At 63.0% G+C, this 115343-nt stretch carries 93 protein-coding genes and 1 pseudogene; 42 read left to right on the top strand and 52 right to left on the bottom strand.

Features of this window, described 5'->3' with window-relative positions; all coding sequences use genetic code 11:
- Nucleotides 1-412 precede the first annotated feature (412 nt).
- The 5 genes from ASD71_RS15070 to ASD71_RS15090 all read right to left on the bottom strand — a co-directional run bounded on the left by ASD71_RS15070 (nucleotide 413) and on the right by ASD71_RS15090 (nucleotide 5686).
- Entirely contained in the window at nucleotides 413-649 is a 237-nt protein-coding gene (locus ASD71_RS15070) for a hypothetical protein (RefSeq protein WP_056565367.1), read from the bottom strand.
- Between the two features lie 13 nt (nucleotides 650-662).
- Nucleotides 663-2021: a sensor histidine kinase KdpD gene (locus tag ASD71_RS15075; protein ID WP_162253559.1), complete on the bottom strand. Its 1359-nt coding sequence runs from the start codon at nucleotides 2019-2021 to the stop codon at nucleotides 663-665.
- 20 nt (nucleotides 2022-2041) lie between these two features.
- On the bottom strand, nucleotides 2042-2707 hold the full coding sequence (locus ASD71_RS15080; protein WP_056565374.1) for a response regulator transcription factor: 666 nt from the start codon (nucleotides 2705-2707) through the stop codon (nucleotides 2042-2044).
- Between the two features lie 90 nt (nucleotides 2708-2797).
- Nucleotides 2798-4420, bottom strand: coding sequence for a methyl-accepting chemotaxis protein (locus ASD71_RS15085; RefSeq protein ID WP_056566948.1), 1623 nt, complete (start codon nucleotides 4418-4420; stop codon nucleotides 2798-2800).
- A gap of 156 nt (nucleotides 4421-4576) precedes the next feature.
- On the bottom strand, nucleotides 4577-5686 hold the full coding sequence (locus ASD71_RS15090) for a porin (protein WP_056565377.1): 1110 nt from the start codon (nucleotides 5684-5686) through the stop codon (nucleotides 4577-4579).
- A 343-nt stretch (nucleotides 5687-6029) separates the two neighbouring features.
- On the opposite strand from ASD71_RS15090, the gene ASD71_RS15095 reads away from it, so the two are divergent.
- From ASD71_RS15095 to ASD71_RS15120, 7 genes and pseudogenes are all read left to right on the top strand, one after another.
- Entirely contained in the window at nucleotides 6030-7919 is a 1890-nt protein-coding gene (locus ASD71_RS15095; RefSeq protein WP_056566950.1) for an amidohydrolase, read from the top strand.
- A 12-nt stretch (nucleotides 7920-7931) separates the two neighbouring features.
- Nucleotides 7932-8360 (top strand): DoxX family protein, encoded by a 429-nt coding sequence (locus tag ASD71_RS15100; RefSeq protein WP_056565380.1) that lies wholly within the window; start codon nucleotides 7932-7934, stop codon nucleotides 8358-8360.
- A gap of 79 nt (nucleotides 8361-8439) precedes the next feature.
- Nucleotides 8440-9123, top strand: a complete 684-nt coding sequence (locus ASD71_RS15105; protein ID WP_056566953.1) for a YoaK family protein — start codon at nucleotides 8440-8442, stop codon at nucleotides 9121-9123.
- A gap of 115 nt (nucleotides 9124-9238) precedes the next feature.
- On the top strand, nucleotides 9239-9937 hold the full coding sequence (locus tag ASD71_RS15110) for a hydrolase (protein WP_056566956.1): 699 nt from the start codon (nucleotides 9239-9241) through the stop codon (nucleotides 9935-9937).
- A 72-nt stretch (nucleotides 9938-10009) separates the two neighbouring features.
- Nucleotides 10010-10489: pseudogene (locus tag ASD71_RS28490) on the top strand (MFS transporter); the annotation flags it as partial.
- Nucleotides 10490-10586: 97 nt separating this feature from the next.
- Entirely contained in the window at nucleotides 10587-11540 is a 954-nt protein-coding gene (locus ASD71_RS28495; RefSeq protein WP_255357184.1) for an MFS transporter, read from the top strand.
- 126 nt (nucleotides 11541-11666) lie between these two features.
- The gene (locus tag ASD71_RS15120; RefSeq protein ID WP_156395149.1) at nucleotides 11667-17126 is read left to right on the top strand and encodes an AAA family ATPase; all 5460 of its coding nucleotides are present in this window, start codon (nucleotides 11667-11669) and stop codon (nucleotides 17124-17126) included.
- 1 nt (nucleotide 17127) lies between these two features.
- Here ASD71_RS15120 and ASD71_RS15125 read toward each other — a convergent pair whose 3' ends face one another.
- From ASD71_RS15125 to ASD71_RS15140, 4 genes are all read right to left on the bottom strand, one after another.
- Entirely contained in the window at nucleotides 17128-17820 is a 693-nt protein-coding gene (locus ASD71_RS15125; protein ID WP_235512140.1) for a response regulator transcription factor, read from the bottom strand.
- A gap of 113 nt (nucleotides 17821-17933) precedes the next feature.
- The gene (locus tag ASD71_RS15130; protein WP_056565386.1) at nucleotides 17934-19574 is read right to left on the bottom strand and encodes a gamma-glutamyltransferase family protein; all 1641 of its coding nucleotides are present in this window, start codon (nucleotides 19572-19574) and stop codon (nucleotides 17934-17936) included.
- The gene (locus ASD71_RS15135) at nucleotides 19571-20761 is read right to left on the bottom strand and encodes a serine hydrolase (RefSeq protein ID WP_056565389.1); all 1191 of its coding nucleotides are present in this window, start codon (nucleotides 20759-20761) and stop codon (nucleotides 19571-19573) included. Before ASD71_RS15135 ends, ASD71_RS15130 begins: the two co-directional genes overlap by 4 nt.
- A gap of 41 nt (nucleotides 20762-20802) precedes the next feature.
- Complete coding sequence (locus ASD71_RS15140; RefSeq protein ID WP_235512141.1) at nucleotides 20803-21819, bottom strand: tripartite tricarboxylate transporter substrate binding protein; 1017 nt, start codon at nucleotides 21817-21819, stop codon at nucleotides 20803-20805.
- 123 nt (nucleotides 21820-21942) lie between these two features.
- On the opposite strand from ASD71_RS15140, the gene ASD71_RS15145 reads away from it, so the two are divergent.
- Nucleotides 21943-22866 carry a LysR family transcriptional regulator gene (locus tag ASD71_RS15145; RefSeq protein ID WP_056565391.1) on the top strand — a complete coding sequence of 308 codons (924 nt, stop codon included), beginning with the start codon at nucleotides 21943-21945 and terminating at the stop codon, nucleotides 22864-22866.
- Here ASD71_RS15145 and ASD71_RS15150 read toward each other — a convergent pair whose 3' ends face one another.
- A complete protein-coding gene (locus ASD71_RS15150; RefSeq protein ID WP_056565394.1) occupies nucleotides 22867-23334 on the bottom strand; it encodes a hypothetical protein in 468 nt (155 codons plus the stop codon).
- Nucleotides 23335-23393: 59 nt separating this feature from the next.
- Complete coding sequence (locus ASD71_RS15155; protein WP_056565398.1) at nucleotides 23394-24314, bottom strand: LysR family transcriptional regulator; 921 nt, start codon at nucleotides 24312-24314, stop codon at nucleotides 23394-23396.
- Nucleotides 24315-24486: 172 nt separating this feature from the next.
- Here ASD71_RS15155 and msuE point away from each other — a divergent pair, with 172 nt between their 5' ends.
- From msuE to ASD71_RS15175, 4 genes are all read left to right on the top strand, one after another.
- Nucleotides 24487-25068 carry an FMN reductase gene (msuE, locus tag ASD71_RS15160; RefSeq protein ID WP_056566962.1) on the top strand — a complete coding sequence of 194 codons (582 nt, stop codon included), beginning with the start codon at nucleotides 24487-24489 and terminating at the stop codon, nucleotides 25066-25068.
- 38 nt (nucleotides 25069-25106) lie between these two features.
- Nucleotides 25107-26093 (top strand): DUF1852 domain-containing protein, encoded by a 987-nt coding sequence (locus ASD71_RS15165; RefSeq protein ID WP_056565401.1) that lies wholly within the window; start codon nucleotides 25107-25109, stop codon nucleotides 26091-26093.
- Between the two features lie 25 nt (nucleotides 26094-26118).
- Entirely contained in the window at nucleotides 26119-27147 is a 1029-nt protein-coding gene (locus tag ASD71_RS15170; protein WP_056565404.1) for a methionine synthase, read from the top strand.
- 298 nt (nucleotides 27148-27445) lie between these two features.
- A complete protein-coding gene (locus tag ASD71_RS15175) occupies nucleotides 27446-28444 on the top strand; it encodes a tripartite tricarboxylate transporter substrate binding protein (protein WP_056565407.1) in 999 nt (332 codons plus the stop codon).
- An 83-nt stretch (nucleotides 28445-28527) separates the two neighbouring features.
- Here ASD71_RS15175 and ASD71_RS15180 read toward each other — a convergent pair whose 3' ends face one another.
- Nucleotides 28528-29460, bottom strand: a complete 933-nt coding sequence (locus ASD71_RS15180) for a LysR family transcriptional regulator (RefSeq protein WP_056565410.1) — start codon at nucleotides 29458-29460, stop codon at nucleotides 28528-28530.
- A gap of 115 nt (nucleotides 29461-29575) precedes the next feature.
- Here ASD71_RS15180 and ASD71_RS15185 point away from each other — a divergent pair, with 115 nt between their 5' ends.
- Genes ASD71_RS15185 through ASD71_RS15205 form a run of 5 tightly spaced genes read left to right on the top strand, consistent with a single transcriptional unit; the run spans nucleotide 29576 to nucleotide 34674 of the window.
- Nucleotides 29576-30259 (top strand): RraA family protein, encoded by a 684-nt coding sequence (locus tag ASD71_RS15185; RefSeq protein ID WP_056565413.1) that lies wholly within the window; start codon nucleotides 29576-29578, stop codon nucleotides 30257-30259.
- Nucleotides 30256-31638: an amidase gene (locus tag ASD71_RS15190; protein ID WP_056565416.1), complete on the top strand. Its 1383-nt coding sequence runs from the start codon at nucleotides 30256-30258 to the stop codon at nucleotides 31636-31638. Before ASD71_RS15185 ends, ASD71_RS15190 begins: the two co-directional genes overlap by 4 nt.
- 59 nt (nucleotides 31639-31697) lie before the next feature.
- A complete protein-coding gene (locus ASD71_RS15195) occupies nucleotides 31698-32756 on the top strand; it encodes a TRAP transporter substrate-binding protein (RefSeq protein WP_056565419.1) in 1059 nt (352 codons plus the stop codon).
- A gap of 16 nt (nucleotides 32757-32772) precedes the next feature.
- Nucleotides 32773-33381: a TRAP transporter small permease subunit gene (locus ASD71_RS15200; RefSeq protein WP_056565422.1), complete on the top strand. Its 609-nt coding sequence runs from the start codon at nucleotides 32773-32775 to the stop codon at nucleotides 33379-33381.
- A gap of 3 nt (nucleotides 33382-33384) precedes the next feature.
- Nucleotides 33385-34674, top strand: coding sequence for a TRAP transporter large permease (locus tag ASD71_RS15205; RefSeq protein WP_056565424.1), 1290 nt, complete (start codon nucleotides 33385-33387; stop codon nucleotides 34672-34674).
- Nucleotides 34675-34710: 36 nt separating this feature from the next.
- On the opposite strand, the gene ASD71_RS27695 is transcribed toward ASD71_RS15205, so the two are convergent.
- Genes ASD71_RS27695 through urtA form a run of 7 tightly spaced genes read right to left on the bottom strand, consistent with a single transcriptional unit; the run spans nucleotide 34711 to nucleotide 41124 of the window.
- A complete protein-coding gene (locus tag ASD71_RS27695) occupies nucleotides 34711-35118 on the bottom strand; it encodes an FmdB family zinc ribbon protein (RefSeq protein ID WP_369818955.1) in 408 nt (135 codons plus the stop codon).
- The gene (gene fmdA / locus ASD71_RS15210; protein WP_056565426.1) at nucleotides 35054-36283 is read right to left on the bottom strand and encodes a formamidase; all 1230 of its coding nucleotides are present in this window, start codon (nucleotides 36281-36283) and stop codon (nucleotides 35054-35056) included. Before fmdA ends, ASD71_RS27695 begins: the two co-directional genes overlap by 65 nt.
- A gap of 28 nt (nucleotides 36284-36311) precedes the next feature.
- Nucleotides 36312-37004 (bottom strand): urea ABC transporter ATP-binding subunit UrtE, encoded by a 693-nt coding sequence (gene urtE / locus ASD71_RS15215; protein ID WP_056565429.1) that lies wholly within the window; start codon nucleotides 37002-37004, stop codon nucleotides 36312-36314.
- Between the two features lie 14 nt (nucleotides 37005-37018).
- The gene (urtD, locus tag ASD71_RS15220) at nucleotides 37019-37762 is read right to left on the bottom strand and encodes an urea ABC transporter ATP-binding protein UrtD (protein WP_056565432.1); all 744 of its coding nucleotides are present in this window, start codon (nucleotides 37760-37762) and stop codon (nucleotides 37019-37021) included.
- Entirely contained in the window at nucleotides 37759-38880 is a 1122-nt protein-coding gene (gene urtC / locus ASD71_RS15225) for an urea ABC transporter permease subunit UrtC (protein ID WP_056565435.1), read from the bottom strand. The genes urtD and urtC overlap by 4 nt, the downstream gene beginning before the upstream one ends.
- A 10-nt stretch (nucleotides 38881-38890) precedes the next feature.
- A complete protein-coding gene (urtB, locus tag ASD71_RS15230) occupies nucleotides 38891-39808 on the bottom strand; it encodes an urea ABC transporter permease subunit UrtB (RefSeq protein WP_056565439.1) in 918 nt (305 codons plus the stop codon).
- Between the two features lie 53 nt (nucleotides 39809-39861).
- Nucleotides 39862-41124 (bottom strand): urea ABC transporter substrate-binding protein, encoded by a 1263-nt coding sequence (urtA, locus tag ASD71_RS15235; protein WP_056565442.1) that lies wholly within the window; start codon nucleotides 41122-41124, stop codon nucleotides 39862-39864.
- Between the two features lie 196 nt (nucleotides 41125-41320).
- Between urtA and ASD71_RS15240 the strand changes: the two genes are divergently transcribed.
- Nucleotides 41321-44713, top strand: coding sequence for an ATP-binding protein (locus ASD71_RS15240; protein ID WP_056565445.1), 3393 nt, complete (start codon nucleotides 41321-41323; stop codon nucleotides 44711-44713).
- The gene (locus tag ASD71_RS15245; RefSeq protein WP_235512143.1) at nucleotides 44697-45590 is read left to right on the top strand and encodes a response regulator; all 894 of its coding nucleotides are present in this window, start codon (nucleotides 44697-44699) and stop codon (nucleotides 45588-45590) included. The genes ASD71_RS15240 and ASD71_RS15245 overlap by 17 nt, the downstream gene beginning before the upstream one ends.
- A 67-nt stretch (nucleotides 45591-45657) precedes the next feature.
- On the opposite strand, the gene ASD71_RS15250 is transcribed toward ASD71_RS15245, so the two are convergent.
- The gene (locus tag ASD71_RS15250) at nucleotides 45658-47067 is read right to left on the bottom strand and encodes a PLP-dependent aminotransferase family protein (RefSeq protein ID WP_056565451.1); all 1410 of its coding nucleotides are present in this window, start codon (nucleotides 47065-47067) and stop codon (nucleotides 45658-45660) included.
- A gap of 38 nt (nucleotides 47068-47105) precedes the next feature.
- Here ASD71_RS15250 and ASD71_RS28010 point away from each other — a divergent pair, with 38 nt between their 5' ends.
- The gene (locus ASD71_RS28010; protein ID WP_156395150.1) at nucleotides 47106-47432 is read left to right on the top strand and encodes a hypothetical protein; all 327 of its coding nucleotides are present in this window, start codon (nucleotides 47106-47108) and stop codon (nucleotides 47430-47432) included.
- Between the two features lie 92 nt (nucleotides 47433-47524).
- Here ASD71_RS28010 and ASD71_RS15255 read toward each other — a convergent pair whose 3' ends face one another.
- Both ASD71_RS15255 and ASD71_RS15260 read right to left on the bottom strand, forming a co-directional pair.
- Nucleotides 47525-49081, bottom strand: coding sequence for an MFS transporter (locus ASD71_RS15255; protein WP_056565454.1), 1557 nt, complete (start codon nucleotides 49079-49081; stop codon nucleotides 47525-47527).
- A 67-nt stretch (nucleotides 49082-49148) separates the two neighbouring features.
- Nucleotides 49149-49853 carry a hydrolase gene (locus ASD71_RS15260; RefSeq protein WP_056565457.1) on the bottom strand — a complete coding sequence of 235 codons (705 nt, stop codon included), beginning with the start codon at nucleotides 49851-49853 and terminating at the stop codon, nucleotides 49149-49151.
- Nucleotides 49854-50084: 231 nt separating this feature from the next.
- On the opposite strand from ASD71_RS15260, the gene ASD71_RS15265 reads away from it, so the two are divergent.
- Nucleotides 50085-51149, top strand: coding sequence for an RDD family protein (locus ASD71_RS15265; RefSeq protein ID WP_056565460.1), 1065 nt, complete (start codon nucleotides 50085-50087; stop codon nucleotides 51147-51149).
- 29 nt (nucleotides 51150-51178) lie between these two features.
- On the top strand, nucleotides 51179-52714 hold the full coding sequence (locus ASD71_RS15270; RefSeq protein ID WP_056565463.1) for a tetratricopeptide repeat protein: 1536 nt from the start codon (nucleotides 51179-51181) through the stop codon (nucleotides 52712-52714).
- A 412-nt stretch (nucleotides 52715-53126) separates the two neighbouring features.
- Here the strand turns inward: ASD71_RS15270 and ASD71_RS15275 are convergent, their stop codons facing one another.
- Complete coding sequence (locus ASD71_RS15275; protein WP_056565466.1) at nucleotides 53127-54347, bottom strand: MFS transporter; 1221 nt, start codon at nucleotides 54345-54347, stop codon at nucleotides 53127-53129.
- 59 nt (nucleotides 54348-54406) lie between these two features.
- Between ASD71_RS15275 and ASD71_RS15280 the strand changes: the two genes are divergently transcribed.
- The 8 genes from ASD71_RS15280 to ASD71_RS15295 all read left to right on the top strand — a co-directional run bounded on the left by ASD71_RS15280 (nucleotide 54407) and on the right by ASD71_RS15295 (nucleotide 62710).
- A complete protein-coding gene (locus ASD71_RS15280; protein WP_056565469.1) occupies nucleotides 54407-55405 on the top strand; it encodes an AraC family transcriptional regulator in 999 nt (332 codons plus the stop codon).
- Nucleotides 55406-55870: 465 nt separating this feature from the next.
- On the top strand, nucleotides 55871-56140 hold the full coding sequence (locus tag ASD71_RS27700) for a DUF1778 domain-containing protein (RefSeq protein ID WP_082578906.1): 270 nt from the start codon (nucleotides 55871-55873) through the stop codon (nucleotides 56138-56140).
- 781 nt (nucleotides 56141-56921) lie between these two features.
- Nucleotides 56922-57251, top strand: a complete 330-nt coding sequence (locus ASD71_RS28015; protein WP_156395151.1) for a hypothetical protein — start codon at nucleotides 56922-56924, stop codon at nucleotides 57249-57251.
- 107 nt (nucleotides 57252-57358) lie between these two features.
- Nucleotides 57359-57796 (top strand): hypothetical protein, encoded by a 438-nt coding sequence (locus ASD71_RS28020; RefSeq protein WP_156395152.1) that lies wholly within the window; start codon nucleotides 57359-57361, stop codon nucleotides 57794-57796.
- 963 nt (nucleotides 57797-58759) lie between these two features.
- Nucleotides 58760-59200, top strand: coding sequence for a hypothetical protein (locus ASD71_RS27705; protein ID WP_082578907.1), 441 nt, complete (start codon nucleotides 58760-58762; stop codon nucleotides 59198-59200).
- 170 nt (nucleotides 59201-59370) lie between these two features.
- On the top strand, nucleotides 59371-60936 hold the full coding sequence (locus tag ASD71_RS15285; protein ID WP_056565471.1) for a recombinase family protein: 1566 nt from the start codon (nucleotides 59371-59373) through the stop codon (nucleotides 60934-60936).
- Entirely contained in the window at nucleotides 60933-61835 is a 903-nt protein-coding gene (locus tag ASD71_RS15290) for a plasmid partitioning protein RepB C-terminal domain-containing protein (protein ID WP_056565473.1), read from the top strand. Before ASD71_RS15285 ends, ASD71_RS15290 begins: the two co-directional genes overlap by 4 nt.
- Nucleotides 61832-62710 carry a plasmid partitioning protein RepB C-terminal domain-containing protein gene (locus ASD71_RS15295; RefSeq protein WP_056565476.1) on the top strand — a complete coding sequence of 293 codons (879 nt, stop codon included), beginning with the start codon at nucleotides 61832-61834 and terminating at the stop codon, nucleotides 62708-62710. Before ASD71_RS15290 ends, ASD71_RS15295 begins: the two co-directional genes overlap by 4 nt.
- A 275-nt stretch (nucleotides 62711-62985) precedes the next feature.
- Here the strand turns inward: ASD71_RS15295 and ASD71_RS28025 are convergent, their stop codons facing one another.
- Genes ASD71_RS28025 through ASD71_RS15300 form a run of 3 tightly spaced genes read right to left on the bottom strand, consistent with a single transcriptional unit; the run spans nucleotide 62986 to nucleotide 67147 of the window.
- Nucleotides 62986-64299 (bottom strand): ATP-binding protein, encoded by a 1314-nt coding sequence (locus ASD71_RS28025; protein WP_156395153.1) that lies wholly within the window; start codon nucleotides 64297-64299, stop codon nucleotides 62986-62988.
- Complete coding sequence (locus tag ASD71_RS28030; protein WP_156395154.1) at nucleotides 64286-66334, bottom strand: hypothetical protein; 2049 nt, start codon at nucleotides 66332-66334, stop codon at nucleotides 64286-64288. Before ASD71_RS28030 ends, ASD71_RS28025 begins: the two co-directional genes overlap by 14 nt.
- Before the next feature lie 3 nt (nucleotides 66335-66337).
- The gene (locus ASD71_RS15300; RefSeq protein WP_156395155.1) at nucleotides 66338-67147 is read right to left on the bottom strand and encodes a hypothetical protein; all 810 of its coding nucleotides are present in this window, start codon (nucleotides 67145-67147) and stop codon (nucleotides 66338-66340) included.
- Nucleotides 67148-68010: 863 nt separating this feature from the next.
- Here ASD71_RS15300 and ASD71_RS27710 point away from each other — a divergent pair.
- Both ASD71_RS27710 and ASD71_RS28645 read left to right on the top strand, forming a co-directional pair.
- Nucleotides 68011-69729 carry a TnsD family Tn7-like transposition protein gene (locus tag ASD71_RS27710; RefSeq protein ID WP_082578908.1) on the top strand — a complete coding sequence of 573 codons (1719 nt, stop codon included), beginning with the start codon at nucleotides 68011-68013 and terminating at the stop codon, nucleotides 69727-69729.
- A 421-nt stretch (nucleotides 69730-70150) separates the two neighbouring features.
- Nucleotides 70151-71023, top strand: a complete 873-nt coding sequence (locus tag ASD71_RS28645) for a TniQ family protein (protein ID WP_369818968.1) — start codon at nucleotides 70151-70153, stop codon at nucleotides 71021-71023.
- 186 nt (nucleotides 71024-71209) lie between these two features.
- Here the strand turns inward: ASD71_RS28645 and ASD71_RS27720 are convergent, their stop codons facing one another.
- The 5 genes from ASD71_RS27720 to glmS all read right to left on the bottom strand — a co-directional run bounded on the left by ASD71_RS27720 (nucleotide 71210) and on the right by glmS (nucleotide 79969).
- Nucleotides 71210-73165, bottom strand: coding sequence for a DUF2357 domain-containing protein (locus ASD71_RS27720; RefSeq protein WP_082578910.1), 1956 nt, complete (start codon nucleotides 73163-73165; stop codon nucleotides 71210-71212).
- A 1-nt stretch (nucleotide 73166) separates the two neighbouring features.
- A complete protein-coding gene (locus ASD71_RS15320) occupies nucleotides 73167-75185 on the bottom strand; it encodes an McrB family protein (protein ID WP_056565489.1) in 2019 nt (672 codons plus the stop codon).
- Between the two features lie 26 nt (nucleotides 75186-75211).
- Nucleotides 75212-76270, bottom strand: a complete 1059-nt coding sequence (locus ASD71_RS15325) for a site-specific DNA-methyltransferase (protein ID WP_082578911.1) — start codon at nucleotides 76268-76270, stop codon at nucleotides 75212-75214.
- 536 nt (nucleotides 76271-76806) lie between these two features.
- Nucleotides 76807-77832 (bottom strand): YaaC family protein, encoded by a 1026-nt coding sequence (locus tag ASD71_RS15330; RefSeq protein ID WP_056565492.1) that lies wholly within the window; start codon nucleotides 77830-77832, stop codon nucleotides 76807-76809.
- Between the two features lie 304 nt (nucleotides 77833-78136).
- A complete protein-coding gene (gene glmS, locus ASD71_RS15335; RefSeq protein WP_056565495.1) occupies nucleotides 78137-79969 on the bottom strand; it encodes a glutamine--fructose-6-phosphate transaminase (isomerizing) in 1833 nt (610 codons plus the stop codon).
- A 150-nt stretch (nucleotides 79970-80119) separates the two neighbouring features.
- On the opposite strand from glmS, the gene ASD71_RS15340 reads away from it, so the two are divergent.
- Complete coding sequence (locus ASD71_RS15340; protein ID WP_056565500.1) at nucleotides 80120-80608, top strand: Lrp/AsnC family transcriptional regulator; 489 nt, start codon at nucleotides 80120-80122, stop codon at nucleotides 80606-80608.
- Between the two features lie 31 nt (nucleotides 80609-80639).
- On the opposite strand, the gene ASD71_RS15345 is transcribed toward ASD71_RS15340, so the two are convergent.
- From ASD71_RS15345 to ASD71_RS15370, 6 genes are all read right to left on the bottom strand, one after another.
- Nucleotides 80640-81698: a glycosyltransferase family 4 protein gene (locus tag ASD71_RS15345; RefSeq protein ID WP_056565503.1), complete on the bottom strand. Its 1059-nt coding sequence runs from the start codon at nucleotides 81696-81698 to the stop codon at nucleotides 80640-80642.
- The gene (locus tag ASD71_RS15350; RefSeq protein ID WP_056565505.1) at nucleotides 81695-83017 is read right to left on the bottom strand and encodes a UDP-glucose/GDP-mannose dehydrogenase family protein; all 1323 of its coding nucleotides are present in this window, start codon (nucleotides 83015-83017) and stop codon (nucleotides 81695-81697) included. Before ASD71_RS15350 ends, ASD71_RS15345 begins: the two co-directional genes overlap by 4 nt.
- Before the next feature lie 121 nt (nucleotides 83018-83138).
- A complete protein-coding gene (locus ASD71_RS15355; protein WP_235512147.1) occupies nucleotides 83139-84527 on the bottom strand; it encodes an MFS transporter in 1389 nt (462 codons plus the stop codon).
- Complete coding sequence (gene glmU, locus ASD71_RS15360) at nucleotides 84524-85897, bottom strand: bifunctional UDP-N-acetylglucosamine diphosphorylase/glucosamine-1-phosphate N-acetyltransferase GlmU (RefSeq protein WP_056565512.1); 1374 nt, start codon at nucleotides 85895-85897, stop codon at nucleotides 84524-84526. The genes ASD71_RS15355 and glmU overlap by 4 nt, the downstream gene beginning before the upstream one ends.
- A gap of 69 nt (nucleotides 85898-85966) precedes the next feature.
- Complete coding sequence (locus ASD71_RS15365; RefSeq protein WP_056565515.1) at nucleotides 85967-86800, bottom strand: PhaM family polyhydroxyalkanoate granule multifunctional regulatory protein; 834 nt, start codon at nucleotides 86798-86800, stop codon at nucleotides 85967-85969.
- Between the two features lie 44 nt (nucleotides 86801-86844).
- Nucleotides 86845-87540 (bottom strand): glycine zipper 2TM domain-containing protein, encoded by a 696-nt coding sequence (locus tag ASD71_RS15370; protein WP_056565518.1) that lies wholly within the window; start codon nucleotides 87538-87540, stop codon nucleotides 86845-86847.
- Between the two features lie 132 nt (nucleotides 87541-87672).
- Here ASD71_RS15370 and ASD71_RS15375 point away from each other — a divergent pair, with 132 nt between their 5' ends.
- The gene (locus tag ASD71_RS15375) at nucleotides 87673-87891 is read left to right on the top strand and encodes a DUF3717 domain-containing protein (RefSeq protein WP_056565522.1); all 219 of its coding nucleotides are present in this window, start codon (nucleotides 87673-87675) and stop codon (nucleotides 87889-87891) included.
- Nucleotides 87892-87938: 47 nt separating this feature from the next.
- Here ASD71_RS15375 and ASD71_RS15380 read toward each other — a convergent pair whose 3' ends face one another.
- The 5 genes from ASD71_RS15380 to ASD71_RS15400 all read right to left on the bottom strand — a co-directional run bounded on the left by ASD71_RS15380 (nucleotide 87939) and on the right by ASD71_RS15400 (nucleotide 91993).
- Nucleotides 87939-88544, bottom strand: a complete 606-nt coding sequence (locus ASD71_RS15380; RefSeq protein WP_056565523.1) for an SCO family protein — start codon at nucleotides 88542-88544, stop codon at nucleotides 87939-87941.
- Between the two features lie 17 nt (nucleotides 88545-88561).
- Nucleotides 88562-89455 carry a heme o synthase gene (cyoE, locus tag ASD71_RS15385; protein ID WP_056565526.1) on the bottom strand — a complete coding sequence of 298 codons (894 nt, stop codon included), beginning with the start codon at nucleotides 89453-89455 and terminating at the stop codon, nucleotides 88562-88564.
- Between the two features lie 13 nt (nucleotides 89456-89468).
- The gene (locus ASD71_RS15390) at nucleotides 89469-90506 is read right to left on the bottom strand and encodes a heme A synthase (RefSeq protein ID WP_056565528.1); all 1038 of its coding nucleotides are present in this window, start codon (nucleotides 90504-90506) and stop codon (nucleotides 89469-89471) included.
- Between the two features lie 21 nt (nucleotides 90507-90527).
- Nucleotides 90528-91103, bottom strand: a complete 576-nt coding sequence (locus ASD71_RS15395) for a hypothetical protein (protein ID WP_056565531.1) — start codon at nucleotides 91101-91103, stop codon at nucleotides 90528-90530.
- A 77-nt stretch (nucleotides 91104-91180) separates the two neighbouring features.
- Nucleotides 91181-91993, bottom strand: coding sequence for an SURF1 family protein (locus ASD71_RS15400; protein WP_056565534.1), 813 nt, complete (start codon nucleotides 91991-91993; stop codon nucleotides 91181-91183).
- A gap of 36 nt (nucleotides 91994-92029) precedes the next feature.
- Here ASD71_RS15400 and ASD71_RS15405 point away from each other — a divergent pair, with 36 nt between their 5' ends.
- Complete coding sequence (locus ASD71_RS15405) at nucleotides 92030-92230, top strand: twin transmembrane helix small protein (RefSeq protein WP_056320319.1); 201 nt, start codon at nucleotides 92030-92032, stop codon at nucleotides 92228-92230.
- Between the two features lie 165 nt (nucleotides 92231-92395).
- On the opposite strand, the gene ASD71_RS15410 is transcribed toward ASD71_RS15405, so the two are convergent.
- The 5 genes from ASD71_RS15410 to coxB all read right to left on the bottom strand — a co-directional run bounded on the left by ASD71_RS15410 (nucleotide 92396) and on the right by coxB (nucleotide 96567).
- The gene (locus ASD71_RS15410) at nucleotides 92396-93271 is read right to left on the bottom strand and encodes a cytochrome c oxidase subunit 3 (RefSeq protein ID WP_056565536.1); all 876 of its coding nucleotides are present in this window, start codon (nucleotides 93269-93271) and stop codon (nucleotides 92396-92398) included.
- A gap of 36 nt (nucleotides 93272-93307) precedes the next feature.
- Nucleotides 93308-93532, bottom strand: a complete 225-nt coding sequence (locus ASD71_RS15415; RefSeq protein ID WP_056565538.1) for a DUF2970 domain-containing protein — start codon at nucleotides 93530-93532, stop codon at nucleotides 93308-93310.
- 10 nt (nucleotides 93533-93542) lie between these two features.
- Complete coding sequence (locus ASD71_RS28400; RefSeq protein WP_217467855.1) at nucleotides 93543-93668, bottom strand: cytochrome oxidase small assembly protein; 126 nt, start codon at nucleotides 93666-93668, stop codon at nucleotides 93543-93545.
- Between the two features lie 30 nt (nucleotides 93669-93698).
- Nucleotides 93699-95306: a cytochrome c oxidase subunit I gene (ctaD, locus tag ASD71_RS15420; protein WP_056565541.1), complete on the bottom strand. Its 1608-nt coding sequence runs from the start codon at nucleotides 95304-95306 to the stop codon at nucleotides 93699-93701.
- 103 nt (nucleotides 95307-95409) lie between these two features.
- Complete coding sequence (gene coxB / locus ASD71_RS15425; protein WP_056565543.1) at nucleotides 95410-96567, bottom strand: cytochrome c oxidase subunit II; 1158 nt, start codon at nucleotides 96565-96567, stop codon at nucleotides 95410-95412.
- A gap of 288 nt (nucleotides 96568-96855) precedes the next feature.
- Between coxB and ASD71_RS15430 the strand changes: the two genes are divergently transcribed.
- Nucleotides 96856-97668 (top strand): NUDIX hydrolase family protein, encoded by an 813-nt coding sequence (locus ASD71_RS15430; RefSeq protein WP_056565546.1) that lies wholly within the window; start codon nucleotides 96856-96858, stop codon nucleotides 97666-97668.
- A gap of 93 nt (nucleotides 97669-97761) precedes the next feature.
- On the opposite strand, the gene ASD71_RS15435 is transcribed toward ASD71_RS15430, so the two are convergent.
- Nucleotides 97762-100503, bottom strand: coding sequence for a cation:proton antiporter (locus ASD71_RS15435; protein WP_082578913.1), 2742 nt, complete (start codon nucleotides 100501-100503; stop codon nucleotides 97762-97764).
- Between the two features lie 197 nt (nucleotides 100504-100700).
- Between ASD71_RS15435 and cpdA the strand changes: the two genes are divergently transcribed.
- Complete coding sequence (gene cpdA, locus ASD71_RS15440; protein ID WP_056565547.1) at nucleotides 100701-101540, top strand: 3',5'-cyclic-AMP phosphodiesterase; 840 nt, start codon at nucleotides 100701-100703, stop codon at nucleotides 101538-101540.
- Nucleotides 101541-101935: 395 nt separating this feature from the next.
- Here the strand turns inward: cpdA and rpoH are convergent, their stop codons facing one another.
- The 3 genes from rpoH to fghA form a co-directional block, all read right to left on the bottom strand.
- Nucleotides 101936-102820, bottom strand: a complete 885-nt coding sequence (rpoH, locus tag ASD71_RS15445; protein WP_056565550.1) for an RNA polymerase sigma factor RpoH — start codon at nucleotides 102818-102820, stop codon at nucleotides 101936-101938.
- 142 nt (nucleotides 102821-102962) lie between these two features.
- Nucleotides 102963-103652, bottom strand: coding sequence for a hypothetical protein (locus ASD71_RS15450; protein WP_056565553.1), 690 nt, complete (start codon nucleotides 103650-103652; stop codon nucleotides 102963-102965).
- A 97-nt stretch (nucleotides 103653-103749) separates the two neighbouring features.
- Entirely contained in the window at nucleotides 103750-104616 is an 867-nt protein-coding gene (gene fghA, locus ASD71_RS15455) for an S-formylglutathione hydrolase (RefSeq protein WP_056565555.1), read from the bottom strand.
- Nucleotides 104617-104857: 241 nt separating this feature from the next.
- Here fghA and ASD71_RS15460 point away from each other — a divergent pair, with 241 nt between their 5' ends.
- The 4 genes from ASD71_RS15460 to ASD71_RS15475 all read left to right on the top strand — a co-directional run bounded on the left by ASD71_RS15460 (nucleotide 104858) and on the right by ASD71_RS15475 (nucleotide 113126).
- Nucleotides 104858-105622 (top strand): hypothetical protein, encoded by a 765-nt coding sequence (locus ASD71_RS15460; protein WP_056565557.1) that lies wholly within the window; start codon nucleotides 104858-104860, stop codon nucleotides 105620-105622.
- 449 nt (nucleotides 105623-106071) lie between these two features.
- Nucleotides 106072-110811 (top strand): glutamate synthase-related protein, encoded by a 4740-nt coding sequence (locus tag ASD71_RS15465; RefSeq protein WP_056565560.1) that lies wholly within the window; start codon nucleotides 106072-106074, stop codon nucleotides 110809-110811.
- An 8-nt stretch (nucleotides 110812-110819) separates the two neighbouring features.
- A complete protein-coding gene (locus ASD71_RS15470) occupies nucleotides 110820-112286 on the top strand; it encodes a glutamate synthase subunit beta (protein WP_056565563.1) in 1467 nt (488 codons plus the stop codon).
- Nucleotides 112287-112487: 201 nt separating this feature from the next.
- Nucleotides 112488-113126: an OmpW family protein gene (locus ASD71_RS15475; RefSeq protein WP_056565566.1), complete on the top strand. Its 639-nt coding sequence runs from the start codon at nucleotides 112488-112490 to the stop codon at nucleotides 113124-113126.
- 39 nt (nucleotides 113127-113165) lie between these two features.
- Here the strand turns inward: ASD71_RS15475 and ASD71_RS15480 are convergent, their stop codons facing one another.
- A complete protein-coding gene (locus tag ASD71_RS15480) occupies nucleotides 113166-114038 on the bottom strand; it encodes a LysR family transcriptional regulator (RefSeq protein ID WP_056565571.1) in 873 nt (290 codons plus the stop codon).
- Nucleotides 114039-114103: 65 nt separating this feature from the next.
- Between ASD71_RS15480 and ASD71_RS15485 the strand changes: the two genes are divergently transcribed.
- Nucleotides 114104-115333, top strand: a complete 1230-nt coding sequence (locus tag ASD71_RS15485; RefSeq protein ID WP_056565574.1) for a YbfB/YjiJ family MFS transporter — start codon at nucleotides 114104-114106, stop codon at nucleotides 115331-115333.
- The last annotated feature ends 10 nt before the right edge of the window (nucleotides 115334-115343 follow it).

Here is a 115343-nt window from a genome sequence, read left to right on the forward strand (position 1 = left end):
CTTTTGGATACCATCCCTCGCCCGGCAAACGTGGTTTGGCGGCGCGCAATTTGCACGGAAACGGGTCACAAAATGACACGACTGATGCAGCAGCCATCAACTTCGTGATTAATTGAACGGACGGCGCGCGCCCTCAGGCCAGCAGGCGTTTCACCCGGCTGATTAACACCGCGAATGCGGAAGCCTCATGGATCTTCAACGCTTTCGCACCGCAACGCGGACACTGCGTGGCAATGTCGCGCCCCGCTATCAGCACGTCACTGACCGGCGCGGACGTCTTGGACCAATTGCATTGAGGACAGGCCTGAGTAAACGGCTTGGTGCGGACGGGCATATGCGGTATTCAAAAATTTGATGGAGCAGGCATTTCGAAAAAATCGGCTTAGCGTTAACGGCAGGACTGCGACATCTCTTAAGATGTTGCGCCGCGTGAATCCCGCAGCACAAGCTTCCACCACGTCTGATCCGGCACTTTGCCCGCCGCGCCTCGCGCCGTCGCCAGCCGCTCCACCGACCGCTTCAATCCGCCATTGCGCTGTGCAAGCTGGCGTATCCGCTGCAACTCGTCCCGGCTTTGGGCCGCCAGCAGGTAGGCGCGCAACGCGTCAAACGGTGGCTTGGTTTTCCCGCCGGAATCTGGCGTGTCCATGCTCTTTCCCCCCTCAGGCGGGCGAGGCGCCGGCCATCGCCCCAGGCAGCGGAAACGTCACGTTCAGGCACACGCCACGTCCGTCGGCGCCATCCGCCACGGTGACGCGCGCATGGTGCGAGCGGGCGATTCTTGCCACCAGGGCCAACCCGAGCCCGCTGCCGTGGCTTGGCGCGCCCGGACCGCGGTAGAACGGGTCAAAGATCCGCTCGCGCAGCAGCGGAGTGATTCCGGGGCCGTTGTCCGATACCACCAACGTAACGCTGTCCGCCGCCCACTGCAACGCCACCCTGATCTCGCTGCCGTCGCCGCTGTACCGGCCGGCGTTGTCCAGCAGATTGCGCACCAGGATGCCCAGCGCATCGACCTGACCCAGGATCTGGCCCGGAACGGCATCCACGGTGAGCTGCTGGCCGCGATGGACGAACGAGCCCTGCATGTCCCGCAGGACGAAGCCCACCACCGCAGCAAGGTTCACCGGCTCAAGCAGGATGTCGTTCCTGTCGGTGCGCGCCAGGTCCAGCAACTGCTCGACGATCCGCGCGCTGCGGCGGGTCGTCTCGGCGATCTTCTGCATCAGCATCTTCGCCTTCACGGGATCGTTGACGCGATACGCCGTGTCCGCGTAGACGGCCAGCACCGCCAGCGGCGTGCGCAGCTCGTGGGCAGCGTCGCCGATGAATCGCCGCTCGTTCTCGATAAGCGTCACCACCCGCCGCTGGCGCTCGTTGATGGCCCGTATCAAGGGCCCCACTTCGGCGGGCACGGTCAGCTCGTCAACGGTCACGCCGTCGGTCACGCTGGCCTGCGCAATGTCCTTGCCCGCACGGCCCAGCTTGCGCGTCGAGCGGCAGACCACGAACATCGTGACGCTGCCGATCCCGGCAAACATCAGCAGCGTGATGATCGAGCCCAACTCAAACCGGTCGGCCAGCCCCGCATAGAACGCGCGCGTCGGCGTCGCGGCAACGATCTCGAAGCGGGCCGTCTCGTCCAGTCCCGCATAGACGCGCCAGGTGTCGCCGCCAAAGTCGACGCACGAGAACCCGATGGAATTGGCCTGCGCCATCCGCGTCCGGGGCGCGTCCGTCGACGCCAGCACCAGCCGATTCGTCACGCGGTCCCACACCTGGATCTCGGTCTTGCCGATGGACTGGCGCAACAGGAAGGCGGGCACCGGCAGGTCCCGGCGGATGTCCTGCGTCACCGGCACCATCGCCAGAAAGAACGCGACGCTGTCGACCACCGCGTTCAGCTCGTGATCGCGCGCCCCGGACTCGGTCCGCGTCAGGCTGTTCCAATACAGGCCAAACTGCACCAGCCACGACACCAGCAGCGCGCTGAAAATGCCCAGCAGAATCTGCGCGCGCATCGAATTCGTGACCCGCCGCATCAGCCGCCATCCCGGGCCAGGCGATAGCCTTGGCCGTGCACGTTTTCGATGGCGTCCTTGCCCAGCTTTCGCCGCAGGGCGTGGATGAACACGGCGATCGTATTGCTCTCGCCGGGGCGGCCGGCGCCGTAGAGATGCGCGCGCAGCTCTTCCGTGGACACGAGCCGGTCTGGGTGCCTCACCAGCATCTCCAGCGTGCGGAACTCCTGCTCCGACAGTCGGGTCGGCACATCGTCGACGAAGGCCTCGCGGCGCCCCGGGTCCAGCTTCACGTGACGCCAGGCCAGCACCTTGTCGCCCGACGCGCCGCTGCGCCGGAGCAACGCGCGCATGCGTGCAAAGAGTTCCGTGGGCTCAAACGGCTTGATGACGTAATCGTCAGCGCCCAGATCCAGTCCCTTGATACGGTCGCTCAAGGCATCCCGCGCGGTGATCAAGATCACCGGCACCGCGTCACCGCGCCGGCGCACAAAGCGCAGCACGTCCAGGCCCGACCCGCGATGCAGGCCGATATCGAGCAGCACGATCGTGAAGGCATGTTCCAGGAGCAGCACCTTGGCGGCGTCGGCTTGCTGCACCAGCGTCACCGCAAAGTCCAGTTCCTCCAGGGCCAGCGTCAATGCGTCCGCGAACATCGCGTCGTCCTCGACCAACAGCACCCGCATATCCGTGATCCCCTCTGTGGGCCTTGGCAGCCTCTGCGCGGCGCGGCGTGCTTGCCGCGCGTGCCGCATCATAAAAGGTCAGCCGCCGGCTCAAGCGTGGGCAGGCGCGGCCAGCGCCAGCGGCTCGTAGCGCGCCCCCGGATGCGCCGCCACGGAGCGCCGCTCCGTCTTGAAGCGCGCCACCGCCTGCAGCAGCTCCTTCGCCTGCGTGGCCATCGCCCCAGCCGCCGCCGCCGATTCCTCGACCAGCGCCGCGTTCTGCTGCGTCATCGTGTCCATCTGCGACACCGCCACGTTCACCTGTTCGATGCCGCTGGTCTGCTCCGCCGAGGCCGAGGCGATTTCCACCGTCACCTCTTTCAGCCTGGCCACCGCGTCCAGCACCTTCTGCATCTGCTCGCCCGCAGTGGCCGCCAGCGCCTCGCCGCCTTGCACGGCGCGCTTGGAGTTCTCGATCAAGCCCTTGATCTCCTTGGCCGCCGTCGCGCTGCGTTGCGCCAGCGCGCGCACTTCGGTGGCCACCACCGCGAAGCCCCGGCCCTGTTCGCCGGCCCGCGCGGCCTCCACCGCCGCATTCAGCGCAAGAATGTTCGTCTGGAACGCGATGCTGTCGATCACCGACACGATCTCGCCGACGCGCTCGGCATCGGTCGAGATCGCGCCGATCGCGTCCACCACCTGGCCGACCACGCGGCCCGCTTCACCCGTGAGCTGGCTGCAGTCCACGGCAAGACTGCTGCCGCTTGCCGCGTTGTCCTGGTTCATCCGCACGGTCGAGGTCATTTCCTCGATGCTGGCAGCCGTTTCTTCCAGCGAGGCGGCCTGTTCCTCGGTGCGTTGGGAAAGGTCCGCGTTGCCTTCGGCAATCTGGGCGGACGCCGTCGAGATGGACTCCGCCGCGCTGATGATGGTGCCCACCGTCGTCGCCAACTGCATCCGCATCGTCTCCAGCGAATACATCAGGCTCGACCGATCGCGTCCGTCCAGCGTGAGCGCCGTCGTGAGGTCGCCGCTGGCAATGGCGCCGGCCAGCTTCTGCGCATCGGCGGGCTCGCCGCCAAGCTGACGGAGGATGCTGCGCGTGACCAGCCACGCCGACAGCACACCGGCCAGCACGGCGATCGCCATGATCACGATGATTGCATTGCGCAGGCTTGCCGACGTCTGCGCGGCCTGCGCGGCCGATTCGTCGCTGAGTCTGGATTCCAGGTTGGCAAGCGCCATCAACTGGTCGAGCCAGGCGTCCTGCTTGGGACGCAGCTCTTCACGCAGGATCCTGGCGGCTTCCTGCGCATTGTTCTGCCGCCCGGCCTCGAGGGCGCGCATGTAGATCGGCGTCGCCTCCTGCTCCGCGCGCCGCGCGGCGGCGAACAGGTCGGTTTCCGCGGGAAGCGTCCCTTGGTCCTCGGCAAACATCCGCGCGAGCCGCTCGCTGGCTTCGCGGTATTGCGCCGCCATGTCCTGCGACCGGGTGATCTCGTTCGCCACGGCCTGAGCGTCCGTCTGCAGCACGATGTTGCGCACCACGATGGCGCGGCTCTGCACCAGATCCCGCATCTGAAGCGCCAGCTTCAATTGCTGGTTGTTGACGGACACGATGTCGGACATCGCCTTGTCCAGCGTCTTCACCGCATACAGCGACAGGGCGCCAAGCACCACCAACGCCAGGACCAGGAAGAGGAAACCGATAGCGAGGCGGGACCTCACTTTCATGGCTGCAAGATTCATCATTCGCCTTTGTTGTGATCGACAACCGGCTCATGATTATTCGCGCTGTTGCAGCGCGGGGCCCGTTGACAGGGTCCGCGCCGGCTGACGAGCGCGACTATAGCGAGGCAAGGATTAACGAATCGTTAATCCCCGCCAGGGTCAGAAGTTATGCCGCAGCCCCAGCGCAATCGTCTGCGGGCTGGCGCCGGCGGTCACGCCCAGGTCGTTGATGGCAAAGTCGTAGGCCGCGTTCGAGCGGTTCTTGATCTTCGAATAGTACGTATACACGGACGTGCGCTTGGACAAAGGCTGCTCATAGCCGATCGTGTACTGGACCGCGCCGGTCTTCTCGCCGCTTCGCACATAGCCCACCCGTTGCGTGGACGGCCCGGTGCCATTGGCGGCGTACCCGACGGATGCGTTGAGGCTGCCGGTGCCCAGTTTCTGCACCACGGACACGTAATAGCCCTTGCGGCGCAGATCGCCGGTGGCCGTCTGGTAGCGCAGCTGCTCGAAGACCAGATTGATCGTGGTGGTCGGAAACGCATATGAGGCGCCCAGCTTGAAGGCGTCGTCGTGCGAATCGGCAAGCTGGTAGTTCTTGTGGAGTTCGTACGCGGCCACCAGCGACAACGGCCCTTCCTTGTAGCTAGCAGACCACGAGAACAGCTGCGGGTCGCGCGGGGTCGTCATCCGTTCCTGCGGCAGGCCCCACGTGAACCCCGCGCTCAAGCCGTTCCATTCGGCGGACCGGTAATGCAGCGAGTTCTTCTGGCGCCGGTCGAAGGAACTGGTGTTTTCGATATTGCCCGTGCTGGACGCCGAGCCGTTGCCCATCAGCGCCATGTATCCCGCCGTGGTGGGATAGTACGGATCCATCTTCATGGTCGACTCGGTGTAGGCCGTGTGCCAATTGCCCAGAAAGAACGTGCCGTAGGGCGACGCCAGCCCCAGGCGCGTGTTCCGGCTGGCGATCTCGCCTTGCCCGGTGTTCAGCGCAATGCCGCTTTCAATCTGGAAGATCGCGGACAGGCCGTTGCCCAGGTCCTCTTCGCCGCGCAGGCCGAACACAGACCGATTGTTCGTCATGCGCGCGCCGGAGCCGGCATTGTCGCCGCCGCTGATCCAGGCGTATTCCAGCGCCGTGTTGAGCCGGCCGTATAGCGTGACGGATGACTGCGCCATCGCGCTGCCCGCTACGCCACACAGCGCGGCCATCGCGCATCCACCAACCAGAACCCGTTTGCGCGCTTGGCGGCGAACCTTCATCTCATGCTCCTGTGCTTTCCGTGGGAATCCTGCGCGATGAACCCATGGGCACGGGATACGAGCGACCCCGGAACTGCAAGGCAGCACGCAAACCGCAAAACGATACGCGTGCATGCGGCGCCAGCGCCATTCGTCGATGGTATAGGGTCACAACCCTAATGTCGGATTGCGCCCCACTGGCCGCCATGGAAACCTACCCGCCACGAAATTAATCGAGGAGAGTGACATGGCTTCGCGTCGACAAGTCCTGGGAGCGGCGTCTTCGCTGGCTTCCGCGTTTGCGCTCAACAGCATGTGGGCAGGCCGGGCGAATGCCGGGTCGCAGAACCAACCCGGCACGCCGCTGGCGGATGGCCCCCCGGAAGTGATCTTCTACAACGGCCGCTTCACCACGCTGGACCGCGCCAATCCGGAAGCGGGCGCCGTCGCCGTGAAGGCTGGCAAGTTCGTCGCGGTGGGCAGCGACCGGGAAGTCCTGCGCCTGGCGGGATCGAACACCCGGCTGGTGGACCTGAAAAAGAAAGGCGTCCTGCCCGGGCTCTATGACAACCACACGCACGTCGTGCGCGGCGGCCTGAACTACAACATGGAGCTGCGGTGGGACGGCGTGCGGTCGTTGGCGGACGCCATGGAAATGCTGCGCCGGCAGGTCGCCAACACGCCCGCGCCCCAATGGGTGCGCGTGGTGGGCGGATTCACCGAGCACCAGTTCATTGAAAAGCGCCTGCCGACCATCGAGGAAATCAATGCGGTCGCGCCGGACACTCCCGTGTTCCTGCTGCATCTGTACGACCGCGCGCTGCTGAATGCCGCGGCGCTGCGCGTGGTGGGCTACACCCGGGACACGCCCGACCCCGAAGGTGGCCAGATCATCCGGGACTCGAACGGCAATCCGACGGGCCTGCTGCTGGCCAAGCCCAACGCCACGATCCTGTACTCCACGCTGGCCAAGGGTCCGAAGCTGCCGTTCGACTATCAGCTGAACTCCACGCGCCACTTCATGCGCGAGCTGAACCGGTTGGGCGTCACGGGCGTCATCGACGCCGGCGGCGGCTATCAGAACTACCCGGACGACTACGCCGTTATCCAGAAGCTGGCCGACGACAACCAGTTGACCGTTCGCCTCGCCTACAACCTCTTCACGCAGAAGCCCAAGCACGAAAAGGAAGACTTCCTGAACTGGACGTCTTCGGTGAAGTACAAGCAGGGCGACGACTATTTCCGCCACAACGGCGCTGGCGAGATGCTGGTGTTCTCGGCCGCCGACTTCGAGGACTTCCGCGTCGAACGGCCGGACATGCCGCCGGAAATGGAAGGAGAACTGGAAGAGGTCGTGCGCGTCCTGGTCCAGAACAAATGGCCCTGGCGCCTGCACGCCACCTACGACGAAACCATCACGCGGGCGCTCGACGTCTTCGAGAAGGTGCATCGCGACACGCCGCTCACCGGCATCAACTGGTTCTTCGATCACGCCGAGACGATCTCGGACAAGTCGATCGACCGGATCGCCGCGCTGGGCGGCGGCATTGCCGTGCAGCACCGCATGGCGTACCAGGGCGAGTACTTTGTCGAGCGCTACGGCGCGAAGGCCGCGCAGGCCACGCCCCCGGTCAAGCGCATCCTTGAAAAGGGCGTGAAGACGTCCGCCGGCACGGACGCCACCCGCGTCGCGTCCTACAACCCGTGGATCTCCCTGTCGTGGATGACCACGGGCAAGACCGTGGGCGGCATGCCGCTGTACCCGCACGAAAACCTGCTGGACCGCGAGACGGCGCTGCGCATGTGGACCGAAAACGTCGCGTGGTTCTCCAATGACGAAGGCAAGCGCGGCCGCATCCAGGTGGGCCAGTTTGCCGACCTGATGGTCCCGTCCCAGGATTACTTCACGGTGGCGGATGAAGAGATTTCGTTCCTGACGTCCGACCTCACCGTGGTGGGCGGCCGCGTGGTCTACGGCGCGGGCGACTTCGCGCCGCTGGACGAGAACGCGCCGCCGCCCGCCATGCCCGACTGGTCTCCCACGCGCCTGTTCGGCGGCTATGCCGCCTGGGGCGACCCGGAAGGCGCGGGACGCAATTCGCTGGACTACAAGCGTTTTGCCGCCGCCTGCGGTTGCGCCACCGCTTGCGGCATGCATGGACACAGCCACGCCAACGCGTGGGCCTCCAGCGTGCCGGCCTCGGACCAGAAGTCGTTCTTCGGCGCGCTGGGTTGCTCGTGCTGGGCCGTGTAAAGGACTGAATCCATGTCGAGCATTTCAACCTCGCTGACCGGCCTTGCGCGCCCCATTCTCGGGGGCCGCGTGGCCCGCTTTGTCGCCTACCTGGGCTTGTGCGCGGCGTATCTGCAGGGCGGATTGGTCAAGCTGACCGATTTTCCCGGCGCCATTGCCGAAATGACCCATTTCGGGCTCACGCCCGCGCCGTTCTTCGCCGTGGTCGTGATCGCGCTGGAGATCATTGCCTCGCTCATGATCCTGATCGGATGGCACCGCTGGATCGGCGCATTGGGGCTGGCGATCTTCACCCTCATCGCCACGTTCGTCGCCCTGCAGTTCTGGGAAATGCCGCCCGGCCAGGCGCGCTTTTTCGCTGCCAACTCGTTCTTCGAACACCTTGGGCTGGTGGGCGGATTCCTGCTCGTGATCTGGCAGGACCTGAACGAACGGCGGTAACAGCCTTCGCAGTGCCCGTCGCGCCGGCCGCACCGCCGTTCCAACGGGCACTGCGTCTTCAACGCTCACCTTGCACATCATGGAACAGACACCCGTATCTCCCCGATTCACCGGCCTCTTGGGCTTTAACGCGGGATACGTCGATACGGCGGGGTTCCTGGCGTTGAATGGCCTGTTCACGGCGCACGTGACCGGCAACTTCGTCACGCTGGGCGCCGCCTTCGTCCACGGCACGACCGGCGCCTTCGCCAAGCTTCTGGCCTTGCCGCTCTTCTGTGCCGTCGTCGTCCTGACGCGCCTGTGTGCGTCCAGCCTCGCGGCCGCAGACACGGCGATGTCCAAGCTCATGTGCGCGAAGGTGCTGCTGCTGGCCGCCGCCGCCGCCGTCCTCGTCGCCTACGGACCGTTTCCCGACAGCGACGCGCCCTTCGCCGTGACGGGCGGCATGCTGCTGGTCGCCGCCATGGGCATCCAGAATGCGATCCAGCGCATGCACTTGGGCAGCGCGCCGCCGTCCACCCTCATGACCGGGACCACCACGCAGGTGATGATCGACCTTGCCGACCTCTGCAAGGGCGTCTCCGGCGAAGCCCGCACGGCCGCCGTCGGCCGCCTGCGAAAGATGTTGCCCGCCCTGGCCGCCTTTGCGACCGGCTGCGCCATTGCCGCGCTGCTGTACTGGGCGTCCCTCATGTGGTGTTTCGTCCTGCCGCCCATCGTCGCCGCGCTGGCCACCCTGGGCATCAAGCGCGCCCCCAACTGACCCTACTTGAGGGGGGACGCGCCATACCTTCGAACAATGTCGAAATGCGAACGTTTCACATATTCTGACGTTCTCGTCAAAGCCCCCCTCTGTTTCAACCCTCCAGGTGATTTTCATGTCCCAAGCAAAGCTCGAAGTCCTGACCCCGCAGAACAGCCAGATCATCTTCATCGATCACCAGCCGCAAATGGCCTTCGGTGTGCAGTCGATCGACCGCCAGACGCTCAAGAACAACGTTGTGGGTCTGGCCAAGGCCGCCAAGGTCTTCGGCGTCCCGACCACCATCACCACCGTCGAAACCGAGTCGTTCTCGGGCTACACGTACCCCGAACTGCTGGACGTGTTCCCGAACCAGAAGGTCCTGGAACGCACCTCGATGAACTCGTGGGACGACCAGAAGGTGCGTGACGCGCTGGCCGCCAACGGCCGCAAGAAGGTGGTCGTTGCCGGCCTGTGGACCGAAGTCTGCAACACCACCTTTGCGCTGTGCGCCATGCTGGAAGGCGAGTACGAGATCTATATGGTTTCCGACGCGTCGGGCGGCACGTCCAAGGAAGCGCACGACATGGCCATGCAACGCATGATCCAGGCCGGCGTCGTCCCTGTCACGTGGCAGCAAGTGCTGCTGGAATGGCAGCGCGACTGGGCCCACCGTGACTCCTACGATGCCGTGATGGAAATCGTCAAGGAACACTCGGGCGCCTACGGCATGGGCGTGGACTACGCCTACACGATGGTGCACAAGGCCGGCCAGCGCACGCAGACCGCCCACGACGCCATCGCGCCCGTCGCTGCGCCCGTCATCGCCCGCTGATGCCCCCCGGGCCCGCAGCCGCTCTCGCAGCGGCCGCGGGCCTTTTTGCTTTCTCCCGCAGCCTGCCCCGCCATGACGCCCGCCGACACCCGCCCCGCCGACGCCCAGCCGTCCTCGCCTTTCGCCTACTCCGCCTTCTCCGTTATCTGGATCGCCACCGTGCTGTCCAACATCGGTACCTGGATGCATGACGTAGGCGCCGGATGGCTCATGACCTCGCTGTCGCCGTCGCCCATGTTCGTGGCGCTGGTGCAGACCGCGGGTGCGCTGCCGGTCTTCCTGTTGTCGCTCCTGGCCGGCGCGCTAGCCGACACGATGGACCGCCGCAAGTTGCTGCTGATGGTGCAGATCGCCATGGGCTTCATCGCGCTGGCGCTGGGCCTGGTGGTCTGGTTTGGCCTCACGACGCCGTGGGTGCTGCTGGGCTTTACGTTGCTGATGGGCATTGGCACGGCGCTGTCGGCGCCCGCTTGGCAGGCCATCGTGCCCAGCCTCGTGCCGCGTCCGTCGCTGCAGCAGGCCATCGCGACGAACAGCGTGGGCATCAACGTCAGCCGCGCCATTGGCCCGGCGCTGGCCGGCGTGCTGATCACCAGCCTGGGCGTGGCGATTCGAGAAGCGCCTGCCGCGCGAGCAGCTCATCCACGCCATGCGCGCCGGGCTGCGCTTCGCGCTACACAGCAAGCCGCTCAAATCGACGCTGGTCCGTGCCGTCGCGTTCTTTCTGTTTGCCAGCGCCTACTGGGCCTTGCTGCCGGTGATCGTGCGTCAGGTGCTTCAGGGCGGCGCCTTGCTCTACGGCATCATCCTGGGCTGCGTCGGCGCGGGTGCCGTGATCGGCGCCATCGTGCTGCCGCCGCTGCGCAAGAAGCTGGGTCCGGACCGCAGCGTCATGGCCGGCACGCTGGGCACGGCGCTCACGCTGGTGGTGTTTGCGGTGGTGCCGCATCCCGTCGTCGCCGGCGCGTTCAGCTTTCTGGCGGGTGCGTCGTGGATCATGGTGCTGACCTCGCTCAACGTGTCCGCCCAGGTAGCGCTGCCCGACTGGGTGCGCGCACGCGGCCTGGCGATCTTCGTCACGGTGTTCTTCGGCTCGATGACCGCCGGCAGCATGATCTGGGGACAGACCGCCGTGCGCGCCGGCGTCCCGACGGCGCTGCTGATCGCGGCCGCGGGCTCCGTCATTGCAATGGTGCTGACCCGCAAGGCTCAACTGCAACTGGGCGCGGAGCTGGACCTTGCGCCGTCGATGCACTGGCCCGAGCCCCTGATCGACCAGCAGGTGTCGCATGATCGCGGTCCGGTGATGATCACGGTGGAATACCTGATCGACCCGGCGCGCGGCGCGGACTTCGTGCAGGCCATGCATCATGCCGGCGCCGAGCGCCGCCGCGACGGCGCATACGCCTGGGGCATTTTTGAAGATGCCGCTCAGCCCGGCCGCTACCTTGAGTACTTCCTGGTGACGTCGTGGCTCGAACATCTGCGCCAGCACGAGCGCGTCACGCATGCCGACGAAGACCAGCAGGCGGAAGTCCGCGCGTTCCATATCGGCGACACGCCGCCGCGGGTGTCGCACTTCGTGGCGCCCATCCCGCAATAGGCCGCCAACGCAGATGACCCGGCGTTGCCCGCACACACCGTTACAAGAGAAGAATGATTCCTGACTAGAATTGCGCCGACAGGGATTTTGATGCCGCGCGCCGAGAGGCCGCAGCTCAGGTGTGACATGGATAGCGCTCCTCGCTTCGAGGCAGTCAACGGAGCCCGTTTCGAGGTTCTGTGGGTGGATGGCGACCGGGTCTTCGGACGCGGCGCCTCGAAGCTTGCCGTCTGGCTCCGGCCGAACGACAGCTCGGAATGCGCGCGGCACCTGCTGGAGCAGGAATACGGCCTGCGCGACTACCTGCATCCGGACTGGGCCGCGGTCCCGACCGAGCTGGCGCGCGTGGGCGGCTCCACCGTCCTGTACCTGCAGGATCCCGGCGGACAGCCGCTGGCCACGCACCCCACGCGCGCGATGCCCGCCCCGATGTTTCTCCGTTTCGCCATCGAGGTGGCGATGTCGCTGGGGAAGATGCACAACGCCGGGCTGATCCACCGGAATCTCAAGCCGGCGCATATTCTGTTCAATGAACAGAATGGGGCCGCTCACCTGACCGGATTTTCGTTCTCCACGGCGCTCGGCGCCTATCAAGCAGCGCCCGCCTCGCCGCCAGGCGATATCGTCGGCACCCCCGCCTACATGGCCCCCGAGCAGTCCGGCCGCTCCGGCCACCGCGCCGACGCGCGCTCCGATCTGTATTCGCTGGGGGTCGTCTTCTACGAAGCCTTGACCGGCGAGCTTCCCTTTCAGGGCGAATCAGCGCTGACGTGGCTGCACAGCCATACGGCGCGCGTGCCCGTGGCGCCGGCCGAGCGCGACGGCGGCATCTGCGCCGAGCTGTCGGCCATCGTCATGAAGCTGCTTGAAAAGTCGGCGGACGACCGGTATCAGACGGCGGAGGGGCTTGCCGCGGATCTTCAGTACTGCCTGTCCCGGCTGACGGCAGGCCTCGGCGCCGCGCCCGACTTCGTGCCGGGCCGCTACGACCACCCGGGGCGCGTGCGCGTGCCGGCGACCCTGTACGGCCGGGGCACCGAGCTGGACATCCTGCTCGGCGCCATGGGCCGGGTGGCGGGTTCGGGCCGCGCCGAGGTGGTGCTGATCTCCGGCGAACCGGGCGTCGGCAAATCCATCCTCATCGAAGAGCTGCATCGCGTCGTCGGCAGCCAATACACCCTGCTCGCAAAGGGCAAGGGCGATCCCCACAGCCACGCCGGGCCGTACGCCGCGCTGGTCGAGGCGGCACGAGGCCTGCTTCAGTCCGTGCTTGCCAAGAACGAAAGCGACCTGGGCGAATGGCGGGAAAAGCTGCGCGTGGTGGTATCCGCGGGCGGCGACAGCCTGCTCGCGTTGATCCCCGAACTGGCGCTGATCGTGCCGGACGCGTCGGGCCTGCTTGCCGAAGGCGACGCCAAGGCGCGGTTGCGCCTGGCCTTCCAGCATCTGTTCTGCGCGTTCTCGTCGCCCGGCCATCCGTTGATCCTGTTCCTGGACGACCTGCAGTCGACCGACGCCGCCACGCTGCGCGTCATCGAACAGCTTGCGCAGACGGATCTTCAGAACATCCTGGTCGTGGGCGTGTATCGCGCCGAAGCGATGACCGCGCGCCACGCGCTTGCCGCCTTCATTGCCAGCCTGCGCGCCAACACGATTCCCCTGACCGAGATCGCGCTCGACAACCTGCCGGAGCACGATTCCGCCCGCCTGATCGCCGATGCGCTGCAAAGCAGGTCGCCGTGGATCGATCCGCTCGTCAGCCTGGTGCAGGCCAAGACGGCCGGCAATCCGTGCTTCATGCTTCGCTTTCTGGCCACGCTCTCGGCCGAGGGGCTGCTGCACTACGACCCGCGCCGCCAACGCTGGATCTGGGATGCGGACGCCATCCGCGAGCAGGCCTTTACCGACAATGTGGTCGGCATCATCATCCAGCAGGTCGAGCGTTTGCCGCCGGACAGCCGCGACGCGCTTCAACACATGGCGTGCCTCGGACACGATGCGTCGCTCGGCAAGCTTTCCATCGCGCTGGACTGGCCGCGCCTCGACGTTGCCACCGCGATGCGCGAATGCGAGCGGCAGAGCCTCGTGTTCCGGGCCGGCGACGTGTACCGCTTTCCGCACGACCGGGTGCAGGCCGCCAGCTATGCGCTGATTCCCGAACGGCAGCGCGCCGCCACGCACCTGGCGATCGGCCGGCGGCTCGTGCAGGACCTGCAACCGGAACAATTGAAGGCGCACGCATTTGAACTGGTCGATCAGTTCAACCGGGCATGGCAACTGGTCCACAGCCCGGAAGAACGCGTCCGGCTTGCCCACCTGAACGCCCTGGCCGGCGCGCTGGCCAAGGACACCGCGGACTATTCCGCGTCCATCCGGTATCTGGAGGCCGCCTCGGCGTTCCTGTCCGAGGACGGCAGGCAGCATCAACCGGCGTTGGCCTTCACCATCGAGATCACGCGCGCCGAATGCGAATTCCGCAATGGCGCGGTGGCAAGCGCCAAGCATCGGCTGGCCCGCCTGGGACAGCGCGACGGATCGTTGCCGGAACTGGCCCGCGTGACGCAACTGCGCGTGGAAGTGTTCATGGCGCTGGGCGAACGGCACGAAGCCATACAAGCCGGACTGGATTATCTGCGCCGCGCCGGCATCGACTGGACGGACAGTCCGTCCGATGAGGCCGTATCCCGCGAATACGCCGAGTTCAATGCGTTGCGGGCCGGGCGGCCCGCGGCCGCGCTGCTCGGTTTGCCCTCGATGGAGGACGCCGAGGCGGAAGGCACGATGGGCGTCCTGACCGCGTTGCTTCCCCCCGCCTGGACGCTCTTTGCGAATCTGCGCGAGCGCGTCATTCTGCGGATGGCAAACCTGAGCCTGCGGCATGGCAATACGGATGCGTCCAGCCTCGGCTACGCGTGGCTGGGCATGATCCTGGCCGCACGCACGGGCGACTACGCAGACGGCTACGCCTTCGGCAAGCTGGGCGTCGACCTGATCCAGCAGCGCGCGCAGGTCCGCTTCAGCGCGCGGGTCTATCAGGTCTTCGGCGGCCAGATCGTCCCGTGGTCGCAGCCGATCAGCGAGGCGCGCGACCTGCTGCAAACCGCCTTCGAGCTGGCGAGCCAGCAGGGTGACTGGACCTATGCGTCCTTCGCGCTGAACAGCCTGGTCACACACACGCTTGCCACCGGCGGCCCGCTGAACACCATCCGCGCCGACGCCGGGCGAGGCCTGGCGTTCGCGCGCAAGGCCGGTCTTGAAGTGCTGGACCGCTATACCTCGCAGCTTCAGCTGGCCAAGATGCTGCAGGGCCTCACGCCACAATTCGGCGTGCTGGACGACGCGGGTTTCAGCGAGGCCGAATTCGAACGGCGGATCCAGGCCGAGCCCGGCCGCAATGTCACGGCGTGCTGGCACTACCTGCGCAAGCTTCAGGCCCGGGTATTCGCCGGGGATTTCACCAGCGCCGTGCGCGCCAGCCAGAACGCCTCGGCGTTCGTCTGGACGTCGCTCGCGTTCGTCGAGGAGATGGAATTCCACTTCTACTCCGCGTTGGCGCGCGCCTGGTGTCCCGTGCCAAAGTGTCCGTCGGAACGCGCCGCGGCGCTGGCCGCCGTAGAGGCCCATCTGGAGAAGCTGCGTCCGTGGGCCGCGTCCAGCCCGTCCAACTTCCAGAGCCAGCAGATGCTGATCGACGCCGAAGTCGCGCGGCTGCACGGCGATGTCCTGGACGCGATGCAACGCTACGACGACGCCATCCATTGCGCCAGCGATCACGGCCTCGTGCATGTCGAGGGCCTGGCCAATGAGTGCGCCGCGCGCTTTTATGAGGGCCGCGGCCAGCAACGCATTGCGCACACCTATCTGCAGCATGCGCGCGCGTGCTATCAGCACTGGGGCGCGTCTGGCAAAGTGCGGCAGATCGACGCCTTGTACCCCACGCTGTTCGTGGACCGCCGCGGCGCCACGCACGGCTCCACCATCGAAACCCCCGTGGAAAGCCTGGATCTGGCCACCGTCATCGACATCTCCCGCGCGCTGGCCAGTGCGCTGGATCTGCAGACGCTGCTCGACATGCTGATGAAGATCGCGCTGGAACAAGCGGGCGCCACGCGCGGCGTGCTGGTCCTGCAAAGCGGCGGCGATCTGTATGTCCGCGCCATCGCAACCACCTCCGGCGATTCCGTCGCGATCAGCCAGCGCCCGCAATCGCTGGACGAAGCTGGGCTGCCGCAGCAGATCGTGAACTACGGCTGGCGGACCGGCGAAACCATCGTGCTCGACGACGCGTGGGCGACGGGCGCCTTCACCGGCGACCCTTATGTGCGCGCCGCGCGGCTGCCGTCGGTGTTGTGCCTGTCGTTGACGACGCAGTCCAAATCCATCGGCGTGCTGTACCTGGAAAACACCTTGGCGCGCGGCGTGTTTGCGCCGCACCGCACCGCCGTGCTGCGCCTGCTGGCGTCGCAGGCCGCCATTGCGATCGAACGCGCGCGTCTGTACCGCGATCTGGCGCAGCGTGAGGCCCGGATACAGCGTCTGGTCGAAGCGAACATCATCGGCATCTGGTTCTGGCGCACCGACGGACAAGTGCTGGAGGCCAATGACCTGTTCCTGTCCATGACCGGTTACGGCCGCGAGGACGTCAGCGCCGGCCGGTTGCGGTGGACGGCGCTGGTGTCACGCAGCGGCGCGGTGACGCTGGATGAACTGTTGCTGCGCGAGACCGCCGAGCCGGTCGAGACCGAGCTGATCCGCAAGGACGGCCGTCGCGTGCCCGTGCTGCTGGGCTCCGCGCGGTTTGCCGCTGGCGACAACGAGGGCGTGTCGTTTGTCCTGGACCTGTCCGAACGCAAGGCGGCGGACGCCAAGATGCAGCAGATTCAATCGGATCTCGCCCACGTCACCCGCATGACCACCGTCAGTTCGATGACGGCGTCCATCGCGCACGATGTCAGCCAGCCGGTGTCGGCGGTTTTGACCGAAGCGCAGGCCGCACTGAACTGGATTGCGCGCACGCCGCCCAACACCGAAGAAGTCGCCGAGTCGCTGCGCCGCATCGTGCGCAGCGGCCAACGCGCCGGTTCGATCATTTCGGGGGTGCGGGCGCTGATCAAGAAGGCGCCGGCGGCCTTTGCTCCGATCGAAATGAACGGGCTCGTGAAGGAAACACTGGCGCTGCTGCGCAGCGAGCTCAATGTCAGCGAAATCGAAGTCATCCTGGATCTGGCCGATGCGCCCCTGCACACCCAAGGAGACCGCGTCCAGCTCCAGCAGGTCCTGCTCAACCTATATGTCAACGCGGCCGACGCCATGAAGCACGAGCCGTCCGCGCGGCAGCTGACCGTCGTTACCCGGCATGCGTCAGACGGCGACGTGCTTGTCGAGGTGCTGGATACGGGCAGCGGCATCGACGCCGCATCAGTGAAGAAACTGTTCGATCCTTTCTTCACCACCAAGACCAAGGGCCTGGGAATGGGTCTTGCCATCTGCCGCGAGATCATCCAGTTGCATCACGGCCAGATGTGGGCGCGGCCCAATAGCCCGGCGGGCGCGGTGTTCTACTTTTCGCTGCCCGCGCAGGCGTGAGTCATTCGCCGTCGCCCGCCTCGTCATCGCCGCGCGATGGCGGCGATTGCAACGCTTGCGCGGCGACGCGCGGATTGACCTTCATGATCATCTGCACCAGCTGGGCAAAGCTGCGCGCCTGCATCTTCCGGTAGGCGCTTGCCCGGTGCGCCTTGACGGTCACTTCGCTGATGCCCAGTTGCTCGGCGACTTCCTTGTTCAAACAGCCGGACGCGATCATCTCGATCACCTGCTGCTCGCGTGCGGTCAGCGAGCGATAACGCTCCAGAAGCGTCTCGAACTCCTGCTCCTTGGCGCGGCGCGCGACGTCCGACTCCAGCGCGCGGTGCACGGAATCAAGAAGACGCTGCTCGGAAATGGGCTTTTCCAGAAAATCGATGGCGCCGGCCTTCATCGCCTTGACCGTCTGGCGAATGTCGCCAAATCCTGTGACCACCACGATGGGAATGTGATCCCCCAGTTCGCGCATGCGCGCCTGCAACGCCAGGCCATCGCCATCCGCCAACTGAAGGTCCAGGATCAGGCAGGAGGGCACCTGCGGACGCGCCGCCGCCTGAAACGCGCTGATCGAATCGAAGGTTTCGGCGTGGATCCCGATGGACGACAGCAAGCGAAACAGCGAGTCGCTGACCTCGGCGTGATCGTCCACGATGTACACAATCGCAGAGGGCGCGCCGGATTTTTGAATGTTCAACGCTATGACTCCTTGCGGGGCGGACTCGCTTCGGTTTTTTCTTGCCTCGCGACCCGCGAAGGGCAGCCACCAAGTACGAAAGCGGAGATTTTAAGCGTTGAGAATTGTCCCCCTTATTTGCCGGCCGGCGCGGTCACCCCCAACGCCACCCCATCGCGCTGCGGATCCGCGCCCCCCTGCAATACGCCGGTCATGCGCGACACCACGTGCGGCGCCGCGAAGGCATAGCTTTGATAAGCGCGGCTGATCGCGTGTCCTTCCTGCGCAAGCACGCCGGTCACGTAGCGCGGAATGCGGTTGGAAACGTCGATCGCGTTGCCGGTCACCGAGATGCGTGGCGCGGCCACTGCCTCGAACGCGCTCATGCCGAAATCCACCAGGTTCACCACGGTCTGCGTCAGCGCCGAGGCAATGGCCGTGCCGCCGGGCGCGCCCAGCGCGGCCTGCACCTCGCCGTCGCGAAACAGCAGCAGCGGGCATTGCGAACTGGTGCGGCGCTTGCCTGGCCCGATCGAGGCCGCCCGGCCCGGCCGCGGGTCAAAGCCGCTAAGCAGGCCGTTGTACAGCACGCCCAGGCCATCGGTGATGATGCCCGAGCTCGTGCCCAGGCTGTGCGTCAGCGTGGCGGCGTTGCCGTCGGCGTCGATCACGCAGACCTGCGTGGTGTCGCGCGGCTCCGCAGCGATGCCGGGCGCCAGCCGGGTGAGTTCGGCAGGCAGGCGCGCCCGGATGCGCTCGGCAATCTCCCCCGCGTGCTCGCGCGACAGCAGCCGCGCCACCGGCACCTCCACGAACTCCGGGTCACCGATCAAGGTGTCCTTGTCGATCGTCACCCACTTGAGCGTCTGGGCCAGCAATTCCAGATACGCCGCGCTGTTGTGGCCCAGCGCAGCCACATCGAACTGCGCCAGCACGTGCAGCGCCTGAATCAGCGTCAGGCCGCCCGCCGGCGGTGGAAACCCCGCCACCTGCCAGCCGCGATAGTCGCCCCAGATCGGCGCCGCCTCGGACACCGCGTACGCATTCAGATCGGCCAGCGTCAGCAGGCCATCATGCTTGCGCATGTCGTCGGCGATGCGGCCGGCGATCTCGCCGCGATAAAAGTCCGCCGCGCCTGCACGCGTCAGATGTTCCAGCGTCGCCGTCAGATCGGGATTGTGCAGGCGCTCGCCGGGGCGCTTGAAATTGCCGTCGGCATCCAGGTACACCGCGCGCCCGGTGGCCGACAGCGCAAGCCGCTCGCGCGTCTCCAGCATGCCGCCGCGGGCACGGTCGAGCGCGCCGTATTGGTACATGTGCGGGCGCACCACCACGCCGTCGCGCGCGTGCTGCAGGGCCGGCGCCAGCGCGTCGGCAAAAGACCAGGTGCCGTAGCGCGTCAACGCATGATCCAGGCCGGCCAGCGTGCCCGGCGTGCCGATCGATTGATAGCCCGCTTCGTTGACGTTGCCCTGGACCACGAAGGCGTAGCCGTCGGGCGTTTCGTTCAGCGGCAGATGGGCCCAGATATCCGGCCGCGCCGCAGCCGGCGCGCGGGCGCAGAAATCGACGCAGGTATGCACGCCGCGCCCGGGCAGCGCAACCTGCAGCGTGCCGTACCCCGCAATGCCCGCCATCATCGGATCCACCACGCATTGGGTGAAGGCCGCCGCCACCGCGGCGTCCACCGCGTTGCCCCCATCCATCAGGACGCGCGCCCCGGCCTCTGCGGCCTCGGGCTGCGCGGCGCAGATCATGGCGCGGCGCGGGCTCATGCGACAGCCCCGGAGGCCTCGCGCAGCGCCACGATGAAGGCGTTCAGACCCGCATCGCGGTCGGGCTCGTTGGCGCTCAGGTAGCGCGGCTCGGGGTAGGCGGCAAGCTGCACCACCGCCAGTTGCGCGCGGGTGTCGATGAAGATGCGTTGGCCGGAATGGCCCATCGCCATCATCGCGCCGTCCTCGCGCAGCCACCAGCTGTAGCCGTAGGCCGTAAGCCCCAGCGCCTGGCGCTGTGCGGTGTGCAGGTCGGCCGGAATCTGGAAGGCGGGGGTACCGGATTGCGCCACCCAGCCCTCGGGCAGGATGCGCTCGCCATTGACCACGCCATCGTCGAGCACGAACTGCGCAAAGCGGCCGATGTCGCGCAGCGTCATGCCGGCGCGGCTGCCGCCGATCTCCTGGCCGTCTTCGGATTCCAGCGTGTAGAAGCCGTCGAACTCCATCCCGCAAGGCTGCCAGATGCGGCGCGACATGTAATCGGCCAGCGTGCCTCCTGTCGCCGCGCTCAGTACGGCGCCCAAGAGGTAGGTGTCGCCGGTGTTGTAGTGCCAGAAGCGTCCGGCGTCGTGGGCGCGATGGCACCCGCGCAGCAGCGACAGCACGCCGCCCGGCACCTTGTCGGCCAGCGACTTGCTGTATCGGTTCACGTCGGACGCCTTGTCCGTGTAGTTCTCTTCCCACGCGATGCCCGACGACATGGTCAGCAGATGCCGAACCGTGACGGCGTCGTAGGCGCAGCCGGCCAGCGCCGGCACATAGGCGGTGACGGGATCGTCCAGGCTCTTGATGGCGCCGTCGTGCAGCGCCGCGCCGGTCAGCATCGCCGTCATGGATTTCACGGTCGACATGGTGGACCAGCGTTCCTGCGGCTGAAAGCCCAGCCCATAGCGTTCCAGCACGATGTGGCCGCGGTGGATCGCGATCAGGCCGGCCACGTTGTTGCGGTCCATCAGGTCGCCCACGCCGAGGGTCTCGCCGTCCTGCGTATAGCGCACGTCGATCTCGGGCGCGCGCGGCAAGGGCCGGGGCGTCGCGCCGCGATGGATGGTGCGGGTGGCGAACAGGCGGTCGACGATGCGGTAGCCATACGACTGCAGGCAGGGCGGCCACAGCAGGAAGTCTTCCCCGCGCGGCAGGTGTTCAACGGCCTCGGCCAGCGGCGGGGTGGGGATAGCGTTCATGAATGCCTCAAGAAAAAACCGGGCGCGAGGCCCGGCACGGATCAGTCGTTGCGGATGCCGAGGCGCTTGACGATGGGGCCCCAGACCTCGGCCTCCGTCTTCATCGATTGCGCCACCGATGCCGCGCCAAGTTCCTTGGGCGGCGTCATGTAGATCTCGTCCATCTGCTTGCGAACCGCCGGGTCCGCCCAGAACTTGCGCGTGGCCTCGGTAAGCCGCGTCACCACTTCCGGCGGCGTGCCCTTGGGCGCCATCAGGCCGTACCAGGCGTCGCCCGGAAAGCCTTGCACGCCAACTTCCGCGATGGTGGGCACGTCGGGCAACTGCGCGACGCGGTCTGCGCCGAAGATCACCAGCGGCACCGCCTTGCCGGTCTTGACTTGCGGCACCCCGCCGGTCAGCGCGTCCGCCGTCAGGTCGATCTGGCCGCCGATCAGGTCCATCATGGCCGGCGCCGCGCCCTTGTAGGGCACGTGCGACATCTCGATCTTGAAGTGCTCAGCCAGAAACGCGACGTTCAGGTGCGTGGAGTTGCCGATGCCCGCCGAGCCGTAATTCAGGTGGCCCGGGCTGGCCTTGGCCTTCTTCACCAGGTCGTCCACCGACCGGATGCCGGTGGCGGGATTGGCCACCAGCACCTGCGAGGTGCCGGCGATCTTCGTGACCGGATCGAAATCGCGCGTCGGGTTGTAGGCCAACTGCGAGTACGTGAACGGATTCACCGACATGTTGGACGTGCTGCCAAACAGCAGCGCATAGCCGTCCGCCGGCTGCTTGGCCACGAACGCGGCGGCGATGCTGCCGTTGGCGCCGGGCTTGTTCTCCACCACCACGGTGCCGCCGATTTCCTTGCTGGCATAGGCGGCCCAGGCGCGCGCCAGCGCATCGGCCGCGCCGCCGGCCGCCACCGGCACCACCACCGACACCGGCCGCGCCGGCCAGTCCGCGGCCGAGGCCGGTGCGGCAAAAGCGAGGACCAGCGAGCCGGCCGCAGCCAGGCCCATCAGCCGTTGAACGACGCGGGAATTCGACTGCGGAAAGGGCAAATCGCGGGCCATGGCCAGTGCTCCAGATGAAATCGGACGTTGAAGACCCGCATTCTGGTAGCGCTTTTTCATTACGTCCAATGCATAATTCATCATCAAACCATAATCAGCGCGTAATAAAACCAGGGGACGCGGATGAATCTTCAACAGCTCGAACACTTCCTCGTCCTGGTCGAAACCCGCTCTTTCAGCCGCGCGGCGGCCAAATTGCACCTGACGCAGCCCGCGCTCAGCCGCAGCATCCAGGCGCTTGAAGACACGCTGGGCGGACGCCTGCTGGAACGCGACAAAGGGAAAACACTGACGGCGCTGGGTGAGCTGGCCATCGTGCGGGCACGCAGAATCCGCGTCGAGCTGGCCGAATTGCGCCGCAGCGCCAGCCTGCTGGCCGACTACGCGGGCGGCACGCTGCGGCTGGGACTGGGCCCCACCCCCACCGCAATCCTGTCCCTGCCGCTCTTGCGCGACATGAAGGAACGCTACCCCGCGATCAAGCTGCTGCTGAGCGGCGGCACGCCCGAGATGCAGGTCCAGGAACTGCGCGAAGGCGCGGTGGATGCCCTGGTGGTGCATCGCAATCACATCCCCGCCGACCCCGACCTGCACCTGCGCTTCTTTCCGCGCACCCCGCTGGGCTTCGTGGTGCGCGCCGGCCATCCGCTGGCGGGCAAGAACGGCCTGGATTTCGACGCGCTGCGCCGCTACGCGGTGGCGGCCAGCGGCCGCGCCATGAGCGACGAGGTCATGCACCGGCTCAATGCGTACTTCGGGCCGCCGGTCCACTTCATCGACGCGATCCAGTACCAGTCGAACGACATCCAGGCGCTGGTCGACCTGGTTCGCACCACCGACACCGTCTTCTTTGGCGTGCTGCGGGTGGCGCAGCCGGCCATCGCGCGCGGCGAACTCGTGCATGTCGACGTGCGTCCGGCGCTGGAGCTGTCGTCGCAGTTCGTCTTCGTGACACTCGAGGGCAAGACCTTGCCCCCGGCGTTGCTGCGGCTCAGCGAGCTGTGCATGCGGTACATGTCAGGCGCCGAGGATCCGCAGCCTGACTGATCACTTCTTCTTGTTGCAGTCGATCACGTTGGCGTGCTCGATGATGTCGTTCTTGTCGGTGAACAGCGTGATGTTGCAGAAGTAATCGATCACCGTGCGATTTTCCGTGTAGCCCACCTTGCGATAGACCGGTTCACTGCTGACCGGCATCTGGCCGCTGACGCCCTGGCCGCCGATGGTGACCGAGGTGGTCCTCTGCCCGACGTATTCAACACCGGTCTGCACGAACACCTTCTCGTCCGTGGTGTGGGTCTGCACGCGGTTCCACGCGTAGAAACCGCCGCTGCCGTAGGACGAAGGACCCATGCCCTGATCCGGCCTGCCAAACAGCTTGAACGCGTTCTTGGCCGGTTGGCCCACCAGCTTCTGGGCCGCGACCTCAACGTCGTTGGGTGCGGCGGGCTGCATGGCGCAACCGCTGAGGGCCAGAAGCGCGAGGGCCAGGCAACCGTGCTTGAGTGACGGCATCGGGACAGACTCCTTGAGGAGATGAAGGGACGCCAAGCATACCCGCTTATGCGTCCCCGTTAGATGTCCCGCTTCGTAGCGTTCGCCGCAGTCGCAGCCGCTGGCTGACGCGCCATCTCGATGAACGCACGCTGGTAATCAAGGGCGTCATCGGCCTCACGCGACCCCAGAAAAATCTGCTTGGCAATTCCGCGCGGGCCCAGCCGCACCGGCACCAGATCCATCTTGACCGCGTACTCCTCGACCAGCCAACGCGGCAGCGCGGCCACGCCGCGGCCGCTGGCCACCATCTGCAGCATGATGTCGGTGGTCTCGATCGCCTTGTGCCGCTTGGGCGTGACGCCGGCCTTCAAGAGGAACTGGTTGTAGATGTCCAACCGCTCGATATCAACGGGATAGCTGATGAGCACTTCCTGCGTCAGCTGCTCTGGCTTCACATACGCGACTGACCCCAGCGGATGCCCCTTGGCCACGACCAGCACCTGCTCGTAGTCGAACACCGGTTCGAACTTCAAGCCCGGCTTGAACAGCGGGTCGGGTGTGACCAGCATGTCGATCTCGTAGCCGAAGAGCGCGCCGATGCCGCCGAACTGGAACTTCTGCTTCACGTCCACATCCACGTCCGGCCACGCGGCCAGATACGGCGCCACCACCTTCAGCAGCCATTGGTAGCACGGGTGGCATTCCATGCCGATGCGCAGCGCGCCGCGTTCGCCCTGGGCAAACTGCCCCAGCCGCTCTTCGGCCAGGTCCAGTTGCGGCAGCACCCGATTCGCCACCGCCAGCAGATATTGGCCGGCCTGCGTCAGGCGCAAACGCCTTCCTTCGCGCAGCCAGATATCGGTGCCGAGCTGCACCTCCAGCTTCTTCATGCTGTGGCTCAAAGCCGACTGGGTCAGGTTCAGCACGCCTGCGGCGGCCGTCAACGAACCTTGTTTTTCGACCTGCTGGACGATGCTCAGATGGATACGCTCAAGCATTCTTATGATCTAGATTCATGGATTTGTGAAATAAAACCATTTTACGTCATGGATATTGATATTTAGCATTGCGTTCTTGTTTGCCGCTGTGTTCCGCACGTTGACCTGATCAACACGCACGTTCCATGGCAAGTCGACCCCCTCCGTGCCGATTGGCGCCATGGAAGCAAAGATGACACACCCCCTTCGCCTGGTCGCCGTTTCCGGCGGCATGCAACGTCCCTCCAGGACCACCGCCCTGGCAGAGGAACTGCTGGCGCTGATCGCCAACGAAATCCCCTGCGAACCCCGGCTGGTCGAAATGGGCCGGATCGCCCCGCAGCTTGCCGGCGCGACGTGGCGATCGAACTTGCCCGACACGGTCGAGCGCGAGTTGGCAGCGGTCGAGCAAGCCGATGTTCTGGTGGTGGCAACGCCCGTCTACCGCGGCTCCTACACCGGCCTGTTCAAGCACTTCTTCGATTTCATCCACCAGGACGCCTTGATCGACAAGCCCGTCCTCTTGGCCGCCACCGGCGGCAGCCAGCGCCACGCGCTGGTCATCGACCACCAGTTGCGGCCATTGTTCAGCTTCTTCCAGGCGCGCACCTTGCCGCTGGGCATCTACGCCACCGACGAGGACTTCGTCGACTACCGGCTTAAGAACGACGCGCTGATCGAGCGTGCCGGACTGGCCGTCCAACGCGCACTGCCGCTGGTCGAACTGACCCGTCAGATGCGAGCCGCCGCGGCCGCAGAAGCCATCGCGGCCTGAAATCCCCGTTTATCGCAGCACTTTCGCATCCGACCATCATGAACAAAGACTTCACCTTCAGCATCAAGAGCCTTCGCTTTGATGAAAACTATCAGCCGTCGGACAGCACGCGCATCACGACCAACTTCGCCAACCTGGCCCGAGGCGAAAGCCGCGAGCAGAATCTGCGCAACACGCTGAAGATGATCGACAGCCGTTTCAACGACCTGGCGCATTGGGACAACCCCACGGGCGATCGTTACGCCGTCGAGCTCGACATCATTACCGCCGAGATGACGCTGGGCGCAAACGGCAACGCCAATGCGTTTCCGCTGATCGAAGTGTTGAAGACCAACATCGTCGACAAGAAGACCGGCAACCGCATCGACGGCATCGTCGGCAACAACTTCTCGTCCTACGTGCGCGACTACGACTTCAGCGTGTTGCTGCCCGAATACAACGACAACAAATCCACGTTCAGCACGCCGGCCGATTTCGGCGACCTGCACGGAAAGCTGTTCAAGCACTTCGTTGAATCCGAGGCCTACAAGGCGAACTTCAAGAAGCCGCCGGTCATCTGCATCAGCGTCTCCAGCAGCAAAACCTATCACCGCACCGACAACCACCACCCGATCCTGGGCGTGGAGTATCAGCAAAGCGAGTTCTCCCCGACCGACCAGTACTTCGAGAAGATGGGACTGCAGGTGCGCTACTTCATGCCGCCGAACAGCGTTGCGCCGTTGGCGTTCTATTTCCAGGACGACCTGCTGGGCGCCTACACCAATCTGGAGCTCATCGGCACCATCAGCACGATGGAAGCGTTCCAGCGCATCTACCGGCCTGAAATCTACAACGCCAACTCCGCGGCCGGTAAGCGCTATCAACCGAGCCTGAAGAACCAGGACTACTCGCTGACGCAGATCGTCTACGACCGCGTCGAACGCAGCCAGCTCGCCGTCAAGCAAGGCAAATTTGCCGAGGCGCACTTCATCAAGCCGTACAAGCACGTGCTCGATCAATGGGCCGCCAGCCACTCCCACCCATAAACCGAACACAGACGGACACCCCGCAATGAAAAAACTTTTGCCCACCTCGACCGCCGGCAGCCTGCCCAAACCCTCCTGGCTCGCCCAGCCCGAAAAGCTCTGGTCGCCCTGGAGCCTGCAAGACGAACAACTGATCGAGGGTAAGCAGGACGCCTTGATCCTGGCCCTGAAAGAACAGGAACTGGCGGGCATCGATATCGTCAGCGATGGCGAACAAACGCGTCAGCACTTCGTCACCACGTTCATCGAGCACCTGGACGGCGTTGATTTCGAAAAGCGCGAAACCGTCCGCATCCGCGACCGCTATGACGCCAGCGTGCCCACCGTCGTCGGCGCCGTCAGCCGCCAGAAGCCCGTCTTCGTCGAAGACGCCAAGTTCCTGCGCCAGCAGACCAAGCAGCCGATCAAATGGGCGCTGCCCGGTCCCATGACCATGATCGACACGCTGTACGACGCCCACTACAAGAGCCGCGAAAAGCTGGCCTGGGAATTCGCCAAGATCCTGAATCAGGAAGCGCGCGAACTCGAAGCCGCCGGCGTCGACATCATCCAGTTCGACGAGCCCGCCTTCAACGTCTTCTTCGACGAAGTGAACGACTGGGGCGTCGCGACGCTGGAACGCGCCATCGAAGGCCTCAAGTGCGAAACCGCCGTGCACATCTGCTACGGCTACGGCATCAAGGCCAACACCGACTGGAAGAAGACGCTGGGTTCGGAATGGCGCCAGTACGAGGAATCGTTCCCCAAGCTGCAGAAGTCCAGCATCGACATCGTCTCGCTGGAATGCCATAACTCGCACGTGCCCATCGACCTGATCGAACTGATTCGCGGCAAGAAGGTCATGGTCGGCGCCATCGACGTGGCCAACCACACCGTCGAAACGCCGGAGGAAGTCGCCAACACGCTGCGCACGGCGCTCAAGTTCGTGGATGCCGACAAGCTGTATCCGTGCACCAACTGCGGCATGGCGCCGCTGCCGCGTGCGGTGGCCAAGGGCAAGCTGAACGCGCTGAGCGCGGGTGCGGAGATTATCCGCCGCGAACTGGCGCGTTGATGATGCAGGCAGCAAGCGGCGCGGCGGGATAGCGTCGCTGCGCACAATGAAAAAGGGGTTCGCTCATTGTTGAGCGAACCCCTTTTTTTGCGCCGGGCGACCATGGATCCCAAGCCAACCCGCCAACCCACGCCGGGATTACCCGTAATAAGAAAAATCTCTCAAATCAGCGGCCAATTGTGATTACTTGCCGCCCAAACCCGCGTGCTAATTTTTCCCTGCGTTTCGAAGATCGATTCATAACACTCAAGGGAATCACACCATGCACGCCGTGGGAAAAGCAGGCCGCAAGGCAGGGATGGCATCGTCCGTTCGCAGCACGTTTCTGAAGTTGTTGGCGCCAGCGCTGATCGCCGGCATGGTCCTGACCGGAGCCGCCGCGCCCGCTCAGGCCGCGGACTTCCCGGGTGACAAGCCCATCAGCCTGGTCGTGCCTTTCCCCGCTGGCGGCGGCACCGACTTCATCGGGCGCCTGCTCGCCTCCGAGATGGGCAAGGCGCTCAAGACCACCATCGTGGTTGAGAACAAGGGCGGCGCCAACAGCAACATCGGAACCGCCTATGTGACCCAGGCGCGGCCCGACGGTCACACGCTGCTGGTGTCGGGCGTGGGCATCGCCACCAACCAGGGCCTTTACAGCAAGCTGCCCTACAAGCTCGATCAGCTCGACCAGATCGCGATCCTCGCCTTCGGCGCGGACGTACTTGTGACCGCGCCCGGCTTTCCGGCCAAGACGCTGGCCGAGTTCGTGGCACTGGTGCACAAGGAGCCCGGCAAGTACTCCTACGCCTCATCGGGCAACGGCACTACCGGCCATCTAGGCATGGAAATGCTTAAGCAGCGCGCCAAGCTCGACATCATGCATGTGCCGTACAACGGCGGCTCGGCCGCCATCAACGACGTGCTCGCGGGCCGCGTCGACGTGCTGTTCGTCAATCAGGACACGGCGCTGCCGCACGTGCGCGCCGGAAAGCTGCGCGCGCTTGCCATCGGCAGCGCCAAGCGCAATCCCACCTATCCCGACACGCCCACGGTGGCCGAAAGCGGCTATCCGGGCTTTTCCTCCGAATACTGGTTTGGCCTGTCCGCCCCGGCCGGCGTGCCGGCGCCGGTGTTCCAGCAACTGTTCGAGGCCACCCGCACCGCCATGCAGTCGCCCGCCATTCAGGAAAAGCTAGGCGCCGTGGGTCTGGTGATTCCGCAACTCACGGATCGCAAGCAATTTGTGACGCTGGTGGATGCCGAAGTAGAGAAGTGGGGCGAGGTAGTACGGGTGTCGGGCGCACGTATCGATTGATATCTGACGCCACACGGTCCGGGCTAGCCGAGCCGCGTGCGAAGACCTGACGCCAGATCGGGGCCGCTTGCGCGGCCCCGTTGTCATGCTCCGCCAGCGTGGCCCGGCGCGGCGTCGATGGGCGCCAGGAAGTTAAGTCGCGTGAGCGTGTCGCGCGTGATGTCCACGATCGAATCGATATGCGCACCGTGCGAGGCCGTCAGATACGAGATGTAGAAGCGTGCCGGCGGGATCGGCGGATCCGCGGGCAGGGCGCGCAACACGCCCATCGTGAGCATGTCCTGCAGCAACGGCACCGGCAGGATGCCGATGGCGTGGCCAGCCGCGATCAGGCGCGATATCAGCGCCAGCGAATTGGTGGTGCTGGGCCCCGACATATCGACGCCGCCCGAGGCCAGCCAATTTTCAACCACGGTGTACAGCGTGGAAGGCGGCGAGTGCGTGGCGATGTGATGGCCGCGCGCATGCTCGGCGCGAAACGGATCGGCCGTGATGTGCAGCGTGGGCGAGGCCACCCAGTGAAACGTCATCCAGCCGATGAACACGTCGGTGATGGTGTCGCCCGTGGCCGGATTCGTCAGCAGCGCCATGTCCAGCTCGCCCGCGTTGAGCTTGCTGTTGAGCACCGATCCCACGTCCACCGTCATCTCCAGCGCGAGCGAGGGATAGTGTTCCTTGAGCTGCGCGATCACGGCGGTCAGGCCCACATTGGCCGAGCACTCGTCCGCGCCCAGCCGCAGCTTGCCGCCCAGGCTGCGGTCCTTGCCAAAATGTTCGAGCTGGCGCGTGCTGTGCAGCGCGCTCTCGGCGTGGCGCAGCGCCGATTGGCCCACGTCGGTCAGCGTCACCCGCTGGCGCGAGCGATCAAAGAGCTGCACCTCGAGCGCGCCTTCGAGTTCGCGGAGGCGTGCCGAGACGGCCGGCTGCGTCACGTGCAGATGGCGCGCGGCCGCGTGGATGCTGCCCAGCTTGGCGGTCCAGTAAAAGGCCTCAAGCTGGCTTAGGGTAATCCGCATGATAAGAACTCTTTTTCAAACTGCGCCGAAACTTTGATTATTGGCCCGGAAAGCCCGCGTGATACCTTTTTTTCACCGGCTTCCGAGCCTTTTTCATTGTAGTGAAGACGACACGATGTATCTGATTCATCCCATGCCCGCGCCGTTGCCGCCCGAGGATCTGGCACTGCTGCTGAAGGCGGAGCCGGCCACCATCGGCCACTTCCAGACCACCGGTTTCATGCGTGGCGACATCCGTGCGCATCAGCAGGACGTGCGCATCGCCGGGCCGGCCGTGACGGTGCGCATGCCCGGCAACGATGGCGGCATTCTGCACCATGCGATGGCCTGCGTGCGCCCCGGCGACGTGCTGGTGATCGACCGGGCCGGCGAGGCCGTGACGGCGGCCTTTGGCGGCGCGATGGCCTACGCCGCCAAGCAGGCCGGCGTGGCCGGCATCATCGTGGACGGCCTGGTGACCGACCTGGGCGAATTGCGCCAGCACGGCATGCCGGTGTGGTCGCGCGGACCTTCTCCCATCACCACGCGCCTCTTGGGTCACGAGGGCGAGTTCTGCGGCACGATTCATTGCGGCGGCGTGTCGGTATGGCCTGGCGCGGCCGTGCTGGCCGACGAGAACGGCGTGCTGGTGCTTGATCGCGCAGCGGTGCGCGCCGCCACACAGCAAGCCATCGACTTTCAGACTCAGGAACAGACCACCCTGGCGCGCCTGCGCGCCGGCGAGAAATTCCCCGACATCGTGGGCTCGCGCGCGCTGATTGAACGCGCCATCGCAGCGGCCCAAGGAGCAAACACATGAGCATCGACCTCGACGTCACCGACCTCGCACAGCGGCTGCGCCGCCGCGAGCTGCGATCCGAAGCGCTGGTGAGCGACTTCCTTGCACGCATCGCCGCGCTCGACGGCTGGCTGCACGCCTATGTGGCCGTGTACGCCGACGAGGCGCTGGCCGCCGCGCGCGCAGCCGACCTGCAATTGGACCAGGGCATCTGGCTCGGCCCGCTGCACGGCGTGCCGATCGCGCTGAAGGACCTGATCGACATCGCAGGCCATCCGACCACCATCGGCTCGCCGATCCACGCCAATACCATCGCCTCGCGCACGGCCGACCTGGTGCAGCAGTTGCAGCGCGCCGGCGCCATCATCCTGGGCAAGACCCACATGGTGCAGTTCGCCATGGGCGCGTGGGGTCCGAATCAGCACATGGGCACGCCCCGCAATCCCTGGGATGACCGCGTGCACCGCATTCCCGGCGGATCGAGCAGTGGCTCGGCCGTCGCGGTGGCCGGACGCCTGGCTCCGGCCGCCATTGGCACCGACACCGGAGGCTCGGTGCGCGTGCCCGCCAGCTACTGCGGCATCACAGGCTTCAAGCCGACCGTGGGCCGCATTTCCGCACGCGGCGTGGTCACGCTGAGCCAGACCCTCGACAGCGTCGGCATTTTCGCGCACAGCGCCGCGGACGCGCGCGTGGTGTTCGACGCGCTGACGCCGGCCGCACCGGGCGAGTGGCGCGAGCCCCTCGACGCGTCGCGCTTCGGCATCGCCGGCGTCACGCTCGGCCGTCTGCCAGAGGCCTTCCTGACCGACGTCACGCCCGCCGTGCGACGCGCCTATGAAGAATCCATCGCGCTGTATCAGAGCCTTGGCGCGCAGATCGTGGAAATCACGCCGCCCGCCACGCTGTCCGAGTTCAAGGCCGTGACGGGCGACATCATGATGACCGAAGGCGTGGCCTCGTTCGAGCGCGAGATGACCGACCTCGACCTTCCCGTCGACGACTCAGTGCGGCCGCGCCTGCTTGCTGCCCTCGGCGTGCCGGCGCTGCGTTACCTCGCTGCGCTGCGCGAGCGCGACCGTCTGCAGGCGGCGATGGAAGCGCGGCTGCAGGGCGTGGCGGGGCTGCTCACGCCCACCACGCTTACCACCGCGCTGCCGCTCGACGAGGTCGATCACGGCAACGCGCCGGTGCACTACACACGTATCGGCAATCTGTTGCAGATGTGCGGCGTATCGGTGCCCAACGGCCGCGACGACGCGGATCTGCCCACCGGCCTGCAGATTCTCTGTCCGGGCGGCGAAGACCGGCTGGCGCTGTTCTTGGCCGAGGTGTTCCAGCGTCATTCCGATTGGCATCGCGTGCGCGCCGATACCCGCGCACCGGCGACCGCGGCATAACCCGATGCCGTGGCAGGGCGCGCGCGGCGCGCGCGCCCATACACAAACAGGGGGAAAACATGAAACGAAGCATTCTGGCGGCGCTGCTGGCGGCCGTCGCAACCTCGTTCGCCGCGGCCGGATCCGCCCGCGCCCAGACCGCTGCCTTGCCCGAGACCCACTTTGCGGTCGTCGGCGGCGGCAGCCACAACTACACCTTCGGCGCGGTTGAAAAGCCGTTCTGGGAAAAGACGCTACCCGAGGCCTCCGGCGGCCAGGTCACAGCCGAACTGATCGGCCTGTCCGAGAGCGGCCTGAAAGGCCCCGAGATCGTGCGCCTCATGCGCGCCGGCGCGCTCGACGTCGGCATGGGCGTGTTCGCCTTCGTCAGCGGCGACGACCCCACCTTCGAGGGGGTGGACCTGCCCGGCATGGCGACCGACTACGCCACGGCGCGCAAGATGGTGGCGGCCTACCGGCCGGTGCTGGAACAGCGCATGCTCAAGCGCCACGGCGTGCGGCTGCTGGCCACCGTGCCGTACACCGCGCAGGTGTTTTTCTGCCGCGCGCCGGTAAAGACCTTGGCCGATCTGAAGGGACGCAAGGTGCGCACCCGAGGCAGCAACATGGCCGAATACGTGCGCGCGTTGGGCGCCTCGCCGGTGACCATACCGTTTGCCGAGGTCATTCCCGCGCTGCAGACCGGTGTGGTCGATTGCGCGGTGACCGGCATCGGCTCGGGCAACGCCGCGAAGTGGTACGACGTCGCCAAGAATCTGTATCTGCTCCCCATCGACTGGTCTATCGGCTTCTACGCCATCGCCGAACGCCGCTGGCAGAAGCTGGATCCCGCCGTGCAGCAGTTCATGCTCAAGGAGGCGCAGGTGCTGGAAGAGCGCCTGTGGGACGAGACCGGCCGCGAGGGCGACTATGCGCTCGCCTGCAACACCGGACAGGGCGAATGCCGCATCCACACGCAGGCCGACATGCAAGCCACCGCGCCCTCCGAAGCCGAGCGCGACACATTGCGCGAGGTGGCCACCGAGATGGCGAGCCGCTGGGCGCGGCGCTGCGGCGAGGAATGCGCCGCCAACTGGAGCGCGTCCGTGGGCCAGGCCCTGGGCGTGACGCTGCGCTGAACTTCAAGGAACTCTCATGACGACAGAAACGCATGCTTCGTTACGCCTCATCGAGCGCGTGTCCCGCATAGGCGCATGGCTAGGCGGCCTCGGGCTGCTGCTGGTGTCCTGGCTCATCGTGGCCGACCTGATCGCACGCAAGGTCGCGGGCGTCTCGCTCGGCGGCGCCGACGAGCTGGCCGGCTACACGCTGGCGGTGGCCAGCGCCTGGGCCTTTCCCATCACCTTGCTACGCCGCTCGCACATCCGGGTCGACGTGGTCTACACGCATCTTCCCGCCAAGACGCGCGTCGTGCTCGACCTGTTCGCGCTGGCTTGCCTGGGCCTGTTCGTGGGCACGCTGACGTGGCACGCATGGTTCGTGCTGGCCGACTCCATCGCCTTCCAGTCGGTGTCCAACACGCCGCTGCAGGTGCCGCAATGGATCCCGCAATCGCTCTGGTTCGCCGGCTACGCGTTCTTCCTGCTCACCATCGTGGTGCTCGGCGCCAGCGCGCTGGGCCGCGTGATGCGCGGCCGCTGGCAGGCGGTCAATGCGCTGATCGGCATCCACTCGGTGGAAGAGGGCATCGAAGAAGAAACCGCCGACGCACCCGTACCCGCGCGCACGCAACCCCAGGAGTGAGCCATGCTGATAATGACGATTTCCATGCTGCTCGGCCTCCTGGCGCTGAGCGTGACCGCGGCCGCCACCGTGGGCCTCCTGGGCATGAGCCTGGCCGGCGTCTATTCCCCGCTGAAACTGACCAACGCCATCGGTGAACTGGCCTGGGGCACCAGCGCCGAATTCCTGCTGGTGGCGATTCCGCTTTATGTCCTGATGGGCGAGCTGCTGGTGCATTCCGGCGTGGCCGGCCGCATGTACGGCGCCGTGTCCAAGTGGGTGTCGTGGCTGCCGGGCGGACTGATGAACGCCAACATCGGCGCCTCGGCCCTGTTCTCGGCCACCAGCGGCTCAAGCGTCGCCACCGCCGCCACGATCTCCACGCTGGCGCTGCCCGAACAGCGCAGGTCGGGCTACAACGCGCCGCTATTCCTGGGCTCGATCGCGGCCGGGGGCACGCTCGGCATCCTGATCCCGCCGTCGATCAACATGATCGTGTACGCGCTGATCGCCAACGTATCGGTGCCCAAGCTCTACCTGGCCGCCACGCTGCCCGGCATCCTGCTCACCGCGCTCTTCATCGCACTGATCGTGGGCCTGTGCCTGTGGCGTCCGGGCCTCGCCGGCAAACGCCCCACGGTGAGCTGGGCCGAACGCATCGCCGCCCTGCCGCACCTGGTGCCGCCGCTCGCGATCTTCGCGCTGGTGATTGGCGTGATCTACGGCGGCATCGCCACCGCCAGCGAGTCGGCCGCGCTCGGCGTGGTGGCCGCCACCCTGCTGTGCGCCTACAAGCGCGTGCTGACGTGGGAAATGCTGGGCCGCGCCTTCGAAGCCACACTGCGCACCACCGGCATGATCATCCTGATCACGCTGGCCGCGTTCTTCCTGAACTTCGTGCTGTCCTCAATCGGCCTGACCACCTTGCTGGTCAATGCCGTGACCAGCCTGGACCTGCCGCCGCTGGGCATGATGCTGGCCATCATCCTGTTCTACATCCTGCTCGGCTGCTTCATGGACACGCTTGCCATGCTGGTCACCACCGCGCCGCTCACCGTGCCCATCGTCATGGCGCTGGGCTACGACCCGGTGTGGTTCGGCGTGCTGCTGATCGTGCTGTGCGAAATGGGCCAGCTCACGCCGCCGTTCGGCATGAATCTGTTCGTCGTGCACAGCGTGCGCGGGCAGGGAAAATTCATGGATGTGGTGGTGGGCGTGCTGCCGTTCCTGGCGATGCTGTTGCTGATGATCGTGCTGTTGCTGGCAGTGCCGCAACTGGCGCTGTGGTTGCCGGGAAAGATGGCTACGCTTTGAGGGCGGGGCTTTGCCCCGCCCAGGGCATGCCCACCTTCAGTGACTGATCATCCATGGCCGCGCGCCAGCGAAGGTTTTTCCGCCGTCAGCGGTCTGGCGCGTTCGGCCCGCGGCATTCGCGCCGGAGCAACAACCGCACCCCATGCCGTGGCCCGCACGGGTGCTGCGGGGTTCGTGGGCCGCGCGTTCGTTGACGGCGCGGGCGCGGTTCATTGCTGACGACAGCGCCGAGACTGCTGGCGCCCCGCTGACACAACGCTCGCAGGCGACACCGCATTCGGGGCAGGACGCAAGGTCACGCCATTGCGACAAAGGCCTCAGCACAGAGAACTCGCCGCAGTCCTGGCAGCGATAGTCATAGAGCGGCATGCGGGGCTCCTCAAAGGTCTTTGGCGATGGGCATGTCCATGCCACGCTTGATCTGCGGCACGTCGCCCAGCGCATTGGGCTGGATGTCGATGTCGAAGATCTCGGTCGGCAGCCACAACGTCGCGCAGGCATTGGGAATGTCCACCACGCCGCTGATGTGGCCCTGCACGGGGGCCGTACCCAGGATCGAGTACGCCTGCGCGCCCGAATAGCCAAACTTCTTCAGGTATTCGATCGCGTTCAGGCAAGCCTGGCGATAGGCAATGTGCACGTCCAGATAATGCTGCTTGCCGCCTTCATCGACCGAAATGCCTTCGAAGATCAGGTAGTCCTTGTAGTTGGGCGTGATGGGGCTGGGCTTGAAGATGGGATTGCGAATGCCGTACTTGGCCATGCCGCCCTTGATGAGCGACACCCGCATATGGACCCAACCCGCCATTTCGATGGCGCCGCAGAAGGTGATCTCGCCATCGCCCTGCGAGAAGTGCAGGTCGCCGACCGACAGACCGCCGCCTTTGACGTAGACCGGGAAGAACACCCGGGAACCGCGCGACAGATCCTTGATGTCGCAGTTGCCGCCGTGCTCGCGCGGCGGCACGGTACGTGCGCCGGTGGCGGCGGCGCGATCCCGCTCGGCGCCCTTGAGCTTGCCCATGTGCGCCGTCTTGGGCGCCGGCGGATTGGCCAGGGGCGGAACGCGCTCCGGATCGCTGTCTATCAGCTTCTGTTCACGCTCATTCCACTTATCCAGAAGTGCCTGGTCCGGCAGGCAACCGATCAAGCCCGGGTGGATCAGGCCAGCGAAGCGCACACCAGGGATATGGCGCGAGGTCGTGAACATGCCTTCGAAATCCCAGATCGATTTCTGCGCGGAGGGGAAGTGTTCGGTCAGAAAACCGCCGCCATTGTTCTTGCTGAAAAAGCCGTTGAAGCCCCACAGGCTTTCCTGCTTGGCGCCGATATCCAGCAAGTCCACCACCAGCAAGTCGCCGGGCTCGGCGCCTTCGACGCCGACCGGGCCGGACAGGAAGTGCACCGTGGACAGGTCCACGTCGCGCACATCGGAGGCATCGTCATCATTCTTGATCGCTCCGCCGGTCCAGTCGTAGGTTTCCAGCACGAAATCATCGCCTGGCCTGACCCACGTCGCCATGGGGATATCCGGATGCCAGCGATTGTGCACGCCTTCGTTTTCGTAGGGGGATTGGGCCAGGTCGACCTTGATCAGGGTTTCAGGCATGTCATGCTCCTTTGAGTGGAAAACGGCTTCAGACAGACAGGTATTTGCTGATCGTCTTCTCGTCAACGCGCTCGCGCGGGTCTTCGTGCACGAAGCGCCCCTTGTCGATCACGATGAGCCGATCGGCGATCTGCATGGTGAAACTCAATACTTGTTCGGACACCACAATGGCCAGATTGCGCAGTTTGCGGATTTCCAGCAGGCTGCGGGCGATGTCCTTGATGATGGACGGCTGTATGCCCTCGGTGGGCTCGTCCAGCAGCAGCACACGCGGGTTCGTGACCAAAGCGCGGGCGATGGCAAGCTGCTGCTGCTGCCCGCCCGACAGGTCGCCGCCACGCCGGGCACGCATGTCGTGCAACACCGGAAACAGGGCGTAGATGTCTTCCGGTATGGTGTTGCGCAGTGCCCGCCCGCGCATCCCGGTGCGGATGTTTTCCTCGACGGTCAACGTCGGAAAGATCATGCGGCCCTGCGGCACGTAAGCCACCCCGCTGCGCACGCGCTGGTGGCTCTCCAGGCGCTCCAGCGCCTTACCGTCCAGCGAGATCGAGCCATGCAGGGTGGGCAGCATGCCCATCATGGTCTTGAACAGCGTGGTCTTGCCCATGCCGTTTCGGCCCATCACGGCGACGATTTCACCGGAAGCCACGGCAAGGTCGACGCCGTGGATGACTTTGCTTTGGCCATAGCCTGAAACCAGGCCAGCGATATTGAACATATTGCCTCCTGGCCTCAATGGCCGAGATAGACTTCAATGACGCGTGGATCGGACTGCACCTTTTCCATGCTGCCCTCGGCCAGCACCTGGCCTTGATGCAGCACCGTGACCTTGTGCGCGATGTTCTTGACGAACTCCATGTCATGCTCGATCACGATGAGCGATCGGTTGCGGCTGATTCGATTGAGCAGTTCGGCGGTGCGCTCGCGCTCGGACACGCTCATGCCGGCCACCGGTTCGTCCAGCATCATCAGCTCGGGCTCCTGCATCAGCAGCATGCCGATTTCCAGCCATTGCTTCTGACCGTGCGAGAGCAACTCAGCCGAGCGGTCGAGCTGGTCGGCCAGAAAAATCTCCTCCGCGACCTGCTCGACCCGCTCAAGCACGGCCGGACTGCGCCTGAAGGTCAGCGCGCCCAGCACGCTGCGACCGGCCGGGAACGACACCTCCAGGTTCTCGCGCACGGAAAGGGTTTCGTAGATGGAAGGGGTCTGGAACTTGCGGCCCACGCCGGCGCGCACGATTTCATATTCGGCCAGGCCGGTCAGCTCCGTGTCCTTGAAGCGGATGGAGCCGGCGGTGGCCTTGGTGCGGCCGCAGATCAGATCCAGCAGCGTGGTCTTGCCGGCGCCATTGGGACCGATGATGACGCGCAGCTCTCCCTGATCGACATAAAGATTGAGGTCATTGACGGCGACGAAGCCGTTGAACGAGACGGTCAGGCCCTCGATGTACAACGCGAACGCTGATAGGTTCATGCTGCCTCCGCGGCGCCATCCGCCTGCCGGCGCGATGCTTTGCGCGCCAGCCGCTTCTGGGTGTATTGGTGATACAGACCGGCCAGGCCATTGGGGAAGGCCATCACGACGGCAATGAACAGGCCGCCCATCAGGAATAGCCATAGCTGCGGGAAACTCTCGGAGAAATAGCTTTTGCCGAAGTTGACCAGCAGCGTGCCGTAGACCGCCCCCAGCAGCGACAGGCGGCCGCCGACCGCGGCGAAGATGACCATCTCAATGGAAGGCACGATCCCCACGAAGGAAGGCGACATGAAACCGACCTGCAGGGTGAACATGGCCCCGCCTATGGCCGAGAACACGGCGGCCACGCAGAAGACAAAGACCTTGAAGCTGGCGACGTCATAGCCCGAGAAGCGCACGCGTTCTTCCTTGTCGCGCATGGCCATCAAGAGCTTGCCCAGTTTGGACGAGAGCAGGTAGCGGCCAAACAGGATGCAGGCAAACAACAGCACGCCGCTGATGAAGTACAGCGTCAGCCGGGCGCTGTCCGTGCGGATATCCCAGCCCAGCAGCGTCTTCAGATCGGTGATGCCATTGACGCCGCCGGTCCAGCCTTGCTGGCCGATGATGAGGACAGACAGGATCAGGGCCACGGCCTGCGTCACAATGGCGAAATAGGTGTCGCCCACGCGGCGTTTGAACATGGCCACGCCCAGGATCAACGCCAGCAGGCAGGGCAGCACCGGCACCGCCATCAATGTGAACCAGAAGCTTTTGAACGGCACCCAGAACCAGGGAAGCGAGGTCAGCTGGTTCCAGTCCATGAAGTCAGGGATGCCGGGCGTGGACTGGATCTTGGTGGCCTCCGGCGTCGAGGCTTCCAGCTTCAGGAACATGGCCATGCAATAGCCGCCCAGACCGAAAAACACGCCCTGGCCCAGGCTCAGGATGCCGCCATAGCCCCAGCACAGCACCAGGCCCAGCGCGACAAAGGCATAGGACAGGTATTTGCCGATCAGGTTGAGCCGGAAGACGTCCAGCCCCAGCGGAAACACCACAAAGAGCAGCAGCGCCAGGATCGCCAGCCCGGCCAGCCCTTCGCGCCCACCCACGACATTGCGGAAGAATTTCTGCATGATGCGCTCCCTACTTGCGTACCTTGATGCTGAACAGGCCTTGCGGACGCAGCATCAGAATGATCACGATGGCCGACAGGGTCAGCACCTTTGCCATCGAACCCGTCATGAAGAACTCCGAGATCGATTGCGTCTGCGCGATGACGAAGGCCGACGCGATGGTGCCAAAAAGGCTGGCCGCGCCGCCGAACACCACTGTCAGGAAGGTGTCGACGATGTAGAGCGAACCGCTCGTGGGGCCGGTGGAACCGATGGTCGTGAAGGCCGCGCCGGCAATGCCTGCGATACCGCAACCGAGCGAGAACGTCACGCGGTCCACGCGCTTCGTATCGATGCCGACCGCGCCGCTCATGGCGCGGTTCTGCACCGTGGCGCGCACATGCAGGCCCCAGGTCGAGCGGAACAACGCCAAGAGCAGCGCGCCCGTCAGCACGATGCTGATGGACATGACGAACAGACCGTTGATCGGGATGTCCACGCCGTCCAGCGGTTGCCAGGAACCCATCAGCCATTCAGGCAGCGTGGGGCTGACTTCACGTGGACCGAACAGCGAGCGCAGCGTCTGCTGCAGCACCAGCGACAAGCCCCAGGTCGCAAGCAGCGTGTCCAGCGGCCGGCGGTAGAGATGACGGATCATCAGCCACTCGACCAGCCACCCCAGGCTGAAGGTCACGGCAAAGGCCAACAGGATGGCGACGAAGAAGTAGGCCGGCATCAGGCCGGGCGCGTACTGCTGGACCAGTTCGGAACAGAGATAGGTGCAATAGGCGCCCACCGCCAGGAACTCGCCATGGGCCATGTTGATGACGCCCATCTGGCCAAAGATGATCGCCAAGCCCAAGGCCATCAGCAAAAGCACACTGAAGACCGATAAACCGTTGAAGCCCTGCATCAGCAGGATGGCCCCGAGATCGGAGAAGGATTCCATGGATGGCTCCCGGCAGTGAAGAGGCGCCGAGCGGGGCGCCCGGATCGAGGTGATTACTGATAGCCCTTGGGGAAGGGATCGGGCTTGATCAGCTCCGGGGTCTCGAAGATCACGTCAAACTGGCCGTCCTTGCGGATCTGGGCGATCCGGGTCTTGCTCCACAGGTGGTGGTTGGGGTCGATCTTGACGTAGCCTTCGGGCGCCTCCTTGAATTCCAGGCCGGCCGAGGCGGCGACCACCTTGTCGACATCAAAGCTGCCGGCCTTTTCCACGGCCATCTTCCACAGCCAGGGTCCCAGATAGGCTGCCTGGGTCACATCGCCGATCACGGCGTTGGCGCCGTACCTGGCCTTGAAGGCTTCAACGAATTTCTTGTTGTTGGCATTGTCCAGGCTCTGGAAGTACTTCATGCACGACCAGAAACCCTCGGCGTTCTCACCGCCGATCCCCAGCAATTCATCTTCGGTCACCGAGATCGTCAGAAGCTTTTGTTTGCCGCTCGTGACGCCAGCCGCCTTGAGCTGTTTGTAGAAGGACACATTGCTGCCGCCCACCACCACGGCGAACACGACATCGGGCTTTTTCAGCTTGATCTTGTTGATCAGCGAGCCGAATTGCGTGTGACCCAGCGGGTAGTATTCCTCGCCGACCACTTCGCCCTTGAGCACGTTCTCGATATGCTTGCGCGCAATCTTGTTTGAGGTGCGCGGCCAGATGTAATCGGAGCCGATCAGGTAGAACGAGCGCGCCTTCTGCTCGCGCGCCAGCCAGTCCAGACTGGACAGAATCTGTTGCGTGGCCTCCTGGCCGGTATAAAAAACGTTCTTGGACTGCTCCAGGCCTTCATAGAAGGTCGGGTAGTAGAGCAGGCCATTTTCTTTCTCGAACACGGGCAGGACCGCCTTGCGCGAGGCCGACGTCCAGCAGCCGAACACGGTGGCGACCTTGTCGCTGACCAGCAGTTTGCGGGCCTTCTCGGCAAAGGTCGGCCAGTCGGAGGCGCCGTCTTCCTGAACGATCTTGATCTTGCGGCCCAGAATGCCGCCCATGGCATTGATCTGCTCGATCGCCAGGCGTTCGGATTGAATCGACCCCGTTTCGCTGATGGCCATGGTGCCGGTCGCCGAGTGCAACTGGCCTACCGTGACCTCGGTGTCGGTAATGGCCAGCCCGGTGGTGTTGATGGCCGAGGTGGCCGGGGCCGCCGCGCGCGACAGCGCCGGTATGGTCAATAGCGGCAGGGAGGCAAAGGCCAGGGCCAGACGCCGGCGCGAAGGCAGCTCCGGAGCGTTATCAAAAGGGGTTTTGCCAGACATCGATGACTCCTCAATGGATCACGACCAGGGAAACCGAGCATGCGCGGCACATGCCGCAGCCCGGAGGGTGAGGGCATACTAGGAGCCGATGACGCAGTGCAACATACGTTGATTGACGTAGAGGCAGGCGCGCCCCCGGGCGTTACAACGGCAACTACGTTCAATGACGTATCCCCAACGCCCCCCGGAGCCCGATTTGTCTGCCAGCGCGCCTCAACGCATCGTCAAGATCCGCCGCGACTACAACACCTGGGTCGCCAATGAGACGCTGGAAGACTATGCGCTGCGCTTCACCCCGGTGTCGTTTCGCAAATGGTCGGAGTTCCGCGTTGCCAATACCGCTCTGGGCGCCGTGTCTTTCCTGGCGCTGGAAGCCATCGGCGGTGCGCTGGCGCTGAACTATGGCTTCATCAATGCCTTCTGGGCCATCGTTGCCGTGGCCCTGGTCACCTTTCTGACCGGTTTGCCGATTGCCTATTACGCGGCGCGCCACGGCCTGGACATGGATCTGCTGACGCGAGGAGCTGGCTTCGGCTATATCGGCTCGACCATTACCTCGCTGATCTACGCCTCCTTTACCTTTATCTTTTTTGCGCTGGAGGCGGCCATCATGGCGCTGGCCATCGAACTGGCCACCGGCTTGCCGCTGTCGATCGGCTATCTCCTGTGCGCCGTGGTCATCCTGCCCATGGTGGCCTATGGCATTACCTTCATCAGCCGGCTGCAGTCCTGGACGCAGCCGATATGGCTGGTGCTGCTGCTCTTGCCCTATGCCTTCATCGCCTTCCGTGATCCTGAGGCGTTGCAGGAGTTCCTGCGATTTCCGGGCTATGACGGCCGGGGCGGCAGCTTCAATCTGCTGATGTTCGGCTCGGCGGTGGCGGTGGCCGCCTCGCTGGTGACGCAGATCGGCGAACAGGTCGACTTTCTGCGCTTTCTGCCCGAACGCACGGCGGCCAACCGCAGACGCTGGTGGCTCGCCCTGATCTGCGCGGGTCCGGGCTGGATCCTGCCGGGCGCGGCCAAGATTCTGGGCGGCGCCTTTCTGGCCTGGCTGGCCCTGTCCCTGGGCGCGCCCGCCGACAAGGCAGGGGACCCCACCCACATGTATCTGGCGGCCTATACCTATGTCGTCAGCGATCCCGGTCTGGCGCTGGTTCTGGTGACGGCCTTTGTGGTGGTCTCGCAGGTCAAGATCAATGTGACCAATGCGTATGCCGGCTCGCTGGCCTGGTCCAACTTCTTTGCGCGCATCACGCACAGCCATCCGGGCCGGGTGGTGTGGCTGGTATTCAACGTGCTGATCGCCGTGGTGCTGATGGAAATGGGCGTGTTTGGCGCGTTGGAACACGTGCTGGCGGTGTTCTCGCACGTTGCGCTGGCCTGGATCGGGGCGTTGGTGGCGGACCTGGTGATCAACAAGCCGCTGGGTCTGTCGCCGAACCGGATCGAGTTTCGCCGCGCCTATCTGTATGACATCAACCCGGTCGGCGTGGGCAGCATGCTGATCGCCATGACACTGGGCTTGCTGGCCTTTGCCGGCGTGTTTCCGGGCACAGCAGGTGCGCTGGCGCAGGCGTTGTCGCCCTTTGTGGCATTGCTGGCGGCCTTTGTCTGCGCGCCGGTCATCGCCTGGCGCACGCGCGGTCGCTACAACCTGGCGCGCACGCCCGTCGATGTCGCGGGTTCGGATCACGTCTGCGTGATCTGCGCCAACCGTTTCGAGCAGCCCGATATGGCGCATTGTCCGGCCTATAACGGCGCCATCTGTTCCTTGTGCTGCACGCTGGATGCCCGCTGCCAGGATCGCTGCAAACAGCAGGGGCGCTTGAAGGATCAGGTGCAGGCGGTCCTGGGCCGGCTGCTGCCGGCGCGGGTCACGCCGCTGGTGCATAGCCGCCTGGGCCACTACCTCTTGATCGTGGCGGGGATGGGGACGCTGCTGGCCGGCATTCTGGGCCTGATCTACTACCAGGAGGTCGCCAGTCACATGCGGGCCGGCCTGGACCCCTCGGGTTTGCGGCCAACCTTCCTGAAGTTGTATGCCGCCTTGTTGCTGATCGGCGGCGTGGCGGCCTGGTGGCTGGTGCTGGCCCATGAAAGCCGGCGCGTGGCGCAAGAGGAATCGGATCGCCAGACCCACTTGCTGCTGCGCGAAATCGAGGCGCACAAACAGACTGACGCGCAGCTTCAACAGGCCAAGGAAGCCGCCGAAAGCGCCAATCTGGCCAAGAGCCGCTTCATGGGTGGCATGAGCCATGAATTGCGCGCGCCCTTGAACAGCATTCTGGGCTACGCGCAGATTCTGCTGCGCGACCCGGGCTTGCCACCCGCGCGGCGTGAGGCCATCGATGTAATTCATCGTAGTGGCAAGCATCTGATCGGCCTGATCGATGGCTTGCTGGACATCGCGCGCATCGAGGCGGGCAGGCTCAGGCTGGAGAACAGCGAACTGCGCCTGCCGGAATTTCTGGAGCAGATCGTGCAGATGTTCCGTCCACAGAGCACGCTCAAAGGGCTGACCTTCTGCTATGAAGCGGCGGAACTGCCATCCATTGTGCATATCGATGAAAAGCGGCTGCGGCAGATTCTGATCAACCTGTTGAGCAATGCGCTGAAGTTCACCTCGACAGGACTGGTGTCGATGCGCGTGAAATCGGCGGCGGACATGGTGCTGTTCGAAGTGGCGGACAGCGGCCGAGGCATACCGGCCGAGGACCTGGAGCGCATCTTCCTGCCTTTTGAGCGCAGCTGGGCGGCGGCCGAGCAGGCCGATTCCGGCACGGGCCTGGGCCTGACCATCTGCCGCATGCTGACCGGCATCATGGGCGGCGAGTTGACGGTGCGCAGCGCCGTCGGCCGCGGCAGCGTGTTCACGCTCAAGCTGTTCTTGCCGGAGGTGCGCTCGCCACGCAGCGATGCCCGGCCGTCGGGGCTGGTGGTGGGCTATCGCGGCGAGCGGCTGCGGATCCTGACAGTCGATGACCAGCCTTCGCAGCGGCGCCTGGTCTGCGACCTGCTGGAGCCGTTGGGCTTCGAGGTGCACGAAGCGCCGCATGGCGCGGCTTGCCTGGCCTGCGTGCATACGCTGCGGCCCGCCCTGATATTGATGGACGTCTCGATGCCGGAAATGACAGGCTGGGAAGTCTTGCGGTGCTTGCGTGATGAAGGCGTGGCCGTGCCCATTGTGATGCTGTCGGCCAATATCCTGGGGCTGGATCCGAAAGACCCGGCGCAGCGCGGGCATAACGCGTTCATTGCCAAGCCCGTGATGTATGAGGATTTGCTGAGCCAGCTCGGCCGTTTGCTCAAGCTGGACTGGCAGGTGGCGCAGGTGGAGGCTGCGCGGCCCGCGGAGGATCTGCATCGAGTGGCGCTGGAGCGCGAAGATGCCGAGGCGCTACTGGAACTGGGGGCCATGGGCTACATCAAGGGCATCCACGCCAAGCTGGAAGAGATACAGGGCCGCCGAGCCGAAGCGCGAGAATTGACCGCGCATCTGCGCGCGCTGGCTGGCGAGTTTCAACTGAATGAATTCAATCAGGTGCTTAAACACCATGTGCAGCGTCACCATGCCCACGCCCGATAAGAACCTCGTCATGCTGGTCGATGACGCGCCGGACAACCTGAAAATGCTCTCCACCGCATTGGATGCGGCGGGTTATCAGGTGCTTGTGGCAATCGATGGCCAGTCGGCGATAGAACGCGTGGATTTCGTGGTCCCGGATATCGTGCTGCTCGATGCGGTGATGCCGGGGATGGATGGGTTCGAGACCTGCGCGCGCTTGAAAGCGCATCCGGCGGCGGGAGATGTCCCGGTGGTGTTCATGACGGGCCTGACCGAGCCCGAGCACGTATTGAAGGCGTTCCGAGTCGGCGGCGTGGATTACGTGACCAAGCCGTTGGACACTGACGTGGTGGTGGCCAGGCTGCGAACCCATTTGCGCAATGCGCGCAGCCTGACGGCGGCCTTCGATGCGATTGATGCGGCGGCGCGCGCAGTGGTGGCGCTCGACGCGCGCGGGCTGCCCATCTGGAAGACGGGCAAGGCTCGGATCTGGTTGGCGGCGTACTTTGGTTGCGCGGAGGATGCGGCGGAGCTGCCGGCGCCCTTGGCAGAATGGGTGGCACGCAATCTGGCGGCCGGACCGGCGGCTGAACCCTTGGTGATGGTCAGCGCACGAGGGCGTTTGACCTTGAGTCTGTCGGCATCACGGCGCAGCGGCGAGACGTTGCTACTGTTGCAGGAGACGGCGCCGTTGGCAACGGCTTACGGTCTGACGCCGCGTGAGGCCGATGTTTTGCGCTGGCTGGCCAAGGGAAAAACAAATCGGGATATCGCCGAGATACTGGGCATGTCGCCACGAACGGTGAACAAACATCTGGAACACATCTACGTCAAACTGGGCGTGGAGACGCGCGCCGCGGCGGCGGCGCTGGCGGTGCGGCAGGGGGAGGCCTTTTAAAGCGCTTGGCGTTACCGCATCTCACGGAAATTCGACGTCGCCGCGAAAGATCGAACGTCTATGCAGCTCAGACAACTTGAGAAACCCGCCTGGCAAGATCCCCCTTGAGCAGCGCCGCCAACTGGATCAGACCATGCGTCAGGCGAGCTCGATCAATCGCCCCTCCCAACGACACACGAAGCGCCAAGGGACTGAACGACCCCGTGGAAAACGACGCCGAATCCGTGACACTCACACCTTGTTCAAGCGCGGTTTGTATAAGCCGGTACAGATCGATATGGCCCGGCAACTGCAGCCAGAGGTGCAGCCCATTCGGGTCGGCCTGAATATCCCCCGGAAGGATCGATGCCGCGATAGCTTGCCGATGGTGCAGCTCACTCCTGACCTGCGCCATCCATTGAACCGCAGCGCCCGTCTCGATCCACGTCGATGCCATTTCCGTCATCCAGGGCGTGGGCATCAGCGCCAGCGAACGCAGGGCGTCAAGCACGGGCGTCAACGGCTCGCCGGCAGGTACGACCAGGTAAGCGGTTCGCAAGCCGGGCGCGATGCATTTCGATAGCGTCGACACGTAGTAAACGGGCGCCGACGCCGTGTCGGCAGCCAACGAATACATCGTGCTTGGCGGCCGCTCGGCCAACAGCCAGTACGGATCATCTTCAATGACGGGCAGCGCATACTTCTTTGCCACCTGCAGCAGCTCAGTTCGCCGCTCGGTGGACAGCGTCAGCGCGGTCGGGTTTTGAATCGTCGGATTCAAATACAGCATTGCCGGGCGATGCTTTTGGCACACGCGCTCGAGGTCGGCGGGATCCATGCCGAATGCATCCGACTTCACCCCGACGGCCACCCGCTGCAGCAAGCGTGCGGCGGCCAGAAAGCCAGGGTAAGTCAGCACATCGCACGCAATCGCATCCCCGGCCTGGCTCCTGGCCAGAAGCAGGGCCGCAATGGCAGTTTGCGCGCCGGGGCAAACCACGATCCGATCCATGTCCGTGCTGCCAAGCACCGGCCGCAACCATTTCGCCCCGGCTGCACGATGTCGCGCGTCCCCCGCACCCACGTGATAGCTCATCAGATCCATCGCGCTTGCCGCGACCTGCGTCGCGCCACTGCCTTGCGCAAGCATGTCTGAAAACGCTGCGCTGCTGAGCAACGGCGGGATGTTCATCCCGAGATCGATCGTGCCGCCCGTTGCCGACCCGGAATAGGCCACGTAAGTCCCGCCCGCCCCCTGCGCCTCCAGAATCCCTTTCTGGCGAACTTCCGAGTAGGCCCGCGTGACGGTCGTGAGATCGACGCCCAATGCCTGGGCCAGCTCACGCTGCGTGGGCAGGCGGTCGCCGGGCCGAAGCACACCGTCCTCCACCGCGGTGACGATCTGCGTGGCGATTTGCTGATATCGGGAGCCCGCACCGGCAGTAAGGGGCCGCACCCACGACATGCTTGCTTTTTTCAGGCGACGCGAGAGAGCCATGTCTGATCTTCTTCCAGGGATTTTGGCCGCTTCCGCAGGTGGCAATCACCTACGGGCCGGGCAATTCAACTTCTTGTATGGATTTTGGCGGTAGAATTCGCAATCTTGTATGGATTTTAGCACTCGCTCCGCGTCCTCCTGACCCCGTTCAGCGTCCACGAGTAGCGATCAAGCTGCTGAAGCAGCGATTTGAGGCAATGATGAATTTCTGGGTTCCTTTAGTCTTCGGCATATTCAAACTCGGCGTGCTGGCCGTGTGCATGTTCCTCGCCATCAAGTCCCATCGCGAAGGCGCCAGAAAAGAGAAGGAGAAGAAGGAGCTGGAGCGCCTGGAAACCCTCAAAGCGCTGGCTCAGGAACCTTGAGCACACCAGCCTCACCCTGAGAGGGATGCCCAGGATCGCATCCAGGCAAAAAAAATGCGGCTCGAGTGAGCCGCATTTGATATCAGGAAAACTTAGATTGGCTGTGGCGCGACGAAGTGAGACACCTTCGGCGGCGCATCGCCGATGTGGAAACCGCGCACTTCGGCCTGTTGGTCCGCGTCGGCATGGGTCACACGCTCATGCTGGCGCAGGTGCTCTAGCCACGACGTCACCAGGAAGTACTCAAGGTAGCGGCCAGGCTGCGCCGCGTCTTCGAAGATGCCCCACGCGTAGGCCCCATCGCGGCGGCGCTCGGCGCCGGCATGCTGCATGGCCTGCACGAAGTCCGCGCCGCGCGCCGGGTCGATCAGGTATTCCACCGTGATCATCACCGGACCGCGATCATGCGACACGTGCTGGTCGATCAGGGGTTCGGGCCAGTGCATCGACGGCGCAAGGTCCAGGTCGGCGCCCAGTTGCAGCTTGGCCTTGCGGGTCAGCAGCATCGCGATCACCGAGCCGGCGGCGGCGATCAGCATCGCGGCGGGAACGCCGGCATGCACTGCAGCTTGGCCCCAGATCATGCTGCCCGCGGACATCGAGCCGAAGAACACCGTCACGAAAATCGCCAGGCCACGGGCACGCACCCAGTCCGGCAGGGCAACCTGGGCGGACACGTTCAGCGAGGTCAGCACCATGATCCACGACGCGCCGGCCAGGAAGCTGAACGCACCGGCCACCACGGGATGCGGGATCACCGCAAACACCACCAGCGTGAGCGCCGTGCCCAGCGTGCCGGCCATGACGCTGCGGTCCGGACCCAGCTTCTTGCGCAGCGGCGGCAGCACCATCGCACCGATCACCGCACCGGCCCCGACGCAGCCCAGGATGATGCCGTAGAGCATGGCGCCACCCTGTAGCACCTGACGCACGATCACCGGCAGCAGCGCCCAGTAGGCGCTGGCAAACAGAAAGAAAGCGACGGCACGGACCAGCGTGGATTTGAGCGGCTTGCTGTGCAGCGCAAAGCGCAGGCCGGCACGCATGGCATGAAACAGCTGCTCGCGGGGCAGACGCTTTTCGGCGGCAACCGGCGGCTTCCACCAGATGAGCGCGGCCACAACCACGATGAAGCTGACCGCGTTSACAAAAAACGGAATCGCCACGCCCAGGCTGGTGATCAGCACGCCGGCCAGCGCCGGGCCAATGGCGCGGCTGACGTTGATGCCCACGCTGTTCGTCGCGATGGCCGCGGGCGCCGACAGCGCGGTGCCGATGCCCATCAGCAACGTAAAGCCCAGCAGCACCCACGGCGTCGTGAGGCCAAACCACACCACCAGGCCCAGCGCCAGGGCGATGAAGCCCATCGCGATCTGCACCATCAACAGCAGCTTGCGCCGGTCCATCGTGTCGGCCAGCGCGCCGGCCAGGAGCGACAGCAGGAACACGGGCAAGGCGCCCGCCGTCTGCACCAGCGCCACGAACATGGGCGATGGCGACAACGACGTCATGAGCCATCCGGCGCCCACGTCATGCATCCAGGTTCCGATGTTGGACAGCACGGTGGCAACCCAGATCACGGAGAAGGCGGAATAGGCAAAAGGCGAGGACGGCTGGGCGTCGGCGGGGCGGGTGTCGGCGGTCGTCATGGGAGGCTCCGGGGCTGCCGGTCGATACAAGAAAAAAAGCCCGCGGCATCGGCCGCGGGCCTGGGATTTAGCGAGCGATGACAGGCGCAGCGACGGGCGCGATAGCGTCGTGGGCGGTCTGCGTGCGCTGGCTGGCCTTGTGCACCATCGTGTAGGCATAGTCCACGCCCATGCCGTACGCGCCCGAGTGCTCCTTGACGATCTCCATCACGGCATCGTACGAATCGCGGCGGGCCCAGTCGCGCTGCCATTCCAGCAGCACTTGCTGCCACGTGACCGGCACGACGCCAGCTTGGATCATGCGTTGCATGGCCATGTCATGCGCTTCCTTCGACGTGCCGCCCGACGCGTCGGAGACCATGTAGATCTCGTACTCGCCTTCCAGCATGGCGCACAGCGCGAAGGTGGTGTTGCAGACTTCGGTCCACAGGCCGGCCACGATCACCTTCTTGCGGCCGTTGGCGGCGAGCTGGTCGCGCACCTTCTGGTCATCCCACGAGTTCATCGAGGTGCGTTCCAGCACTTTCTTTTCCGGGAAGACATCGAGCAGTTCGGGGTAGGTGTATCCCGAGAACGACTCGGTTTCGACGGTGGTGATGATGGTCGGAATGTCGAACGCCCTGGCGCCCTTGGCCAAACCCACGACGTTGTTCTTCAGCGTCTGGCGATCGATCGACTGCACGCCGAAGGCCATTTGCGGTTGATGATCGATGAAGATGATCTGGCTGTTTTCGGGGGTCAGCACTTCGAGCTTGGCGGTGGAGTTGGTCATGTCAGTGTCCTTGAAGAAGTAGGTTTGGGGTGTTGCTTGCAGCGCGTTGCTGCGATGAACAGAACTATATTCTTCGGGACAATCCGCCGGTAGATGGCTATTTTTGCCTTCATCGTTCTTTTTATGGAACGATGACCGGCCACAGGACTGCGCAGCGACGGTTCGGGGCAACATGGGTATCATCCGCAGTCCTGCCGCTCAGACCGGCTTCAGCACCCCGCCTCCGATCCCATGCAATGCCCTCGCTGCAATTGGCAGAACCCGGCCGCCAACAAGCTGTGCTTCAGCTGCAAAGCCGTACTACCGGTTACTGCCCAGGCGGCGCCCGCCCAGCGCCCCGGCCCGGGCGGCGACGCCCCCGTCTTTCCCAGCATCTGGGCCCGACTGGCCGCCACGGCGATTGATGCCGTCGTCATGGCGACCGCGATGGTCGGTCTGTCCATGGCCGCTTCATACACCTATCAGGGCCTCACGGGAGTAGACGGGCCCACGCTGCTGGCAATAGCCGGCGGGCTGCTGGGCTTGCTGCTGCCCGCCTTGATGGACGCCTGGGGCAATGGCTCCCCAGGCAAACGTCTCTTGAAGCAGCGGGTGGTGACGCGCAAGGGCAGCTCACCGGGACTGTTGCGCTCGATCTGGCGCCATATCCTGAAGTATTCGCTGAACCTGGCGTTACCCGGCATCTTCCACCACATACAGCAGGCGGTTTTTGGCGAGCGCGCCATGCACAACTCCCTCGCCGGCACTCATGTGGTGTCCAGCCAGGCCAATCCCCGGGCCGTGCTGCCCGCGCTGGCTCGGGTCCGCGCCGTCACGGGCGCCGGCCGTTTTCTGTTCATCGTGTTCGGCATGGTGGGGCTGGTCCTGGCCGGCATGGTGATCGCGGTCGTCGCCCTGGACAAGGATGACGCAGACAATCCGCTGCGCGCCGACGTCATACGCCTGGATCTCGTGTCGGATCCCGTGCGCCTGCTCGCGGAAAGCCACTATCAGCGCACCAAAACGTTTGCGCCCGACATGGCCGCGCTCGGCGTGACGCCTGAATCGCTGCGAACCAGCGGGTTCAGCAAGCTGGAGATGAATCCCGTCAACGGCGTGCTGCGCTTTACCATCGCGGGCGATCCGGGCACGGCGGATTCGCCGTCGCTGGGCGGCAAGCACCTGGTCTATCTGCCCGAGCTGAGGTCCGAAAAGAAGGGCGGCGGCGTGCGCCGATGGCAATGCGGCAGCGACGACATCCCGCGCGAAGACCGCCCCTACAGTTGCCGTCACGAAGCAGGCGCCCTGGCGCGCTAATCCGATCTTCCGAACAGAGAACCTTGCGCATGTCCAGCCTGATCGAATCCATTCACCGCGCCGATGACGGCGGCGACCTTGCCCAAATGCTTGCCTTGTGCGAACAAGGGCTGCGCGAACAGCCGGATCTCGCCGTCATGTGGGCACTGCGCGCCCGCTATCACGACCAGCGCCGCGCGTACGCACAGCGTGACGCAGACCTGGACCGCGCGTTGGCGCTTGATCTGCAATGCAGCGACGCCATTCGCTTGCGAGTCACCGCGCTCTACGACGCGGGCCAACAGCAGAACGCCTGGCGCCTCCTGCGCGAGGCCCTGACACGTGCGCCGTCGCACTTCGGATTGCTGATGGCCGAGGGCTATCTGTTGATCAACGACGGTCAACTGGACGACGCCATTGCAAGCTGGACCCGCGCCTCGCAAATACGCCCATTCGCCGCGGCGCCGCATTGCTACATCGGATCCAACCTGCATAACGCAGGCCGCTACCAGGACGCTTTGCCCTACCATCAGCGCGCCGTCGCGCTGGCGCCCAACAACGGTGGCTTTCTTTACGACGCCGGCAACAACTACCGCCGTCTCGGTGACCTGAACAACGCCATCGCGATGTTCGACCGCGCCCGCGCCATCCTGGGCGAGGAGAACGCGATCCAGCACAATCGCGCCTCGTGCCTCCAGGCGCTCGGACGCCATGAGGACGCGGTCGAGGAATGGACCAGCCTGCTGCGCCGCGAACCCGACTGGGACTGGCCCCTGGAGGGCAAGGCGCGCTCGCTGCATCGCCTGGGCCGAGGCGACGAGGCGGCGCCGCTATGGCGTCGCCTGGACGCGCTCTCGGACAGCGGCTGGGAAGGCCGCAAGGAGCAAGCCCGCGAGTATGTGCGCAGCGGCGACCCGGAGTTGGCTGAACAGGCATTGCAGGGCCTGGACCCGCTGTCCAGCGACGACGACCAGCTGCTGTTCGTCGCCGGCAATGCGCAGCGCGACCAGCGCCGCTGGGAGGCCGCGCTGACCTATTACCTGCGCGGCTACGAACTCGCGCCCGACAACGACTTCCTGCCCGGCAATGCAGCCGACATGCTGAACAGGCTGGAACGCCACGACGAAGCCTTGCCCTTGTCCGAGGTCGCGATCTCGCTGGATCCCGATTGGCTGAAGTGGCGCCGCGCACGCATCGAGGCGCTGACCCACTTGGGGCGCGCAACCGAGGCCGTGACCGACGCAGACCAGGCGATGGCGCGCTGGCCCGACAGCGGTCCCCTGCACGCCGAACGTGTCAATGCGCTGATCGCCGCCAGCCGGTATGAGGAGGCGCTTGCAGCTTGCGACCGCCTTATAGCGCTGGATCCCGACTACCGCAGCTGGGCGCTGTTCTCACGCGGAGAGATCTACGGCCACATGAAGCGGCATGCTGAATCGGCGCTGGCATTCCGCCAAGCATCCGCCTCGTACCAGCAGAACGGCAAGCCTCAGTTCCAGGAGCTGTCGATGCAGAATGCGCTGGCTGCCGAACAGGCCGCGGCCGCGCCACGTGGAATCCTCGGCCGACTGTTTGGCCGCAAATAGGTGTCGAGATTCATTGCTTCCCAGGTTGAATTCACGCGCCGCAAAGCTAAGGAATGAAATCCTAAAGGCAAGCGCCTGGGCGAAAAAAAGGGTCGCGGAACGCGACCCCCTCACGACTTAGCGGCAAAAAAAGATCAGCGACGATGAACGAACGTGGGGCGCGAAGGTTGAATGCTCGCGAAGTTCGAGTCGCCGAGCTGCCAAAAGCAAGAGCCGTCTGTCCCATGGGACAGACGACGTCAGGATGTCTCAATGTACCGATCCTGGAGGCAGTTAACTGGAGGGTGATGCCGCTCACGCTTTTTTATGCAGCGAGAGCACATCTACCCCTCAAAGTCCGCACGTTTATGGAGTGGGCAATTTCGCTTGCTTGGCAAGCTTGATCTGACCCTCAACTCCGACCCGCTGTCTTTCAGACGTGCACGGCATGCACGGCCTGACCGTGTGGCGGCATCGCCACGCGAACCCGTAGAGCGATGAAGAGCGCAGCGAGGATCATCACGCCTCCTGCCGTCACAAAGACGCCGATCACTCCGCCGAATCCGAACACCATGCCACCCAGCGCGGCCCCCGCTGCGATGGACGACTGCACGCATGCAACCACCATACCTCCAGCCGTTTCAGCCTGATCAGGAACCGCTCGCGCGACCCAGTTCGACCACGCCACTGGGACACCTCCGAAGGCGAGCCCCCAAAGCGCGACCAACAGCATCAGCCCGGTCTTGTCCACAGGAAGCCAAATCATGGCCAGGGCCGCGACGCCGACCAGCGCAGGCATCCAGACGAGCGTGGCGCGCAGGCTGCGCTCCATTATCCAACCCGCAACCAAAGTCCCGACGAAGTTGGCGATACCGAAGCCAAGCAACATCAGAGACAGATCCTGTACGTGGATATGCGCAACGTTCTCGAGCGCGGGACGTATGTAGGTGAAAAGTGCAAACTGACCCGTGTGAGCCAACACGCATCCGGTCATGCCCGCTGCAATGCCAGGACGTCGAAGCAACTCCAGCACCGTCGCAGTCTGCAGCAATTTGCGCGGCGCCATTCGGGGCAACGTGAGCACCTGGAAAAGGAGCGTAACGATGCCCACCGCGGCGGCCGCCAAAAAGGCGCTGCGCCAGCCGTAGAGTTCACCCAGGTAGCTGCCGAGCGGCACGGAAACAACCGTGCCCACTGCGATGCCACTGAAGATTATTGAAAGTGCGCGTGGGACAAGCCTGGCCGGAACCAGGCGCATCGCAACCGCAGCCGCCATTCCCCAGAAACCACCCAAGGCAAGGCCCAGAAGGACTCGCATCGCCAACAGCATCGGCAGGCTCGAGGAAATCGCCACCAGCAGATTGGAGGCGATCATCAATACGGTGAACCCAAGCAAGACCAGTCGGCGATCAAACCCGCGTGTCAGGCGCGGCACCAACAAACCGGCGAACAGCGCCACAACGGCAGTTACGGTGACGGCTTGGCCCGCAAGGGCCTCCGACACACCAAGATCCGCTGCCATCGGGGTCAGCAGGCTGGCGGGGAGGTACTCCGCAGTAAGCAACCCGAACACGCCCATCGCAAGAGAAAAAACGGCTACCCACGCCGGCGTGTTCACCTCCTGAGCCACTGCATCCTTCACATCACTTCTCATTTCAAACAACTCCTGAATATCTCAGGCAGGAAGTCTAGGGCCGCATTCCAGGATGATCTATGATAAAAAGTCCTGAGTTTTTAACCGAAACACCTGAAATGATAGAAGGCCGCTCCTTCGTTCTGTCATCCGACCTCATCAGTGAGCTGCTGACAGGCATGCGGTTGCGCGGGGTGCAGTACCGCCGCGTTCAAACCGGTCCATCGTTCGGCTTCGATTTCGACGCCAGGCCTGGATACAGTTATTTCCACTACCTCGCGGTCGGCAACGCAGTCCTGCGTGCGCATGACGGTGCAGTTCATGAACTCACCGCCGGCAGCGCCGTGTTTTTGCCGCAAGGCGGCGGACATCAGCTCCTTTCGGATCCGAACGCCTCTTTCCAACCGATCGACACGTTCGACGTGGCGCCATTGGGCGAGGCTGTTAGTGGGGTCGATACTTGCCCCAGTACACATTCGACGCCCAGCGCCGTCCTCTTCTACGGCTGCATGGAGTTCGACCTAGGCGGTATGCAGGGACTGGCAAAGCTAATGCCGGATGCCATGTTGGCCGATACGGACGGGACGAAGTATCCCGGCTTGCGCGAGATCCTGGACGCCATGAAGCGTGAGATATGCTCTGGCCGCATCGGCTTCGCTGGCATCCTGGCGCGGCTTGCCGAAGTGGCGGCAGCGATGATCACGCGTGGGTGGATTGAATGCGGTTGCGAGAGCGCTTCCGGACTCGTAGCTGCCTTGCGCGACCCCCGTCTCGCCCGCGCCATCTTGGCGTTACATCGCTCGCCCGGTAAGGAGTGGACAGTCGCGGAGCTGGCTGCAGAATCGCATGTTTCTCGATCGGTCTTTGCCCAACGCTTTCAGGCGACCCTGGGGGTTCCGCCTCTGCGCTACGCGACAGAACTCAAGATGCGCCTCGCCAACCAATGGCTGACTCAGGACAGGCTGTCGATCGACGCAGTGGCGCATCGTCTGGGCTATACCTCGCAAGCTGCGTTCAGTCGGGCGTTCAAGCGCATCAGCGGCCAATCGCCTGGCGCGACGCGGCGAACGGCGGCATAACCAGCACACTCTTCTTTGCATGCCCGATGTAGAAATCGGCCGCGCGAGCGGCCGGTTGTACTTTCACGAGCGAGATTGCGACAAGGAACAGTAAATGGCGGGAGAACGATGCTGTTCACGCTGCGACCGACTTTATTCCCCGTTTTCACACCGTGAAGTACCGGATTAAAGTTCGCTTCGACGGCACAAAATAAGCCATTGATTTTACGAGTTTTTACTCAATAGCCTCGCCTTCCGTGAAGTTCGATGCTCGACCTTCGTTGGCAATGGGGCAAAGGATTTTTGAATCAATGTTCGCTCGGGACACTGAACCAGAGTTCGAAGTTGCGTACCTGTCCCGCAAAACTCCGGCCAGAAGACCAAAAGTGCAACGCGCCGAGTAAATGCACGGCCTGGGGATGACCGCTGTCGAGCGAGCGACTAAAATTTCCCAAGAGCCTTGGTCCCATCCTCGCGAGACTCAACATGCCCAAATACCGTGAACTCAGACTCGAAATAACGCCGGCACTTCACACCCTTTTGGAACGCGCTGCGGCACTGGAAGGCAAGACGTTAAAGCAATTTGCCGCACTAGCGTTGCGGCGAGCCGCAGAGGCAGCGCAGCCCACGGGGGACGTGGTTCATCTGTCCAAGCAGGCTCAAGAGGCTTTCGCCCGAGCCTTGCTCAGCCCAGATCCGCCAAATTCGGCCCTCAAGAAGGCGCTTCTGAATCACAAAAGGCTATTTGGAAATTAGCCTTCTAAACGCATGCGCGGCGCCGTTATCTTCAGCTGCTTCAAAAGGGATAACGCCGGACGTCGATGACGTCACACAGCGCAGTGTGCGCGCTTCGACAAAGATTCCACGACAACAGCTCCTAATAGCTTGTCACCGAAATGGCTTCCCCAGCTTGCCGCTCTTAGTGAGGACGCCCGACCGTCGCAAAGCTTTCAGCGTTTCTTCAATTCCAATGTCGTAGGGATTTCCCACCGGAACCTGAAAGGTGAGGACTTTTATTCGTCCCGGTAGGCGTCGCTTTCGCAGCGTAGCCTCCTCGGTCGATTTGGCCGAGCCCGGCGGATTCGAGGTTTCCGACGAAGCAACCGGCCCAACCCTCGAGTAGCGCGCAACGGTTCTAGTGAGGAGCTTGGCAGTCGCCATGATGAGCTCGTAATGGACCCGGCCATAAGTAGTATCACTCTAATAATAGTATGCGCCATATCGGCGCTGCAAGGACGACCACTACCACAGGTCACCACACCTACCTCGCCCCAGATCCAACAACTTTGCGGCGAAAGGCGAGCGGGAGAGTTCGTGTGAGGCTCTCACATCTAACCGCCGTATCTGATACCCACGAAGGACGAGGGGCTTCGCCTACCTCCGGCTTCACAAGGCCCCGGCTAAACCAGCTGGTTTGGCCGCCTGATTGTCCGGGAAATACGACCCGTGACGCCCCTATTGGACCTGAACGGAGTAAAGTGCTTTAACCATTTTGAGGGTGACTACCGTGACCATCCCAAGTCGGCGCACTACGCGATTGAAACAACTGCCGGTTGTTAAGGCTTTCCGAGCTAAATCACTCAGCTGGCGTGGCTTGATTCGTGCCCTATCAAAGGAAGGGAGATTGTTAGTGGTCAACCAACGCAAGCCTGAAGCGGTGATCCTTTCCATTGCGGAATACACGCGATTGGTTGAAGCGTTGCAGACCGAGCATCTGGGCGTGCCACGTCCATTGGCCGAATTACGCCGGCGCTGGGACGAAAAATTGGCCTCGTTGAACGAGGAGGGTGCAAGTGATCGCCTGCGTTCGGTGATGCGGACGCCGGGGCAGCTTGGTGGTCGGGTGAAAGCAGGCTTGACGTGTTGAGCCTTCGGCAGTCTACGTCTGCGCCCGAATCAGTCCAATCAGGAGACCAGAAGGCCGACGCGGCCTTCAAGTCGCGGTCCCGACACCACGAAATGGAGCCACTCCCTTTGGGCGATGCTGCCACGCGCACCACAAGATTCCTGGCTGAGCTAGTTGGCGACCTCGAGACAGTCAACGGTATATGCTCGAAATGCCCGGAAGGGATTTCCCTTGAAGAGAATTTCGCGGGGTGGGAGCCGAGTCCGAAGCCGCTGGTCCACGTTTTCCTTGTCGCACATCAAGGCATGGCAGCGGATACCGCAGCGCTACAACTTGCCCTGGTTCTGGAGAACATACTGAACCGGCCCCAGGGAACCGACAGCTTGATGCAGATGTGGGTGACAGTTAGCAGCGACGTCAAACTTTCACGTATCCAAGACCACTTCCGCCTCGTCGCCGATTGCGCCTGGGCAAAATTTCAATTCACCTCAGCTCCAAGTTCTGTCATTTCAGTCCAAACCACAAATATGTCTGCGCTTTTAAAAGGCGCAGCGGCCAGTCGCTAGGCTGAACAATAAGGCCTCGCAGCCCCGGTTGCGGCGGCAGCGTGGACCGCAAAGTTCCGACCACCGTATCCCGATGGAACTCTTTGTTTAGAACGACCTGAAGCTACGTCCTGGGCCGGGCGTCACGTGGGCTGGTCGAGGATAAAGTGCTGCCGAGTCCGGCCTTCTAATTCTGCTGCAGCAAGCCAACGTGGATAACGCCTTGCCCTGTCCATGTTTGTCCCGTCGCCAGACGATACAGATATCGTGAGCACCAGCACGCTCATCTTGGCACGCACCACGCTTTCCTGTTTTTCGATCGGCGATACAAAACGGTAGTGTTATTATGACCCACACTGGACACGCTCTAAACCACTACATGCTGACGCATCGAAGGAGCAAGTCATGAGCATTGCCTTTATCACGGCTATCCTCGTCGTTGCGGCGCTCGCCTCGCTAATTGGCTATATCAACGTCAAAGAGCGCCTGATCGAAAATGGCGATTTGAAGCGTTAGATGTCCAATCTGCGCGCATAGGACGAGCACAGACCGCAGGTGTGCTGAGAGCCCCGTTTTTCGATTCGGGGCTTTTTCTTGTTCGTATGCGCTTTGGTCATGGTTGCTGTCTATTTGACCGCTAGTTATACGATGACCACTCCGCGCGCTCAGACGCATCGGACTAAACACCACTGCGCTACACCACGAGTCCCCGCGTCCGGCTGCCAACATCGCACCCCATCGCGTTGAGAGCCAGAGGTACATAAGAGAACGGTCATCCGAATGGCTCCTGCTCAGCACGTTCGTCACTAAAAACCGCAAGCTTCCCACAGTTCAGTTTTGTACCCAAGAAGCGACAAGGTCTCGGTGATAGGTTGTACCACCTCGCAACTACATAGCTTTCCTACGAACGCGCGTGCGTGGTTCACCCCGAGAAGCTTCGCTGCGCCTACGCCCATCCAAAGCCGCTACAGGGAGAGATCGCCAATGACAACCAAACGTTGCGCTCACTGCGGCGTCCTGTTTCAGGCTCGGCCCCAAGTTCCCCACCAGATGTACTGTTCCGCCAAGATCTGCCAGCGAGCCCGAAAACAAAGTTGGCAGCAGGAAAAGCTTCATAACGACGCCGCCTATCGGGCTAATCAGCGCGATGCCCAACGCGCATGGCTGGCGCGTCATCCAGACTACTGGAGAGACTATCGCGACACCCATCCTGCTTATACAGAACGCAACCGAGACCGCCAACGAGTAAAGCAACCCGATCAATCGGCGCCAAAGCTTGCAAAAATGGACATGTCGGGGCCTCTCTCTGGCATTTATCAACTCCGGATCCTTACCTCGCATTTCCTCGCAGACCGTGTCTTTTGGATCGTCGAGCTCGTTCCTGCCGGTGAGCAGCGCTCTTGCAAAAAAGACACTTGCAAATAGATGACTTGATCGACAGGCAGCTAACGACTCTTTACCGTCGTGATGACGAGAGAGCTACGGCCTGCCAGACCATCATCAGTGAAGTTCAACGAGCTCCCTCAGAGCCAGCCTCAGGATTTCTTCTCTCGAATCCTGATGAAAGCCTCCAATCGCTCCTAATGCCGAATCACATGCCAGCGGCAACGCCCGACATCGGTACCCCACAACCACCGGCCAACGTGCGGGCGGCCGAGTACGTGCGCATGTCGACCGATCACCAAAAGTACTCGACCGAGAACCAGTCAGAGAAAATCCGGGAGTATGCAGAGCGACATCATTTGGAGATCGTACGAACCTATGCCGACGAAGGGAAGAGTGGCTTACGCATGGACGGCCGACAAGCGCTCCAACAGCTTATTAGCGATGTCGAATCACGCAACGCCGACTTCCAAGTCATCCTCGTATACGACGTCAGCAGATGGGGAAGATTCCAGGATGTAGATGAAAGCGCCTACTACGAATACGTTTGTCGACGCGCAGGCATCCAGGTTGAATATTGCGCGGAGCAATTCGAGAACGACGGCTCGCCGGTATCGACCATTGTCAAAGGCGTGAAGCGCGCGATGGCCGGGGAGTACAGTCGAGAGCTATCTTCCAAGGTCTTCGCAGGCCAATGCCGCCTCATCGAGCTAGGTTACCGGCAGGGAGGGCCAGCGGGGTTCGGTCTGAGGCGCATATTGATCGACCAAGTGGGTTCAGTAAAGGGGGAGTTAACCCGCGGCCAACACAAGAGCCTCCAGACTGATAGGGTCATCCTCATGCCCGGATCCCCAACAGCGGTTGCAACCGTAAATCAGATCTACCACTGGTTTGTCAATGATGGAACGTCTGAACTGGAAATCGCAATTCGTCTCAATGCGCAGGGAATTCCGACCGATTTAGGCCGCGAGTGGACAAGGGCGACAGTGCGCCAGGTTCTCAGCAATGAGAAGTACATTGGCAACAACGTCTATAACAGGGTTTCATTCAAGCTTAGAAAGCTTCGGGTCTTCAACAAGCCAGACATGTGGATCCGAAAGAATGGAGCGTTCGAGGCCATCGTTCCCAGCGAGCTCTTCTACACGGCCCAAGGAATTCTTCGTGCACGAGCGCATCGGTACAGCAACGAAGAACTGCTGGAAAAACTGAGTAGCCTCTACCATCGGCGGGGATACCTTTCCGGCTTGATCATTGATGAGACCGATGGAATGCCGTCCTCTGCAGCGTACGCACACCGCTTTGGCAGCCTACTTCGCGCCTACAACGCCGTTGGCTTCACTCCCGATCGAAGCTATCAGTATCTCGAAGTGAATCAGTTCCTGAGACGATTGCACCCAGACATCCTCAGCCACACCGAAAGCATGATCTGCGCCTTGGGCGGAGTCATTCGACGAGATCCCACGACGGACATGCTAGATGTGAACGGCGAGTTTACTGTCTCTCTGGTGCTGGCACGTTGTCAGACACTTGGGACGGGTCATAGACGATGGAAAGTTCGGTTCGACACGAATCTAGCTCCAGATATCACGGTCGCAATACGTCTCAATGACAACAATCAGCATCCACAAGATTACTACCTATTGCCTCGCGTGGATGTCTGGTGGCCAACGCTCAACCTTGCCGACCACAACCGAGTCGAGCTTGAGAGCTATCGATTTGACGATCTCGATTACCTCTACGGCATGGCGGAGCGTAGTCGTCTGCGGCGGGCAGCATGACAATGGATCAACCCCTGCCCGACCTGCGAATGATCCCGCTGACACTCATCGACGTGCTCAACCCACGGGAACGCGACAATCGCGTCTTTCAAGAGATAGTGACAAACATTCGCGACATTGGCCTGAAAAAACCCATCAGCGTCACACCGCGTATTGGAGCCGACGGCACATCGCGATACCTGTTGATCTGTGGCGAAGGCCGCTTGAAAGCGTTTCGGGCTCTGGGAGAGAGCACTATTCCTGCGCTAATTGTCGATGCGAATGACGAAGATGCTTTCATCATGAGCCTGACTGAGAACATTGCGCGCCGCAAGTATCATCCACTTGAGCTATTGAGAGGAATAGAACGGCTTCAAGATCAGGGCTATGACAAGCGCGCAATATCGGAGAAGACCGGGCTCGGGGCTGATTACATCCAAGGAATTCTTTACCTTCTTAAGAACGGTGAAGAACGACTATTGGCTGCTGTAGAGACGGCCCGAATTCCGCTCAATGCGGCCATCACTATTGCCGGCGCGGGCAATGATGATAAGGCCATTCAGGCAGCTCTGCAGGACGCGTACGAGTCCGGGCAGCTACGCGGCAACCAACTCATCCAGGCCCGACGCGTCATTGACCGGCGTCGCACCTTCGGCCGCACTATCTCCCACGGACGGTCCCAGACCAAAAGCACGGTTACCTCCTCAAGCATCGTCCGCAATTATCAGCGCGAAGTGGAACGCCAAAAGCTATTGATAAGGAAAGCAGAATTCTCTCAGCAGCGATTACTTTTCATTGTTGAAGCTCTTCGAGAGCTTCTGAGCGACGAGAACTTCATAAATCTGCTTCGAGCTGAGAACTTAGATACGCTACCGAAGTATCTTGCGGAGAGGGTCTGGCCCGGAGGACATACGGCATGAGTATCCTTGGTTTTATCCCAGAGCCCATAGAACTACCCTTCGAAAGAATCTTGCCATCACACAAGATTTCGGAAGGCATTCTTGACACGCGAAAGTTTAAGCAGATTGTTTCTTCAATCGAAGAGGTTGGGCTGATCGAACCACTTACGGTCGGCCGCGCGGTACCGCCCGGTGATCTACACGTCCTCTTGGACGGGCACATTCGCATTCTTGCTCTCAAGCACCTCGGCTTCACAACTGCCCCATGCCTCGTTGCAACAGATGAAGAAACCTATACGTACAACAATCGCCTTAATCGCATATCGTCTGTGCAAGAGCATGTGATGATCCGACGAGCTGTTGAACGTGGTGTCCCTAAGGAACGGCTAGCCAAGGCGCTAAGCTTGGACATCTCGTCAATCGTCAAGAAGATGAACCTGCTTGATGGAGTCTGCAGGGAGGCTGCGGAGCTTCTCAAGGACCAACACTTCTCTGCCAACCTTAGCGGTGTTTTACGTAAGTTAAAACCCACACGTCAGATCGAATGCGTGGAACTGATGGTAACGGCAAACAACATGACTGTGGCCTATGCACAAGCGCTACATGCCGCCACTCCGAAAGAGATGCTCGTGGCGGAGTCAAAGCCCAAGAAGATCCGGGGCCTAACACCGGAGCAAGCCGACAAGATGGAGCGGGAAATGAGCAACGTGTTCGGTCAGTTCAAGTTGTGCGAACAATCGTATGGGCAAGACATCCTTAACTTAGTTCTCGCCAAAGGATTTTTATCAAAACTACTTGGCAACGCCGCGATTCACCGATACCTGGGAAAGCACCAGCAGGGCATGCTGACCGAACTCGAACGCATCGTTCAAACTGTCTCGCTGGAAGAGAAATGACTACCCAGAAGAGTCCTACGATCGAATCGTAGCGCCTCTAAATTTAATTAGTCTCGATTTCGAGAAGCGCTTGGCGTAGGACGATCAAGCAACGTCGCAGCGAAGGCAATCTGTTCCCAAATGTGGGCGCCTGGCAATTCTGGGCTAGGCGATTCGATGGCAAGGCAAGGGAGTTACGCCTGGCTTCATAGCGCAGCGTGAGCAGCCAGCAAACCAGGAGCGCGGCCATACTTTGAGATAGACTGTGTAGGCCCCCAAAGAAATACTCGCTTCGACTAAATTCTACGTCTCAGCCGAGATGCGCTGTCAATCAGAGAATGGACTGTCCGTGGTGGTGCCTTGGGTCGCGGCACCCGCTTTGGCGAAGGTTGAAGATCTATCTCAGGCAAAGCACATTGTTCACCGACCGGCACAGCCGATACCAAGGCGCGATTCGCCATAACGCGTTCTGTGTATTTCGCTCTCGCATCCTCCACGCCTCGTGCTTGCTCGCCAGACATTGCAACTGGGCTTTCGTAGTCAATCTGCCGCTTGCTTTTCTCGTACTTGTTGAGTGCCATCTCCACTTGCTCTCGAGAGATGCAGTATTGGGGTGAGTGGTATGAAGCAATAATGTGAGGCCACGCCACCCGCCGTTTGCGCTGATTCCAAGCAATTCTGAATGCGCCCTGCAGCAACAGCACGACAAATCTCTTAAGGCCTGCCGTCATGTCGAATATTGGCGTTGCCCTTAGGGCAAGGTCTTCGTCCAGATAGCTACATAGCACTCGAGAGCATTCCATCAGGTAACCCGTCCAGTCTTCCGAATCAGGCGGATCCGGACATAGCTGTAGCGGATTCGCCAAGAGACGCTGAGCGATCTGCGCATGCGATTTACTCAGCGACCGCCAAAGACTGTGATTAGCAATGTAGACGAAAGGGACTCCGAGCTGTCTTAGGTCGAGTAACGTCTTAGTAATACGGGTCGTACGATCGCTTCCGACCATAAATTGCATCTCATCGACCAAGATATGCGAAAGTCCATTTCGATAGGCAATCGCCGCTGCCGCTTTGAGCACAACAGCATGTCCAGCCTTGCGCATATCTGCCTCACCCTGCCCCAGGAATGGGACCAATGACTGAATCACGCTTTCGTGCGGGTTTGCAGTGACGAGCCAGGCTCCTTGTAGCGGTATGTTTTTATGGTGGTCCACGTCAATCGTGCAATCGTCTGGCATGAGGCGCAGAAAGGCCTTGGCAAGCTGGGATTTCCCGACTCCGGCCGGGCCTAGCAAGCAGACCGCCGGGCTTGAAGAAGCCGTGTCGTAGATCGGCGAGTACAGGCGCCCGGCGTACTTTTCGCGGTCCGAATAGGCAAGCTTGGCATGCCCCATCGATCGTTCAAGTAGGTACAGCAGGATCCATAGCTCCTGCGCCGACGGTCGGTAAATTCGGCTTAGCGCCATACCTACCTCTACTTCGACCACACCGCCCGGCTCCTTTTCCAACCCGTCGATCACATCGGGTCTCACCTCCACTCTAGCCCTTATGTTGTCCAGGGAGTTCAGGCCCTTAAATCGCGTTTGCCACGGATTTTCAACGATGCCCACGACTCTTCCCTTCAAGTATCGCTTTCATTTGGCTTGACTCTTCGCGTGAAGCGCGCTCGCCTACCTTACGCCGGCCTTTCTTGATGATGCCATCCGACCAACGCTTCCCGGTTTGCCGTTCGTATTCGGTGTGTTGCTCAGCTATGACGGCGGACGCATTTATTTTCTGAATTCGTCGTCCTTCTTTTTTCAATCGCTTGAACTCGAAGAGATCAACCTGCGAGAGATAAAGTTGACCTGGATCGTCCTGAATGGGTAGGGTCCCGTCGACCTCGACCAATCCCCGCGGGGTTTCAACCCACATGTAACGCATACAAAACGGCAGCACGTAACCAAGAAGGGGGGGCGATCCAGCAGTCCTACCAAAAACACCACTTTCTCGGAGAGCCGGCGAGTCATAGCGCAACTCGTTGTAGTTCAACCCGTCACGATTCACTTTCACGTCCACTTTCTGCAAGTACGCCCTGACCGCGTCTTCGAAGCGGACTTGCTTTGCGTCGGTGCGTGCGCGCCCGATGAGGAACTTAGCCATTGCTCTTGGTGTAGGACGAACTTGGTCTCGAATCATTTCTGGCGTAATTCTGTCGTCGGCGGAGGAGGCTTCGTTGTCGGCAATGGCTCTTCGGATTTCCCGCACGGCCATGTGTACCGGATCTAGTTCGCCGTGAACGATCTGGTTTGGCTCTTCCGATGACAAAGACCGAGGATGCGACGATTCCACCGTTGCCTTCGATTGCCCTGCACCTGATGGGGTGAGTTCACTGAACGCCCATGGGATATGTTCGCCCTGTTCTTTATTTAGCGGTTCCAGGCTGAGAGCTGCTGCGCCAGGTCCCCGATCAACAATGATCCCGCCGGGAAGCCCGCAGCCGGGCCAGGTATCGTCATCGATGTCAATCCCGAAGAGGCTGCAGAATATCTTCTTTCCAATCGCCATGCTAAATAGCATCGCGTTGTATGCTGAACTTCTTTCTGCGCCAAAAGAAAATCCAATACCGCAGACGTAGCCGGTTGTCCCGCAGATCCCTCTTACTACGCAAACGCTATCCAGCACTTTTTGGCCAAAATAGGATCGCGGCCGGTCAACACAGTGATAGGCGTCGGCTTCAACGACCTCCATGAAGTTTCGTAACGGCTGGGAAAATTTGCCTCTCGATGGTTGGTATACCCTGCGTGCCCGATTGTTACCATAACGTTGTACGTTAAGCGCCTCCTCTCCGACGTGCTTCTTCACGCAACGCGTGTATTGGTCCAGCGAGGGGAAAGGGATACCTGGCTTCGGAACGAAGATCTTGCTACCGTCGGGGCGCTCGACCGCCGTACATCCAAAGTATCGCGTGGCGGCTTCCCTATAGATCTCTGCGAGGGCCTTTCCCGGAGACCGTAGTGCCTGGTAGGAGTATGCAATCCTTGCCCTCGTTTCTTTGTCTACCCTAATTCTGTCGTGAAGACCCGCAGTCAAGGACCGGCGCCCGTAGGGAATATCTCCGGATTTACTCAGCCTATCCCAGCGTCCAATTTGCTGATAGTTCGGAAACAATGCGTAAACGGTCTGCCCGAAGCAGAGGTAGGCCAGAAACCAAAAACGTACACGGCGCTGCGTCTGGCCGATCGCGACAGCATGCGCGTTGATGACCAGGTGGGGCGACGATGCGGAAAAAATCTTGATCAACATTTCTGGGCGAAGTAGCGGTTGGATATGCAGTAATCTTCTATGTGCGCGCTCCAGGTTGCTGCGCTTTTTGTCCGACCGATCTTCATCAATCTGAAGCAAGTTCAATCCCTCGCTGCCCCAAAGCCCCGGCGGTAATGTGTGCCCGCCTTTCTTCGCCGAGACTTTTCCAGTTAGGAGACCTCGTTCAAATTCACTTTTTGGCAGCGAGACCAGCTCTCCGCACCATTCCTTCCCTTGCTTTCGGAAGAATGCGAGCCAGACCCGATCATCTAGGGTAGAACTTCGCAGGAAGTGATACGACACCGTGGAGACTAAGCCTGCGAAGCCTTCCGGGATCAGCAGTTCTGAACCTATCTGCATGGCTCACCTCTCGAACCAAGATGCATACATGTCCAGCACATCCATACGCTCGGGATGCATAGGCTTGTCAATCATGATCGGACGATACAAATCAACACGAAGCTCTCGCCGCCAGATGGCCTGATACAGCACAGTCAGCACCTCCTCCTGCGAGCAGGAAAAGGCGTTCACCATCTTAGGAATATGGTGCAAGATTGCCTCACGAGACAGCACGCATAGCTTGAAGCGCTCGACCAGCTCAGCTCGTATCTCTGACGGCAAATCATCCGGCAAGTGATCAGCTCGAATGAGCATGGCCAGGTTGAACTTCACCGTTTCATTCAGCAGGTCTTCACTGACGCGAACGGTCTTGATACCCGCGCACGCGAAGTACAGCTCCTCCAGACGATGTCGGTCCTCTGCACGAGCTGCATGCTCCTCGGCCTTATTGGGCTGTCGACACGTTTGAAAGGACGTGCGCTTGAAGTCTTCACTCGTCTTCTTGACGGTCCAGTTCACGCAGTAAGGGCCTTCTTGATCTCTGAGGAACAGGAGGAGATCACCAATGTAGGGGAACGGAACCCGCTCGAAAGTCGAGCCTCCATCCGTACTTGGCACGGTCATGAGAACCACCGGATGGCGCATCAGTAGTCCCAATCGCTCGGCGACCAGGACAGTTCCTTCAAGGCGTGGGAGTGAGAGCCCCCTTCCTTCAGGGTGGGCAGCCAACGGATGCGCGGTTGGGACTGTCGATAGCGCGTGCTGCTCGTGTAGATCGAACAACCTTGGTTGATACAGCGCCAGGACCGTCGCGTGGAACTCTGCACGAGACATGCAGTGGATTGCACGTCCCAATGCCGCAGCGCGAACCATAGAGGGACGGCTTCGTGTCGGCGCCTCGTCCCTTGTTGCCCGCATGGACGGCATATAGTCAGGTCCCCATCCGGGAGGATCCTGACGTGAATTGATAATGGCTAGCCGCTCTGCGCTAACCAGGGCTTTTCGGCTCATATAGTTTCTCCATATCTCTGACGGTGAAGTCATAATCAATGGAGAAAATGCACATATTCGTAGGCACGAATGTATCCCGAGCCACACTTGACAAAGTGCAGCCCATCGATCAAGATGGGCCTACGTTCCACACGTACGCACATCTTTTTGGGGCCAGTTGCTCTTGCAGGAGCAACTGGCCTTTGTGCAAGTTCTCCGTTCTCTCTATTTCTTACGTGATTAATTCCTCCAGCGATTGGTTGGTTTTTCTTGCACGGAGCAATAGATGCCCCTCCCGCGCTTGATACGGGCGCGCGGCAAAAAATACCTCTAATAGGCTCATGCGCCGCGCCCCCAATCCCCAATAGCGCTAGGGGGGGCCAGACTCTCCCAGCCGATTAGCGCCGGAAAGAGGTATGACGCACACCGGCGTAGCCACCAGATATGGCGCCGGCGCAAGTATCGTTGAAATTTTGCCACAAATATTCCTCCACGCTGCAGACGGAAACTCTCAACGATTTATTTTTTCCTAAATGGGGTTTTCCTCATTACGCGACTTTCATTTATTATCGTGCAATCCCCTTTTTAAATGGGGCATGGGTTAAAATAACATCAAGCACCTGGGTTAAAACAAAAACCTTTCACTACGCAGTACTAACAAAGCAAGCTGCATATAAAATCATCCATGATTGACCATAGGGCGAGTCATGGACGATTTATGGCCACTGCCAATTTCTGACTGGATTGAGGACGAAACCTTATTCAGCCTATGCAGTCGGATTCACGTTTTGACTGGGAACGTGTTTTCGCATGCAACGTCTCAAGTCTTGTTTGGCCATCCGAAGCGCGGTACCCAACATGATTTCCCAACTCACCTCAGCTACTTTGAGCATGTGACAGGAGGGCAGTTGGGCAACGCCTTTGAGCTAGTTGGCCGGACCCTGCTCCCATACTTTCTTTCTTGGAAGCCTCCTTCCATTGCGGAGCGGGCAATTAGCCAAGCTTGTAGCGGCGGTGTCGGCGCGATGAAGTTCCGTCTGGGAATAACGTCGAGCCGCTTCCGCGCTCACTTCCCTCTGAAGGCTTGTGACGAGTGCATGGCTCACGATCTCAGCACTTTCGGCGTCACGTGCTGGCATCTACAACATCAGTACCCCGGCGTTTGGATGTGCGCGACGCACTCGCGCCCACTGCGTGAATCGCAAGTCAAATCCACTGGCGTAGGGCGATTCCTTTGGGTCCTTCCAACAGAGCAGGTACTGGGTCCAACCCCGCGCCTACATGAAGCAACAGCGCGCTCGTTACTGGCCTTAGCCAAGCTGACCAATGACGCGATCACGGACATGCCTCCTGGCGGATGGCGGCCCGAAGCCTTGGTGCATGCTTATTCCACGGCCATCATCGGCGGAGATTCGATCGCCCGCTCTCAGCTTATGCGAGAGTTGGGCACTGAATTTGCCCGCTACGTCGCACCCTTGCGTGTGATTCCGGAGCTTAAGCCGCTTGCCCTGGATGCAAAACAAGGCCTCTCTCAGATCCAACCTGTCCTGAGCGGTCGGCGTTGGATCACGCACCCCTTGCGCCACTTCGCACTAATTCTTTGGCTTTTCTCTGACTGGAAGACGTTCAAGGTGGCCTACTCTTTAGCGAGCGATTTGCCGATTGAGAATGATCAGCCTGCCCAGGGGACACCTTCCACAGCGACCATTGTCGGGCGTCAACACGAATTGGCCGCGGCACTTTCTCGCGGCGCTTCGGTTACAGCAGCCGCCAAGATGGTGGGCGTGACAGTGAATACGGCCATCGCATGGGCTACCAAAGCGGCGATGACAACACCCCGACGGCCCAAACGAACACAGGAACACACACGAAAGCTGATCATCCAAGCCCTAAAAAATGGCGATGGGAAGTGCGAGATCGCCTCTCGTCATGAAGTGACAGTGCAGACTGTCACTCGAATCCTTCTAAGCGAGATAGGACTACAGGAACGGTGGCATGAGGTCGTAATGCGAAAACGTCAGCTCGCTGCTCGTCAGGAATGGACTACAGCAATGCAACAGAATGGCGATGCGTCACGGAAAATGTTGCGTGCGATCGCACCTAGAGCCTTTGCGTGGTTATACAGAAATGACCGCGCCTGGCTCATAGAGCAACAACTCCTAGCCCGTCCTTCAGCACCACGCAAACGCCAAACCGTAGACTGGGATAGTCGCGACGAAGCCCTTGCGCGGTGCGTCGAACGAACAGCGCTTGAGCTGTACCACCGCGATCCCCTCAGGCGGATCACGCTTCAACAGCTCTATCAAGCGATACCGGAGTTAAAGCGCCGTTTGGGTCAACTCAGTCACCTGCCCCTTACTCGATCCAGAATCGATCGCGTGACTGCCAGGGCCCGTCTCGGAAATCAGGACCCGCACCTTCTCTAGCTGCCACATCGAAAATGCAGCCTGCTTGCTCCAATTATGCATTTATGCATAATTGAAGCATGGAACATTCCAGTTTTCGCGCCCAAGCCCGGAGCCTCTCAGCGCGCTTCCGAGAAGCAGGTATCACGCAGCTCACGCTATCTATGGCATTGGGCGTGCCCCAGAGCCAAATAAGCCGAGCACTGTCTGGAAATCTTGCAAAGCCAAATCTTGTTTTTTCAGAACTATGCAATTATGCAATTCTGAACTTGGACAGGCGCGGCAAATTCATGGCCCTCGAAGACACAGCTCTTCGCGCAGCGATTGAGGAGGTGTGGGACGGAACGGTGGCCCACGCAAACGCCTTAGCCGCAGTGATACGAAGCCTGTCTTTGCTCAAACCTGCCCAAACAAAGGAGGAGCGGAAGAGATGATCGCTGTGATGCCGATGCCCGGTGAGTTCTTTGCTGGCCACTATGCGCGATTCGCGCGCCTCAACCGGCCGTTGACGAACGGTAAGTGCCTGCCTCGTGCAATGCCGCGAGCCCAACCCGGAAAGAACGTAAAGTTCCTCAATGGTCATCTGCAAGTCGTCGCTGAGCATTCGCAGATGTCTCCGGAAACATATTGGCGTCAACATACCCTACATCCACTGGTCGAGCTATGCCGCGTAAAAACGGTCGGCGGAGAGGTTCAATGGGAGCCTGGCGCCACAGCCCAGTTTCCGAGCCGAGAATGCTGCGCTTCCTCCATTCCTAGGCTCTGCCCGAAGTGCATAAGCGAGGACCTTGAGACCTATGGGTTTTCATACTGGCGGAGGTTTCATCATATCTGCGGCGTGGACATGTGCCTTCAGCACGAAAGCCCGTTGCGGACAAGTCGCGTCATGAACGACTTCACTCTCCAACCAGCAAATCATCTGTCTACGTCCGTGGCCTTAGAGCCAGCATTGATTCGGGCAGCAGAGCATGGGGTGATCAGAAGGTACCACTTCATTGCACAAGCCATCCTAGGAATGGCTATCGCGGGCTCTCTCTCATCTATGAGCCAAGGCGTGCGCGACCGTCTGCGGACTATTTGGCAAGAATCTGGAGCCCAGATCTCATTGCTCGACCTCCTCACACGCCTGGTGCCTTCGACATGGGCTGAGCAGTATTTCCCGCACCTCATGGGCGCGGAGGCAGTTCGACACCTCCGCTGTTCGTTCGACGCACTAATGCGAGGTAGGGCGCCGGGGAAGCTCGTGGCGCTCATACTGGCTGCAACAAGCCGGCCCGCGAATGGAGACTCGGCGGCCCTATTGTTCGAAAGCTGAACACGACAATCAATTTGTGTCGCAAATCAGCGGTGTCAGCCAATTTCGAGTAGTCGAGAAGACTCGCTGCAGGCACAAGCATGCTCAAGTCCTGAACTCTCACTCAACATGTCCAGTGACTTCCCAGGACCACTGGTTGGCGCATATGCGAACTGACCTCTGTACCGGCAATGCAACGCTGCCCGATCAAAAAAAGGCCCGCTCTTCATCATACTCTTGCCCGCTAGCGACCGCCGAAAGCGCAACGAGCAGTAGAGAACGGACTGCTGCCAACTGTGCATTGCCTCCACCGGGCGACAAGGCAAACGCTCCTACGCTAGGCAAGCGATGAGGGGAACCTCCCCCGAGTGCACTCGGATGCCGGACAAAGAAGTTCGGGTTGGGAGGCACATCATTGCCGCCTGCTCCATCCCCAGGGAACAAAACATATGCACCGCGGGAGCCCAAAATTCCCTCACGATACGTGTGCATCTTAAAAAGATCCTCCTGCTTGTGCACACGACTCAACTCATCCTGATAGTCAGCACTCGGAGCATCTTGTTCTTCGTTCTCAGTGTCATCAAAGAGCTCCTCCGTTTGCTGCCGCTGCAGTCGGTACTTTGCGTCAAAATGCAGCCAATGAGCGACTGAATTCGGCGCTGCCTGTGTGATTCTTACGCTGAAATCAGGCGCAAATGACGAGGTGTAGCTGCCTTCCCAATTCAATTTGGGCGTTTTGGAGCGCACAAAACGACGGTTATAGAACAAGGAAACGCGAGCCTTCTGGCCATCTGCGGCGGTGAATTCAAAGCGACACTCGCTACGTTGCCCTCTGGAGAGTTGGACACGCAAACCATCGGCTGACACCGAGAGGAAGTTTCCCCCTCCCTTCTCTGCGCAGACTCCAAGTAGGATCTCCCGAAGCATGAAGAAGCACCAATATTCATAGATTTGGTTGACCGGACGAATGTCGCCCACTAAACCGTCCGCGATCTCCGCTCCTTGCTTCCAGGCTAGGCCCAATGACATCCGAAGCGAAAGGTCATAGCGCAGTAGATCCTTGTAGCCGCGTTTGCGAAGAAGCGTTTGAGAGTTGGTCGGAATCTGCGCAAGCGGGCCCACCTCCCGCCACATGGAATGCTGCAACGTATCATCGAGAGCCATAGACCAGCCCCTTGCTTCCCGCGCTGACGCCTTTCGACCTCTACGCTGCATGCCGCCTTCTATACGGCGCGCCAATAAACTGCAATGCTCTAAGAAAGCTTTGACATAGCGGTTCTCAGGGGTGTCGCGCGACTCGAAACTCTCCCGCTGCGGAAGTAGCGACGGGGTATAGCCGCGGAACAGTCTTGCCAAAGGCCCTCCGCGACAAAGATCAGAATATTCGACACCGTCAGCTATAAGCTCCGAATCAGCCTCCACTATCTCGCTAATAGCCACTGTCTCGACGCGCTCGCGCATGCTTCCATGAGGGTCGGATAGGATTTCCTCAAGACTTGCAGGCAGGTTCGCAGCACTCATAACGTGGCGCATCAAGAAATGCAGCGCCGCCTCGTTAGTTGCCAGCACTTCCGCCTGCTCGAACGAAAGCGACACTGGACTATCGTAGGAAAGCAGGAGCTCCGCGGCCTTTTCGGCTAGGCTGTCGAGCAAATCCTTGAATTCCTCGAAGTAACGCAATTTGCGGCATGCAATTTCGGCACGCAGCTCACCGCCGAAAACAGGACTTAGATCGAGCACACCGGCTTGTGACCGCAGTCGCAACTGTCCCGTCACCAGCGTTCGGCCATCTACTTCCTTCCAGCGTCGCGGAGGATCAGATGCGTAGGCGTTTGAAAGTCGCTGCGCAAAGGGCCATGCAGGATTTTCGGAAAGTCGCTGGCGCGCCTCATCAAGCGGAAATGGTGCAAGCACATCCACGTAGTAGTCGGTGTCTTCGCGAAGTTGAAATTTCTCGAAGAGGTGGCCCGCATCGCGCCAACACATGGGAGGAATTCCGCCAGAGAGCACCTGGCCTTCTTGGACTTCAGCTTCCCCAGACAGTAGAGACTCAGCTTCGATCACGGCCACAAGTGGTCCCGCTGCTCCAAGCGCAGCTTCGATGTCGATCCAACAACCCGCGCCCAAATCAAAACGTGCGCGATGCAGCGGAACGTAGCTCATCTCACCTCACGAAGGAGACGTAATTCCGCGACAAAAGCCGAGAGTGCATTTCCTGGAGTTTTTGCCTGCATCGAAAGAATTCCTTGCCTGCGGGTAGTACTAGAGCCTCATCGGACTCGATTCGAGTCGCGAGCTCCGCCCCGATAGAGTATTTGGCGGGCGGATGCGAGTCTGCATGACCGCCCCCTAGAAACGAGTGTAGGGCCTTCAAGCTGTCACCCAGCGCCGAACGGTTTCCGTGGATCTTGGGAAGAACCTTTTGGAATAGAGCTCGATCCAAACCTTCCACCCAACTATCCATCGCGGCGGCAGGCGTCGCGCCATTCGCAATCTGCGCCTTCGTCCACACATGCATGTAGGCGTGCACTTCCTTGACCACTCGATAACCGAACTCGAAGCCAGTAGGAGCGAGTAGCTTGAAGCACCCGTCCAGCGCATGCAGTGTTAGCGCTTTAGCGGTATCCACGTCCGCCTGCGGCACGCCTTGCTTGGTAGCCAGCAGGTTCAATACATCAGCGGGGTTCGAGCCTCGCAACTCGCCTTCCTCACGCTCGTCAATCGCCTCCCGTAGAAGCTGATCTGCCTGGATCAAATCGATCTGAGTGTCGGCGGTTTCGCCTTGAACATATTGGCTCGGTGTCAAGGCCCTCACTTCCAACACATGCGCGCGATCCAGCACCTTCGGCGAAAACATATAAGTCGTTTCGTCGATATTCACGGTTCCCACGTAGAACAGGTTGTGAGGCAACTTCAACGGCTGGTCATTGGTCACCAAAAGCTTAGCTGATTCGGCTTCGGCGGTGGTCGCATCCTCAAGCTCCAACAGCTCGCTAATAACGGCGACCGAGTGCTTGTCGATGATCGGCGCGCTCTCGCCATCCTCGAGGATCGACGATGCCTCCATGAGTGACAAAAATGGGGCAAAGTAACGCTCAACGTGCGATAGGTTCATCTCGTCGAACACCAGAAAATGCGGAATGCTCGTGGAGTTCGGATGGCAAGCTCGCAAGATAATCCGCAAGGTCTCCGTGATCTCGTAACTCTCGTTGGTTTCTGAGCCGTCTTCGCGAGTCCGCAACTGGCCGAAGGGCGTCCTGAATCCCAAGAGCTTTTTCGGTGATGTCCAATCAGGCCCAATCGGCACCAACTGAAAAATCTGACCCTGTACCTGGGCGTCGTAGTTTTCCTGCAGTTGTTCGGCAAGACGCAGCGTGGATCGCGATTTTCCCGTGCCCGATGCTCCGGTGAGGATGACAAAAGGTTTGGCCGCGAGCGCTGTCACTAAGTCTAGGGAGCTTAGTTTTCCAGTCGGTTCGGCCGCTTCCACCGCTTCCGTTGGAGGCAGAGCTAATCCCATCAAGTACATCTCAGGAGCGGCGGGTTCGTCTTGAAGATCAGCTTCGGCAATCTCGCCCAGGGAGTCGTCAAAAAGGGCTGTAATCTCTGCTTCGTTCAACTGATAGTCGGAGACAAATTGATCGCGCAAGGCCCGGAAGCGGGACGCCGGCGTCGCCGCAGTTCCGATGAGTGGATCCAAATCTACCTTGCGGTAGTTCCAAACGGCGGTTTCACCCAAGCTGGGGCGATCAACTCGCGCCGCCTTCAACAGCAGTGCCTCAAGATGTGCCTCATGCCCGGCTCTGAGCCCAGCCCGGCGTGGATCGTCAGTCGTGAGCTCCACCACGTTCTGCCAAGGGTTCCCGCCGATGGTAGAACCTGTTCCGTTCGAGATATATTTTCCGCCGCGAAATCCCGCACGACTGGCTTCTCGGGAAACAAACACATTGAAGATCTGTTTCTCAGCACCAATCGTTATCGTATTGTCCAAGCTGACCCCAGCGAGCTCCTTGGTTGCTTGAAGATAGGGTGCCTGACTTTGCGTGATGGCAACATGCGGAATTTCGGCAAGGGCGAGGGTGCGTTTCAGGATCAAGAAATCCATTAGCGCCGCTTTTGCACGCGTTTCAGCTAGTGCTGCGATGCTTGCTCGGATACGAGCCGCCGTCAGGTACCTTGCCATCTAAGCTTCCTTACTGTTCTTGAGTGCTAGCTCAGCTCTGCCAAGTGCTCAACCATTGCCTGGCAGAATTCCTTCTTGATATCGATACCGATTGCCCTAAATCCATGCTTTCGCGCGAAACTCAAGCTGGTTCCGCTACCTCCAAATGGATCGAGGACAACGCCACCCGCCGGTGTAGTCGATAGTATCGGAATACGAACGAGCTCTTCCGAAAAGCGAGCCTTATGTGCATGGCTTCGGCGAGCGGGGGGGATTTCCCAAGTGTCCTGGGGCGGCAGAATGCTCCCACTTTCGGATTTACGGCCGACTGCAACCTTGTCGAAGTAATACCAGCGCGACTTGACCAAGTGAAACATGTACTCGTGCGACATCGAGCACCTGTCCCGCACTTGGTCAGGAATCGGGTTGGGTTTCACCCATACATTATCGTTTCGAACGATCCAATCCTTGTCCTGCATGGCTATGGCGAAGCGATGGGGTATTAGAAGCAGCTGCTTAGGTTTGCAAAGGAGACCGTCGCCTGAGCGATCTTGAGGCCGAAGACCAAAGCGCCGAGCGCTTTGCTTGGATTCTCCACTCTTGTGCTCACCCTTACCACTCCAATATGTGTCTCCCAGATTGACCCAAAGGCTACCGTTTTCTGCAAGGACGGGCTTGGCGGCATCAAAGCACGAGACGAGTTGGTTGATGAACTCGCGGGGATGTTCCTCCAGTCCAATCTGCCCCTTTTCTCCATAGTCGCGCTGCCCGTAAAACGGTGGGGACGTGACCATGCAGTTGACCAAAACGCCAGCCTTTGCCAAGTGCTTCATGGCCTCACGCACGTCCATGTTGAAGATCAGGACATTGTCGTCGGCATAATATGCTGCCTTGCGTAATGCGGCATTCGCAAACGATTCGGCACTCGCCACTTGCGGAACAAGCGCCAGGTTAGCCTTTGTGGGTTGAGGTTTCTTGTTGGTCGTCTTGCGCTTCTGTGATTGTGAGGGGCTCTGTTTGGCGGATGACTTCGAGATCGCTTCCGCGATCTCGAGTGACACCGCGGGCGGTTCGCCCGCGTAGGGGGAATCTCTTCGCATACTCATTTCGTCGCTGCTTCTACAGCAGCTCTAGCTTGGCCCTTGCCGCCTGCGTGCACTTTGGGCTTGGACTTAGAGGGAATCGGGATATTGTTACTTTCGCAATAGTGGGCGACCAGGACTTCTAGCATGTTCACCATGCTCCGTTGGTCATGATCTGCCGCTGCCTTTAGAGCTCGCTTGAAAGAAGGCGAGACCCTCAAATTGAGGGTGTCACTCTTGACGTCGTTAAATTTCATAGCGCCCCGCAATTGCCTGTGCAGTGCAGGCAGTGTAATACACCTTGGGGGTGTTCGCCCACACCAGGTTCCCAACGAGCCTGCGGCGTCGCTCCCCCTTGTTCCGACATGCAATGAGCGGCGGTCGCATCCTACTTGAAGGGCACGCATAGAGAACGACATGAATCAAGGCGCAACCAAGCGTGTGGTTCGCCCAGCGGCGACCGCGCCGAATCATAGTTGGTCAATGGACTTTGTGGCGGACGGCCTACGCTCGTCGAAGCTCGGCAGGTCCAGCGCGCTACACAGCAGGGAACCCATCATTCAGAAGGCATCAGGACGAATGAACTCCAAACCTGTAATTTCGGACGCGATGCCGTACACGAACTGTCCTGGAGCGGATTTGATGAACTCCGAGAGAAGCCAGTTGTGATTGACGTTGAAGTGGCCTGAAAATGCTATTGGGTCATACCGGCTTAGTTCGCTGAGGCGATGCATTGCAGCGTAGATCAGCACGAGCTGCGAGTTCACAAGCTTGCTGTGATCGACCACAGATTTCTTCAAGTACCATCGATTCTCTGAGGAATAGATAGGAACGACGCGTCGTCGTATGGTCTTGTGATATTTTTTGAAGTCCACGATGCTGCTCTCTATATCATGCCCAGACCACCGAAAGCGTCGCTTTCTACGAATGAAGTGCTTGCTGCCCTCCTCGAACAGCTCGAAGCCCGGTTGAATCAGGCGCTCCGTGTGTGCATTCACGTAGCGTCGATCAATTTCGGCTTGAAACCAAGCCTCGCGAGAACCGTCTCGCCGCATAAAGCAATTGCCAGTCAGCGGAATGAAGAGCTCCGTTGCACTACGGTACGATAAGCAGTACGCGCGGTGTATGAAAGGCATCTGCCAGAAAAGATCCTGCAGGGTGAACGCTGAGCCCGCATTGTTTGGTTCAACCAAATAACTACAAAGTGCAGGAAGCACGCCGGCCCCTTGAAAGTCGACGACCTCATTTGCCAGCGATTTCCGTCCTGGCTCCGCGCGCCCGCCTACCCCATGGTTCTCCGCAAAAACTTGACCCTTTGCCGACAGCAAAGCCTTCGTTGCGTTAAGAAAACAGTAGTACGTTGTTAGTGGCGCCGCGAGATCGGGAAGCGTCTTTGAGGCATCGAAGAAATGTTTCGACTGTTCCCAGTAGAAAAGCGCATTCTTCTTATGTTCCCGCTTCAGCCAAAGAGAGACAAAATCCCAAGGATCAGAGCAGAGAACGCGCTGCGTGCGGAAGTCAGGGTCGATTAGAGACCCGTGTAGACGGACACCCTTACCCGCAATATGAAGTTTGTGTGCTGGCACTAGTCAAGAACCTATGCATCGATCGGGACGTATCACTACTGACGGATTCTAACCGTAGGTTTTAAGTTGTAAAGATATCTATCACCAAGTAGGCGTATGCACAATTCGGCTGATTCCCCTCAGAAAGAGAAGCTAGGCCATGAAAATACGTCGAACTGGATAAAGGTCCGATGAAAAATAGACCGCAATTAGCGGTCTATTCGGTGAAGAAGCCCTAAATTGAAGAGCGTTCGGCGCGAGCGAACTCTATTCCTCGAAAGCGAACTTTAATCACGCTCATCAACCGCCGCCCCGCTCTCCCGCCTCACTCCACCGTCACACTCTTCGCCAGATTCCGCGGCTTATCCACATCCGTACCCCGCGCGCATGCCGTGTGATACGACAGCAACTGCAGCGGCACCGTGTGAAGAATCGGCGACAGCTTGCCGTAGTGTTCCGGCATGCGGATCACGTGCATGCCTTCGGCGCTCTGAATCTTGCTGTCGGCGTCGGCAAACACATACAACTCACCGCCACGCGCGCGCACTTCCTGCATGTTGGACTTCAGCTTTTCCAGCAGTTCGTCCTTGGGCGCGATGGTGACGACCGGCATGTGCTCGGTGACCAGCGCCAGCGGGCCGTGCTTGAGTTCGCCGGCCGGGTAGGCTTCGGCGTGGATGTAGCTGATTTCCTTGAGCTTGAGCGCGCCTTCCAGGGCGATCGGGTAGTGCATGCCGCGGCCCAGGAACAGGGCGTTTTCTTTCGAGGCAAAACGGTCGGCCCAGGCCATGATCTGGGGTTCCAGCGCCAGCACCGAACCGATGGCGGACGGCAGGTGGCGCAGGGCCTTCAGGTGCTCGGCTTCCTGCTCTTCCGTGAGGTTGCCGCGCGACTGCGCGAGCGTCAGGGTCAGGAGGAACAGCGCGGTGAGCTGGGTGGTGAAGGCCTTGGTCGAGGCCACGCCGATTTCGACGCCGGCGCGCGTGATGTACGACAGCTTGCACTCGCGCACCATGGCGCTGGTGGACACGTTGCAGATGGTCAGCGTGTTTTCCATGCCCAGCGATCGGGCGTGCTTCAGCGCGGCCAGCGTGTCGGCGGTTTCGCCGGACTGCGAGATCGTGACGACCAGCGAGCGCGGGTTCGGCACGCTGTCGCGGTAGCGGTATTCGCTGGCGATTTCGACGGCGACCGGGATCTTGGCGATGGATTCGATCCAGTACTTGGCGGTCAGGCCGGCGTAGTAGCTGGTGCCGCAGGCCAGGATCAGCAGCGAGTCGACTTCCTTGAAGATCTTGAAGGCGTCGTCGCCAAAGAGTTCAGGCGTGATGGACTCGATGTCTTGCAGGGTGTCGCCGACCGCGCGCGGCTGCTCGAAGATTTCCTTCTGCATGTAGTGGCGGTAGGGACCCAGCTCGGCGGCGCCGGTGTGCACGTGCACGGTGTGCACTTCACGGTCGACGTTCTTGCCGGCGGCGTCGACGATCCAGACGCGCGAGAGCTGCAGGTCGACGACATCGCCGTCTTCCAGGTAGATGATCTGGTCGGTCGTGCCGGCCAGCGCCAGCGCGTCGGACGCGAGGAAGTTTTCGTTCTGGCCCACGCCCACTACCAGCGGCGAGCCTTGGCGCGCGCCGACCACACGGTGCGGTTCGTCGCGGCAGAACACGGCAATCGCATACGCGCCATGCAGGCGGCGCACGGCGTTCTGCACCGTTTCGAAGAGGTCGCCGGAATACAGGTGATTCACCAGGTGCGCGATGACCTCGGTGTCGGTCTGGCTCTCGAAGACATAGCCGACGGCTTGCAGCTCGGCGCGCAGCTCGTCGTGGTTTTCGATGATGCCGTTGTGGACGAGCGCGATGCGCGGCTCGTCGTTGCCCAGGTGCGAAAAGTGCGGGTGGGCGTTGTGCGTGGCGGGCACGCCATGCGTGGCCCAGCGGGTGTGGGCGATGCCGGTGAAGCCTTGGACCTTGTCCTGCGCAACCTGATCGGCCAGCTCGGCCACGCGCTGCGTGCTGCGCGTGCGGCGCAGATGGCCGTCGGCGTAGACGGCGACGCCGCAGGAGTCATAGCCGCGGTATTCCAGGCGCTTCAGGCCTTCAACGAGGATCGGGGTGATGTCGCGCTGGGCGACGGCGCCAACAATGCCGCACATAGGAGTGACTCCGGGTAAGTTCAGTACGGACGCATTGTGCGCGCCCCTTCAAGAAATTTGATTTCTTTATGTTGGCCATTTTGGCATTTAATTCCCTTACATAAGTGTGATTAAATTATCTTTCGTCCAAGTGACAGTTTTGAATTAATCATGCAAAACACACCAAATCCGCTGCCCGAACTCGATGATCTGGACCGGCGCATTCTTGAACAGTTACAAGAAGACAGCTCGCTGACCAACCAGGACCTGGCCGCGCGCGTGCACGCGTCGCCCCCGACCTGCCTGCGGCGGGTGCGGCGATTGGTGGAAGAAGGAGTGATCGATCGCCAGGTGGCGATCCTGTCGGCCGAGAAGCTGGGCAGCACGCTGACGGCGATCGTGGAGATCACGCTGGATGTGCAGGCCGCCGAAAGCCTGGACGCGTTCGAGCAAAGCATGCTGACCGAACCCGCGGTGCTGCAGTGCTACCGGGTGTCGCCGGGTCCGGATTTTGTGGTGATCGCGCAAGTGAAGGACATGCCGGCGTACCACGCGCTGGTGCACCGGGCGTTCACGGCGCAGGCCAACGTGCGCAATGTGCGCACGTTTTTTTCGGTGCATCGCGCCAAGTTCGAGACGCGGATCGATGTGCGGGGTTGAGGCGCGGCTTTAGAACAGCCGCAGAGGCGGTTTACTTGCGACCCACCAACCGCTCAAACTGCGCCAGATAGCGATTCCCCATCTTCTGCACGTCATGCTCATTGCGCACGTACTCATACGCGCGCTCGGTGACCTCATGACGAAACGCCGCGTCATCCAGGCAACGCGCCATGCCGGCCGCCATCGCCTGATGATCACCCACGGCGCATAGCACGCCGCGGCCGTCGGCCAGGCTTTCCTTCAGGCCGCCGGCGTCGGTGGAGACGACCGGCACGCGTTGCAGGAAGGCGTCCAGCACGCTGCTGCCCAGCGCTTCTTCCTCGGAGCTCATGACGAAGACATCGAGGATGCTGTAGAAGTCTTCCACGCCCTTCCTAAAGCCGGCAAAGCGGTAGACGTCTTCGATGCCCAGCTTGCGGGCCTCGTCCTTGGCCTGCTGTTCGCGATCGCCGCCGGCGCCGAAATGCAGGAAAACGAAGTCGCGGCGCGTCTTGGCCAGTTCACCGACGGCGCGCACGAGCGTGACCGGGTCCTTGTCGCGGATCAGGGCCGCGGAGGTCGCCATGACCTTCTTGCCCTGAAGGTCGAACTCGCGCACCAGGTTGGCGACGTTCTCGGCGTTGATCTGATGGGGTTCGACGGCGCTGCGGATGATGACAGGTTCGATGCCCAGGCGGCGCGGCTCGCCCGCGGCCATCTCGCTGATGGCAACAAACAGATCCGTGTGGCGCCACTTGTAGCCGGTCTTCCATTCGTCGCCCGGCTTGACCACGAACGACGTGCGGCGCGAGAACACCACCGGCCGGCGGTGCAGCCATTTGGTCAGCACGGCCCACGTGATGGTGTTGGCGGTCTGCGCGTGGATGATGTCGTAGCGGCCGGCGCCGGCCAGAAACGCAAGCTGTCCGGGCACGTTGCGCACGGTGTGTGCGACAAATCCTTCCTGGCGGGCGCGCTCGGCCAGCGGCGCGCCTTCGCGGCACATCACTTCGACGTCATGGCCCGCCTTGCGGAAGGCGCGCATGCAATACAGCGTCTGGCGTTCGCCGCCGCGCCAGCCTTTTTCGAAGTTCAGTTGCAGGATCTTCATGCGCGGCCGATGCCCGAGTATTCAAAGCCCAGGCCGCGCACGTCGGCCGGCGTGTACAGATTGCGGCCATCGATGATGAGCGGCGTCTTGAGCAGCGCCTTGACGCGATCGAAGTCGGGCGCGCGGAAGACCTTCCATTCGGTGGCGATGAGCAGCGCGTCCGCGCCGTCCAGCGCGTCGTACATGTCGGTGGCGAAGCTGACGCCTTGATGGCCGGCCAGCACGCGGCCGGCTTCGTGCATGGCCACGGGATCGTAGGCGCGCACTTCGGCGCCGCGGCGCGTGAGTTCGGCGATGACGGTCAGGCTGGGCGCCTCGCGCATGTCGTCGGTGTTGGGCTTGAAGGACAGGCCCCACAAAGCGATCTTGCGGCCGCTCAGGTCTTCGCCAAAGCGCGCGACCAGCTTTTCGGAAAGGCGGAACTTCTGCGCGTGGTTCGCGGCTTCGGCGGCCTCGATGACGCGCATCGGCAGGCCGTGTTCGGACGCGGTGTTGGCGAGGGCTTGCACGTCCTTAGGAAAGCACGAGCCGCCGTAGCCCGCGCCGGGATACAGGAAGTGATAGCCGATGCGCGGATCCGCGCCAATGCCGCGGCGCACCTGTTCGACGTCGGCGCCCAGCACTTCGGCCAGGTTCGCCATTTCGTTCATGAACGAGATGCGCGTGGCCAGCATGGCGTTGGCGGCGTACTTGGTCAGCTCGGCGGAGCGCACGTCCATCACCATCAGGCGGTCGTGCGTGCGCTGGAATGGCTCGTAGATGCGGCGCATGACGCCGATCGTGTAGTCGTCGTCCGCGCCGACGATGACGCGGTCCGGACTCATGAAGTCGTTGATGGCCGCGCCTTCCTTCAGGAATTCCGGATTGGACGCCACCGTGAACGGCAGATCCACACCGCGCTCGGCCAGTTCCTTGGCGACCGCGGCGCGTACCTTGTCGGCCGTGCCGACGGGCACCGTGGACTTGTCCACGATCAGCTTGCGAGAGGTCATGTGGCGCGCGATGTTCTGCGCGGCCGCCAGCACGTACTTGAGGTCGGCCGAACCGTCTTCGCCAGGCGGGGTGCCCACCGCGATGAACTGGACATCGCCGAATGCCACGCTCTGCGCGACGTCATCGGTGAAGTGCAAGCGCCCGGCCTGCACGTTGCGGCGCACCAGGTCTTCGAGGCCCGGCTCGTAAATGGGGATGCCGCCCTGGCGCAGCAGCGCGATCTTGGCCGCGTCCACGTCCAGGCACATGACATCGTTGCCCATGTCGGCCAGGCACGCTCCCGACACCAATCCTACGTAACCGGTACCCACGACCGTGATTTTCATGCCTGTGCGCCTTCAAATAGGTAATCTTTGCGCCCGGAAAGTGAAACCGGGCGCCGGCCGCCATTATAGAAGCGGCCCGCGCCCGGGGGTCCGAGCGGGTTTCAAGCGGCAGTAGCGGCCCCTAGGCCCGCAGTTTGTTGAAGCGGACGGTGTTGACCACCACGGCCAGCGCCGCGCACACCGTGCCCAGAACCAGAGCCAGCCCTGGTCCGTGGGCCGCGCTGACGCTGAAGGCGATGGCCACCAGCGCGGTGCCGAAGCTCTGCCCGAAAACACGCGTCGTGGCCTGCAGGCCGCCAGCCGCACCGCTGCGCAGCCGGGGCGCGGCAGACAGCAGCGCGCGGTTGTTCGGCGTCTGGAAAAAGCCGAAGCCCACGCCGGCCACGAACATGCCGGCGATGACGGGCCAGTTCGACACCGTGGACGGCAAGAGCGCCAGCCAGAGCATGCCCGCAACCATCGTGGCCGCGCCAATGCCGCTGAGCGTGGCGGCGGAATAGCGGTCGGACAGACGTCCGGCCAGCGGCGCGATGATGGCCGTGCCGACCGGCCACGCGCCCATCAGCAGGCCCACTTCCAGATAAGGCCGGCCAAGCACCTGCTGGAAGTAAAACGGCAGCGACACATAGGAAGCCATCTGCGCGGCAAAGGTGCAGGCCGACGCGCCCACCGCAAACGCCAGCGGCCGGATGCGCAGCAGGTCCACCGGCACCAGCGGCGCGGTCTGCTGGCTGGCGCGCCGCACCAGCACCAGACCCGCCACCGCCGAGATCGCGACCAGGCCGATGCCGCGCAGCAGGTCCTCGCCCATCATGTCCACGCCGGAGATGAACACGCCCAGCGTTGCCATGCAGAGCAGCGCGCTGACCCAATCCAGCTTGACGTTGTTGCGGGGCACTTCGGGCAGATGACGCAGGCCGAACATGGCAAGCGCGCAGATCGGCAGGTTGACGGCAAAGATCCACGGCCAAGGCGCCACGGACAGGATCGCCGAGCCGATGGTGGGGCCAAGCACCGACATCACTGCCACCGTGGTGGCGTTGATGCTGATGCCCCGCCCCAACATCTTGAGCGGATAGATGTTGCGCACCAGGCCGCCGAACATGCACATGAGCGTGGCGGCGCCCAGCCCCTGGAACACGCGCGCGGCGGTCAACTGCCACAACGTGCCGGCCAGCGCGCAGCCCAGCGAGGCCAGCGTGAACAGCACCAGCCCGAACGTGAACATGCGGCGAAAGCCGATGCGCTCGGCCAGCGCGGACAGCGGCAAGAGCGCCATCACGACGGCCAGGTTGTAAGCGTTGACGATCCAGACCGCCTGCGCGGGCAGGGCGTCGAGATCCTTGGCGATCGTGGGCAGCGCCACATTGGCGATGGTGGTGTCCAGCACCGACAGGCTGATGCCCGTCATCACGGTGGCCGCCGCCCAGTACCGGCGCGGCGCCGGCAAGCCGTCGGGCGGCGCGGGCTTGGCCCCGCCCCCCGCGGCCGCCTCCTGTTCCTGCGTCACGACTTCTTTACCGGGCGTTGCCATCCGTCAACGGTGATCTGCTTGGGACGCGACACCGTCAGCTTGTCGGCCGGTGCGTCGCGCGTGAGGGTGGTGCCGGCGCCCAGCGTGGCGCCGCGGCCGACGCGCACGGGCGCGACAAGCTGCGTGTCCGAGCCGATGAAGGCGTCGTCTTCGATGACGGTGCGGTGCTTGTTGACGCCGTCGTAGTTGCAGGTGATGGTGCCCGCGCCCACGTTCACGCGCGCGCCGATATCCGCATCGCCGATGTAGGCAAGGTGGTTCGCCTTGCTGTCCGCGCCCAGCACGCTTTTCTTGATCTCGACGAAGTTGCCGACGTGGCTGCGGTCGCCCAATTCGGCGCCGGGACGCAGGCGGGCGTAGGGACCCACGCGTGCATCGCGGCCCACTTCGGCCTGCTGCAGGTGGCTGAAGGCTTCGATCTGCGTGCCAGCGCCAACGCTGACATCGCGCAGCACGCAATGCGGGCCCACGCGCACGCCGTCGGCCAGCGACACCTGGCCTTCGAAGACGCAGCCCACGTCGATGAACACGTCGCGGCCGCAGGTAAGCGTGCCGCGCACGTCAAAGCGGGCGGGGTCGGCCAGCGTCACGCCGGCTTCGAGCTGGCGGCGGGCCTGCTCGGCTTGCCAGCGGCGCTCCAGTTCGGCCTGCTGCACGCGGCTGTTCACGCCCAGCGTTTCCCATCCAGCGCCCGGCTGGGCCGCGCCCACGGGCACTTCGTCGACCACGGCCAGCCCAACCACGTCGGTCAGGTAAAACTCGCCCTGGGCGTTGTTGTTGTCAATGCGGGTCAGCCAGTTCTTCAGCTTGGCGGTCGGCGCGCTGAGGATGCCGGTGTTCACTTCCTTGATCTCGCGCTCGGCTTCCGAAGCGTCCTTGTGTTCGACGATGCGGCACACGTTGCCGTTGGCGTCGCGCACGATGCGGCCATAGCCGGTGGAATCGGCCAGCACTTCGGTCAGCACGGCGGCGCCCTGGCCGCGTGCTTCCAGCAAACGCTGCAGCGTTTCCGGCTGCACCAGCGGCACGTCGCCGTACAGCACCAGCGTGACATCGTCCTTGCCATCGCCTTCCAGCAGCAGCGGCACGGCCTGTTGCACGGCGTGACCCGTGCCCTGTTGCGGTTGCTGCAACACGAAATGCAGGTCGGGTTGGCCTTCGAACGCCTGCTTGACGCGATCGGCGCCATGGCCGACCACCACGATGATGCGCGCGGGCTTCAACTGGCGCGCGCTGTCCAGCACGTGCGACAGCATGGGTTTGCCGGCCAGCGTGTGCAGCACTTTGGGAAGGTCGGACTGCATACGTTTACCCAGTCCGGCGGCAAGAATCACAACATTAAGCATAAGTTCCAGTAGGTTGAGAGACGGGCGGGCGGCCTTGCGGCCGACCCGCGTGTCGATTGAAGGATGGGTTCAGGGCTTGCCGTCGGCAGGCCCGTTTTTCTTGGTGGTCTTGGCCGTGCGCTTGGTGGCGGCCGGCTTGCGCGCGGCGGCGGGTTTGGCGGACGGCTTTCCGGTCGTGGCGCGCGGCTCGGCCGACGCCTTGGGACTCGCGGGCTCGGCCTTGGCCTTTGCGGCGCCGGCAGCACCCGGTGCCTCCGGCGTGCCGGCGGGCATGGACGCGGCGGTGGCGGCGGCGATCTGATTGAACTGCTGTTGCAGCAGGTCCCACCACGCCTTGGACGCCGACTGCGCCGCGGCGCCCATCTGCTCGCTCATGGCGGCGGCCGATTCGGGTCCCGCGCCGGCGGATGCGCCCGTGCCTTCCGGGTTGATGCCGGACTGCGCGCCGGCGTTTTCCTTTTCCTTGGCAGCGGTCGCGCTGCTGGACGGCGCAGACCCTGCCGGCTTCGCAGCGGGCTTCAACCCCAGCGCGACTTCCAGCGGCGACGGCGCGGCGCCATCCTGGCTTGCGCCCATATCCATCCGCGATGCGCTGTCCACGAAGGCGCGCAAGGTGCTGATGGTGGAGCGCTGCACCTCCATGCCCTGGATGGTGCTGGAGAGCATGCTGAGATTCATGCGCAGCCAGTTTTCCACCGAGCGGAGCTCGGCGATGCGGCGGTCCAGGTCTTCAAGATTCATCGGCGGCGCCATGGGCAGGCTGCTGGCGAGGCCGCCGGGTCCGGTCAACCCGGCCCACGCCTGGCGCATCATCTCCATGCTGGCCAGCAGCGGATTGCCCGACAGATCAGAGCTCTGGCCCATGCCGGGCAGGACGAACGGGTTGTTGTATTGGTCGCTCATTCCAGGTCTCTCCATAGTCGGGTGTTTGCTGCCGGCGGCCGGGCTCACCCGGGCAGCAGTTGATTGTTCTCCACGCGCACGTGGTCGCCGGAGGCGAACGCGAACGGCTGCGCGCTACGGAACTGGCGCGTGCTGCCGTCATTCATGCGCACTGTGAGCTCATAGTGCGTCACTGTTTGTTGCTGTCTGATATTACGCTCAACTTCACGGCCTGCCAAAGCACCGCCGACCGCGCCCAGCACCGTCAGCGCCGTCTTGCCGTTGCCTCCGCCAAACTGATTACCCACAACGCCGCCAGCCACGCCGCCGGCGATGGTGCCGACCAGATGGTTGCTGTCGTCCTTGGTGGGCACCTGCACCTGGCGGATGGTCTGGACCACGCCGCAGGTCGCGCAGGCGGGCTGCGCGGGCGCCGCCGCTGGACGGGGAGCCTGAGCGGGCTGCGATTGCTGCGCCTGATGCATCTGACCGGCGGGCCTGCCCGCGCCCGGCGGCGCGGTGTTTGCGGCCGTGTTCGTGGCGGTGGCGGGTTCAGCTGCCGGCGCCGGCGCCAGGTTGGCGTCCTCGGGCCCGGCCTCGGCGACGGCGGCTTCCGCGTGCGGATTGGCCGACGGCGACGGCAGCCAGCCCAGCACGGCGGCCACGCCCACCGAGCACATGACGATGACGGCGATCGCCGCGGCGGCAAGCAGCGGATGCAAGCCGCGGCGCGGCGACGCGGAAGAGGTCGAAGTATTCATGACGATGCTCCATCGTAACTAACCGGCAGTGGTATAGCACCCGCGCGCGGTTTCGGCATGTTGCGATGGTGACCCTTCATTGCAGGGCAGATGGAGGGTGGACAGGGTGGGGCATTCGTGGACAATAGGCCCATGGATTCGATCACGCTGACCCAACTGGAACAGGCAATCAACTACTGGCGCAACACGTCGCCCTCGGTGGGAGAAGAGTCGCGCCTGTGCCCCGAGGCAGCCGCGTTGGCCACCCCCTACGCGCTGATGATCATCGGCCATCAGCGCGAAATCGCCGCCACGGAACTCGGCGAAAAAGCGCGCGCCGCGCTGGCCGCGTGGGCGGCTGCAAAGGTCTGAGCAGGCTGACGGCCAGTGTCGCATCAACCCCGCAGCTATCCCCGCAGTTATCCCTTCAGCAGCGCCTGGATGTCATGCGTCAGGGCATCGACCCCGACATTGTTGTTGGCCAGCACGCGCGATTCGCCCTTGCCGTCCAGCAGGTAGAACGCGGCCGTGTGGTCCATCGTGTAGTTGCCGTCCTTGGTGGGCGCCTTGGCGTAGTACGCCTTGAACGACGCCGCCGCCGTCTTCACCTGGTCGGGCGTGCCGGTCAGCCCCAGGAATCGCGGGTCGAATGCCGTGACGTACTGCTTGAGGACCTCGGGCGTATCGCGCTCCGGGTCCACCGAGATCAGCAGCACCTGCACGCGATCGGCGTCCGGACCCAGCTTCTTCATGACTTCGGTCAGTTCGGCCAGCGACGTGGGGCACACGTCTGGACACTGCGTGAAACCGAAGAACACGACCACGACCTTGCCGGAAAAGTCCGACAGCTGGCGCATCTTGCCGTTGTGATCGGGCAGCTCCATGGCGCGGCCCAGTTGCGTGCCACTGATGTCGCTGCCCTTGAAAACGGGTTTGCTATCGCCGCAGGCAGCCAGGGCGGCGGCGACAGCAGCAGCTGCGCCCAGTCGCAGGGCCAGCCGGCGGCTGGCGGAAAACACGGACATCAACAACCTCCAGGGGATCAGCGCAGCAGGCCGACCCAGTGGTCCACCAGCAGCGCGCCAAACAGCAGCGCCAGGTAGAGAATGGAAAAACGGAACATGCTGCGGGCCAGCTCGTCGCTGTACGCGCGGTAAAGCCGCCAGGCGTACGACACGAACATGCCGCCCAGCACCAGGGCCGACAGCAGGTAGAGTTCGCCGCTCATGCGGATGGCGTAGGGCAACAGCGTGGTCGCCATCAGCGCCAGGCTATACAACAGGATGTGCAGGCGGGTGAACTGGTTGCCGTGCGTCACCGGCAGCATGGGCAGGCCGGCCTTGGCGTAATCGTGATTGCGGTAGAGCGCCAGCGCCCAGAAGTGCGGTGGCGTCCAGATGAAGATGATGAGGACCAGCACCCAGGCTTCGGCCGGCACCGAGTCCGCGACCGCAGCCCAGCCCAGCGCGGGCGGCATCGCGCCCGACAGGCCGCCGATCACGATGTTCTGCGGCGTGCGCGGCTTGAGGATGATGGTGTAGATGATGGCGTAGCCCACGAACGTGGCGAACGTCAGCCACATGGTGAGCGGGTTGACCATGTGGTACAGCACGAACATGCCCGCGCCGCCCAGCAGACCGGACAGGCTCAGCACCTGGAAGGCGGAAATGGTGCCGCGCGCCGTGGCCCGGCGCGCGGTGCGCAGCATGCGGGCGTCGACTTCCTGTTCGATCAGGCAGTTGATGGCGAAAGCGGCGGCGGCCAGCAGCCAGATGCCGATCGTGCCAAACAGCACACGGCGCATGTCGGGGATGCCGGGCGCCGCGAGGAACATGCCGATCACGGCGCAAAACACCGCCAGCTGCGTAACGCGCGGCTTGGTGAGAACGAGGTACTGGCGGAGCAATCCGGATTGAGGAGCGGCAATACTGGTCATAGTGGACCTCATTTTAAACGCGCACCAAATTGGGGTCGTACCGCCCCACCGGCTCGCGGCCGGCCGACGCCAGCCGCACCATCAATACCACCGCCGCCAGCGTCAGGCCAGCGGCGCCCCCATTGTGCAGGACGGCGATCAGCAGCGGCCACTGGAAGAAGATGGTGGTCAGTCCCGTGAAGAGCTGAGCTGCCAAGAGGGCCAGCATCAGCGTGGCCGGGCCGCGCAGGCCGGGCTCGGCCGCGCGCAGCCGCCACGCCAGAATGCCCAGATAGACGAACACCACGAAGGCGAAGTTGCGGTGCACCCAGTGGATCGCCGTCAGCGCGGGCTGCGAGATCATTTCGCCGGAAGGCAGTTCGCCCAGGCCCCGGATTACGGAATAGCCGCCATGGAAGTCCATTTCCGGCACCCATTGCCCGTGGCAGGTGGGAAAGTCCATGCAGGCCAGCGCCGCATAGTTGGTGCTGACCCAGCCGCCTAACGTCACCTGCACCAGCAGCAACCCGAAGCCGACCGCTACCCAGGGTTTCCAGCGCGCCGCCTGGGCGCTTACCGGCAGGTGCGGACGCTCGCGCGAAGACAGCCAGGTCATCAGCGCCAGCACCGACAGGCCGAAGACCAGGTGCGCGGTCACGACGGCGGGCATGAGCTTGTGGGTCACGGTCCAGGCGCCGAACGCGCCCTGCACGCACACGGCGACCAGCGTCGTGATGGCCAGCGCGGGCGAACGGCCCAGTTCGCGGCGATAACGCCACGCCATGTAGACGATGCCGATGATGAGCATGCCCAGGATGGCGCCGACATAGCGGTGGATCATCTCGATCCAGGCCTTGGACAGCGTCACCGGCCCGAAGGGCATGGCCTGCGAGGCCTCGTGGATGTCGCCCATCGCGCCGATCGGCGTGACGCTGCCGTAGCAGCCGGGCCAGTCCGGACAGCCCAGGCCGGAATCCGTCAGGCGCACGAAGGCGCCGAACATGATGAGGTCCAGCGTCAGGAACCAGGTAAAGAAGACGAGCTTGCGATAACGCGCTTTGATGCGTTCCATATTCAAATCAAAAACCTACATTCAACCAATGCGCGAGTTATAGACGAGCTTGCTGATGTCCTTGCGCACCCGCACGCCATCCGCCTCGGCGGGATACTGCATCATCAGGTTGCCCAGCGGATCGATCACCCAGATCGGATCCTGCAGGCCGGGCTGGCCGGCGGCCGTATCGCGCGCCAAGAGGAACCGCGCCAGCTGATCCGGATCCACGCGCACCATCACCGTGCCCTTGTAGGCCTCCAGCACCTTGTCCGGCACCACGGCATCGTCCGTGATGAACCAGACGCGCGCCAGGCGATCCACGTTCTTGCCCTGGCTGGCGTGGCTGTTGCGCGTGATGAAAAGCTTGCGCGCGCAGCTTTCGGGGCAGGCCGCGCCGTCGGCGGCCACCAGCAGCCATTTGCCCTTCAGGCTTTCCAGATCGAAGGGCTTGCCGTCCAGCGTGGTCAGGCGCAGTTCCGACGCCGCGGGCATGGGCCGCTGCGGCGACAGCAGCGTACCGTAATTGCTGGAATCGCTGGGCCACCACTGCGGGTTCATGTAGACCACGAACGCCGCGACGATGGGCGCCAGCGAGCACAGGAACACCAGCACCATGGGTGTCAGCGAACGCTTGACTGCAGGCTTGTTGGTTGGAATGTCGCGAGCCACTTTTTATCCTGGAATAGCGTTGGTCATCTGCGCGCACGCATGCGCGCCTGGGCCTGCTGGTCCACGCGCTGGCGTGAGCGGCGGATGGCGCCCCCCAGCACCACTAGCCATGCAATGGCGGCAATCGCGCCAAAAGCGAACCACTGTACCGCGTACGACGTGTTCTGCTGGAAATCGACAGAGGGCTGGGGCCAGTCGCGCACCAGGCCGTCGTCGACCTGGCCGCCCTGGCTCAGCACCGTGGGCAAAAGATTCAGGCCGGTCGCGCGGGCATAGGCGTCCAGCGGCAGATTCTGCACCTGCGGCACCGCGGCGCCCGCCACCGGCAGCGCCGCGGGCAGGGTGGAGGTTTCCGTGCCGCTCAGCGACCACAGCTCGAACATGCGCGGCACGCGAACGGACAACTCGCCTTGCACGGTCTGCACGCCCTCGGGCGTGGCCGGCAGTTGCGGTTCGCCCTGGCCCTGGATGACGCGCGGCAGCCAGCCCCGCAGCACCAGCACCGCGCGATTCGTGGCCGCATCCAGCAACAGCGGCGTGGCCAGCCAGTAGCCCGGCCGGCCCTCATGGTTGCGATTGTCCAGCAGTACACTGAATTGCGGCAGCCACGTGCCGCTTGCCTGTGCCACGCGCCACGCCGTCATGTCGGCGGGCGGCGTGGACGGCGTCAGCATCAGCGGCGCTTGCTTGCGGCCCGCTTCGATCGCGGCCAGAATGGCGCGTCGCTCATCGCTGCGGCGCAATTGCCATTGCCCCAGCGACACCAGAACCATCACGGTCAGGCCAAGCAGCAGTAGGGCGGCTACCGTGTAGCGGGTGGAATGCGGTCGGGACATCTGTCGTTGCTAAATCTGAATAGTCGGGAGACCACAATGCGCGTTTTCGTCGTTCTGGCCTTCATCGGGATACTGGCCAGTCTGGCATCCGCCCTGGTCTACCTGATGCGGGACAAAGGTACCACCAACCGCACGGTCAACGCGCTGACGGTCCGCATCGGCCTGTCGGTCGCCCTGTTCCTGTTCGTGCTGTTCGCCCATTACATGGGCTGGATCGAAAGCACCGGTTTTAGATAGGCTGCGCGGGTCCCGGTTCCCCGGACCCTGCGCCGCGCCCGCTGGCGCGTCCCGCCAGATGGCCCGAAAGCGCGACGGACGCCGGCTTGCCGCCCGGTCATCCCTTCGCGCTTTCCCGTGCCGCTGCCGCAGCCGGCGCCGCCGGCCACAGCTTGGACCACGCAGTTAGAACCAATACACGAACAGGTAAAGGCCCAGCCACACCACGTCGACAAAGTGCCAATACCAGGCCGCGCCTTCGAAGCCGAAGTGATGGTCCGCCGTGAAATGGCCTCGGATCAGGCGAATCAGGATGACCGTGAGCATCGTGGCGCCCAGGATCACGTGGAACCCGTGAAAGCCGGTCAGCATGTAGAACAGCGACCCGTACGCGCCCGAGTTGAACTTGAGGTTCAGGTCCTGGTAGGCGTGGATGTACTCAAACGCCTGACAGGCCACGAAGACAAAGCCCAGGATGACGGTGGCCGCCAGCCAGAACTTCGTCTTGCCGCGGTGGTTTTCACGCAGCGCATGGTGGGCGATGGTCAGCGTGACGCCGGAGCTCAGCAGCAGGGCCGTGTTGATCGTGGGCAGCCAGAAGGGGCCCACGGTCTGGAAGGGTTCCACCACGCCAGCCGGGCCGAAGTTCGGCCACGCTGCCTGGAAGTCCGGCCACAGCATAAGGCGGTGATCGATGTCGCCCAGCCACGGCGTCGTGATCGTGCGCGTGTACCAGAGCGCGCCAAAGAACGCTGCGAAGAACATCACCTCGGAGAAGATGAACCAGCTCATGCTCCAGCGGTACGAACCGTCGATGCGCTTGCTGTTCAGGCCCGTCTCGGATTCGTGGATGGCGTCGCCAAACCAGTAATACATGACGATGATGACGCCGATGAACCCCACCAGCACGGACCACTTGCCCCAGTCCACGCCGTTGACCCAGGCCGCGGCCCCCAGGCCCATGAAGAGCAGTGCCACGGCCATGCGCACGGGATGGCCCGAGTCGGCGGGGACAAAGTAGTACGGTGCCTCTTTACCTTGAACCGAGTGGCTTGCACTCATGGCTTTCTCCCTGGTACAGATTTAGATTTAGGTAATTCAAGTCAGGCTGGAAACGGCCCAACGAACAATTAAAACCAGCACAGTCACAAAGATTGCCGCTGCCAGCAGCCCGGCCACGATGACGTGGACCGGATTGAGCTTGGCGCTGTCCTCACGGTAGCCCGCGCCCTTGCGCACGCCGAAGAACCCCCACGCCACCGCCTTCATCGTCTGAAGGAAACTCAGCTTGCGCTGAGACGTTTCGCGAAGGTCGTCGCTCATGACCAGGCCTCTAGCCGACGGCCTTGCCGGTCAGCAAGGCCGAACCGCGGATCACCGTCCAGGCAAACACAGCAACGACAAAAACCAGAAGAACCAGTCCTGCGATCTTGTTACGGCGGCGCTGCTCGGGTGTCATTGCTGTGCTACCTGAAACATGGATAGGGATTTACTTCACTTCGGGCGGCGTTTCGAAGGTATGGAACGGCGCGGGCGACGGCACCGTCCATTCCAGTCCTTCGGCGCCTTCCCACGGCTTGGCCGGGGCCGGTTCGCCCTTGCCCATGTAGCAGCGCACGATCGCCCACAGGAAAATCAGCTGCGACAGGCCGAACCAGAACGCGCCGATGGTGGCGAGCTGATGGAACGTCGTGAATTGCGCGGCATAGTCGGCGTAGCGGCGCGGCATGCCGGCCAGACCCAGGAAGTGCATCGGGAAGAAGGTCACGTTGAACGAGATCAGCGTGGACCAGAAGTGCAGCTTGCCCAGCTTTTCGCTGTACATGCGGCCCGTCCACTTCGGCACCCAGTAATAGGCGCCGGCAAACAGCGCGAACAGCGAGCCGGCCACCAGCACGTAGTGGAAGTGAGCCACCACGTAATAGGTGTCGTGGACCTGGATGTCGATGGGCGCCACCGACAGGATCAGGCCGGTGAAGCCGCCCATCGTGAACACGAAGATGAAGCCGATGGAGAACAGCATCGGCGTCTCGAACGTCATGGACCCGCGCCACATCGTCGCGACCCAGTTGAACACCTTCACCCCGGTCGGGATGGAGATGAGCATCGTGGCGTACATGAAGTAGAGCTGGCCGGTCACCGGCATGCCCGTCGTAAACATGTGGTGCGCCCACACGATGAACGACAGCACGGCGATGGAGGCGGTGGCGTACACCATCGAGGCGTAGCCGAAGAGCTTCTTGCGGGCGAACGCGGGCACGATGGCCGACACGATACCGAACGCCGGCAAGATCATGATGTAGACCTCGGGGTGCCCGAAGAACCAGAACACGTGCTGGTACAGGACCGGGTCACCGCCGGCGGCGGCATTGAAGAAGCCCGTGCCGAAGTGGCGGTCGGTCAGCACCATGGTGATGGCGGCAGCCAGCACCGGCATCACGGCCAGCAGCAGGAACGCGGTGATCAGCCAGGTCCAGCAGAACAGCGGCATCTTCATCAGCGTCAGGCCGGGTGCCCGCATGTTCAGGATGGTCACGATGATGTTGATCGCGCCCATGATGGACGACGCGCCCATGATGTGGATGGCGAAGATGGCCAGGTCCATGCCGGGGCCCATCTGCAGCGACAGCGGCGCGTACAGCGTCCAGCCCGCGGCGGTGGCGCCGCCCGGCACGAAGAACGAGGCGGTCAGCATGATCGCGGCAACCGGCAGCAGCCAGAAGCTGAAGTTGTTCATCCGCGCGAACGCCATGTCCGACGCGCCGATCTGCATCGGGATCATCCAGTTCGCGAAGCCCACGAAGGCCGGCATGATGGCGCCGAACACCATGATCAGGCCGTGCATCGTGGTGAACTGGTTGAACAGCTCGGGGCGGAAGAACTGCAGGCCGGGCTCGAACAGCTCGGTGCGCAGCAGGAGGGCCAGCGTGCCGCCCTCAAGAAGCATGACGAACGAGAAGATGAGATACATCGTCCCGATGTCTTTGTGGTTCGTGGCAAAAAGCCAGCGGCGCCAGCCCGTGGGCACGCCGTGGTGGTGGTCATCGTGACCGTGGCCGTGGCCCGGCGACACGTGGTCTACAGTGACGCTGCTCATGATGGACTCCTTCCTGCTGAGTGCCAGCCCCGTCCAACGGGGCGGCAGGGTATCTCTGACTAAACGGAACCGGTTCTACGGTGAAGGAACGGCGCGCGCGCAATCAGCGCGCGGGCGTGATGTCCTTCGGAAGAACCGTCGGGTCCTGCCCCTTGCCGGCATTGCTCCAGGCATGGCGCGTATAGCTGATGACCGCTGCGATCTCGACATCGTTGAGCTGCCCGCCAAACGCCGCCATGGCGGTGCCGGGCTTGCCCTTCAGCACGGTGTTGATCTGCTCCCCCTTGGGGCCCAGAACAACCTTGTCTCCGTCGAGCGGCGGGAAGGAACCGGGAATGCCCTTGCCGTTGGCCTGGTGGCAGGCCACGCAATTCGCCGCGAAAACCTTTTCGCCGCGGGCAACCAGTTCAGCTTCCGTCCACTCTTTATTGGGATCGTCGGCGTTTGCCGCCATCTTCTTCTTTTGGTCTTCAACCCACTTATCGTAGTCGGGCTGCGCCAGGACTTCCACGACGATGGGCATGAAGGCGTGGTCCTTGCCGCACAGTTCCGCGCACTGGCCGCGATAGATGCCAGGCTTTTCGGCGTTGAACCAGGTGTCACGCAGGAAGCCGGGGATGGCGTCCTGCTTCACGCCGAAGTCCGGAACCATCCACGAGTGGATGACGTCGGCTGCCGTGAGGACGATGCGGACCTTCTTGTTGGCGGGGACGACCAGGTGGTTGTCCACTTCCATCAGATAGAACTCGCCCTTGGGCTCGCGGTTCTCGATCTGAGCGCGCGGCGTGGAAAGCGTGGAGAGGAACTTGATGCCGGCGGCCGAGCCGTCCAGATATTCGTAGCCCCACTTCCATTGATAGCCGGTGACCTTGACGGTCAGATCCGCGCTGGAAGTGTCCTTCATGGCGACGACCGTCTTGGTGGCCGGCAGCGCCATGGCGATGACGATGATGAAGGGGATGACGGTCCAGGCGACTTCGACGCCCAGGTGTTCGTGGAAGGTCGCCGCCTTGTGGCCGCGGGACTTCCGGTGCGCCCAGATGGAGTAGAACATCACTCCGAAGACGCCGATGAAAATCACAATACAGATCGTGAGCAGCAACCAATGCAGCCACATGATGTCGCGCGAAATCGCGGTGACGCCTTCATGCAGGTTCAGCTGATTGACCTTCGGACCGCCGGGCATGTTTTGCACCTGGGCACCGGCCACGCCGCCAATCAGCATCGCACAAGCCCCCAGTATCCCTCTCCACTTCTTCATGCTTACCTCGAAATACGGCGCGAAGGCCCATTTGCTGGTGGCGGAAGTCACCGGAATACGGGCAACACGCAATTATTAGATGGCAGGGCGATGCAGGGAGATAGAGCGGCCCTGTCGTTCCCTCTCGAAATCACAAAGAAACTGGCGGATTATAGCGGACGCGCAAACAGATGTAATTTAGTGCTCTTGAATTCATGCGGCCCGCCCCCATGTGCGCTCGCCCCTTGACTGCGGGCCGTAAACCGGGTGGCTTAAAATCGCCAGCAACCTCATCTCCTTGGCGCCACAATGCAAAAGCAGTTGCCCGATTTGTATGCCGCCCTGTGCGCCCGCGCGCAGGAGCCCGCCCCGGAAGGCGCGCGCGCTCTATATATAGCGGGGCGCCGCTGCGGCTGGGCCACGCACGCGGCCTGCGACGCGCTGCGCGATGCGCCGCAAATGCGCGCGGACGACGCCGCACTTCGCATCGGCGAGGGCCTTGCCCCCGGCAATGCGCTGAACACCGTGCTGGAACAGGCCGCGGAACTGTTGCGCCAAGCCAACTGCCTGCGCGGCTGGCGCGATGAATTGCTGGACGTTCTGGATGGCGACGAGGCGCTGGGCGTCATCGAACGCGCGGCCGTGCGGCCGCTGGGTCTGTTGACCAAGGCCGTGCATCTGAACGCGTGGACGCCCGACGGCAAGCTGTGGGTCGCCCGGCGCTCGCTCAGCAAGTCAACCGATCCCGGTATGTGGGACACACTGGTCGGTGGACTGGCGGGAAGGGGCGAGGACTTGGAACTGGCGCTGGTGCGCGAATGCGGCGAAGAAGCTGGCCTGGACGAACCCGACCTTGCGCGCCGCACGCCGCTGCGCACGATCCTGCGCATCCACCGCCGGCTGCCCGAGGGCTATCAAGTTGAAGACGTGCTGACCAGCACGTGCATCCTGGCGCCTGACGCGCGGCCCGCCAACCGTGATGGCGAGGTCATGGAAATCGCGACCGTCGACATCGCGACGGCCTTGCACCATATCGCCGAAGGCGAGTTCACGCTGGAAGCCGCCCTCGTGCTGGTCGAGGACATCATGCGGCGCCAGGCCGCCGGCGACATCTCGATCTGAATCGCTGAACCGGGCTGTGCCCGCGGGGCGGGCCCAGCCACTTCCAATGACATTTGCCGGCACGCGCGCGATGGCGCCCCCGGCAGACTACGTCTAACGGGACGCCGGTTCCGGCGCTCCCAGCACGGGACCGCCTGGCGCGGCGGGGCCCGACGCGTCGGCGCCCGACGCAGCGGCGCCCGACACATCATCGCCGTCCGCAGGCTCGCCGCGCAGCTCACGCGCCGCCCGCAGATCCTCGGCTTGCGGCGGACCGCCGGCGCCCGCCGCTTCTGCGGCTTCGGCCGCCTGCGCCGGACTAGGTCCTGCGACCGGCGCGGGCGTGGCCGCCGCCGCCGCGGAGGCCTGCGAAAACTGCTTCCAGACTTCAATCGCGCGCAACCGCTGTTTGGCCACCACCTGGATGCGGTCACGCAGGTTTTCGTCGCGGGCCAGCAGCGCATGGAAGTCGCGCGAAGACAGCATCAAAAGCTTGCTGTACCCCAGCGACGTCACGTCCGGCGTCAGTTGCTCTTCGCCCAGCAGGCCCAGCTCGCCAAAGAATTCGCCGCTGCCCAGTTCGATCATGGTGTTGTCGGGCAGATGGACCGCCACCGCGCCTGATGCCACGAAGCACATCTCCTCGCCGTGCCGCCCCTTGGTGAGGACCCGCTGGTCCGGCAGGGCCAGGCGCGGCTTGAGCAGCTTGCTGATGGCACGCAGCGAATCGGGCGACAGGCCTTCAAAGAGCGGCACGCGCTTGATGAGTTCGGCCGCGCTCATTTCGATGTCCAGCGGCGGATGCTTGTCGATGTGCGCCCAGCGGCTTTTCAGTTGCTCGGTCAGGTCGGCATAGACTTCGCCGCTGATCAGGAACTGCTCAAGCATGTCGCGGTAGCGGATGCGTTCGAGCTCGCGGGCTACTCGGCCCAGATAGCTTTCCTGCAGCCATTGGGCGTACGACGGATATTGCAGGTTCAGCGCCTGCATGGCGTTTTCGATCAGGTCCAGGCGTCGCTGATGCAGCGACACGATGCGCTGCGTGGCCTCTTCGCCAAGCAGCGGCGTGATCTGTTCGCGGGCAAAGCCGATCAAGCGCTGCGCGACCGACCGCTTGCTCATCAGGTTGGCAAAGCGTTGGCCAAGCTCGCGCGCCAGCCAGCCTTGAAATCCGAATACGTAATGCAGCCGCAGCGCCAGCCGGAAGCCCGTCGAATAGCGGACGTCGGCGGCAATGGCGCGCTCGAAGCCCTCCACGCCGCCCAGCCGGATCGCGTCTTCCAGCCGCTCGGCCCGCGCCAGCAGCGTTTCGGCCATGCGCCAGTCCACGATCTGCGCCTTCAGGATGTCGAAGAACATTTCCTCTTCGCGCTGCGCCACGATGGCCAAGCCAACGGCCACGCGCTGCTCGTCGGTCATCTGGCTGACCCGGCCGTCGTGCACGCTGGCCAGGCTGGCGTCGAACACCGCACGGATGCGGTCGCGCACTTCGTTGCCGATATGCTCGGCCTTGGCGACTTCCTCGGTCTTGCCCTGCAGGTCTTCCAGCGCCACGGCCAGCACCTGGTTGCGGATGGTGCGCTCCACGGGCGACAGCTGGTTCAGCCCGAGCATCCGGATCAGCGGCCGCAAGCTGATGCCGTTGACGAACAAGGTCATCAGCACGAACCCGGTCGTGGCTACGGCAATGAACTGGCGCGCCTCTTCGGGCACGCCGGTCTGTTCGGTCACCGCTAGCGCCAGCGCCAGCGACACGGCGCCGCGCAGTCCGCCCCACAGCATCACCACCTTGTAGGGATTGCTGACCTTGGTGCCCAACCGCGTCAGGCCCAACAACGGCAGCAGTCCGAACACCACAATCCCGCGCGCCACCAGCGTCACGACGAACACCACGCCCACCAGCACCAGTTCCTGCCAATCGGCCGCGGCCATCAGCTTGGGGATCAGCATGGCGGCAAACAGGAAGATGAGGGAATTGGCCCAGAAGCCAAACTGCTCCCACGCGCTGGACAGATGCTCGAAGGTGGTGGGGGACATGCGCGTGCGGCCGGTGGACCCCACCACGAGACCCGCGATCACGGTGGCGACCACGCCCGAGACATTCAGGTAGTGCTCGGAAATGAAGAAGGACAGATAGGCCAGCGTCAGGGTCAGCGTGATCTCGGCCGTGGGAAAGCCGCGCAGCCAGGCAAACAGGAAACAGGCCAGGCGCCCCATCGCAAAGCCGGCCACGCCGCCGCCGATGAAGTGCACGATGAAGTCGTTGAAGATGCCGCTGACGGACAGCTCGCCCTTCCCGCTCAGCACCGCCAGCAGCACGGAATACAGCGCGATGGACGCCGCGTCGTTGAACAGGCTTTCGCCCTCGACCAGCGTGGTCAGTCGCTTGGGCGCGCCCACTTCGCGAAAGATGCCGACCACCGCCACCGGATCGGTCGTGGCCACAATGGCGCCGAGCAGCAGGCACACCACCAGCCCGTAGGGCGAGATGGCGTCCAGCGTTACGCCGACCACGACGGTGCAGACAACCACGGCCACGATGGCCATCATCAGGATCGGACCGATGTCGTCCATCAGCCGCCGCACGTTCATCGACAGTGCCGTCTCAAAGAGCAGCACCGGCAGGAACACCATCAGGAAGGTCTCTGACGAGATCTCAAAGCGCTCCAGCGAATCGAGAAAGTCGCCGATCCAGGCGGGCGCCCAGCCGTGCACGTGAATGACGATCCCGAGCAGACAGCCAACGATAGCGAGCAGCACCGAATAAGGCAGCTTGACGCGGCCGGCCAGGGGCGGCATGAAGCAGACCAGCGTGAGCAGGCCCGCAAGACCAAATACGAGAAAACCAACATCCATGGGTAGCGCCGCGTCCCGATCGTAGTGCGTATGAGAAGTTCCACAAGAATAGCGGCTTTTTTCCGGCGCTCGCGGGCGGGACGTGACGGGAATCGTGGAGAATGCACGTTTCGTTACCCCAATGGACGCTTGCGATACGTGCCGCGCCATGTTTTTTGGGTAATGTGGCATCACGCGAACTTTTGCAGGAGCGGCACGTGGCACGCATCCACACCTTGACCCGGCGCCACGACGCGCCCGCGATGCTCGTCCAGTTGACCGATAGCCATCTTTTCGGCGAGCCCGAAACGTCGATGCTGGGCGTCAATACCGACGCGAGCCTGCGCGCCGTACTGCGCCAGATCGAGGCCGACGGCAAGCATCCCGACCTGCTGCTCGCCACGGGCGACCTGTCGCAGGATGGCGAGGCCGCAGGCTACCAGCGCTTTGCGCGCATCCTGTCCGAATCGGCCGCGCTGGATCGCGCGACCATCCGCTGCCTGCCGGGCAACCACGATCAACCGTCCGTCCTGCGCCAGGAATTGTCCGACTGGTCGATGCCGGTGACGGACGTGGGCGCATGGCGCATCGTCACGCTGGACACGACGGTGCCCGGATCGAACGCAGGCCATCTGTGCAACAGCGAACTCGACATGCTGGAAGCGGCGCTGGCCCAGGCGCCCAACCGCCACACGCTGGTGGCGATGCATCACAACCCGATGCAGATCGACAGCCACTGGCATGACTCGATGATGATCGACAACCCGCAGGCGCTCTTCAAGCTGCTGGCGCGGTTTCCGCAGGTGCGCGTGCTGCTGTGGGGCCATGTGCACCACGAGTTCGACCGCCGCCGCCACAATCTGCGCATGCTGGCCACGCCGTCAACGTGCTTTCAGTTCAGCATCCGCGACGGCAAGCACATCGTCGACAACATGGCGCCGGGCTACCGGTGGATCAAGCTGTATCAGGATGGGTCGATGGCAACCGGCGTGCGCCGCGTGCAGGACGCGCTGTGGCACACCGCGCTGCAAGCGCCAGACAGCGCGCGCGCAGCTTGATCTGTTTGGGGGCTGCGTGCGATATGCGCGCTGCGTTCCAAATGGGGCTGCGTTTTATATATGGAGGCTGCGTTTTGGATGTGCGCTGCGTTCCGAGCGCGCATAAAAAACGGGGCACCGATATGCTAGGTGCCCCGCAAGCATCCGTCTCATAGGGGAGGGGAAAGAGGAGAAGCCGAGACGGATGACAAGACTGCTAACCGAAGTTCGCGGTCTACATGAAGTTAGGCGGCGCCTTCCTCATTAAGTTTCTGCGAACGCAGAAAATTTGCCCCCGAATTTGTATCAATTTATTGGCCACCTGCCGCCAGGGATACCCGCTGCAAGAAGCGCGGATGTCACACGCCAAAGAAAAAGGCCGCAATGTGCGGCCTTTTTCGTGCGCGGAGCAGGAATCACGAAGCGAGGTTGCCGCGCATCTTCTTGAGCGCCGCCGCTTCGATCTGGCGGATGCGTTCGGCCGACACGCCGAACTCTTGCGCAAGCTCGTGCAGCGTGGCGCCGCCGTCGTCCTGCAGCCAGCGGGCTTCGACGATGCGGCGCGAGCGCGGATCCAGCGCTTCGAGCGCAGTGGTCAGGCCGGCGCTTTGCAGATGATCGCGCGCGGCGCGCTCCAGCACGCGCGTGGGTTCCTGGCGGCCCTCGTCGGACAGGTAGGCGATCGGCGCGTAGCTGTCGTCGTCATCGTCCTGGTTTTCCAGCGACATGTCGCGGCCGGACATGCGGACTTCCATTTCGCTCACGTCTTCGTGGCGCACGTTCAGCTCGCGAGCGATGTGGTCGACCTGATCCGGGTCCAGGGTCTGGCCGTCGGGACGCATGCTGCGCAGGTTGAAGAACAGCTTGCGCTGCGCCTTGGTCGTGGCCACCTTGACCAGCCGCCAGTTGCGGATGATGTATTCGTGGATTTCGGCCTTGATCCAGTGCACGGCGAACGACACCAGGCGCACGCCGCGCTCGGGGTCGAAACGTTTGACGGCCTTCATCAGGCCGACGTTGCCTTCCTGGATGAGGTCGGCGTGGGGCAGGCCGTAACCCAGATACTGACGGGCCACGGACACCACAAGACGCAGATGCGAAAGAATCAGCTCGCGGGCGGCGCCCAGGTCTTCCTGGTCGCGCAGGCGGCGGCCGAGTTCTGTTTCGCGATCCGCGGACAACACCGGCAGGCGGTTGACCGCGGAAATATAAGCGTCGATCGTACCGAGAGCGCCCGGATTGGCGATGGCCAACGCCAGAGCGTTGCCGGAGGCGGTCAACGAGGTACTGGGTTGCTTCATAGCGGGGGTCTCCGGATGGCGAGATAACGACATGAATTCGATGTTAGCACTCAAGTAATAGGAGTGCTAATTCGACTGTTGCGACGCGTCAAAGTTTCATTCCTGTAGCGCGTCCCCATTTATTCGGTGCGCCGGGAGCCCTTCACCATCCCAGGCGCTTCAGCCCTTCGGCGGTGGCTTCGCCGTCCGGACGGATGAAAAGCGCGCCGCGCGGGTCCATGAAGACCTGGTAGCGGGCCCCGTCGAACAGGGGCATGTAGGCGCCGCTGCCAAATTGGACATCGACAAAGGGGAACCAGTTCGGAAAACTTTTCTTCAGGGATCCGAGGTCCGGCGCGGGCCAGTCATCGAGGGGATGCACCGAACGCGTGGCCGTGGCTTCGCGGGCGGCGTCGCTGTAGCGGCCCGACAGGCGCTCCAACCGGTACAGCGGCGGCACGCCCGCCATCAGCGCCGGCAGTTTCCAGCGCACGACACGGGCGTCGATCTGCCATTGGTCGCCGTACAGCACATATTGCTTGTCGCCGATGCCCGGGGCGTTGGCGTTGACCTGAAACTGGCCCTCGGCCTGTTGGCGGATGTCGATGCGGGCGACCGGCTGGTCGGTGGTCAGGCGTACGAACTGTACCAGCGACAGCGCGAGCAGGCCCGATACGCACCCCAGGCACACCAGCAGCAAGCCACACGCGCGGCGGATCGGCCGGAACTGGAACATGCGGCGACCGCGCTCGTCGCGAGGGCCGCCCCGGCCCAGCAGCATGACGATGCCGGGCAAGAGAACGATGACGGCGCCCAGCAGGATCCAGGCGAAGGGAGCGATTCCGTTGATCAAATCAGGCGTTCCTATTCAAGCCGCCGCGGTGTGCAGCGCGGCGGGCGCAGGAAGCCGCCACCCGCCGCGGCAGGCTTCCCAGTATAGAAGCGCGTCTTCAGGCGCCCGGTTTTCCAAGCCGCTCGACGTGAAACCGGATGTGATCTTCGATGAACGTCGAGATGAAGTAATAGCCATGGTCGTAGCCGGCCTGGCGGCGCAGGGTGAGCGGCTGTCCGGCGGCGGCGCAGGCGGCCTCAAATACCTCGGGATACAACTGCTCGGCCAGGAATTGGTCGGCGTCGCCCTGGTCGATGAGGATGCCGCCAGGGAAGGGCTGCTGCAATCCGCGCATCAGGGCGGACGCATCGTAGGCCGCCCAATCCTCGGCTTGCGCGCCCAGGTAGGCGCCGAAAGCCTTCTTGCCCCACGGGCATTGGCTGGGCGCCGCGATCGGCGCAAATGCCGAGACCGAACGGAATTTGCCGGGGTTGCGCAGCGCCAGCACCAGCGCGCCATGGCCGCCCATGGAGTGACCAAAGATGCCGGTCCGCGAGGCGTCGCCCGGCAGCGCGCCGCCGGTGACGATGGCGTGTAGCTCCTGGGTGACGTAGCTGTACATGCGGTAGTGGTCGCGCCATGCGGGCGTGGTGGCGTCGACATAAAAGCCGGCACCGGTGCCCAGGTCCCAACTTTCTTCCTCGCCGGGCACGCCGGCACCGCGCGGGCTGGTGTCGGGCGCCACCAGCATGACGCCCAATTCCGCTGCCAGCCGCTGCGCCCCGGCCTTGATCATGAAGGTTTCTTCGGTGCAGGTCAGGCCCGCCAGGTAGAACAGCACCGGCACCGGACCGTGCTCGGCCTGCGGCGGCACATAGACCGAAAAACGCATGGGCAGGCCGATCTCGGTGGAGTCGTGGCGGTAAAAGCGCTGCGTGCCGCCGAAGCACCGATGCTGCGAGATGAGTTCGAGGGACGCGGCCATTGACTTGCTCCGGTAGAAAGAGGGGGAAAGCGGGGGGTAAAACGTCGGTGGATTAGGGGAATCCACGGTGCGACGTTCCGTCGCCGAATGTTAACCTGCCCCTCAATGAGCGCCCGCCACAAAAAAATACGATTCCGCGCTCAGATTGTGGTCACGGGACTTGACCAGCGCCCATCGTGGCACTATTTATATACCGTGAGTGAAGACAACCCGTTCTTCCTGATACGCAAGCCCTGACACTATGGCCCGTCTGCCCCGTCTGTATGCCCCTGGGCTGCCCCAACTGGTGCAGGCCAACTTTATTCAGCCATTGGCGGCGCCATCGCAACCTGCGCCCGCCGACATCCTGAATCAGCTCGCCACGTGGCTGGGCGAATCGGCCCAGCGGCACCGGGTATCGGTGCACGGCTGGCTCCTCGCCAACGACCGCATCCTGCTTCTTGCCACGCCGGCCGACGAAGAAGGCCTGCCCCGGTTGATGCAGACGCTGGGCCGCAATCTCGCGGCACGGCTGCGCGGCGGCCGGGTGTTCGCGGGTCGATACCGGTCCGCCTTGCTGGAACCCGGCGCGTGGGTGCTGCCTTCGCTGGTCTGGCTGGAGACGTATCCGGTTCGCAGCGGCGCCTCGCAGGATCCCGATTCGTGGCCGTGGTCGTCCGCGTCCAGCCATACCGGCAACACCAGCGCCGCCCCCGCGCAATGGCAATCCGATCACGCCGATTACTGGGCTTGCGGCAACACGCCTTTCGACCGGCAGGCCAATTACCGCAAGCGGCTGCAAGATGGGCTGTCGCGCGAGGAAACCCAGCGCATCGACCAGGCGGTCTCTGGCCAGTGGGCGCTGGGCGGCCCCAGCTTCATTGCCAGCCTGGCGCACACCGCCAGCCGGCGCGTGGCGCCCGGCCAGCGTGGACGCCCGCGCAAGAAGCCCGCCGCGGCGCCCGCAGACATCGAGTCCAGTCCGCCGGCGCCAACGCCCTCCACGCCGCCGGTCAACAATTCCTAATCCCCGACCCGCCATCTCGGCGGGTTTTGTTTGCCTGCCTCCGGCGTCACTGTGCCGCTTTGCAGCAGAAGGACTTCGGTCGACCCGAGAGACCTGCGCGCCCACGCGCGAGCCCTGACTTGTGTCGTCGCGGAACCCTCGTCCCAATACCGTGCGATTTCGCCACACTCGACGTTGATCCCAGACAGAAAAAACTCCCTTTTAAACGGGGACGTATAACATCAGTTTGCACCGTTTCAGGCCCTTGGATCAGTGTGGCAAACCACCTGCCCCAAAGACAGTCAATATCGGCGCGGCTGTTGCTGTGTCCCCATATTTATGCACTATGACGGAGCACTGATTTAATTAGGGTCGCACCCTATTTGTTTCTGTTGCGCCCTACTGCCGTCGGGGGTATTGTCCGACTCCTGCACTGCAACATTAGACGCAGGCCCACTGCGGAGCGCGCCATGCCCCAAATTACCAAGACCGAATCCTGTCCCACCTCCAAGGCAGTACCCGTCGATGCCAGCCGCATCGGCCTGCCTTCGGCCCAGGGCCTGTACAACCCCAAGAACGAACATGATGCCTGCGGCGTCGGCTTCGTTGCCCACATCAAGGGCAAGAAAAGCCACGCGATCATCCAGCAGGGTCTGAAGATTCTGGAAAACCTGGACCACCGCGGCGCGGTCGGCGCTGACAAGCTCATGGGCGACGGCGCGGGCATCCTGATCCAGATCCCCGACACGCTGTACCGCGACGAACTCAGCCAGCAAGGCATCATCCTGCCCCCGCCCGGCGAGTACGGCGTGGCCATGGTGTTCCTGCCCAAGGAAACGGCCTCGCGCCTGGCCTGCGAACAGGAACTCGAGCGCTCGGTGCGCGCCGAGGGTCAGGTCGTGCTGGGCTGGCGCGACGTGCCGGTGGATGTCGACATGCCCATGTCGCCCACCGTGCGCGACTGCGAACCCGTGATCCGCCAGCTGTTCATCGGCCGCGGCGCCGACGTGATGGTGCCGGACGCGCTGGAACGCAAGCTGTACGTCATTCGCAAGACCGCCAGCCACGCCATCCAGAACATGCACCTGGCGCACGGCAAGGAATACTTCGTGCCCTCGGCCTCGGTGCGCACCGTGGTCTACAAGGGCCTGCTGCTGGCCGATCAGGTTGGCCGCTACTACCGCGACCTGGCCGACACCCGCACGGTGTCCGCGCTTGCGCTGGTTCACCAGCGTTTCTCGACCAACACGTTCCCCGCCTGGCCGCTGGCTCACCCGTACCGCATGATCGCCCACAACGGCGAGATCAACACGGTCAAGGGCAACTTCAACTGGCTGCGCGCCCGCGAAGGCATGATGCAGTCGGCCGTGCTGGGCGACGACCTGAAGAAGCTGTACCCGATCGTCTATGAAGGCCAGTCGGACACCGCGACGTTCGACAACTGCCTGGAACTGCTGGTGAATTCGGGCTACTCGCTGGCCCACGCCATGATGATGATGATCCCGGAAGCCTGGGAACAGCACACGCAGATGGACGAAAGCCGCCGCGCTTTCTACGAGTACCACGCCGCCATGATGGAGCCGTGGGACGGCCCCGCCGCGGTCGCGTTCACCGATGGCCGCCAGATCGGCGCCACGCTGGACCGCAACGGCCTGCGTCCCGCCCGCTACCTGGTCACCGATGACGACATGGTCATCCTGGCCTCGGAAGCCGGCACGCTGTCGATTCCCGAAAACCGCATCGTCAAGAAGTGGCGCCTGCAGCCGGGCAAGATGTTCCTGATCGACCTGGAACAAGGCCGCATCATCGACGACGCCGAGATCAAGCTGCAACTGGCCAACAGCCGTCCGTACCGCCAGTGGATCGAACGCCTGCAGATCAAGCTGGAATCGCTGCCCGCGCCGCGTCAGGTCGCCGTCGCCACGCAATCGTCCGTGTCGCTGTTGGACCGCCAGCAGGCGTTCGGCTGGACCCAGGAAGACTACAAGTTCATCCTGGAACCCATGGCCGCGAGCGGCGAGGAAGTCATCGGCTCGATGGGCAACGATGCCCCGCTGGCCGTGCTGTCGGACCGCGCCAAGCCCTTCTACAACTATTTCCGCCAGTTGTTCGCGCAGGTCACGAACCCGCCGATCGACCCGATCCGCGAACAGCTCGTGATGTCGCTGGTGTCCTTCATCGGTCCCAAGCCGAACCTGCTGGACATCAACAACGTCAACCCGCCGCTGCGTCTGGAAGTGTCCCAGCCGGTGCTGGACTTCGCCGCGATGGCGCAGATCCGCGACATCGACCAGGTCACGGGCAAGAAATTCCGCAGCTTCGAGCTGGACATCACGTATCCCGCCGCCTGGGGTCCCGAAGGCATCGAAGCCCGCGTGGCGGCCCTGTGCGCGCGCGCCGTCGACGCGGTGCGCAGCGGCTACAACATCCTGATCGTGTCGGACCGCCTGGTCGACAGCGAGCGCGTGGCCATCCCCGCGCTGCTGGCCACCTCGGCCGTGCACCAGCACCTGATCCGCGCCGGCCTGCGCACCAACACGGGTCTCGTCGTCGAAACCGGTTCGGCCCGCGAAGTGCACCACTTCGCGCTCCTGGGAGGCTACGGCGCCGAAGCCATTCACCCCTACCTGGCGCTCGAATCGCTGGGCAAGATGAATGACCCCGAAAAGGCCGTGAAAAACTACATCAAGGCGCTGGGCAAGGGCCTGAACAAGGTCATGTCCAAAATGGGCATTTCCACGTACATGTCGTACACCGGCGCGCAGATCTTCGAAGCCGTCGGCCTGCAGAGCGCCCTGGTGAACAAGTACTTCACCGGCACCGCCTCCAACATCGAAGGAATCGGCATCTTCCAGGTCGCCGAGGAAGCGCTGCGCCAGCACCGCGCCGCCTTCAGCGCCGACCCCGTGCTTGCCAACGACCTGGATGCCGGCGGCGAATACGCCTATCGCGTCCGCGGCGAAGAGCACATGTGGACGCCGGATTCGATCGCCAAGCTGCAGCACGCTTCCCGCGCCAACAACTACCGCACGTACAAGGAGTACGCGCAGATCATCAACGACCAGAGCCGCCGTCACATGACGCTGCGCGGCCTGTTCGAGTTCCGCTTCGACCCGTCGCGCGCCATTCCGCTGGACGACGTCGAGCCGGCCAAGGAAATCGTCAAGCGCTTTGCCACCGGCGCCATGTCGCTGGGTTCGATCTCGACCGAGGCCCACTCGGTGCTGGCCGTTGCCATGAACCGCATCGGCGGCAAGTCCAACACCGGCGAAGGCGGCGAGGACGAACTGCGCTACCGCGCCGAAATGCGCGAAGGCAAGAGCACCATCAAGGACGGCGACACGCTGGCCTCGGTGCTGGGCACGGACCGCATCGAAGCCGACGTCGAACTCAAGAAGGGCGACTCGCTGCGTTCGAAGATCAAGCAGGTCGCCTCGGGCCGTTTCGGCGTGACCGCCGAGTACCTGTCGTCCGCCGACCAGATCCAGATCAAGATGGCGCAGGGCGCCAAGCCCGGCGAAGGCGGCCAGTTGCCCGGCCACAAGGTGTCGGAATACATCGCCAAGCTGCGCTACTCGGTGCCGGGCGTGGGCCTCATCTCGCCCCCGCCGCACCATGACATCTACTCGATCGAAGACCTGGCGCAGCTCATTCACGACCTGAAGAACGTCAATTCCAAGTCCTCGATCTCGGTCAAGCTGGTGTCCGAAGTCGGCGTCGGCACGGTCGCCGCGGGCGTGGCCAAGGCCAAGGCCGACCACGTCGTGATCGCCGGCCATGACGGCGGCACGGGCGCATCGCCGGTGTCGTCCATCAAGCACGTGGGTACGCCGTGGGAACTGGGTCTGGCAGAAACGCAGCAGACGCTGGTGCTGAACCGCCTGCGCAGCCGCATCCGGGTGCAGGCCGACGGCCAGATGAAGACCGGCCGCGACGTCGTCATCGGCGCGCTGCTGGGCGCTGACGAATTCGGCTTCGCGACCGCGCCGCTGGTCGTCGAAGGCTGCATCATGATGCGCAAGTGCCACCTGAACACCTGCCCGGTGGGCGTGGCCACGCAGGATCCCGCGCTGCGCAAGAAGTTCCAGGGCAAGCCCGAGCACGTCGTGAACTTCTTCTTCTTCATCGCCGAGGAAGTCCGCGAAATCATGGCCCAGCTCGGCATCCGCAAGTTCGACGACCTGATCGGCCGCGCGGATCTGCTGGACATGCGTTCGGGCGTCGAGCACTGGAAGGCGCAAGGGCTGGACTTCACCCGCGTGTTCCACCAGACGGTGTCCGACGCCGAAGTGCACCAGACCGAAGAGCAGGACCACGGCCTGGCCGGCGCGCTGGATCACCTGCTGATCGAACGCAGCAAGCCCGCGCTGGAGCGTGGCGAGAAGGTCTCGTTCATCGTGCCGGTGCGCAACCGCAACCGCACGATCGGTGCAATGCTGTCCGGCGCCGTGGCCTCGCGCTACGGCCATGACGGCCTGCCCGACGACACCATCCACATCCAGTGCAACGGCACCGCCGGCCAGAGCTTCGGCGCGTTCCTGGCGCACGGCATCACGATGGACCTGGTGGGCGAAGGCAACGACTACGTGGGCAAAGGCCTGTCCGGCGGCCGCATCATCGTGCGCTCGCCCAACGACTTCCGCGGCTTCGGCCCCGACCACATCATTGCCGGCAATACCGTGCTGTACGGTGCGCTGGCAGGCGAGGCGTTCTTCAACGGCGTGGCGGGCGAACGCTTTGCCGTACGCAACTCGGGCGCGGCCACCGTCGTGGAAGGCACCGGCGACCACGGCTGCGAATACATGACCGGCGGCACTGTCGTCGTGCTGGGTTCCACCGGCCGCAACTTCGCGGCGGGCATGTCCGGCGGCGTGGCGTACGTCTGGGATCCGGACCGCACGCTCAAGCATCGCGTGAACCTGTCCATGGTGGAACTGGAATCGGTGGTGCCGCATGCCGAGCAGCAGTCGCTGAACAACATCGACATCTGGCACAGCGCGCAGCGTGGTGGCGAACGCGAGACGGACGAGTCCATCCTGCGCCGCCTCGTGGAAGACCACTTCCGCTACACCGGCAGCTACCGTGCCCGCGAAATCCTGGGTGACTGGGAAGCCTCGCGCGGCAAATTCGTGAAGATCATGCCGACGGACTACCGCCGCGCATTGGGTGAAATGTGGCGTGCAGCCAACCCGCAACAACTGGCTGCGTGAGGGATACCATGGGAAAAATCACTGGATTTATGGAATTTCAGCGTCTGCAGGAGGCCTCCGAGGCCCCGCAGAAGCGGCTGAAGAACTGGCGCGAATTCGTGCTGCACCTGACGGACGATCAGGCCAAGCAGCAGGCGGCGCGCTGCATGGACTGCGGCATTCCGTTCTGCAACAACGGCTGCCCGGTCAACAACATCATCCCGGACTGGAATGACCTGGTGTACAAGCAGGACTGGCGCCGCGCGCTGGACGTCCTGCACTCCACCAACAACTTCCCGGAGTTCACGGGCCGCATCTGCCCGGCGCCCTGCGAAGCCGCCTGTACCTTGAACATCAACAGCGACGCTGTCGGCATCAAGTCCATCGAGCACGCGATCATCGACAAGGGTTGGGCCGAAGGCTGGGTGGCGCCGCAAGTGCCGGTGCGCAAGACGGGCAAGAAGGTCGCCGTCGTGGGCTCGGGACCTGCCGGCATGGCGTGCGCGCAGCAACTGGCGCGCGCGGGCCACTCGGTGACCCTGTTCGAAAAGAGCGACCGCATCGGCGGCCTGCTGCGCTACGGCATTCCCGACTTCAAACTCGAGAAGCACCAGATCGACCGCCGCATCTCGCAGATGGAAGCCGAGGGCGTGGAATTTGCGCCGTCGACCTACGTCGGCGATCCGAAGGATCCCGTGGCCGATGGCCTGACCGTGCGCACGCCGAAATCGCTGATGGCCGAATTCGACGCCGTCGTGATGAGCGGCGGCTCCGAGACGCCGCGCGACCTGCCGGTGCCGGGCCGTGAGCTCGACGGCGTGTACTTCGCCATGGACTTCCTGCGCCAGCAGAACAAGGCCGTGGCCGGCGACCGCCTCACCAACCAGACGCTGGCCAAGGGCAAGCACGTGGTGGTGATCGGCGGTGGCGACACGGGTTCCGACTGCGTCGGCACCAGCAACCGTCACGGCGCGGCGTCGGTCACGCAATTCGAACTGATGCCTCAGCCGCCCGAGTCCGAAAACAAGACCATGACGTGGCCGTACTGGCCGCTGAAGATGCGCACGTCGTCCTCGCACGAGGAAGGCTGCGAGCGCGACTGGTCCGTGACCACCAAGCTGCTCAAAGGCGCCAACGGCAAGGTCGAAAAACTGGTCGGCGCGCGCGTCGAATGGTTCAAGGACGACGCCACCGGCCAGATGAAGATGCGCGAGGTCGAGGGCTCCGAGTTCGAGATCAAGGCCGACCTGGTGCTGCTGGCCATGGGCTTCGTGTCGCCCGTGCAGAACGTGCTGGACGCGTTCGGCGTGGATCGCGATGGCCGCGGCAACGTGCGCGCCAACACCGACGACTACCGCACCAATGTAGAAAAGGTCTTCACCGCCGGCGACATGCGCCGCGGCCAGTCGCTGGTCGTGTGGGCCATCCGCGAAGGCCGCCAGTGCGCACGCTCGGTCGATGCCTATCTGATGGGAAGCAGCGAACTGCCGCGTTGATCGCATCACGACCTATGAACGCCGTCGGACGCCTTGCGCGCCGGCGGCGTTTTTTTATTTGTCGTTGCGGTTAACCGCAGCTGTTGCGGCATAACCACTCTTCGAAAACGGTCTTTTCACGATTTGACACACGTCAAGCACGGGGACGGGGCGGTCTGAGAACCTGTCGTCTCACCCCACACGGAAAGATCGGAGAAGAAAATGTTTTCGCTGAACGGGCGTATCCGCGCCACCGCCATTGCCGGTTTGATCGCTGCCGGCGCCTTTGCCGCCCCCGCCCACGCCCACGAAGCTGGCGACGTGCTGTTCCGCGTCGGCGTCACGCAAGTCCGCCCCTCGCAAAACAATGGCACGGTGCTCGACGGCAGCGTCAAGCTGGGTGTGAGCAACAACGTGCGCCCCAGCTTCACCCTGGCCTACATGGCCACCCGCAACATCGGCATCGAACTGCTGGGCGCCTGGCCCTTCCAGCATGACGTCAGCGGCAGCAACCTGGGCAAGATCGGCTCCACCAAGCAATTGCCGCCCACGCTCAGCCTGCAATGGCACATCCTGCCCGACAGCATGATCCAGCCGTACATCGGCGTCGGCATCAACTACACCCACTTCTTCGACACCAAGGGCGAAGGCGCGCTGAAGGGCTCGAACCTGAAACTGGGCGATTCCTGGGGCGTGGCCGCGCAACTGGGCGCGGACATCAAGATCAACGATCGCTGGTTCATGAACGCCGACATCCGCTACATCGACATCAAGTCGAAGGTGACGCTGGACGGCGAACGCGTCGGCACCGCGCGCATCGACCCGTGGGTGGCCACCGTGGGCGTTGGCTACCGTTTCTGATCGCTGACCTGAAGATGCGCGCGGCCTCGCGCGCATCGCTCAAGCCTGCGGCGGCGCCAGCCGGCTGCGCAGTGCCTGCAACGCCGGCGTGTCGTCGTCGGCGCGCCAGACCAGCTGGGTAAGCGCCTGCCCATGAGGCCCGGACAACGCGCCCACGCGCACTGTCTGCTCCGCCCCCAGCACCGCCAGCACCGAGCGCGGCACGATTGCCACTCCGGTCCCGGCAGCCACACACGCCACAATGGCGTGATACGACGCAAATTCCATCACCTTGCCGGGCGCAATGCCCTCCTGGTTCAACCACGACTCCAGGATGCGCCGGTACGAGCAGCCCGCCGCAAAGGCGATGACGCTGCGGTTGCCCAGGTCTTTTGGACTGCCGATCGGATCCCACGCCAACGGCGAGATCAGCGCCAATTCCTCCTTGAACGCATCCATTGCCGCCAGGCCTTCCGCGGGGAAAGGCTGCGCCACGAAAGCGGCCTCGATCTCGTAATTGCGCACCTTGGCGGCCAATGCGCCTGACGTGCCGGTCACCAGTTCAATGCGTACCTGCGGCCAGGCCGCGTGATAGGCCGCCAGGATGGGCGGCAGGCGGGCGGCCGCCGTGCTTTCCATGGTGCCGATGCGCAGCACGCCCTGCAGGGCGCCTTCCCGGACGGCCGCTTGCGCCTCGTCGGACAGGCGCAGCAGGCGGTCGGCGTACGACAGCAGCACGCGGCCCTGGTCCGACAGCACCAGCCGGCGGTTCTGCCGGCGAAAGAGCGGCGTTCCCAGCGAGGATTCCAACTGCTTCAGGCGCGTCGACACATTGGACTGCACCCGGTTCAGATGGGCGGCGGCGCGCGCCACGCCCCCCTGATCCGCCACCGTCTTGAAAATCTGCAGCGCGTCGAGATCCAAGTTTCTCATTTTGGGAACTTACGTTCTTAATAATTCACTATTCAAGATATTAGTACAGCCGTAGAGTAGGCTCCATGTCAACGCCTGCTAACCCTTCCCCCCACCCCTCGGCCAGCGCGGCCAGCCTGGCCTGGCCCGCGGCGCTTGCGCTGGCGGCGGCCATGGGCATCGGCCGCTTCGCCTTCACGCCCGTCTGGCCGTTGATGGCGCAGGAGTCCGGCCTGTCGCTGGCACAGGGCGGCTGGATGGCTTCGGCCAACTACGCCGGGTATCTGTTGGGCGCGCTGGCGGCGATCGTCTGGCCCGTGCGCCGGCTGCGCGCCACGCTGGCGGCCAGCCTGGCCGCCGTGGCCGCGCTGACGCTGGCCATGCCGCTGCTGCACAGCGTGGCGGGCTGGTCGGTGCTGCGGCTTGCCGCGGGCTATGCCAGCGCAAGCGCGTTCATCTGCGTGGTCGCATGGCGGCCGGTGCCCGCCGGCGACCCGCGCGAGGCCACGGCTTCGGCGGTAACGTATGCCGGCGTGGGCGCGGGCATTGCACTGACGGGACTGGCCTGTCTGGCCCTGATGGCCTGGGGCGCAAGCGCTGGCGTGACCTGGACCGCGCTGGGCGGCCTGGCGCTGGCGCTGTCCGTGGCCGCGTGGCCCGGGCTCAGCCGGCAATCGCCGCCGGTCCGCCGGGCGGCCGCCGACGCGCCGCAAGCCCGCCTGCCGCGCGGCATCGCCGCGCTGTCGCTGCACTACGGCGTCTTCGGGGTCGGCTACATCATTCCCGCCACCTTCCTGCCGGCCATGGCCAAGGAGATCTTTCCCGACCCGGCGATCTTCGGCTGGGCGTGGCCGCTTTTCGGCATGGCCGCGGCGCTGTCCTGCCTGCTGGTCCCGCGGCTGGCGCGCGGTCGCGACGACAGACAGGTGTGGCGCGGCGCGCAGGCGCTGATGGCGGCCGGCATGCTGACCGTGGCGCTCTGGCATCACATCGCTGCCGTTATCGTCGCGGCGCTGCTGGTCGGCGGCACGTTCATGGTGATCACGCAGGCGGGCATGCTGACCGCGCGCCGCCTGTCGGGACCGGCGGCGCCCCGGGCGGCGGCCATCATGACGGCGGCGTTCGCGGCCGGGCAGATTCTGGGGCCGTTGCTGGCCTCGTGGGCCGCGCGCTGGGGCGCGGGCCTGCCGCAGGTGCTGGCGGCCAGCGCGGCGCTGCTGGCGGTGTCGGCCTGGGCGCTGGGAAAAGTCACGACAGATGGCAATGGCGCTGGGCATAATGCCATCGGCCCTTCGGGCCAACCACACAGCAATTAGAAAGCAGGTA

Origin of the sequence: Achromobacter sp. Root565, from assembly GCF_001427425.1 — a bacterium.
Taxonomy (GTDB): domain Bacteria; phylum Pseudomonadota; class Gammaproteobacteria; order Burkholderiales; family Burkholderiaceae_B; genus Achromobacter; species Achromobacter spanius_D.

Coding starts and splice junctions, on each gene's coding strand:
- ASD71_RS15070 (WP_056565367.1), bottom strand. CDS start 649: ATGGACACGCCAGATTCCGGCGGGAAAACCAAGCCACCGTTTGACGCG.
- ASD71_RS15075 (WP_162253559.1), bottom strand. CDS start 2,021: ATGCGCGCGCAGATTCTGCTGGGCATTTTCAGCGCGCTGCTGGTGTCG.
- ASD71_RS15080 (WP_056565374.1), bottom strand. CDS start 2,707: ATGCGGGTGCTGTTGGTCGAGGACGACGCGATGTTCGCGGACGCATTG.
- ASD71_RS15085 (WP_056566948.1), bottom strand. CDS start 4,420: ATGAAAGTGAGGTCCCGCCTCGCTATCGGTTTCCTCTTCCTGGTCCTG.
- ASD71_RS15090 (WP_056565377.1), bottom strand. CDS start 5,686: ATGAAGGTTCGCCGCCAAGCGCGCAAACGGGTTCTGGTTGGTGGATGC.
- ASD71_RS15100 (WP_056565380.1), top strand. CDS start 7,932: ATGTCGAGCATTTCAACCTCGCTGACCGGCCTTGCGCGCCCCATTCTC.
- ASD71_RS15105 (WP_056566953.1), top strand. CDS start 8,440: ATGGAACAGACACCCGTATCTCCCCGATTCACCGGCCTCTTGGGCTTT.
- ASD71_RS15110 (WP_056566956.1), top strand. CDS start 9,239: ATGTCCCAAGCAAAGCTCGAAGTCCTGACCCCGCAGAACAGCCAGATC.
- ASD71_RS28495 (WP_255357184.1), top strand. CDS start 10,587: ATGCGCGCCGGGCTGCGCTTCGCGCTACACAGCAAGCCGCTCAAATCG.
- ASD71_RS15120 (WP_156395149.1), top strand. CDS start 11,667: ATGGATAGCGCTCCTCGCTTCGAGGCAGTCAACGGAGCCCGTTTCGAG.
- ASD71_RS15130 (WP_056565386.1), bottom strand. CDS start 19,574: ATGAGCCCGCGCCGCGCCATGATCTGCGCCGCGCAGCCCGAGGCCGCA.
- ASD71_RS15135 (WP_056565389.1), bottom strand. CDS start 20,761: ATGAACGCTATCCCCACCCCGCCGCTGGCCGAGGCCGTTGAACACCTG.
- ASD71_RS15140 (WP_235512141.1), bottom strand. CDS start 21,819: ATGGCCCGCGATTTGCCCTTTCCGCAGTCGAATTCCCGCGTCGTTCAA.
- ASD71_RS15145 (WP_056565391.1), top strand. CDS start 21,943: ATGAATCTTCAACAGCTCGAACACTTCCTCGTCCTGGTCGAAACCCGC.
- ASD71_RS15150 (WP_056565394.1), bottom strand. CDS start 23,334: ATGCCGTCACTCAAGCACGGTTGCCTGGCCCTCGCGCTTCTGGCCCTC.
- ASD71_RS15155 (WP_056565398.1), bottom strand. CDS start 24,314: ATGCTTGAGCGTATCCATCTGAGCATCGTCCAGCAGGTCGAAAAACAA.
- msuE (WP_056566962.1), top strand. CDS start 24,487: ATGACACACCCCCTTCGCCTGGTCGCCGTTTCCGGCGGCATGCAACGT.
- ASD71_RS15165 (WP_056565401.1), top strand. CDS start 25,107: ATGAACAAAGACTTCACCTTCAGCATCAAGAGCCTTCGCTTTGATGAA.
- ASD71_RS15170 (WP_056565404.1), top strand. CDS start 26,119: ATGAAAAAACTTTTGCCCACCTCGACCGCCGGCAGCCTGCCCAAACCC.
- ASD71_RS15175 (WP_056565407.1), top strand. CDS start 27,446: ATGGCATCGTCCGTTCGCAGCACGTTTCTGAAGTTGTTGGCGCCAGCG.
- ASD71_RS15180 (WP_056565410.1), bottom strand. CDS start 29,460: ATGCGGATTACCCTAAGCCAGCTTGAGGCCTTTTACTGGACCGCCAAG.
- ASD71_RS15185 (WP_056565413.1), top strand. CDS start 29,576: ATGTATCTGATTCATCCCATGCCCGCGCCGTTGCCGCCCGAGGATCTG.
- ASD71_RS15190 (WP_056565416.1), top strand. CDS start 30,256: ATGAGCATCGACCTCGACGTCACCGACCTCGCACAGCGGCTGCGCCGC.
- ASD71_RS15195 (WP_056565419.1), top strand. CDS start 31,698: ATGAAACGAAGCATTCTGGCGGCGCTGCTGGCGGCCGTCGCAACCTCG.
- ASD71_RS15200 (WP_056565422.1), top strand. CDS start 32,773: ATGACGACAGAAACGCATGCTTCGTTACGCCTCATCGAGCGCGTGTCC.
- ASD71_RS15205 (WP_056565424.1), top strand. CDS start 33,385: ATGCTGATAATGACGATTTCCATGCTGCTCGGCCTCCTGGCGCTGAGC.
- ASD71_RS27695 (WP_369818955.1), bottom strand. CDS start 35,118: ATGCGCTGGGCGACGTGCCGCAGATCAAGCGTGGCATGGACATGCCCA.
- fmdA (WP_056565426.1), bottom strand. CDS start 36,283: ATGCCTGAAACCCTGATCAAGGTCGACCTGGCCCAATCCCCCTACGAA.
- urtE (WP_056565429.1), bottom strand. CDS start 37,004: ATGTTCAATATCGCTGGCCTGGTTTCAGGCTATGGCCAAAGCAAAGTC.
- urtD (WP_056565432.1), bottom strand. CDS start 37,762: ATGAACCTATCAGCGTTCGCGTTGTACATCGAGGGCCTGACCGTCTCG.
- urtC (WP_056565435.1), bottom strand. CDS start 38,880: ATGCAGAAATTCTTCCGCAATGTCGTGGGTGGGCGCGAAGGGCTGGCC.
- urtB (WP_056565439.1), bottom strand. CDS start 39,808: ATGGAATCCTTCTCCGATCTCGGGGCCATCCTGCTGATGCAGGGCTTC.
- urtA (WP_056565442.1), bottom strand. CDS start 41,124: ATGTCTGGCAAAACCCCTTTTGATAACGCTCCGGAGCTGCCTTCGCGC.
- ASD71_RS15245 (WP_235512143.1), top strand. CDS start 44,697: ATGCCCACGCCCGATAAGAACCTCGTCATGCTGGTCGATGACGCGCCG.
- ASD71_RS15250 (WP_056565451.1), bottom strand. CDS start 47,067: ATGGCTCTCTCGCGTCGCCTGAAAAAAGCAAGCATGTCGTGGGTGCGG.
- ASD71_RS15260 (WP_056565457.1), bottom strand. CDS start 49,853: ATGACCAACTCCACCGCCAAGCTCGAAGTGCTGACCCCCGAAAACAGC.
- ASD71_RS15265 (WP_056565460.1), top strand. CDS start 50,085: ATGCAATGCCCTCGCTGCAATTGGCAGAACCCGGCCGCCAACAAGCTG.
- ASD71_RS15270 (WP_056565463.1), top strand. CDS start 51,179: ATGTCCAGCCTGATCGAATCCATTCACCGCGCCGATGACGGCGGCGAC.
- ASD71_RS15275 (WP_056565466.1), bottom strand. CDS start 54,347: ATGAGAAGTGATGTGAAGGATGCAGTGGCTCAGGAGGTGAACACGCCG.
- ASD71_RS15280 (WP_056565469.1), top strand. CDS start 54,407: ATGATAAAAAGTCCTGAGTTTTTAACCGAAACACCTGAAATGATAGAA.
- ASD71_RS27700 (WP_082578906.1), top strand. CDS start 55,871: ATGCCCAAATACCGTGAACTCAGACTCGAAATAACGCCGGCACTTCAC.
- ASD71_RS27705 (WP_082578907.1), top strand. CDS start 58,760: ATGACAACCAAACGTTGCGCTCACTGCGGCGTCCTGTTTCAGGCTCGG.
- ASD71_RS15285 (WP_056565471.1), top strand. CDS start 59,371: ATGCCAGCGGCAACGCCCGACATCGGTACCCCACAACCACCGGCCAAC.
- ASD71_RS15290 (WP_056565473.1), top strand. CDS start 60,933: ATGACAATGGATCAACCCCTGCCCGACCTGCGAATGATCCCGCTGACA.
- ASD71_RS15295 (WP_056565476.1), top strand. CDS start 61,832: ATGAGTATCCTTGGTTTTATCCCAGAGCCCATAGAACTACCCTTCGAA.
- ASD71_RS28030 (WP_156395154.1), bottom strand. CDS start 66,334: ATGCAGATAGGTTCAGAACTGCTGATCCCGGAAGGCTTCGCAGGCTTA.
- ASD71_RS15300 (WP_156395155.1), bottom strand. CDS start 67,147: ATGTCTCGTGCAGAGTTCCACGCGACGGTCCTGGCGCTGTATCAACCA.
- ASD71_RS27710 (WP_082578908.1), top strand. CDS start 68,011: ATGGACGATTTATGGCCACTGCCAATTTCTGACTGGATTGAGGACGAA.
- ASD71_RS28645 (WP_369818968.1), top strand. CDS start 70,151: ATGCCGATGCCCGGTGAGTTCTTTGCTGGCCACTATGCGCGATTCGCG.
- ASD71_RS27720 (WP_082578910.1), bottom strand. CDS start 73,165: ATGAGCTACGTTCCGCTGCATCGCGCACGTTTTGATTTGGGCGCGGGT.
- ASD71_RS15320 (WP_056565489.1), bottom strand. CDS start 75,185: ATGGCAAGGTACCTGACGGCGGCTCGTATCCGAGCAAGCATCGCAGCA.
- ASD71_RS15325 (WP_082578911.1), bottom strand. CDS start 76,270: ATGAGTATGCGAAGAGATTCCCCCTACGCGGGCGAACCGCCCGCGGTG.
- glmS (WP_056565495.1), bottom strand. CDS start 79,969: ATGTGCGGCATTGTTGGCGCCGTCGCCCAGCGCGACATCACCCCGATC.
- ASD71_RS15340 (WP_056565500.1), top strand. CDS start 80,120: ATGCAAAACACACCAAATCCGCTGCCCGAACTCGATGATCTGGACCGG.
- ASD71_RS15345 (WP_056565503.1), bottom strand. CDS start 81,698: ATGAAGATCCTGCAACTGAACTTCGAAAAAGGCTGGCGCGGCGGCGAA.
- ASD71_RS15350 (WP_056565505.1), bottom strand. CDS start 83,017: ATGAAAATCACGGTCGTGGGTACCGGTTACGTAGGATTGGTGTCGGGA.
- glmU (WP_056565512.1), bottom strand. CDS start 85,897: ATGCTTAATGTTGTGATTCTTGCCGCCGGACTGGGTAAACGTATGCAG.
- ASD71_RS15365 (WP_056565515.1), bottom strand. CDS start 86,800: ATGAGCGACCAATACAACAACCCGTTCGTCCTGCCCGGCATGGGCCAG.
- ASD71_RS15370 (WP_056565518.1), bottom strand. CDS start 87,540: ATGAATACTTCGACCTCTTCCGCGTCGCCGCGCCGCGGCTTGCATCCG.
- ASD71_RS15375 (WP_056565522.1), top strand. CDS start 87,673: ATGGATTCGATCACGCTGACCCAACTGGAACAGGCAATCAACTACTGG.
- ASD71_RS15380 (WP_056565523.1), bottom strand. CDS start 88,544: ATGTCCGTGTTTTCCGCCAGCCGCCGGCTGGCCCTGCGACTGGGCGCA.
- cyoE (WP_056565526.1), bottom strand. CDS start 89,455: ATGACCAGTATTGCCGCTCCTCAATCCGGATTGCTCCGCCAGTACCTC.
- ASD71_RS15390 (WP_056565528.1), bottom strand. CDS start 90,506: ATGGAACGCATCAAAGCGCGTTATCGCAAGCTCGTCTTCTTTACCTGG.
- ASD71_RS15395 (WP_056565531.1), bottom strand. CDS start 91,103: ATGGTGCTGGTGTTCCTGTGCTCGCTGGCGCCCATCGTCGCGGCGTTC.
- ASD71_RS15400 (WP_056565534.1), bottom strand. CDS start 91,993: ATGTCCCGACCGCATTCCACCCGCTACACGGTAGCCGCCCTACTGCTG.
- ASD71_RS15405 (WP_056320319.1), top strand. CDS start 92,030: ATGCGCGTTTTCGTCGTTCTGGCCTTCATCGGGATACTGGCCAGTCTG.
- ASD71_RS15410 (WP_056565536.1), bottom strand. CDS start 93,271: ATGAGTGCAAGCCACTCGGTTCAAGGTAAAGAGGCACCGTACTACTTT.
- ASD71_RS15415 (WP_056565538.1), bottom strand. CDS start 93,532: ATGAGCGACGACCTTCGCGAAACGTCTCAGCGCAAGCTGAGTTTCCTT.
- ASD71_RS28400 (WP_217467855.1), bottom strand. CDS start 93,668: ATGACACCCGAGCAGCGCCGCCGTAACAAGATCGCAGGACTGGTTCTT.
- ctaD (WP_056565541.1), bottom strand. CDS start 95,306: ATGAGCAGCGTCACTGTAGACCACGTGTCGCCGGGCCACGGCCACGGT.
- coxB (WP_056565543.1), bottom strand. CDS start 96,567: ATGAAGAAGTGGAGAGGGATACTGGGGGCTTGTGCGATGCTGATTGGC.
- ASD71_RS15430 (WP_056565546.1), top strand. CDS start 96,856: ATGCAAAAGCAGTTGCCCGATTTGTATGCCGCCCTGTGCGCCCGCGCG.
- ASD71_RS15435 (WP_082578913.1), bottom strand. CDS start 100,503: ATGGATGTTGGTTTTCTCGTATTTGGTCTTGCGGGCCTGCTCACGCTG.
- rpoH (WP_056565550.1), bottom strand. CDS start 102,820: ATGAAGCAACCCAGTACCTCGTTGACCGCCTCCGGCAACGCTCTGGCG.
- fghA (WP_056565555.1), bottom strand. CDS start 104,616: ATGGCCGCGTCCCTCGAACTCATCTCGCAGCATCGGTGCTTCGGCGGC.
- ASD71_RS15460 (WP_056565557.1), top strand. CDS start 104,858: ATGGCCCGTCTGCCCCGTCTGTATGCCCCTGGGCTGCCCCAACTGGTG.
- ASD71_RS15465 (WP_056565560.1), top strand. CDS start 106,072: ATGCCCCAAATTACCAAGACCGAATCCTGTCCCACCTCCAAGGCAGTA.
- ASD71_RS15470 (WP_056565563.1), top strand. CDS start 110,820: ATGGGAAAAATCACTGGATTTATGGAATTTCAGCGTCTGCAGGAGGCC.
- ASD71_RS15475 (WP_056565566.1), top strand. CDS start 112,488: ATGTTTTCGCTGAACGGGCGTATCCGCGCCACCGCCATTGCCGGTTTG.
- ASD71_RS15480 (WP_056565571.1), bottom strand. CDS start 114,038: ATGAGAAACTTGGATCTCGACGCGCTGCAGATTTTCAAGACGGTGGCG.
- ASD71_RS15485 (WP_056565574.1), top strand. CDS start 114,104: ATGTCAACGCCTGCTAACCCTTCCCCCCACCCCTCGGCCAGCGCGGCC.